Annotated in this window: 75 protein-coding genes, 2 tRNA genes and 8 pseudogenes (1 of these 85 running past the window's edge); 37 read left to right on the plus strand and 48 right to left on the minus strand. The window is 58.5% G+C overall.

The genetic code is table 11. The annotated features are described in order from the left end of the window. Window positions 1-89: 89 nt before the first annotated feature. Together KPG66_RS07150 and KPG66_RS17705 are read right to left on the minus strand one after the other, a co-directional pair. Window positions 90-404: a type II toxin-antitoxin system RelE/ParE family toxin gene (locus tag KPG66_RS07150; RefSeq protein WP_237070525.1), complete on the minus strand. Its 315-nt coding sequence runs from the start codon at window positions 402-404 to the stop codon at window positions 90-92. Beyond that, window positions 381-542: pseudogene (locus KPG66_RS17705) on the minus strand (YlcI/YnfO family protein); the annotation flags it as partial. The pseudogene KPG66_RS17705 and the gene KPG66_RS07150, both read right to left, overlap by 24 nt. 336 nt (window positions 543-878) lie before the next feature. Here KPG66_RS17705 and KPG66_RS07155 point away from each other — a divergent pair. From KPG66_RS07155 to KPG66_RS07170, 4 genes are all read left to right on the plus strand, one after another. Next, window positions 879-1,085 carry a hypothetical protein gene (locus tag KPG66_RS07155; protein WP_237070397.1) on the plus strand — a complete coding sequence of 69 codons (207 nt, stop codon included), beginning with the start codon at window positions 879-881 and terminating at the stop codon, window positions 1,083-1,085. 495 nt (window positions 1,086-1,580) lie between these two features. Continuing rightward, a complete protein-coding gene (locus tag KPG66_RS07160; RefSeq protein ID WP_237070398.1) occupies window positions 1,581-2,501 on the plus strand; it encodes a hypothetical protein in 921 nt (306 codons plus the stop codon). A 36-nt stretch (window positions 2,502-2,537) separates the two neighbouring features. Then, on the plus strand, window positions 2,538-3,506 hold the full coding sequence (locus KPG66_RS07165; RefSeq protein ID WP_237070410.1) for a hypothetical protein: 969 nt from the start codon (window positions 2,538-2,540) through the stop codon (window positions 3,504-3,506). A 239-nt stretch (window positions 3,507-3,745) separates the two neighbouring features. Then, on the plus strand, window positions 3,746-4,579 hold the full coding sequence (locus KPG66_RS07170) for a hypothetical protein (RefSeq protein ID WP_237070412.1): 834 nt from the start codon (window positions 3,746-3,748) through the stop codon (window positions 4,577-4,579). Between the two features lie 87 nt (window positions 4,580-4,666). Here KPG66_RS07170 and KPG66_RS07175 read toward each other — a convergent pair. From KPG66_RS07175 to KPG66_RS07195, 5 genes and pseudogenes are all read right to left on the minus strand, one after another. Continuing rightward, a pseudogene (locus tag KPG66_RS07175) lies at window positions 4,667-6,181 on the minus strand (SpoVR family protein); the annotation flags it as partial. Window positions 6,182-6,285: 104 nt separating this feature from the next. Further along, the gene (locus KPG66_RS07180; RefSeq protein ID WP_237070413.1) at window positions 6,286-7,557 is read right to left on the minus strand and encodes a YeaH/YhbH family protein; all 1,272 of its coding nucleotides are present in this window, start codon (window positions 7,555-7,557) and stop codon (window positions 6,286-6,288) included. A 143-nt stretch (window positions 7,558-7,700) separates the two neighbouring features. Further along, window positions 7,701-9,623, minus strand: a complete 1,923-nt coding sequence (locus KPG66_RS07185; RefSeq protein ID WP_013435372.1) for a PrkA family serine protein kinase — start codon at window positions 9,621-9,623, stop codon at window positions 7,701-7,703. A 236-nt stretch (window positions 9,624-9,859) separates the two neighbouring features. Further along, window positions 9,860-10,758: pseudogene (locus KPG66_RS07190) on the minus strand (ATP-binding cassette domain-containing protein); the annotation flags it as partial. Window positions 10,759-11,034: 276 nt separating this feature from the next. Next, the gene (locus KPG66_RS07195; RefSeq protein ID WP_013435377.1) at window positions 11,035-11,505 is read right to left on the minus strand and encodes a response regulator; all 471 of its coding nucleotides are present in this window, start codon (window positions 11,503-11,505) and stop codon (window positions 11,035-11,037) included. Window positions 11,506-12,122: 617 nt separating this feature from the next. Between KPG66_RS07195 and KPG66_RS07200 the strand changes: the two genes are divergently transcribed. From KPG66_RS07200 to KPG66_RS07210, 3 genes are all read left to right on the plus strand, one after another. Then, window positions 12,123-12,674: a hypothetical protein gene (locus KPG66_RS07200; RefSeq protein WP_237070415.1), complete on the plus strand. Its 552-nt coding sequence runs from the start codon at window positions 12,123-12,125 to the stop codon at window positions 12,672-12,674. Window positions 12,675-12,780: 106 nt separating this feature from the next. Then, window positions 12,781-13,371: a BPSL1445 family SYLF domain-containing lipoprotein gene (locus KPG66_RS07205; RefSeq protein ID WP_013435383.1), complete on the plus strand. Its 591-nt coding sequence runs from the start codon at window positions 12,781-12,783 to the stop codon at window positions 13,369-13,371. Between the two features lie 13 nt (window positions 13,372-13,384). Then, a complete protein-coding gene (locus KPG66_RS07210; RefSeq protein WP_013435384.1) occupies window positions 13,385-13,531 on the plus strand; it encodes a DUF3096 domain-containing protein in 147 nt (48 codons plus the stop codon). 94 nt (window positions 13,532-13,625) lie between these two features. On the opposite strand, the gene KPG66_RS07215 is transcribed toward KPG66_RS07210, so the two are convergent. The 10 genes and pseudogenes from KPG66_RS07215 to mltG form a co-directional block, all read right to left on the minus strand. Continuing rightward, window positions 13,626-14,729, minus strand: a complete 1,104-nt coding sequence (locus tag KPG66_RS07215) for a glycosyltransferase family 4 protein (RefSeq protein WP_049786459.1) — start codon at window positions 14,727-14,729, stop codon at window positions 13,626-13,628. Between the two features lie 283 nt (window positions 14,730-15,012). After that, a complete protein-coding gene (gene otsA, locus KPG66_RS07220) occupies window positions 15,013-16,413 on the minus strand; it encodes an alpha,alpha-trehalose-phosphate synthase (UDP-forming) (RefSeq protein WP_013435386.1) in 1,401 nt (466 codons plus the stop codon). Window positions 16,414-16,493: 80 nt separating this feature from the next. Then, window positions 16,494-17,675, minus strand: coding sequence for a mechanosensitive ion channel family protein (locus tag KPG66_RS07225; protein ID WP_157864374.1), 1,182 nt, complete (start codon window positions 17,673-17,675; stop codon window positions 16,494-16,496). A gap of 10 nt (window positions 17,676-17,685) precedes the next feature. Further along, entirely contained in the window at window positions 17,686-18,039 is a 354-nt protein-coding gene (locus KPG66_RS07230) for a Rap1a/Tai family immunity protein (protein WP_041754284.1), read from the minus strand. Between the two features lie 72 nt (window positions 18,040-18,111). Beyond that, window positions 18,112-18,921: an ankyrin repeat domain-containing protein gene (locus KPG66_RS07235; protein WP_041753552.1), complete on the minus strand. Its 810-nt coding sequence runs from the start codon at window positions 18,919-18,921 to the stop codon at window positions 18,112-18,114. Window positions 18,922-18,972: 51 nt separating this feature from the next. Beyond that, the gene (locus KPG66_RS07240) at window positions 18,973-19,755 is read right to left on the minus strand and encodes a TatD family hydrolase (protein ID WP_013435390.1); all 783 of its coding nucleotides are present in this window, start codon (window positions 19,753-19,755) and stop codon (window positions 18,973-18,975) included. A gap of 72 nt (window positions 19,756-19,827) precedes the next feature. Then, window positions 19,828-20,025, minus strand: a pseudogene (locus KPG66_RS07245) (GNAT family N-acetyltransferase); the annotation flags it as partial. Further along, complete coding sequence (locus KPG66_RS07250) at window positions 20,022-21,095, minus strand: DNA polymerase III subunit delta' (protein ID WP_013435392.1); 1,074 nt, start codon at window positions 21,093-21,095, stop codon at window positions 20,022-20,024. The gene KPG66_RS07250 and the pseudogene KPG66_RS07245, both read right to left, overlap by 4 nt. Before the next feature lie 10 nt (window positions 21,096-21,105). Further along, window positions 21,106-21,762, minus strand: a complete 657-nt coding sequence (gene tmk / locus KPG66_RS07255) for a dTMP kinase (protein ID WP_013435393.1) — start codon at window positions 21,760-21,762, stop codon at window positions 21,106-21,108. Window position 21,763: 1 nt separating this feature from the next. Beyond that, on the minus strand, window positions 21,764-22,852 hold the full coding sequence (mltG, locus tag KPG66_RS07260) for an endolytic transglycosylase MltG (RefSeq protein WP_041753554.1): 1,089 nt from the start codon (window positions 22,850-22,852) through the stop codon (window positions 21,764-21,766). A gap of 1,216 nt (window positions 22,853-24,068) precedes the next feature. On the opposite strand from mltG, the gene KPG66_RS07265 reads away from it, so the two are divergent. After that, window positions 24,069-25,448: a hypothetical protein gene (locus tag KPG66_RS07265; protein WP_237070417.1), complete on the plus strand. Its 1,380-nt coding sequence runs from the start codon at window positions 24,069-24,071 to the stop codon at window positions 25,446-25,448. Next, complete coding sequence (locus KPG66_RS07270; protein ID WP_237070419.1) at window positions 25,441-25,590, plus strand: hypothetical protein; 150 nt, start codon at window positions 25,441-25,443, stop codon at window positions 25,588-25,590. Before KPG66_RS07265 ends, KPG66_RS07270 begins: the two co-directional genes overlap by 8 nt. Before the next feature lie 373 nt (window positions 25,591-25,963). On the opposite strand, the gene KPG66_RS07275 is transcribed toward KPG66_RS07270, so the two are convergent. The 4 genes from KPG66_RS07275 to KPG66_RS07290 form a co-directional block, all read right to left on the minus strand. Continuing rightward, window positions 25,964-26,395, minus strand: a complete 432-nt coding sequence (locus KPG66_RS07275) for a hypothetical protein (protein ID WP_237070421.1) — start codon at window positions 26,393-26,395, stop codon at window positions 25,964-25,966. Continuing rightward, complete coding sequence (locus tag KPG66_RS07280; protein ID WP_237070423.1) at window positions 26,373-26,867, minus strand: hypothetical protein; 495 nt, start codon at window positions 26,865-26,867, stop codon at window positions 26,373-26,375. Before KPG66_RS07280 ends, KPG66_RS07275 begins: the two co-directional genes overlap by 23 nt. A 24-nt stretch (window positions 26,868-26,891) precedes the next feature. Continuing rightward, window positions 26,892-27,308: a hypothetical protein gene (locus KPG66_RS07285; RefSeq protein ID WP_237070425.1), complete on the minus strand. Its 417-nt coding sequence runs from the start codon at window positions 27,306-27,308 to the stop codon at window positions 26,892-26,894. A 951-nt stretch (window positions 27,309-28,259) separates the two neighbouring features. Then, on the minus strand, window positions 28,260-29,093 hold the full coding sequence (locus KPG66_RS07290; protein ID WP_083813446.1) for a class I SAM-dependent methyltransferase: 834 nt from the start codon (window positions 29,091-29,093) through the stop codon (window positions 28,260-28,262). Window positions 29,094-29,521: 428 nt separating this feature from the next. On the opposite strand from KPG66_RS07290, the gene relB reads away from it, so the two are divergent. The 3 genes from relB to ygfZ all read left to right on the plus strand — a co-directional run bounded on the left by relB (window position 29,522) and on the right by ygfZ (window position 31,378). Continuing rightward, window positions 29,522-29,749 carry a type II toxin-antitoxin system RelB family antitoxin gene (relB, locus tag KPG66_RS07295; RefSeq protein ID WP_041753558.1) on the plus strand — a complete coding sequence of 76 codons (228 nt, stop codon included), beginning with the start codon at window positions 29,522-29,524 and terminating at the stop codon, window positions 29,747-29,749. Then, window positions 29,733-30,002: a type II toxin-antitoxin system RelE family toxin gene (locus KPG66_RS07300; RefSeq protein WP_013435405.1), complete on the plus strand. Its 270-nt coding sequence runs from the start codon at window positions 29,733-29,735 to the stop codon at window positions 30,000-30,002. Before relB ends, KPG66_RS07300 begins: the two co-directional genes overlap by 17 nt. A 326-nt stretch (window positions 30,003-30,328) precedes the next feature. Next, window positions 30,329-31,378, plus strand: a complete 1,050-nt coding sequence (gene ygfZ, locus KPG66_RS07305) for a CAF17-like 4Fe-4S cluster assembly/insertion protein YgfZ (RefSeq protein ID WP_442929421.1) — start codon at window positions 30,329-30,331, stop codon at window positions 31,376-31,378. A gap of 122 nt (window positions 31,379-31,500) precedes the next feature. Here the strand turns inward: ygfZ and KPG66_RS07310 are convergent. The 3 genes and pseudogenes from KPG66_RS07310 to KPG66_RS07320 all read right to left on the minus strand — a co-directional run. Then, window positions 31,501-32,103, minus strand: a pseudogene (locus KPG66_RS07310) (NADP-dependent oxidoreductase); the annotation flags it as partial. Between the two features lie 22 nt (window positions 32,104-32,125). Then, window positions 32,126-32,644 carry a PaaI family thioesterase gene (locus KPG66_RS07315; RefSeq protein WP_083813447.1) on the minus strand — a complete coding sequence of 173 codons (519 nt, stop codon included), beginning with the start codon at window positions 32,642-32,644 and terminating at the stop codon, window positions 32,126-32,128. Then, the gene (locus tag KPG66_RS07320) at window positions 32,634-32,936 is read right to left on the minus strand and encodes a Dabb family protein (protein ID WP_013435410.1); all 303 of its coding nucleotides are present in this window, start codon (window positions 32,934-32,936) and stop codon (window positions 32,634-32,636) included. Before KPG66_RS07320 ends, KPG66_RS07315 begins: the two co-directional genes overlap by 11 nt. A 438-nt stretch (window positions 32,937-33,374) precedes the next feature. Between KPG66_RS07320 and KPG66_RS07325 the strand changes: the two genes are divergently transcribed. The 5 genes from KPG66_RS07325 (at window position 33,375) to KPG66_RS07345 (ending at window position 37,198) form a co-directional block, all read left to right on the plus strand. Next, window positions 33,375-34,925, plus strand: coding sequence for a protein adenylyltransferase SelO (locus KPG66_RS07325; RefSeq protein ID WP_013435412.1), 1,551 nt, complete (start codon window positions 33,375-33,377; stop codon window positions 34,923-34,925). A 122-nt stretch (window positions 34,926-35,047) separates the two neighbouring features. Beyond that, the gene (gene msrB, locus KPG66_RS07330) at window positions 35,048-35,533 is read left to right on the plus strand and encodes a peptide-methionine (R)-S-oxide reductase MsrB (RefSeq protein ID WP_013435414.1); all 486 of its coding nucleotides are present in this window, start codon (window positions 35,048-35,050) and stop codon (window positions 35,531-35,533) included. A gap of 29 nt (window positions 35,534-35,562) precedes the next feature. After that, window positions 35,563-36,093: a septation protein A gene (locus KPG66_RS07335; RefSeq protein ID WP_041753560.1), complete on the plus strand. Its 531-nt coding sequence runs from the start codon at window positions 35,563-35,565 to the stop codon at window positions 36,091-36,093. Window positions 36,094-36,097: 4 nt separating this feature from the next. Next, the gene (locus KPG66_RS07340) at window positions 36,098-36,406 is read left to right on the plus strand and encodes a BolA family protein (protein ID WP_013435416.1); all 309 of its coding nucleotides are present in this window, start codon (window positions 36,098-36,100) and stop codon (window positions 36,404-36,406) included. A gap of 9 nt (window positions 36,407-36,415) precedes the next feature. Then, the gene (locus KPG66_RS07345; RefSeq protein ID WP_013435417.1) at window positions 36,416-37,198 is read left to right on the plus strand and encodes a peptidylprolyl isomerase; all 783 of its coding nucleotides are present in this window, start codon (window positions 36,416-36,418) and stop codon (window positions 37,196-37,198) included. Between the two features lie 146 nt (window positions 37,199-37,344). Here the strand turns inward: KPG66_RS07345 and purL are convergent, their stop codons facing one another. Next, the gene (gene purL, locus KPG66_RS07350; RefSeq protein WP_041753562.1) at window positions 37,345-41,400 is read right to left on the minus strand and encodes a phosphoribosylformylglycinamidine synthase; all 4,056 of its coding nucleotides are present in this window, start codon (window positions 41,398-41,400) and stop codon (window positions 37,345-37,347) included. A 504-nt stretch (window positions 41,401-41,904) separates the two neighbouring features. Here purL and KPG66_RS07355 point away from each other — a divergent pair. After that, entirely contained in the window at window positions 41,905-43,497 is a 1,593-nt protein-coding gene (locus KPG66_RS07355; RefSeq protein WP_013435420.1) for an NAD(P)H-hydrate dehydratase, read from the plus strand. 147 nt (window positions 43,498-43,644) lie between these two features. After that, complete coding sequence (gene pgi / locus KPG66_RS07360; protein ID WP_041753567.1) at window positions 43,645-45,270, plus strand: glucose-6-phosphate isomerase; 1,626 nt, start codon at window positions 43,645-43,647, stop codon at window positions 45,268-45,270. A gap of 8 nt (window positions 45,271-45,278) precedes the next feature. Here the strand turns inward: pgi and KPG66_RS07365 are convergent. Beyond that, window positions 45,279-45,646, minus strand: a pseudogene (locus KPG66_RS07365) (ABC transporter ATP-binding protein); the annotation flags it as partial. Between the two features lie 375 nt (window positions 45,647-46,021). Here KPG66_RS07365 and KPG66_RS07370 point away from each other — a divergent pair. After that, the gene (locus tag KPG66_RS07370) at window positions 46,022-46,354 is read left to right on the plus strand and encodes a hypothetical protein (protein ID WP_013435425.1); all 333 of its coding nucleotides are present in this window, start codon (window positions 46,022-46,024) and stop codon (window positions 46,352-46,354) included. A gap of 35 nt (window positions 46,355-46,389) precedes the next feature. Here KPG66_RS07370 and KPG66_RS07375 read toward each other — a convergent pair whose 3' ends face one another. From KPG66_RS07375 to tig, 10 genes and pseudogenes are all read right to left on the minus strand, one after another. Continuing rightward, window positions 46,390-48,306 (minus strand): SurA N-terminal domain-containing protein, encoded by a 1,917-nt coding sequence (locus KPG66_RS07375; RefSeq protein ID WP_013435426.1) that lies wholly within the window; start codon window positions 48,304-48,306, stop codon window positions 46,390-46,392. 248 nt (window positions 48,307-48,554) lie between these two features. Next, window positions 48,555-49,784 carry an MFS transporter gene (locus KPG66_RS07380; RefSeq protein ID WP_041754291.1) on the minus strand — a complete coding sequence of 410 codons (1,230 nt, stop codon included), beginning with the start codon at window positions 49,782-49,784 and terminating at the stop codon, window positions 48,555-48,557. A 323-nt stretch (window positions 49,785-50,107) separates the two neighbouring features. Next, window positions 50,108-50,183 (minus strand) — tRNA-Val (locus KPG66_RS07385). Between the two features lie 604 nt (window positions 50,184-50,787). Continuing rightward, window positions 50,788-51,219, minus strand: coding sequence for a DUF29 domain-containing protein (locus KPG66_RS07390; RefSeq protein ID WP_013435432.1), 432 nt, complete (start codon window positions 51,217-51,219; stop codon window positions 50,788-50,790). 181 nt (window positions 51,220-51,400) lie between these two features. Beyond that, a pseudogene (locus KPG66_RS07395) lies at window positions 51,401-51,633 on the minus strand (IS5/IS1182 family transposase); the annotation flags it as partial. Between the two features lie 388 nt (window positions 51,634-52,021). Next, window positions 52,022-52,294 (minus strand): HU family DNA-binding protein, encoded by a 273-nt coding sequence (locus KPG66_RS07400; protein WP_013435434.1) that lies wholly within the window; start codon window positions 52,292-52,294, stop codon window positions 52,022-52,024. Between the two features lie 294 nt (window positions 52,295-52,588). Beyond that, window positions 52,589-55,006, minus strand: coding sequence for an endopeptidase La (gene lon / locus KPG66_RS07405; protein WP_041753573.1), 2,418 nt, complete (start codon window positions 55,004-55,006; stop codon window positions 52,589-52,591). Window positions 55,007-55,203: 197 nt separating this feature from the next. Next, a complete protein-coding gene (gene clpX, locus KPG66_RS07410) occupies window positions 55,204-56,475 on the minus strand; it encodes an ATP-dependent Clp protease ATP-binding subunit ClpX (protein ID WP_237070426.1) in 1,272 nt (423 codons plus the stop codon). A 160-nt stretch (window positions 56,476-56,635) separates the two neighbouring features. Next, window positions 56,636-57,289, minus strand: coding sequence for an ATP-dependent Clp endopeptidase proteolytic subunit ClpP (gene clpP / locus KPG66_RS07415; RefSeq protein ID WP_041753575.1), 654 nt, complete (start codon window positions 57,287-57,289; stop codon window positions 56,636-56,638). 139 nt (window positions 57,290-57,428) lie between these two features. Then, window positions 57,429-58,784, minus strand: a complete 1,356-nt coding sequence (tig, locus tag KPG66_RS07420; RefSeq protein WP_013435438.1) for a trigger factor — start codon at window positions 58,782-58,784, stop codon at window positions 57,429-57,431. 455 nt (window positions 58,785-59,239) lie between these two features. Here tig and KPG66_RS07425 point away from each other — a divergent pair, with 455 nt between their 5' ends. After that, window positions 59,240-59,749 (plus strand): MarR family winged helix-turn-helix transcriptional regulator, encoded by a 510-nt coding sequence (locus tag KPG66_RS07425; RefSeq protein WP_013435440.1) that lies wholly within the window; start codon window positions 59,240-59,242, stop codon window positions 59,747-59,749. Here the strand turns inward: KPG66_RS07425 and KPG66_RS07430 are convergent. Next, the gene (locus KPG66_RS07430) at window positions 59,746-59,997 is read right to left on the minus strand and encodes a hypothetical protein (protein ID WP_041753578.1); all 252 of its coding nucleotides are present in this window, start codon (window positions 59,995-59,997) and stop codon (window positions 59,746-59,748) included. The two genes, KPG66_RS07425 and KPG66_RS07430, sit on opposite strands and share 4 nt — an antisense overlap. Before the next feature lie 148 nt (window positions 59,998-60,145). Next, window positions 60,146-60,232: transfer RNA gene (locus KPG66_RS07435), tRNA-Leu, on the minus strand. 198 nt (window positions 60,233-60,430) lie between these two features. Between KPG66_RS07435 and KPG66_RS07440 the strand changes: the two genes are divergently transcribed. Next, window positions 60,431-61,252 (plus strand): squalene/phytoene synthase family protein, encoded by an 822-nt coding sequence (locus KPG66_RS07440; RefSeq protein WP_041754293.1) that lies wholly within the window; start codon window positions 60,431-60,433, stop codon window positions 61,250-61,252. A 201-nt stretch (window positions 61,253-61,453) separates the two neighbouring features. On the opposite strand, the gene KPG66_RS07445 is transcribed toward KPG66_RS07440, so the two are convergent. Continuing rightward, window positions 61,454-61,726, minus strand: coding sequence for a hypothetical protein (locus KPG66_RS07445; protein WP_013435443.1), 273 nt, complete (start codon window positions 61,724-61,726; stop codon window positions 61,454-61,456). 84 nt (window positions 61,727-61,810) lie between these two features. After that, window positions 61,811-62,125 carry a hypothetical protein gene (locus KPG66_RS07450; RefSeq protein ID WP_041753580.1) on the minus strand — a complete coding sequence of 105 codons (315 nt, stop codon included), beginning with the start codon at window positions 62,123-62,125 and terminating at the stop codon, window positions 61,811-61,813. A gap of 184 nt (window positions 62,126-62,309) precedes the next feature. Here KPG66_RS07450 and ompR point away from each other — a divergent pair, with 184 nt between their 5' ends. Next, window positions 62,310-63,035, plus strand: a complete 726-nt coding sequence (gene ompR, locus KPG66_RS07455; protein WP_013435445.1) for an osmolarity response regulator transcription factor OmpR — start codon at window positions 62,310-62,312, stop codon at window positions 63,033-63,035. A 60-nt stretch (window positions 63,036-63,095) separates the two neighbouring features. After that, window positions 63,096-64,460: an ATP-binding protein gene (locus KPG66_RS07460; protein WP_237070429.1), complete on the plus strand. Its 1,365-nt coding sequence runs from the start codon at window positions 63,096-63,098 to the stop codon at window positions 64,458-64,460. Between the two features lie 124 nt (window positions 64,461-64,584). On the opposite strand, the gene ispF is transcribed toward KPG66_RS07460, so the two are convergent. Then, window positions 64,585-65,064, minus strand: coding sequence for a 2-C-methyl-D-erythritol 2,4-cyclodiphosphate synthase (gene ispF, locus KPG66_RS07465; RefSeq protein WP_013435447.1), 480 nt, complete (start codon window positions 65,062-65,064; stop codon window positions 64,585-64,587). A 76-nt stretch (window positions 65,065-65,140) separates the two neighbouring features. Further along, the gene (gene ispD / locus KPG66_RS07470) at window positions 65,141-65,878 is read right to left on the minus strand and encodes a 2-C-methyl-D-erythritol 4-phosphate cytidylyltransferase (RefSeq protein WP_237070436.1); all 738 of its coding nucleotides are present in this window, start codon (window positions 65,876-65,878) and stop codon (window positions 65,141-65,143) included. A gap of 91 nt (window positions 65,879-65,969) precedes the next feature. On the opposite strand from ispD, the gene mfd reads away from it, so the two are divergent. The 11 genes from mfd to KPG66_RS07525 all read left to right on the plus strand — a co-directional run bounded on the left by mfd (window position 65,970) and on the right by KPG66_RS07525 (window position 77,719). Further along, a complete protein-coding gene (gene mfd / locus KPG66_RS07475; RefSeq protein WP_013435449.1) occupies window positions 65,970-69,467 on the plus strand; it encodes a transcription-repair coupling factor in 3,498 nt (1,165 codons plus the stop codon). 159 nt (window positions 69,468-69,626) lie between these two features. After that, window positions 69,627-70,880, plus strand: a complete 1,254-nt coding sequence (argE, locus tag KPG66_RS07480; protein ID WP_041753582.1) for an acetylornithine deacetylase — start codon at window positions 69,627-69,629, stop codon at window positions 70,878-70,880. After that, a complete protein-coding gene (locus KPG66_RS07485) occupies window positions 70,867-71,940 on the plus strand; it encodes a pyridoxal-phosphate dependent enzyme (protein ID WP_237070438.1) in 1,074 nt (357 codons plus the stop codon). The genes argE and KPG66_RS07485 overlap by 14 nt, the downstream gene beginning before the upstream one ends. 272 nt (window positions 71,941-72,212) lie before the next feature. After that, complete coding sequence (locus KPG66_RS07490) at window positions 72,213-72,416, plus strand: DUF1289 domain-containing protein (protein ID WP_237070445.1); 204 nt, start codon at window positions 72,213-72,215, stop codon at window positions 72,414-72,416. A 581-nt stretch (window positions 72,417-72,997) separates the two neighbouring features. Further along, window positions 72,998-73,207 carry a DUF2945 domain-containing protein gene (locus KPG66_RS07495; RefSeq protein WP_013435454.1) on the plus strand — a complete coding sequence of 70 codons (210 nt, stop codon included), beginning with the start codon at window positions 72,998-73,000 and terminating at the stop codon, window positions 73,205-73,207. Between the two features lie 109 nt (window positions 73,208-73,316). Beyond that, window positions 73,317-74,528 carry a putative DNA modification/repair radical SAM protein gene (locus tag KPG66_RS07500; RefSeq protein WP_237070447.1) on the plus strand — a complete coding sequence of 404 codons (1,212 nt, stop codon included), beginning with the start codon at window positions 73,317-73,319 and terminating at the stop codon, window positions 74,526-74,528. Further along, on the plus strand, window positions 74,525-76,096 hold the full coding sequence (locus KPG66_RS07505; protein ID WP_237070449.1) for a UdgX family uracil-DNA binding protein: 1,572 nt from the start codon (window positions 74,525-74,527) through the stop codon (window positions 76,094-76,096). Before KPG66_RS07500 ends, KPG66_RS07505 begins: the two co-directional genes overlap by 4 nt. A gap of 109 nt (window positions 76,097-76,205) precedes the next feature. Then, window positions 76,206-76,424, plus strand: coding sequence for a ribbon-helix-helix protein, CopG family (locus tag KPG66_RS07510; RefSeq protein WP_041754296.1), 219 nt, complete (start codon window positions 76,206-76,208; stop codon window positions 76,422-76,424). Then, window positions 76,418-76,783, plus strand: coding sequence for a type II toxin-antitoxin system VapC family toxin (locus tag KPG66_RS07515; protein WP_013435458.1), 366 nt, complete (start codon window positions 76,418-76,420; stop codon window positions 76,781-76,783). The genes KPG66_RS07510 and KPG66_RS07515 overlap by 7 nt, the downstream gene beginning before the upstream one ends. 277 nt (window positions 76,784-77,060) lie before the next feature. Continuing rightward, window positions 77,061-77,300 carry a ribbon-helix-helix domain-containing protein gene (locus KPG66_RS07520; protein WP_237070454.1) on the plus strand — a complete coding sequence of 80 codons (240 nt, stop codon included), beginning with the start codon at window positions 77,061-77,063 and terminating at the stop codon, window positions 77,298-77,300. Beyond that, a complete protein-coding gene (locus KPG66_RS07525; protein WP_237070456.1) occupies window positions 77,300-77,719 on the plus strand; it encodes a putative toxin-antitoxin system toxin component, PIN family in 420 nt (139 codons plus the stop codon). Before KPG66_RS07520 ends, KPG66_RS07525 begins: the two co-directional genes overlap by 1 nt. A gap of 288 nt (window positions 77,720-78,007) precedes the next feature. Here KPG66_RS07525 and KPG66_RS07530 read toward each other — a convergent pair whose 3' ends face one another. From KPG66_RS07530 to KPG66_RS07545, 4 genes are all read right to left on the minus strand, one after another. Beyond that, a complete protein-coding gene (locus tag KPG66_RS07530; protein ID WP_237070464.1) occupies window positions 78,008-85,189 on the minus strand; it encodes a SpvB/TcaC N-terminal domain-containing protein in 7,182 nt (2,393 codons plus the stop codon). Window positions 85,190-85,336: 147 nt separating this feature from the next. Further along, on the minus strand, window positions 85,337-89,494 hold the full coding sequence (locus KPG66_RS07535) for an FG-GAP repeat protein (protein WP_237070466.1): 4,158 nt from the start codon (window positions 89,492-89,494) through the stop codon (window positions 85,337-85,339). Window positions 89,495-89,515: 21 nt separating this feature from the next. Next, window positions 89,516-94,144 (minus strand): neuraminidase-like domain-containing protein, encoded by a 4,629-nt coding sequence (locus KPG66_RS07540; protein WP_237070473.1) that lies wholly within the window; start codon window positions 94,142-94,144, stop codon window positions 89,516-89,518. A 12-nt stretch (window positions 94,145-94,156) separates the two neighbouring features. Then, window positions 94,157-99,046, minus strand: coding sequence for a Tc toxin subunit A (locus tag KPG66_RS07545; RefSeq protein ID WP_237070475.1), 4,890 nt, complete (start codon window positions 99,044-99,046; stop codon window positions 94,157-94,159). A 640-nt stretch (window positions 99,047-99,686) separates the two neighbouring features. On the opposite strand from KPG66_RS07545, the gene KPG66_RS17885 reads away from it, so the two are divergent. Both KPG66_RS17885 and KPG66_RS17890 read left to right on the plus strand, forming a co-directional pair. After that, window positions 99,687-99,818 carry a hypothetical protein gene (locus KPG66_RS17885; RefSeq protein ID WP_442929422.1) on the plus strand — a complete coding sequence of 44 codons (132 nt, stop codon included), beginning with the start codon at window positions 99,687-99,689 and terminating at the stop codon, window positions 99,816-99,818. A gap of 56 nt (window positions 99,819-99,874) precedes the next feature. Further along, window positions 99,875-99,985, plus strand: a pseudogene (locus KPG66_RS17890) (IS3 family transposase); the annotation flags it as partial. A gap of 119 nt (window positions 99,986-100,104) precedes the next feature. Here KPG66_RS17890 and KPG66_RS07555 read toward each other — a convergent pair. Next, window positions 100,105-107,934, minus strand: coding sequence for a type I polyketide synthase (locus tag KPG66_RS07555; RefSeq protein WP_237070483.1), 7,830 nt, complete (start codon window positions 107,932-107,934; stop codon window positions 100,105-100,107). 79 nt (window positions 107,935-108,013) lie between these two features. Next, window positions 108,014-115,343: the 3' portion of an SDR family NAD(P)-dependent oxidoreductase gene (locus KPG66_RS07560; protein WP_237070485.1), read on the minus strand. 5,405 nt of this gene lie beyond the right edge of the window; 7,330 of the gene's 12,735 nt are visible here — the last part of the coding sequence; the start codon falls outside the window, past its right edge — the gene reads right to left on this strand; the stop codon is at window positions 108,014-108,016.

The raw sequence follows: 115,343 nt of genomic DNA on the forward strand, positions 1-115,343 counted from the left end.
TGAACCGAAAAGCGGACATTTGAACTTAGCCAAAAGCGGACATTACAACGTAGCCGCTACAGCCCTAAAATGCGATAATTCACGTTATGTCAAATTATAAAGGATGATCCCATAACCCATCGATAGTAGTCTTCTTCCCGTTGCGAATGTACCGCGAGGATCGTGACCGTGCGTCCTTCCTCAATCTCGAACAGCATTACATAACCCGATGAGTCAAACGATACAATCAATTCGCGCAGGAACGGATTTTCCCCTTCAGCCTTGCGGCACGTAAACGGAAAGGTACGCAGTACGTCGACACCCCGATGGATCGCGTCGAGCGCGCGGGTAGACGCATCCAAGTCCTGCTCAAAGGCTCGCTGCAGCCGTCGATGCGTGACACCGGCCCGTAGGGCCGACTCCATAAACGCCGATAGTGTCTCGTTTTCGTTCAGCACGTCTTCCACTGCGTGTCGTAGCGTGGGCTCGACACGCAGTGCTGGGAGTGTCGCTGTCTTCATCATGGTGCCTTCATGTCTTTGACAGTTGCATTTGGGTTGCATTGGCTGCAAAAACGCTTGATCTGCAAACCGTAATCAAGCTTGCTGGCGACGCACCCATGTTCATTTCGGTTATGTCGTTGGGTGAACGCGGAGTTGGTGTGCAGGCCTGAGGCGGCAGGCGCGCACCAGTTCACTGCCGAGCGCCTCAAAAAGGCCTGACGGGCAAGTTAAAGGATCTGGGCATCAACAAGCTGATCGCGCTACTCAGCGCGCTCGGTATCGAATTGACGATCAAGCGATGGCCGGAACAGAAAAGCCTTTACAAGACGGCCGTGAGTGCGAACGTCAGCTACAAATGGCATCTGACTGAGCATCTCTGCTGGCGAACGCTTTGACATGCGGCTGTACCGATTTCTAACGGGACAGATCCCCCAAGGATGCGAATCGCAGCTCTCGGTCATCCTGGATGAGGTTCTTGTGCCAGTGGTGGTCAAGGCGGTCAAAGAAGCCGCCAAGCACGTTGGCACGCAACCCCGGAAAATCTGGAAGAACCTCGCCACCTGGTCGAAAGACCTGTACCTGTATCGAAGAGTATGGGCATGAGGGCGCCTTCGCCCCTGCCCGAGGGTCCGTAGCACAGGAACAGCCCGGCCGGCTCCGTAGGCCAGCGCGGAAGGCATTTACCCACTTTAACCTCGATTCCCACGCCCTGACGGCCTCACGCTAAGTCCATCACCATTGAAATTTATAAAATTTTTAAACCCCACTATTTCAATAAGGGAAACAAAATATTAGATATTTATTTTTTCGGACCAAAATTTATAGAAAAGAGAAAATTTTATTAGCGCCTTGCAATTTTGCAATCTTTGTTCTAGTTTAATGATGCCTAGCCGTAAAATATTCTGGCAGGCTTTTCACAACAACCTTAATGAGGTGCTACTATGAACCAAACGCAAAAAGTGAATGCACGTCCGGTGAGTATTGAAGAGCGTCGCACCACGCAAAATAAATACTGGTAAGCAGGTGCAGTAGTGCAGCGGCTGGAGGGTCATCTTGCTCTCCAGCCAGCTTATAATTTTAAAATAAGAGGGTGGTAATATGCACGCTGTCGATTATTTTCAAGGGCTCGCCACACGTCGTCTACCAGTTGTGACTGATGCAGCTATTGGCTCGGAGATCGCAAAAAAGCATGGCTTTATCACGATCGACTATGATGACTTTGATTTCTCGTCGCCTTCCAACACCGCTCTCTTGCTGATCACCAACTACGAAACGCATACAAGACTACAAGGCTTGTGGAACACGGCAAAAGCTACCCTGGCGCATCTGGCGCTGGCTAAATTCGACTGCTCTGCTGAAACAATTGATTATTCAATGGCCAAGCTTTTGACTGCGCCTTTTCCAAGCACGCTCAACGTGAGAAAGAACGCATACGCGGATATGCTGTGTGCGAACTGCATCGAGCTCGAGTCAAAAGGTCAAAAGTTGACATGCAAATTTAGCGATAATGTGTTGATCGCTAACAACGAAGACAAAATGGAGCCCGGTTGGATGTATTCCATCGCAGAGTTCTTTGAGGCTTCAGTTGTTAATATTGCGGGAAAGGAAACAAGTTTTACTGTAAACGGTAAATTTTGTTTTGACGGCATGATTTATCTTTGCAATAATGCAGAATTAAAACAAAAGTTTGGACATGCACTGACCGAGTTGATGAAGAATTGTACCGCTGGGAATAATGCCATCTTTTTCAAAGACAGCATTGCCGAAACGATTCTAATTGGTGGAGTGGATGTTACCGAACAATTTGTCAGCATGTTTAGCAAGCTTGAGCAAGGCTTGACCGCAATGGAGATTGCGCTTGGCTGTGTTGACTATCCAGAGCCTGTAGACTGGAATCGAAATTCCGTGATTAATGAAGGCACACTAGGATTGCATATTGGTATTGGAATGGGCATGCAAATGCCGCATATCGATTTCATCGCGTCACGAGCACGCGTTATGGGTGCAGCCGGGACCTAAACAGTCATTACATTATCAAAATAAATGTGATCAAGCTTGGCTCCAAATATTGATGAATGGCAGGAGCAAATGAAAGCTGAATTCTATTTTCATGAATTAATTTCACGCTGCATACCGATTATTACAGATACAATTGAAAGCGCAAAAATTGCAAAAAAACATGGCTTTGAAGCCATGGACTTTAAAGATTTTGATTTTTCAAGCCACCAAAATACTGCGCTTCTTTTAATCTCAACTTACGAAACCTATGACAAATTAAAATATTTATGGGATGTTTGTAAATCCACGGTAATGCATCTGTCAATGGTTAAGTCAGGCTGCTCGCCACAAACCATTGACTATGCCCTAACCAAACTTTTGTCAGTGCGTTTTAATGATGCACTAAAAAGGCGAGCGGAAGCATATGCAGATATGCTTTCAACGCATTGCGTTGAGTTTGGGTCGCAAGGCGAAAGTATTTTTTGCCAATTTGGCGAAGAAGTTTTGGTTGTAAATAACTCGGATGTGGTGGAGGCTGGCTACCTCTATTCCGTAGCCGAATTCCTTGAAGCATCTATAATAAATTTAATTAACAGAAAGCCAAGTTTCACTTTAGATGGAATTTTTTGTTTTGATGGCATTATATTTTTATGCAATAACGCCGATCAAAAAGCGAAATTTTGTGTTCCGCTTCAAAATCTTATGGAGCGCTGCTCTACCGGAAAAAATAAAATAATAATAAAAAATAATATTGCCGAGAAAATTATAGTGGGTGACATGGATGTGACAGATGAGTATTTTAGTTTATTTGGAAAATATGATTACAACTCTATTGCCATGGAGTTTGCAGTTGGCTGTGCAGATTATGCCGATGCAGTGGATTGGTCAAAAAATTCCTTGCTAAACGAAAGTACAATCGGCGCTTATATCGGCATTGGGATGGGACTACAGATGCCCCATATTGATTTTATTTCCTCTAAAGCAAAGATCATAAATAAGGCTCCTCACCAGAAAATAAAACAATAGATGGCAACCTCATCGGGCCATAGGCTCATTATGCTAAATGAGAACATTTTTATGACTCCGCACAACATGCCGCGGCGCTGATGGCTCGTCTGTTGGCTTCTGTTTGGGGCCATGGGCCGGCTGGATCAACACAGCAAGCGGTTGTTCGGAAATCCACCCCCACACTTCGCTTTTAGGCACTCGATCATAAAGATGGTGCGTATTGTCAATGTTATACACGCCTGCTCTTGCGAGGGAAAATGCGTATCAATGACATGCTGGACCCGACGAGCGTCCCACCGCGCGCTCACGAGGAAAAACAGAAAGAAGCCAACGTGCAGCCTAGCAACATACAGCCCAATGCCCGGCTAGGTACGCTAGCAGATCAAGACGGCCGCGTTACCAAAAGAAAGAAAAGCGCTGACCCCACCCGATCCATTATTAAGCAGATGTCGGGTCAATTTGCGCTGAAATCGTCGAGCCCGGCCGGCGCGATGGCGTCCTCAAATAGAACCACCGAAAGCAGCACAAGTGGTATCGATGCGATGGCCCAGGAAACGCCTACTGACACGAGTGCAAGGAACGTGGGCGCCGACACGGGTACAAGAACCGCGACTACCGGCTCGGCCGAACAAACGACTAAGCGTGCGACCGATAGCCGCAACGAGAGTACGACCGCGTGGCTGGCCACTAAAGTTGCGGCTGGAAAAGCTGGCTCGAGTGACCCGGCTTTCTCGGTGCTAAACCTCAGGCCGAAGCAGCGTCTCACAAGATCTGAAGAATTAATTAATACATATCTTCAGCGCAGTTCCAACACCAAGTCAGCGAAGTATGTAACGCAGTTACGACATTTTAGCGCATGGGCTAAGAACGGCGATCCAAGTCGAGAACCGCTTGATGATGTATTAAACTTGGAATTGACGCCAAAGAACCAGCTGGTTATTAACGCTTGGCGCAACGCTAGACCCAATCCTTACGCTCGCGAAGGTTATGCCGCATTTAACGACTTCCGGGCAACGTACGGTAAAACGGTCGACCCACGCAAAGAGCCGCCACCACGCTATGATACGATGGTGAGCTTAGATGACGCTTAGAGGCCAGCCTCCCCGCCAAGATGGGTTGTTGGCCGTTAAGCCACTGTAGCCGCGCGCCGGTTCGCGCGGTGAAGCAGCCGGCCGACCCTAGACCCGCACCGCCGGCGCAACGTAAGGACATTCATAGCGTCGTCGCACAGCGCCGTTTTCATCGACGCTTTCCAAGTACACATTGAATTGCCACAACCGCGCCATGTGCTTGAGCACCTCTTCGGTGTCGCTGCCCAGATGCCGATTGTCGGTCATGAAGTGACGCAGCGTGAGGCTGCGGTCACCTCGTGTGTTCACGGACCATACTTGGATATTGGGCTCGCGGTGATGAATATCATATTGGCGCGACAGCGCCTGCCGGACGTATTGGTAGCCGCTTTCATCATGGATCGCGGAGATTTCCAAGGCTTCTTTCGAATCGTCGTCCAGGATCGAGAACAACCGCATGTCCCGAATTAATGACGGCGATAAATATTGGGCAACGAAGCTTTCATCCTTGAAGTTGCGCATCGCATAGTCGAGCGCTTCAAGCCACGGGCGGCCCGCCAATTCGGGAAACCAGCGCCGATCCTCGTCGGTCGGCTGCTCACAGATGCGACGAATGTCCGTCATCATCGAAAACCCAAGCGCATACGGATTGATCCCGCTGTAATACGGTTTGGTCACCGGTGGCTGATAGACGACATTGCTGTGCGAATGCAGGAACTCGAGCATGAAGCCGTCAGCTAGCTTGCCTTCGCTGTACAGCGTGTTGAGCAGTGTGTAGTGCCAGAAGCAGGCCCAGCCCTCATTCATCACCTGGGTTTGCCGCTGCGGATAGAAATACTGCCCGATCTTGCGCACGATTCGTATGACTTCGCGCTCCCACGGCTCCAATAGCGGCGCATTCTTTTCAGCAAAGTACAACAAGTTTTCCTGCGGCTCGGGCGGATAGCGGGCGTCATCCGCATCGTCCACGGTTTCGGGCTTTGAGCGCGCTGGCAGTGTGCGCCATAATTCGTTGACCTGCGTCTGCAAATACGCCTCGCGCTCGCGTTGCCGTTCCAGCTCCCGCTGTAGCGACAGCTTTTGGGGACGCTTATAGCGGTCCACGCCGTAGTGCATCAGCGCATGGCATGAATCGAGCAACTCCTCGACGCGGTCCAAGCCGTAGCGCTCCTCGCATTCGGCAATGTAGTGCTTAGCATAAACTAGGTAATCGATGATCGCGTGAGCATCGGTCCACAGCCGGAATAGATAATTGCCTTTAAAGAACGAATTGTGGCCGTAGGCGGCATGCGCGATCACAAGTGCCTGCATCGTCATCGTGTTTTCTTCCATCAGATAGGCGATGCAGGGATTCGAATTGATGACGATTTCGTATGCCAGCCCCATCTGGCCGCGCCGATAACTTTTCTCGGTCGCAAGAAAGTGCTTGCCGAAAGACCAGTGCCGGTAATTAACCGGCATGCCGACCGACGCATATGCGTCCATCATCTGCTCGGCGCTGATCAATTCTAGCTGAATCGGATAGGTGTCGAGTTGATAGTGCTCTGCCACGCGCGCAATTTCAGCGTCATAGCGCTCGATTAACTCGAAGGTCCAGTCCGACGGATTCGGCAATGGCTGGCGACCATTGCCATGGTCGCTCGGTCGCATGCGAGCATCCCCGTTAGCATCGTCACCGAGCATCGCGACAGGTTCCTTGCCCGACTTGCGAGATTTCGGGTTGGAGTTCATACGTCCACCTGTTTTTCGAACAATTCACGAAACACCGGATAGATATCTGCCGCATCATCGACCTTTTTCATCATGAAATGAGGTACTACGTCAGCCAGCTTACTGTATTCGAACCAAAGGTTCTGCACTTCCGGGGCCACCTGGATATACGCAAAATACCGCGTTTTCGGCAGGATGTCGTTTTCTAGCAGTTTGTGGCATTTTGGCGAATCATCCGTCCAATTGTCACCATCGGATGCCTGTGCGCCATAAATATTCCATTCCGTCGGCGAGTAGCGCTCGTCGATGATCTTCTTCATCAACTCCAACGCGCTAGAGACCACGGTGCCACCACTCTCGGTCGCATGAAAAAACGTGTCCTCGTCGACCTCTTCCGCACGCGTGTGGTGCCGGATAAACACCACCTCGATCTTTTCATAGCTACGCGTCAGGAACAGGTATAGTAGGATGAAAAAGCGTTTGGCCAAGTCCTTGCGCTGCTCGTCCATCGAACCGGAAACGTCCATCAAGCAAAACATGACCGCCTGGCTGGACGGAGTGGGATGCTTGACACGATTCACGTAGCGCAGATCGAATGGGTCAATGAACGGGATCCGCCAGATGCGCCCCTTCAGGTGATGAATTTCGTCCTCAAGCCGTTTGATCTCGGCCCGGTGATCACCCGGATCATCCTTCAACTCGTCCAGCTGTGCCTCGAGTTCGCGCAATTGGTTGACCAAAGGCGCACCGAGCGCGATGCGCCGACTCAGTGCACTGCGCAATGAGCGCACGACGTCGATGTTGTTCGGCGTGCCTTCAGTAGCCCAACCGGCACGCTGGTTCTTCCAACTTGGCACTGCCATCAGGTGCGTCTTAACCAACCGCGGCAGTTCCAAGTCGTCGAAGAAATACTGCATGAATTCCTCGCGGGACAACTCAAACACGAAGTCGTCCTGCCCCTCGCCTTCGTTGCTCGCCTGCCCCCCGCCCCCACTGCCCTCACCGCCGCTGGGCGGGCGCGGAATCTTGTCGCCTTTCACGTAGTCCGTGTTGCCCGGATGGACGATTTCGCGCCGCCCGCCCGGTGCGTGGCGGAATATCGGCTCGCCGATATCCTTCTTCGGAATCGTGATGCGCTTCGTACTCTGGATGTCCTTGATACTGCGGTCGCGCACGGCCTCGGACACCGCTTCGCGGATATAGTGCTTGACCCGCCGCAAGAAGCGTTCGCGATTCGCAATGCTCTTATTCTTGCCGGCGAGTCTGCGGTCGATGATCTGATGAAGCACGTTACCGTCCCCCGCTCTCGTGAAAGGCGCCGCCCGCGCGCGGCGCGGCAAAGCACGCGGTGATGTTCGCCGCCGCGCCGACACCGCCCGGTACGCAAGACGCCGCGTTGCTCATGGCGCCAATACGCTATGCACGCTTGCCGTCAGGAAGCCTTGCGCACGCGCAGATACCAGTCGCACAGCAGGCGGACCTGCTTGGGCGTGTAACCCTTAGCGACCATCCGGTTGACGAAGTCCTCATGCTTGCGCTGCTCCTCGGCGGAGCCCTTCGCGTTGAACGAGATAACCGGCAGAAGTTCCTCCGTGTTGGAAAACATCTTCTTCTCGATCACGACACGCAGCTTTTCGTAGCTGATCCATGCCGGATTCTTGCCACCATTGGCCGCGCGCGCGCGCAAGACGAAGTTGACAATCTCGTTGCGGAAATCCTTCGGATTGCTGATTCCCGCCGGCTTTTCGATTTTCTCCAATTCCGCGTTCAACGCCGCGCGATCGAAACTCTCGCCGGTGTCGTGATCCCGGAACTCCTGATCCTGGATCCAGAAGTCCGCATAAGTCACATAGCGATCGAAAATATTTTGGCCGTATTCGGAATACGATTCCAGGTAGGCAGTCTGGATCTCCTTGCCGATAAACTCCGCATAGCGCGATGCTAGCAGTTCCTTGACGAACGATAAGTACTTTTGTTCGACTTCCGGTGGGAATTGCTCACGTTCAATCTGCTGCTCGAGCACGTACATCAGGTGCACCGGGTTGGCGGCAACCTCGGCCGTGTCGAAATTGAACACCCGCGACAGGATCTTGAACGCGAAGCGCGTCGAGATGCCTGTCATGCCTTCGTCAACGCCAGCGTAGTCGCGATACTCTTGGTACGACTTCGCCTTCGGGTCGGTGTCCTTCAGGTTTTCGCCATCATAGACCAGCATTTTCGAAAACAGGCTCGAGTTTTCCGGCTCGTGCAAGCGCGTCAGCACGGCAAACTGCGCCATCATCTTCAGCGTGCCCGGTGCGCAAACGGCAGAACCGAGCGACGAGTTCCGGATCAGCTTGTCGTAAATCTTGATCTCTTCCGAGTAGCGTAGGCAGTATGGCACCTTGATCATGAAAATTCGGTCAAGCAGTGCCTCGTTATTCTTGTTATTCCGAAATGCTTTCCATTCCGATTCGTTCGAGTGCGCAAGAATAATACCGTCAAACGGAATCGCGCCGAAGCCCTCCGTACCCTTGAAGTTACCTTCCTGCGTAGCAGTCAGCAACGGATGCAGCACCTTAATCGGCGCCTTGAACATTTCGACGAACTCGAGCAGGCCCTGGTTTGCCAGACACAGTCCTCCCGAGTAGCTGTACGCGTCGGCGTCGTCCTGCGCATACTGCTCCAGCTTGCGGATGTCAACTTTGCCAACCAGCGACGAGATATCCTGGTTGTTCTCGTCACCCGGCTCGGTTTTGGCAATGCCAATCTGACGCAGCACCGATGGGTAGCGCTTGACCACGCGGAACCGACGGATGTCACCATTGTACTCGTGCAGGCGCTTGACAGCCCATGGGGACAGGATGCTCTTCAGGTAGCGGCGAGGTATTCCATACTGCTCTTCGAGGATCGGGCCATCCTCGTCGTAGTCGAACAAGCCGAGCGGTGATTCGTTGACCGGCGAGCCTTTGATCGCGTAGAACGGCACCCGCTCCATCAACTGCTTCAGACGCTCCGCGATCGACGATTTGCCACCGCCGACCGGCCCGAGCAGGTACAAGATTTGTTTCTTTTCCTCGAGCCCCTGTGCAGAATGGCGGAAATAGGCGACGACCTGCTCGATGACCTCTTCCATGCCATAGAACTCGCGGAATGCCGGATAGATCTTGATGACCTTGTTGGCAAAAATACGCGACAGCCTCGGATCATTGCGGGTGTCCACGTGCTCCGGCTCCCCGATCGCCATCAACATGCGTTCGCCAGCCGTGGCGTACGCGGCAGGATTGTTCTTGCACAGTTCGAGATACTCTTCCAACGAGAACTCTTCTTCTCTCGTCTTTTCGAAGCGGGTCGCGAAACTGTTGTAAATATCCATACCACCTCCTCGCCGATATTCAACGAGGGCTGCCGGTCAACCACCGCGGTGCACACGCCGTGGCACGCGCTCGGGCGAGTCGATCGGCATGCCCTTAGACTCATGCTAATCCTATTTTGGGAGAATTTCACTAACCGCGCGTAGGTGCTTATTGAAACAATTTAACCGCTGGCGCGCCCTACATCGAAACCCTACAATATTGCTCCCGCACCATTCGCTGACCAACGTCGTCATGACATTGGTATCGGCCTGCTTTCAGCCCTGGCTTGCGCCTGTTTCCGGTGGCGCCGTGCGAGCGCCAACTCGCGCCGTGCATCGATGACGCCACGGCGCGACACTGCCTGCAGGTTGCCCAACGCCAGATTGGCCGAGACCGACTGCGTTAGCAGCAGCCCCTCTTCCTTGCGGTCTTCGGTAACCAGCGCGATGCCATGCTGCACCGCATCAAGCTAAGACGCAATCGACACAGCGCGCGGCGGCGTGCCCAGCGCGATCGTGCCGCGCTCGCGCGATCGACGCCGAAAACCAGGCGCAGCAGCACGGTACGGCCGGGCCCAATCAAGCCGCTGATGCCAAAGATCTCGCCTTCGCGCACGTCGAACGACACGTCGCGCACGGCGGTGCCACGCTTCAGGCCTGTCGCGGTTAGCCGGGGCGCACCGATGCGGCGCGGGCCCAAGTCGACCTCGCGCGAGGTTAGCATCGCAGTGGGCTCGTTTAGGATCAGCACACGGCAGTCGCCGATCAGATTGTGCGCGATCTCGATCATTTGCTGGCAGCTGATGCCCAGCGCACCGATCGGCGTATCCGGATCGATGGCATCGAGCCCCACATGCGTCATTGCGGCACGCGCCTGCTCGCGCAGCCGCCCTTTGGCAATCCATCCCACTGGGTTGCGCGGCAGCCGTTTCAGAAACAGGTTTTCGGCCACGCTCAAGCTTGGCAGCCAGGTTGAGTTCCTGCATCACCATGCGCATGCCCTAATCTCGGCGTCACTGCGACTGCTCGGGGCATACGGTCGTCCGAGCAGCCTCAGCGTGCCGGCGCACGGCATGATCAATCCGCCGATTCTCGACAGCTCGCCTTGCTTCTGGTGTCCGGCAAGCGCCTTGAGCGCGACATCGACGCCGAACAAGGATTCATCCCGTCCCCTTTTTACTTTTTGGCGTCAATTGCATCGAGCGGCACGGATCTGCCAGCGTCCAGCGTCGCGGTGAGCCGCATGGCGGGTGCATTGTCCGTGTGCAAGCCCTCGCCTAGTGTCGGAGCCGCGGGCCGATGTGTCAGCGCCGGCGTGTCATTGCCGCCGAAACGCTGTTACGCAATGCGACGTTACTTCGGGCAGTGATGGTATGGAAGGGAGCCGGCGCGTTGCTCGGGCATATTCCTCCTGGCTCGGCTCCGCCGCCGTTCATTGACAACCGGAGTGCTGTGGCGCGTGGGTGGTAAAGTGGCGATCGATCAGCGACAGCAGCGTATCAACGTCCACCGGCTTGACCTGATGGTGGTCAAAACCGGCAGCGCGGCTGCGGGCGATGTCGTCGAACTCGCTCAACCCCGTCAATGCGATGATCAGCGCGTCACGTGTGGACGGATGCCCGCGCAGACGGCGCGCGACGTCGTAGCCGCTCATGCGCGGCATCGCCAAGTCGAGCAGCACGATATGTGGGGCGAAATGCGTGGCGCATTCCACTGCGGTGGGACCATCGAGCGTTGCCTCGACCTGGAACCCCTCGATCTGTAGCAGCAATGCCAGCCCCTCGCAAGCGTCTTCAGCGTCGTCGACTACGAGCACGCGCAAACCACGTCGGGCAAGGGCCCCACCGGCCGCGGCCGTGGCGGATGACACGGAACTGGAGGGCTGGACAGGCTGCGATGCCATTGCGAAATCGGACGTTGGACAAGTGAACAGTAGGGAAGCTGCACCACAGAGTGCCGTGCAGCACGGCGGTCGTTAAGTAAGCAAACCCTGTTCCAACACGAAGGCAATCACCGCAATCTGTGCTGGGGCATACGCCTGCCATTGCGCCACCTGTGCCAACCACACCCTGCGCACCACGCCAGAATGCCGCCGTGGCCGTCGGCCGGGGCGCCCGATAGGACACCTTTACACCGGCTTTGCAGAACTTACCGGTCGGATTTTTGCAATATTGGCCGGCACACCCTGGTATGGACCGGCACACAACCGGTAGGTGCTTGACCGGCACAAACTGGTACGGCGCGTCATTGGCACGCATCAGCATGTCATGCACTGCCAACTCGCCATGCAAGGCCTTCATGAAAGGTTGCCTGAGCGCCAAGCCGGCAGGCTGACGCATGCCGCATCAGGCTCGCATCGCGGTCGATGCGGCCGCTCATGGTGCGGTGCACCGTGTGCAGCGCCGTCGAATTCTCTATGATCGGGATACGGTGGCCTATTCAAGCCGAATGGCCGGCTAATCGCTGTAGACCGCCGCCGTTGTTTCGTGACCGCGCACCCAATGCGCACGGAGGCGCGTGATGGCATGGAAACCGAACCGCTGGATCAGGCGCTGGCTGATCGCCACATTTGCATGGGCAGTGCCCGTCGCGCTGATCACGATTCACGAGATCCAGGTCGAGATGGCCTATAACCGCACCGCTCTGCAACGCGCACTCGACGATTGGAAACTCAGCGCGCCCGAGCGTGCCGTGGACGCAGCCGGCCGTTGTGCCGGGACCGCGGAGCAGGCCCGAGCAGCCGGATGCCCGGCCGCGATTGTATCGGCGCATGCACCGGCGTTGCAAGCAGCTCAGGATGAGTATGCGAGACGCCGGCGCACGCTGCTGTCGTACCTGAGCCAAGCCATTTTCGGCTACTGGGTCGTGCCTTCGTCGTTTATCTTCGCTGTCGGCCTGGTTGTCTTATTCGTGCGATTGGCATTGCGACGCCCGTCGCCCAAGCGGCCGACGCGCACAACGACTGCCTCGTCCGCGTCGTCTGGTCCATCGGCGCCCGCCCACCCTACCGTGTCAGAATCGGCCCCCATACCAGGCCCCGTGGAATCGACAGTTAAGGCGCAAGCCCGTTGAGGGTCCCGTATTGCGCTCCGGGTGGTTTTGGGGAACCATTACGCAGTTGGCCCGCTCCATGCTTCAATGTCATGGTAGTCCCCCGAAAGCAACCTAGGAGAATGAGATGGAAAGAAGAAAGTTCATAGTGACGACCTCCGCCCTGCTCGCATCAAGCGGCCTCGCGCTCACCGGTTGCACGACGACCACCCAGACTTCTGCGTCGACGGCAGCCGGCAACGCCAGCAAGCGCCAGAGCATCAATACTTCGGTCAATGAAACGTTGGCGCGCCTCTATACTACCGCCAACGGTTCGCGGGAGCTGGTCGCGAAGGCCCGTGGCGTGCTGGTGTTCCCGTCCGTCGTGTCCGCAGCCTTCATCGTCGGGGGACAGTATGGCGAAGGCGCGCTGCGTATCGGTAGCCAGACGGCTGGCTACTACAGTACCGCAACGGGCTCGTTCGGCTTGCAGGCTGGTGCCCAATCCAAGGCGCTGATTTTCCTGTTCATGACGCAGGACTCGCTGGACAAGTTCCGCAACAGCGAAGGCTGGGCTGTGGGCGCCGATGCAACCGTCGCGGTGCTAAAGGTCGGCGTGAACGGCAACATCGATACCACCACGGCCACCGCGCCGGTGCAGGCGTTCGTGCTGACGAACGCGGGCCTGATGGCTGGCGTATCGCTGGCAGGCACGAAGGTGACGAAACTGAAGCTTTGAGCCGCACGCGCTCATGAGCTTGACCGTGACAGCAGGCCCGGTAGCGGCGCTAAGCGCTGGCATCTTGATCCTGTTGATACCGCGACTGTTGAATATCATTGTCGCGTTGTATCTGATCATCATCGGCCTGCTTGGCTTGTTCGGCGACAAGCTGCATTGACGTGTGGTGGTTCAACGCACGGCCCGTGGCCCAGTCAGGCCGCCCGGCGGGTCGGCGACGGCGACACGTCTTGCTAGGCGGCGCCGCAGCGTTGTTAGCTTGCCGCGTCCGCCGCGTGGTGTTGTTTGGGCGGCGCCGCGCCGCTATCGATGACTTTGAAGCGCGCGCGCCGCTGCGCGCGCGCGACCGCATGGTAGGCTTCTACGTACTGCTGCGCCATGCGGCGCGACGTGAAGCGTCGCTCGAAGCACGCTCGCACGCGTTCACGCGACAACGTGCCAAGGCGGTTGACTGCCGCGACCGCACTGATTTCGTCTTCTACGATAAAGCCAGACTGCGCCTCATCGATCACCTCGGATACCGAACCGCGGTTGAACGCGATGACCGGCGTGCCGCAAGCCATCGCCTCGATCATCACCAGGCCGAACGGCTCGGGCCAGTCGATCGGAAACAGTAGCGCATGTGCACCGGACAGGAAGTGCGCTTTTTGCTCGTCAGCGATCTCGCCAATGAACTCGACGTGCGGCAGCGCCAGCAATGGCCGTATGTCGCGCTCGAAATACTGTTGGTCGGCCGCGTCGACTTTGGCGGCGATGCGAATCTTCATGCCGCAGAGCCCGGCGATCCGGATCGCGATATCAACACGTTTTTCCGGCGATATCCGGCCAAGGAACGCCAGGTACTGCGGTTGCACGGGCTGCGGCGTGTACAGCCTCTCGGGCAGACCATGGTAGACGGTCGTCAGCCACCTCGCCTGCGGCAGCGGCTCGCGCTGCGCGTCCGAAATCGAGACGACCGCCGCGCTCGAAAAGGTGTCAAAGATCGGCTGTTGCTCTGGCAGGTCCAGCCGCCCGTGCAGTGTAGTGATAAAGGGCGTGTCCTGGCGGCCGAACAGCGAGAACGAGTAGTAGTCCATGTGAAAATGCAGCACGTCGAATTCTCTCGCTTGCTGCCGCACCCGTTCCATCAACAGCATATGTGGAGCGATCCGGTCGCGAATGGCAGGATCGAGCCGCAGCGCCCGCGGCCAGACCGGTACGAGCTTGGCCCGGGTATTCGAGTCTGCGCTGGCGAACAGCGTCACATCGTGGCCGAGATCGACCAACGCTTCGGTGATATACGAAACGACACGCTCCGTGCCGCCATACAGCTTGGGCGGCACAGACTCGGTAAGTGGCGCGATCTGGGCAATCCTCATGCTTGTCTCCGATCTGAAAATCCCTGCGGTGATGCGGTTATTGGGCCTGCAACCGAGCGCGCCAGTATGACACACTGCAAGCCACACTTTTGACTGCACGCGCACTTTTGCGCGATGTTTCACCACGCAGCCACCGCAGTACAGGCGCCTGCCGTGCTCGGCCCGGTGTCGTTGACAATCGAGCGCGACGCCCGCCCACGCCGCCGGATATTGCAAATTTTAGCGTTGGATATTGAGACTTCAGATCGCCGTTACACTCGCGAAACATCCGCGCGGTGGCCGGTCAATGCTGCCCCGGCACCGCGCGTGCGTGTCCGCGCAAATCGGCGATGAAGGTGTCGCGCCAGACGCCCAGGTCATTATCGCGCAGGTTCTGCATGTTGGTCTGGTAGCGCTCCTGTCGCTCCACCAGTGGCATCGCCAACGCGTGCTCAAGGGCTTCGGACATGCCGACGATATCGTGCGGGTTGATGATCAGCGCGCCGGGCAACTCCAGCGCTGCGCCAGCAAAGCGCGACAGGACCAGCACGCCAGGATCGTCCGGATTTTGGGCGGCAACATACTCCTTGGCCACCAGATTCATTCCGTCACGCAGTGGCGTGACCAAGCCGATTTGTGACTCGCGAAATAGCGACATCAGCTTCCAACGGTCATAGCGCTGGTTCAAATATCGGATCGGCGTGTAGTCTAAGCCGGAAAACCGGCCGTTGATCCGGCCGGCCTCGTATTCGAGGTTCTGCCTAATTTCTTGATACGACTGGACGTCCGAGCGCGTGGGCGGCGCCACCTGAACGAGTGTAACGTTGCCGCGCCAGTGCGGCGCACGCTCCAGCAGTTGCTCAAATGCCCGGAAACGCTCGACGAGCCCCTTCGAGTAATCGAGCCGGTCCACGCTCATGATCAGCTTGCGCCCTTCCAAACTCTGCTTCAGTTCCAGCACGTGTTGCCGACTCTCGTGGCGACGCGCTTGCTCAGCGATGTCATCGGGGAAAACCCCAATTGGGTAGGCAGCGCCGTGCAATACGCGCCCGTATGCCTCGATTCGACCGTTGTCCCACACTTTGCCATGCGCGTGCCGCTCGACATAATCGGCGAAAGCACGCAGATCGACCGCGGTTTGGAAACCCACCACGTCATAGCTACACAATGCGCGCACCAGTTCGTCGTGCGGCGGGATGTTCAGCATAATCTGCGGCGATGGAAACGGGATATGCAGAAAAAAACCGATCCGGTTCTGCACACCCAGCTGGCGCAGCGCGTCGCCGAATGGGATCAAGTGATAATCGTGGACCCAGATCACATCGTCAGGCCGCAGCAGAGGCAGTAGCTTTTGCGCAAGCCACCGGTTCACGCGCAGGTATCCTGCATAGTCCGTGCGGTCGTAGACGGCCAGGTCATTGCGATAGTGGAAAACCGGCCACAGCGTCGCATTCGAGAAACCGCGATAATACTGGTCATAGTCCTTGCGCGTCAGCCCGACGGTCGCGAACGTGACCTTGCCATCCTCCACGAGCGTGGGCACGGCGTTTGCCCCCGTTTCGCCGACTATGTCGCCACTCCAACCGAACCAGACCCCTCCCGCATCCTTTAGCGCGCCGAACACGCCAACGGCGAGTCCACCAGCGGATCCCTTGCTCTCAGTGGGGGTTGCGACGCGGTTCGACACTACGACCAGCCGGCTCATTCGCTTGTTCTCCGTCAGGTTCTGAATGGGACATGTCGGTTATGACCAACGACGCGCCGCTGCGGTTCACTGAATGCGCGTCAACCGTCGCGACGCATCGCCACCGGGTCAGCCTCCGTATGGGCGACGGTCTTGGACGCCTCCGGTGGCGTGGCCTCGCGCATCGGCTGCGGCTCGGCCTGCAGTGCACGTTCACGCTCAGTGGACAGGTCCGCCCGCATCTTCGGCAGGCATTCCGGATAGTAGCGCTGGATAAACGCAATCAATCCTTCTCGCACGCGACAACGCAAATCCCAATTCAAGCCCGAATCACTCGAGCTGACCAGTACCCGCAATTGCATCGCGTGATCGGTTGCGTCGGTGACTTGCAATACTTGGACGCGCCCATCCCATTCCGGCGCATTGTTGACGATACGTGACAGTTCCTCGCGCAACGGCGGCAATGGCATCTTATAGTCGACAAACAAGAATACCGTGCCGATGATTTGCGAACTGTTGCGAGTCCAGTTTGTGAACGGATTTTCGATCAACCACTGCAGCGGCACGATCAGCCGCCGCTGATCCCAGATTCGAATGGCAACGTAGGTGCCGGTAATCTCCTCGATCCGCCCCCACTCGCCTTGGATCACCACTACGTCGTCGAGCCGAATCGGCTGGGACAGTGCAATCTGCAACCCAGCGATCATATTAGCCAGCACCGGGCGCGCCGCGATACCGGCAACCAGACCGGCGACGCCCGCCGACGCGAGCAGGCTCGTGCCGACCTGCCGGACATTGGGAAACATCATCAGCATCGACGCGATGCCGAGCATCACGATCAACGTCATCACTGACCGGGCGAGCACGCGCGTCTGCGTGTGGATGCGTCGCGCATGCAAGTTGTCGGCCGTGTCCAGCGGGTTCGCGGCGACGATTGCATCGCCCACGCCGGCAACCGAACGTACGGCCAACAGCGTCAGCATGCCGATCAACGTCAGGCCACCAACGTCGCGCGCAACGCGGATCAACGCCAACTCGTCCGGCGCCTCGTGCAGCACCAGTTCAATAGCCAGCATCGCCAGCGCGTAAAGCGATGGCCACTCGATCGCCCCTATCACGACAGCCAGGATCGGATACGGGCGCGTCACGCGGCGCATGATCCGGGCGCCGACCCAGTGCACCGCGCGCACGCACGCCACCGTGATTGCGGCAACGACGATCAGGCCGGTCCACGAATGCAGCGGCGCAGCAGCAATGTTGCTGATCAGTTCAATCCAGTTCACCAACGCTCCATCACTTGTCTGTCGAGCATGGATAGCTCTTGCCCAGCCCCAGTGCGACGACTGTACTGGCGTTGTAGTCCTTTGCGTTTGGCGTATTTGCCAAATACTTGCGTACCGCGTCGGTCAACTCCGCCGCTTTCACGTTGTCGGGTAAGCAAAAGTACTGCCCAACACGCGGCCCTGTCGTGCCGCCGATGGCTTCGATCGTGTTGAACACACCATCCGCCGCACCTTCGATGTAGGCTTCGCACGACACGCGCGATTTCACATCGGTGCGCTGGCACAGACGGTCCAGGTCCGCGCCGGTGAACGCGTAAGCACTCATCGGCACACTGATCGCCAACATTGCGATGGCGCGGAGCAATGTCCTTAGCATGGTGTTCCTTATGTTGTGGTCGACAAGATCCGGCCCGGCACACCGCCGTGCCGGGCCGGGTTATTTTGCACTGCCTGCGCTACCTGCATTGCTGCCGGCCGTGGCAGGCGGGCGTGAATCCTTTTGCCTTTGTTGCGCCTGTATTTTCTCCAGTCGCGCGGCCAGACCATCCGCGATGTCTTTCTGATTGTATTGTTTCGCGAAATCGATCGCGGTCAATCCCAACTGGTTCTTCAGTGTCAGGTCGGCGCCATCGTCGAGCAGCAGCTTCACGGTCGTGATATGGCCGCCGCGCGCGGCCATCATCAGCGGCGTGGTGCCATTCGGCGACGCGGCATCGATGTACGCAAAATGATCAATCAGCAGCTTGACGACCTCATCCTGGCCAGTCGTCGCCGCGTAATGCAGCGGTGTCCAGCCGGACTTGTTGACTTCGGCCCCCTTCTCGATCAGATGCTTGACCAGCCCGGTCTCGCCGTTGAGTGCGGCCAACATCATCGCGTTCTCACCGGCACGATCCAGTTTCTCCAGGTCGGTCTTCGGTTGGTCCGCCAACAGCGCGGCGACCTTTCCGGACTTTTCCCGCGCGGCGAGCACCAACATCGGCATGCCGCCGGCATCGACCAAGTTCGGATCGACTCCGGCGGCGAGCAGCTTGCGCACCGCCTCAACATCGTCGAACTTCACCGCCTTGATCATCGTATCGGCCGGGCCTGCTTGCGCCGTTGACGAGATCGTGGCCCCTATCACCATTGTCAACACGCACGCGAGCCATGCTCCGGCCAGCCGGCGCGATGAACGATAGCGCGATACCCGAGCGGCAGCAAACGACGAGCGAATAACATCGGAGAACCCAGCGAAATTATTCATACATGACACTAGTTTATTTGCTTAATCTGTTGATTATAAATAATTTATACCTCAAGATTCTGCGCCGCGAAACAGACGAAAGAAGTTGGTCGACGTCGCCGCACCAAGTTGCTCTGCGTCGATGCCGCGGAGCTGCGCGATGAAACGTCCGACATGGCTGACGTACGCAGGTTCATTTGGCTTGCCCCGGTACGGCACAGGCGCTAGGTAAGGTGAGTCTGTTTCGATCAGCAAGCGTTCGAGCGGCAGTTTGCGAGCAACTTCCTGGATTTGCGTTGCGTTCTTGAATGTCACAATGCCCGACAGCGAAATGAAAAAATTCTGCTCGAGCGCCGCCTGCGCAATATCCCACGTTTCGGTGAAGCAATGCATCACGCCGCCGACAGCAGCAGCGCCCTCTTCCTGCATGATCCGCAGCGTATCCTGTGCGGCGGCGCGCGTGTGGACGATCAATGGCTTACCGGCAGCGCGCGCGGCCTGGATGTGCGTGCGAAACCGTTGCCGCTGCCATGCCATGTCGTCCAGCGTGCGGCCTTCGAGCCGGTAGTAATCCAACCCGGTTTCGCCAATCGCGACAACCTTCGGATCCTGCGCGAGCGAGACTAATTCGGTAACGTCCGGCTCGCGCGCGTGCTCGTGATCCGGATGCACGCCCACTGACGCGAAGATATGCGGATGCGCATGGGCGATCGCCAGCACGGACGGAAACGTCTCGAGATCGACGCTGACACACAGTGCATGGGTCACCGCATTGACGCGCATCTTTTCAAGCACGTCCGGCAGGCGCTGGGCCATTTCGTCGAAGTTGATGTGGCAATGTGAATCGATAAACATCGGTACCCCGCGTCGCCGCCGCGCGGCGCGCTATTGAAACTGACTGTACGCGCCAGCGGTAAGCCGGCGCCCGACGATGACGCCGTCGCGCTCCAAGACCCACAGCGGGCGCCAGTCCGAAGCATGTACGTCGAACCAGTCGTGCCGGCTGTCGATACTGACGGGCTCTAGGTCAGCAGTCACCTGCCTAAATGAAATCGCCGAATTATAAATCGCGACGATCGCCGGCAGATCGGCGCGTGTCGCGACGTGATAGGGCGCTTGCGTCATGAGTTGCTCCCGAACAGGCTTCGATAATGGATAAACAGCTCCTCGAAAACCAATCGGCCATTCAGCGGATGCTGCTCTACGGCCCGTTGTTGCGTAATCCGCTTCAGACACTGGGCGACCTGCAAAGGCGTGGCACCTCGTGCCACATGCTCGAGCGCGTTACGGTGCGCTGGGAAGTAGCGTGGCTCGCCGCTCGTTTGCATGGTCAGCACGTCATAGAGCCAGCGTTGCAGCCAGCCGAGCACTGACGGCACCGGCACCTTTTGCAGGGCTTCGCCGCAGGCGAATGCGTCGCACGCCGGGCCGGCCGCAAGTTGCTCGAGCGTGAAGCGCTTGAGCGGTGCATGCTCGTCGCGGGCAACGGCCAGCGCGGCCAATGGTGCGCCGCCGGCTTCCGCGAGCGCCCCCACCGGATCGTCAATGGACTGGCCACGGAGCCAGTCCGAGGCACTCGCCGCGTCGGGCGTCGCCAGCGGCCATTGCCTGCAGCGGCTCACGATGGTCGGCAGTAAACGCTCCACGTTCGCGCTCACAAGCAGGAACACCACGCCGGACGGCGGCTCCTCCAGCGTCTTGAGCAGTGCGTTGGCTGCCGCCACGTTCAGTGCCTCGGCTGGGAACAGTACCACCACGCGCCGGCCACCGCGGTGTGAGCCAATACTGCAGAAATCGAGTAGCGCCCTGACCTGCTCGATCCTAATCTCCTTGCTTGGCGCCTTAGATTTCTTGCCGCTCGCGCTTGCGCCACCGTCGTCGCCTGTGCGCTCACCGTTGGCATTCTTGCCGGTATCGCTGTCCGCTTGCAGCGGCGTGGCCTCGGCGGCGAGAGCCTCGGGGCAGACGAGCCTGAAATCCGGGTGGTTGCGTTGCAGGAACCAGGTGCATGCGGCGCACTGCCCGCACGCGCTGGCGTCATCACGAGGCTGTTCGCACAATAAGCTCTGCGCGAGTTCTCGAGCGAAGTCCACCTTGCCGATGCCGGCCTGCCCGTACAGCAATAGCGCGTGAGGCCAATGTTCGCGCAGGGCCTGGATCCGCGTCCAGTCGTCGTATTGCCATGGATACGGCATTTTTTATCGATTAAAGGGTGAGGAGAATGGCTTCGAGCTGTTCGCGCACTTCGGCGATCGAGCATGTTGCATCGACGATCGCAAATCGCGCCGGGGCCTGCGCGGTGCGGCGCAGGTATTCGGCACGGGTGCGCGCGAAGAACGCGTCTGACTCGCTCTCGAACTTATCAGGTGCGCGAGCCCCGCCACGCCTTGCACTGGCAGTTTCGGTCGGCACGTCGAACAGCACGGTGCGATCCGGTTGCAGCCCTGCCTGCACCCATTGCTCGAGTACCTGCAATTTGTCGATCGACAAGCCGCGCCCGCCGCCCTGGTAGGCGAATGTCGCATCCGTGAAGCGATCAGACAGCACCCAGTCGCCGCGGGCAAGCGTCGGCTCGATCACCGCGGCGATATGCTCGCGACGCGCCGCGAACATCAGCAATGCCTCCGTTTCCAGATGCATCGGCTGGCGCAGCAGGATGTCCCGCAGCGCCTCGCCCAGCGGCGTGCCACCCGGCTCGCGCGTGACGATGACACTGGCGCCCTGCCGTGCGGCACGCTCGGACAGCCGGTCGCAAAACCACGTCAGGTGAGTTGTCTTGCCAGCGCCGTCGATCCCTTCGAACGTGATGAACTTGCCGCGCGGCCGGGGCCCGTTTTGGCGACTGGTTGTAATATCCATCATGTCACTGGCCCCTGATGTACTTGTCGACGGCCTTGTTGTGATCGCCGAGATTGTCGGAAAAATGACTACTGCCGTCGCCGCGCGCGACGAAGTACAACGCGCTGCTGACAGCCGGGTGCAGCGCGGCTTCCAGCGACGCGTTGCCAGGCAGCGCGATTGGCGTGGGCGGAAGCCCGCCGCGCATATAGGTATTGTACGGGGTGTCAGTCTGCAAGTCCTGCTTGCGCAACCGGCCAGCGTACGATGTGCCAAGCCCGTAGATCACGGTCGGATCGGTTTGCAATGGCATCGACAGACGCAACCGGTTGACAAATACCGCAGCCACCAGCGGCCGGTCTTGTGCGAGGCCAGTCTCCTTCTCGACGATCGAGGCCATTTTCAGCGCATCGTAGGGTGTCGCATAGGGCAGCCCTAGCGCGCGCCCCTCCCATGCCTGCTGCACCCGTAGATGCATCAACCGGTATGCGCGGCGGTAAATGTCCAGGTCGCTGGTGTTCTTGTCGAACAGGTACGTATCTGGGAAGAACAGGCCCTCAGGCTCTTGCGCAGGCGCACCTTGCAGCGCCGGCATGTGGCGAGCGGGCGGCGATGCTGGCGGCGTGCCCGCCGCGTGTGGGTCGGTGGGTGCGACGTCGGCCAAGATCGCGCGCATCAATTGCGCGTCGCTGAGCGCAGCGGAATCATGGCGCAACGCCGGGTGCGCGTTAATCTCGTCGCGCATGCGGCGAAACGTCCAGCCCTCGATGATCGTGACGACGTACTGGTTCACGTCGCCGCGCGCCACCTTCTGCAATACGCCGTATGGCGTGACCCCGGCCGAAAACGCGTAATTGCCGGACTTCAATTGTGAGGACAGGCCCAGCACACGGGCCATCAGCACGAACAAGCGCGGCTCGATGGGCACGCCATCGCGGCGTAATTGGACGGCGACGCTGCGCAGGCTGCTGCGCGGCTTGATCGTGACATCGAGCGGCGAAGGCGTGATCTGAAGAGGTGTGCGAGCCCAATACCAAACGGCGCCACACGCCGCGACGACGGCGACTGTCGCGGCGGCCGCCGTGGCGAACAACACTTTCTTAAACAGGGACATGTGAAACAGGGCTGAACAAGACTCAATATAACACAATGAAGCTATTAAGCCGTATCCCGCGACGGTAGGTGGATTCGGCGGCTATGTTTGTGTTTGTACCTTTGGCGCGCCTACTATGAACACGTAAACTATGGATTGGTACACGGCAGTCCCTCATCTATGGCACAGGGTTTCAACGACGCACCAGTCGCTCCTTCCACTTCATCGATTTTACCGCCTTAAGTCCAGTACGAATTACCAAGATCGATTGAGTGCCTTATCGCAGGAAAGCACACAGTCTATACCATGCATTTTGCATAAATTCCATAATCTGCGAATCCCAACAATCTGCAGATCTGCTAGACATACAAGCATTGGCCAGGCGGCATGAGGCGAAGACTCACAGGTCAGCCCTCAGTGTATGCACTGTTCATAGTGGCTTTACGGACCGCAATTTTGTCCCAGAAGTCGATTAAACCCAATGTTTCGCCACATCAAAGTCATTAAATATAGAATACTCGTTCCGACAGTTTCAGCGAAAAGCGCTGGTCTCGTAGTCCTCGACAAAGGACAACAGAATTTCTAACTGTTTACCTTCTAGGGTGTTGGATGCAGAATCAACTTACCAGCGCGGCAATAGCTTTCAGCACTTCACTGTAATCTTGTTCAGTGTGAATCGGACGAATTTCTATCTTGTTAATCCAATTCCACCGTTGCGACAAAAAATGCGACGCGCTGACGATCATAGACCGTCATACATGCTCGCAGTGCGCGAAACACTACATCGCTTCGCGCCTGGAGACAGCATATAACGATTTCTACATTATAAAAATTCGCTACAGATCAACGTTTACCATGAACAACGGACCAGCAAGTGAGCCATGCGCAAAATCGAATCTCAGGAAAGCAACATACAGGACCTATCTGCCACTCGTGACAATACCAGCGTACCTTCGTCTCCAAAGGCTGTCGCGAAGCCGCATTCGCCGGTAGCGCAAGACTTAATTCAAGAAGCATTAATCCGCCATCCAAGCGTTCGCCTCGAACAAACAGCGTGCTATCACAGCGCAACGTCTCAACAACACAAGCGGTAGACAACACTGCACGGGGAAGCCGAGCAATCACGATAAGTGAACCGTTAGCTACAACAGGGCGAGTTTTAAATAGCAGATACTCCGCGCTTCTTGCTACGGGTAACCAAGGCATACCGGCCTCCGACCTATGCAGACGATCCAGCTTGGACCATGCAATCCGCTCCGCAGCCCAAGCTGAACAAGCCGCCTTTATTGTCAATACTATTGTTTCCTACGATCAGTTGGCCGACCTGCCAGCCGTGGTCCGCGCCATGGTAGACGGGCTTGAAAAAAATGATAACAAGAGAATTGCGCTTGTCGTGGGTGTCAATGCGCCTGAAAAAGATCAACAGGCCATGGAGCGTGCCATCGAAAAAGTATCCCAGTTAGTTGACAAGTATCCATTTTCTATCGCGTTGTTGCCAAATACATTTAGGAACAGAAAAAATGAAAAATTTCCTTACGGCAAGATGCGTAATGACGTCCTCCATTCCGCCGAAACAAAGGCATTAACCCAATATTTCATGGGCCAAAACCTGCATCCATATATCTCAGTGCAAGACTTCGATAGTAGTTCCCGACGGGTCGGTAATGATAATGGAAAACACGTCTTTCACACGATTGATAAGATGCTGAGCTTCGAACTAGAAGAAGGGATAGAGACGAAACCGGGCAAACAAGCTGCGGAAGCGTCCACACCAGCCCAAAAAACACGCGAGCAAGGCATGAACTTAGAGCACTCAGATGTTGGCCCCTCAAGTACGCAGAAAAAGGGGAAAGGCGGTTTGGCTTTTTTGCCGCTCATGATCGCCGGTGGCTACCGAGCAAACCGAGAGGGTTTGATTGCTCGTACCAGAGCAAGGCTGGATGCGGGCAATGTCGATGAGCGTCATTTAGAGAATCATGTGTCAACCAAAGTTTTGCCAAAGATTGAAGCAGATATGGCAGCTCGGCACGCTTATTCGCAGCTCGATCCACTGCTGCCCTATGCGCCCGAGCCAAATCTTTTTTTAGACGCTACCGCGGCTCTTGGCACGAGTCCTACTGGTCGTACGCTTCGATTTGGGGAGGGACGGTCTGAATTTACCGAAATGGCAAAAAATGTCAGTCGGTTTGCCGCCGACGAATTACAAACTCTTTTTTCAGCACGCCTTCTTTCAGGAGCAGCCGCGTTGGCTGCGGGAGGTAAAATGGAGACAGACCCCAAGCATGCCGAGCACACCCAGGATGTTCGGACAAAATTGTCAATCGATTCGCAAAACAACCGGCATCCCTTTCGCGGCGTTAATGTTTTAGTTGAATATGCCAAACTGAACGTCGAAACCGATCTTTCCAGGCTTGCTGCTACCACGTTTCAAGGAAAAAAATTTCCCCAAAATCACACCGGACTGACAACGGTCGTCGATCGTTTTTACAACACCAAACCCGACAAGCACGGCAGCAAAGCAAGTGATGCACAGAAGGATTTTGCTTCAATCCTTCCCCGAATCAATCTAGCCGCCCCTAAGCTTGACATTAAAGTCAAAATTGGAAAAAATGAGTGAAGCGCTATCGGTGCCTTACGACAAGCCTTTTTCTGGGATGCACTATGGCATTCAAGAGGAAAAACACCGATTGTTCTTGTATCAAGTCGCCATCGAAGAGACGCGTAAAACGTTTGTTGATAAATCACTATCGCAGGTCTGAAATGTATAGATTCTACCAAAGTCCTCGACAGGTTAGGAAAAATACTTTTCAGCGGTAGAATATGGAAGAAGTTTGGTCATGACTTATTAGAGCATGTTATGCGCTTTTCTCAATGGGTACAGCATAAGTGCGTTCGACAGTGAATTGTCCATGCGATGGCCGTTGAAGTTAAATTTAACTCGCCTAGACCAACTCAGACATCATGGGCCCACTAGCATTCGGCAAGTGCGACAAAAAGCGTTTAAAAGTGCTTAAATTCCGCTAGAACAACTTAAGTAGGAAAAATAATAAGCATACCTTAAAATATTTACAGCAGATCTGAGCTCAATTTGCCATTTTAAATATAAAAAATATGGAAAACAGTAAAATTGCATTAATATAGATAAATTTTCAGCGATGGCAAAATTTCAATGAACCGTGAACATGCCTGCTCAGAGAATCGATTGCGCTCCATAAATGACATAATGCTGTCCACGGCAATTCTCCAATTATCCTCTCTTAATGAAGATGTCACGCCCATCGCTTTAATTTCGTTAAGAAATTCAAATAATTTCGCCTCTTCAGTGCCATCCAGCAAACCTAACGCTCGCTGCCACACTCGCTTTGCGAGCATGTCATCCATATGAAAGACACGATCGAGCAGCCCGCTCGCCGCTTGCACGCGCTGCGCAAGTGGCACACGCTCAAGACCAAACTCCAACAGCTGAAATTCTTCAGCATAGCGATCTAATGGCAACACAGTAAATCCAGCCGGCAAGCGGTATAGCGCAATCCCCCATTGTTCATCCGGCAGTGACATCGCCAAGTTGTGCATCTCCGCATAGCGGATAGATTGCTCTGTTTCTGGCAGCGCCAATACAGCAGCCGCCATCGCACCAACCGGTGCGCCTTGACGGAGACAGCTGTAGCACTCGTTCTCGTAATATCGCATACAGCTCGGAGGTTTTTGTGCTTGGATAGCCGTTAGCCTCATCGAAATCGCACAGCATCGTCGATAACACTGTAATTATCTCAGCTTGCCGAGCGTCGCCCAAATAGGGAAGCTGGGCTAGAAGTGCCTCGTAGCCTTCAAGGTATTCAGGTGCACCACCCGGGAAACAGTTAAGCTGATCTGCAAGCTCTGGCCAAACGTTTTCGTCATCCGGCCTACGTTTTTGTGCCATTGCCATAACAAAGTCGAATAATTCGAATTGTTCGTCGTCGGGAAAGCTGCTCAGCATGGCAGTCATTGCCTTTTGTATCTGCACCCCTTCTTTCGGGATGCGATCCGCAGCCATGAACAATCGCTTAAAGGCCTCAGCTTAGTCGGCTTCCGGCAGCGCTTGCAGACGCTGGCGCAACGCTTCAATTGGTTCAATGTGCTGCGCCGGCTCGCTGAGCGTGCCGTCCATCTCCTCGAGCAGCTTTTCGACTGACGCGAGGCTCACGGCCTGGCTCGCCCGTTGCCAATAGCTGTAGATTCGCCGCCGGCTTTGCATTGCATGATAAGTACGACGATCAACTGTTGAAAAATTTTTCACATCTTGAACGGGCACGTTGTCACCGATTCGCGCAATCAATTCGAGCGGCAGCTCGTAGTACGTCGTGGGCCGCTTGACCGGTAGGTCAACTAAAATGCCGCTTGGCGGTTTCAGTGGCGCGGTGGGTTGCGGGTAGGCTTTCGACGCACAGATAAAGGCGCGGGAGTCGTTTAAAGCGGCATTCAAATCGAAGTCCATCGGTCAGCTCAGTAATATATAGACGCAATGGGAAGCGATGCAGTGCAGCAGGTTAACCGAAAGCAGGCAGATTAGCAGATTAATACGCAGCGATTTCTACGCTTTTGGCGGATAACGTGATGTCAATGCGCAATCGTTGGCCGCTGTGCAACGGGATCCACAATGAAGTCGAGGCTCCACGTATCATTGGCCGCAGTCGCTTTTACTTGCAGCCTGATTTGTCTGGGCGCGTCGCGTGTGGTTCGGCTTGTATCGAAGCGGTAACCCTTGCCCGCGGCACAGTCTGTACACCACCTTCCTGCTGACCGGGTCCTCTCTCGCTGCAGAAGCACGTGAATTTTGCAGTAGCCGTAACGCACACGGCTCATCGCGGTCTCTCGTATGCGCTGGCGCATAGCCGTGTACGAGAATGTTCACACGCCTAATGTGACATGTTATTGGCAAGCATTGTCGATATGACTAGGTAGATTGCCATACAATCGGTAAATTCAGTTGTTTCTCGCCACAGTAGGCGGGCTCAGCCGTCATGCCTGTATCTTTGATGTGGCCAGGGCTTGGTCCCTTTTCTCCACCCCATCGTTTTCACCGCCCAAGTATCCTCAAATACGCGTACTGATCCACCTGTGTGTACTCTAAATGTGAGCAACCGATGCCAACAATGGGAAGCGCTGTTGCGTCAGTGGCAACCGACTGTCTCTGGCCGTACTGCACATACGTAGCGCTGAAGCGCGTGCAGCTTGTCTATCCCACTGTTCGTCGGCTGCGACGCCACCGCCCGCGTCGCTAATTGCGACATTGGCATTGTGTATGTTACTGCCTGGGTGTGATGCGTTTAGAAAAACCAGTGTTTGAGGTACCTGTATGTGCCCGTCCATTAGCGTGAAAGCGCCATGTGATGCTGCCGCCTTGTGGACCTATACTGGACGTGCTCATAAGCCTAGGGTCATCCACCTACTTAATTGCATAAATAACTTTTTCTGGCTTCCGTTGTGAGCTTGCAATTGTAACATCAATTAATTTTACTTTGGAAAAACCTACACTGGCGACCCGTGCTGCAATATCATTAAGCGAATGATGCCAAAAAGCAGGTGCCGATTTTGCTCCACCTATCCGGCTATCATGATACTCAGGCTCACCAATAAAAACGATACTCTTGCCATTTGAATAAGCAATTTGTTGAGTATTTTTTATGTCGTATAGAGGAACGCTAAAAATTAAGGCCCCACCTTTGCGCAAAACACGTAAACATTCTTTGTATCCCTTTATATCATTTGGCACATGCTCAAATACTTGATTGGACGTAACGAGATCAATACTATTATCATCAAAAGTTAAATTTTGCACATCTTGATTCAAGTATCCATTAACCATCTCACCCAATTTATGATCAGGAAAAAATTCACTGGAAATTACTGTATCAAAGTTTTTTTCTAGCCAATGAAGCGTGCTACCGTAAATAGATAACTCATAGGCGATACGGCCTGAATATTCACCACCGCAGTGAGATTTGACGACTGGAATAAGAGATAAATTGGTGATGTTTGCCATGCATTTTAAGCATCTTGTCATAAAAGGACTTGGCTTTATAGAAACAAATATGCTTCGCCCGCATAGAGGGCAGTCACCAAGGGAGAATTTCCACTTATAAGGCGCATCCGCCCAACCCAAATAACGGATTATTGAAGTTAGTCGTTTTGGCAGAATTTCTGAAATTTTTCTTGGCATCATTCTCGTTTCCTTGGTTTTCTCTAAATTATGCAAACTAAATTTTTTCACGCCATTCATTGCAATCAATATTTTACATAAAATTACTATTATTCAAGATGGATTTGTATTCATCGGTTGCATATGCTCGGCTCAAATCTTAATACACACTAAAAGCGCAACGCTGATTGGCCGGGCTTTCTCACCACTGTCGCCATTTACTACGATCGTGTGAGAATGATTTCCAGCGTCGCCAATGCCAACGTTGTGGGTGTGATTGTTGGCATCAATGATGCCATATTCCACAGGGCCGGGTAGGCGGTACGAGACACACCTGATTTGTAGTCAACTTGTCCACGTACGCCTGATGCGGGAAGCCAGGCAAAGGCATAGCTCGCCACGATCATCGTACAGCCTCTGCAAATGCACCTGTTTTCTAGACAAAGGGGCTTGCGCATCGCCCAACCTTGCACGATACTTGTATCATCCTGTCCAAAGAGCATAGCGCCATGGCCCTTTCAATTCGACTGCCCGGCGATGTGGAAGCCCGGCTGAAGAACCTGGCCGAACTGACCGGGCGTACCAAGAGCTTTTACATCACCGAGGCGATCTGCGAACATCTCGACGACCTCGAAGATTTGTACCTGGCTGAGCATGAGCTTGAAGCGATACGTGCGGGAAAATCCGAAACCGCACCGCTCGAAGAAGTGATGAAACACTATGGCATGGAAGGTTGAGCTATCAAGTCTGGCACGCAAAAACCTTAAGGAACTTAACCCGCAACATGCTCGCCGTATTCTGGCCTTCCTACATGAGCGTGTGTCCGTACTGGACGACCCTCGCAGCATTGGCGAAGCCCTCAAAGGTTCGCGCTTGAGGGCTTTCTGGAAATACCGTGTCGGGGATTGCAGAATTATTGCTAATATCGAGGACAGCGCTTTGCGCATTCTCGTTGTTCGAATCGGAAACCGCCGCGAGGTGTACCGATGAGCAGCAAAGCGAATCAAAGTTTCAGACCTGCTCCCGATCCCGCACCAAGCGATGTGAGGCCGCATACGCACTCTCCCGCACCCGGCGCACGGCTTTAAAAAACCCATGCGCGAGTAGAACGGATTTATCGCCGCAAACCTGAGCGCGTCAGACCGCTGCGATAATCAATCTATGGCGCATGGCCCATTCTATGGCACAAGGCATCTAGTCCGGGATGGCTGAAAGCCTTGCTGGACGTGCCATTGGCGAGCATCGCCAATATAGCCATAAAGCATATAATACCTGCTTGCCTAAGCCAAAGTCAGAATGGACAACGCAGCTTGAACATGAACACATCCTCTAAGGTTACCGGGCCAGGTGATGGCGATGCCGGTCGTGACGCCAACGCGCTGGCGCGCGTGGACACCGACGCGTTCACCGCGCTTCACGCTGAACGAGGCGCTTATATGGTGCTCGACCAGTTCAGCGTGATAGACGTGCACGGTGACGACGCAGCCAGCTTCCTGCACGGCCAACTGACCAACGATATTCAAACGCTGGAAGCAGGCAGTGTGCGGCTGGCCGGCTTCTGCTCGCCCAAGGGGCGGCTGCTCGCCACGCTACTGGTTTGGCGTGCTGGCGACGCGGTGCGCATGCTGGTTTCCGCGGACCTGGCTGCGCCGCTTCAGAAGCGATTGTCGATGTTCGTGCTGCGCGCCAAGGCGCGGCTGACCAACACCACCGACGACCTTGCCGTGGTCGGCTTTGCCGGCGACGTGCGGGCCGCGCTATCGCAGTGCTTCGAGGCATTGCCCGACGGTGTACACGTCAAGATTGACACGGCCTGCGGGGAATTGATCCGCGTGCCGGATGCGAACGGCGTGCCACGTTTCTTGTGGGTCGGGCCGAGGGCCGCAGTCGATGCGAAGCTTGCCGCACTGAATGCGACGCATCGCGCGCGACGGGCCGTCCCCGCACTGTGGGACTGGCTTGATATCCGCGCGGGCGAGCCGCGTGTGAATGCCGCGACGAGCGAGCAGTTCGTGCCGCAAATGATTAATTTCGAACTCGTCGGTGGCATCAACTTTCGCAAGGGCTGCTATCCTGGGCAGGAAGTGGTCGCCCGTTCTCAGTATCGCGGCACGATCAAGCGCCGCACGGTGCTGGCGCACACCGCGCAGGCGCACGCCGGCGTCGAGGTGTTTCATTCGGAGGACCCTAACCAACCGTGCGGGATGGTCGTCAATGCCGCCGCGGCCCCCGAGGGCGGTGTCGATTGCCTGGTCCAGCTCAAGCTTGGCGCACTCGATACCGGTTCAGTCCACGTCGGGTCCCCCCACGGCCCGACGCTGGCGTTCCTCCCCCTGCCGTACCCGTTGCCGGCGCAAACGCCTTGAGCGGCCCGTCGCAGCGGCAAACGGACTGCGGTCCATGTCGGGCGCCGTCGCGATGTGTCTGATCGTATTCGACTGGCGCCCCGATGTCCACGCAGACGGCGCGGCGCTGCTCACGTTGGCCGCGCATCGAAGCCGAGCGTCTCAACGACGTAGCGGCACTTGTCCGCGCCTCCCGCGATGCCGATTGCGCGTGCGCCGCTCAGCTTGGCCAACTGGCCGACGACACTGCCGACTGCGCCGCTGGCCGCGCTGACCACCACTGTGCTGCCCGGTTGGGGCGCAATGATCCGGTTCAGCCCGTACCAGGCGGTGACGCCCGGCATGCCGACCGGGCCGAGATAGGCGGACAATGGCACGCGCGTGTCGTCGATCTTTTCCATGCCAGTGCCATCCGACGTGCCATATTCCTGCCAGCCGAACTTCGCCAGCACCTTGTCACCGACGTGCCATTGCGGATGGGTCGATTCCACGACCTCGCCGACCGTGCCGCCGAGCATGACCTGGTCCAGCGGCTGCGGCAGCGCGTACGATTTCGCGTCGCTCATGCGGCCGCGCATGTACGGATCGAGAGACAGGTAGTGATTGCGCACGCGAACTTGGCCAGGCGCGAGAAATTCCAGCGGGGTTTGCACGAGCCGGAAATTCTCGTGCGACGGCTCTGCGGCCGGACGCGACACCAGCCAAATCTGGCGATTCACTGCTGCTGGATTTGATGCACTCGTGATCTTTGTCCTGGATGGGTGAAAGTCAGTCGTGCGCCGGCGCCGGGTCGGCGTCCGGCACAGCCGGTTGCGGCACCACCCGCTGGTGGGTGATCTCACGACCCACGGCCAATGCGCTCAGGTACTTGAACGTGCCCAGCGCCTTGGCAACGAAGCGTCCGTCGCTATCGTGCACCTCACCCTCACAATAAGCCATCGTCGCGGAGCGGTGCAGCACCCGCGCCCGGGCCCGAAGTTCGCCACGTCCAGGTTGCATGAAGTTGGTCTTCATCTCGACGGTGACCACGCCCGCGCCGCTGCTCAACGAGCGCGCGGCCAGTGCTAGGCCCGCGTCGAGCAGCGTCATTATCACGCCGCCGTGCGCGACGTCCCATGTATTCAAATGCAACGCTGTGAGCGGCAGTACCATCTCGCTGCGCCCGTGCGCCGCATGGACGAGCCGCACGCCCAGATGGTCTGCGAATGGACTGCTCAGCGCTTGCACCGCGGCCGGCGGTGTGTCGTTCGCTACGGGCACGGCATCAGGCTGTATATCAAGCTTCATAGTCAATGCACTGCCGCGCGTCGCGCACACTCGCCACAAACGCCTTGATTTTCTCGTGCTCGGGATGCACTGCGTAGGCTTCAAGCGCGGCCTTGTTATCGAACTCGGACACGAGTACCACATCATAGGTCGCCTCGAGCCCCGGCGTCGCGACGCCGACCTCGAAGCGGCGAATGCCGGGCACGATGTTCCGACAGCCTTCGAGCAGCGCTTTCAGCCGGACTGCGTTCGTTGCGCGGTCCGCACCTTCGGCTTGCTCCTTCAATTTCCACATGACAATATGTTTCAGCACATCTGCCTCCTTGAACGCTGATCCGACAATTGAACCCGTATTGCATCACGACGCGGTGATCATCGCGTCGCGGGGGCGGACCAGCAAGCCCGCCATTTTGCCTCTGATCGGCGTTTCTGTCGCATGCCGCCGCGCGGCGGCCGCGTGACCGTCATCGTGCATTGGTGGCCCGTCGATGCGCTAGGACACGATTTTGACATCGCCGACATGCCGCGCTATATGCGCGATCAACGACGAGATCCACAACGAACTATCCGCCACCTAAACGCACTATCTGTCATCTGGCACAGCAACGGTGCGCATCGGGCGTTTCCTGATGTGTTTCGATTCATCAGTACAAACGTGGGCGACGGCATTGTCGTGCCCACAGCTCGCCAGGGATCGGCAAGCGGGCGAGGGACGATCTACAATAGAGGCTAATACGACACCGGAGCGCTCATGGCGTTTTCCCAAAGCGGCACCGTTGTTCACGAACAGCCGGCATTTGCGGGCGCAATCGATCTGAATCGGCCCGGCGCGTTCTCCCAACTCGGCACGCAGTTCCTCACGCGGCAAAGCGCCACGCCGTTGCCTGATCCGTATGTGGTCGCTGTTTCCACCGACCTCGCGCACGAACTCGGCTTGGGCGCCACGGCACTGACCGATCCCGCGTTCGCTGACTACTTCTGCGGTAATCTGACGCAATACCTGGAGCACGCGGCGTTGCCCTTCGCCAGCGTGTATTCTGGCCACCAGTTCGGCGTCTGGGCCGGCCAACTCGGCGACGGACGCGCGTTGACGCTCGGCGAGACCGAGCATCGCGGACAGCGCCAGGAAATACAGATCAAGGGCGGTGGTCGGACCCCCTACTCACGCACGGGCGATGGCCGGGCGGTGCTGCGCTCGTCGATCCGCGAATTCCTGTGCTCGGAGGCGATGCACTGTCTCGGCATTCCGACCACGCGCGCGTTGTGTGTGATCGGCTCGGACACACCAGTCTACCGCGAGACGGTAGAAACGGCGGCGGTCACGACGCGTGTCGCGCCGACATTCATTCGGTTTGGCCATTTCGAGCACTTTTATTCGACTGGACAAGTGGAGGCGTTGCGTCGGCTCGCAGACCATGTGATCGAGCGTGAATTCCCGTCTTGCCGCGACGCGCAGGATCCCTATCTCGCATTGCTGACGGCCGTCTGCGAGCGCACGGCTGCGTTGATAGCGCATTGGCAGGCGGTGGGTTTCTGCCATGGCGTAATGAATACGGACAACATGTCGATCATTGGACTGACGATCGACTATGGGCCGTTCGGCTTCATCGACGGCTTCGACGCAAACCATATCTGCAACCACTCTGACACGTCCGGGCGATATGCGTACCAGCAACAGCCGCACGTGGGCCGCTGGAATCTGATTTGTCTGGCGCAGGCGCTCGTGCCACTGATCGGCGCACACCGGGGCACGGCCGGGGATGAGCGTGCGATCGCGGATGCACGCGATGCACTGCAAGGGTACCAGGCTCACTTCGGCCCGGCACTGGAGGCGCGCTTCCGTGCCAAGCTGGGACTGGCCACGGCCGAGCCGGACGATGTCGCGTTAATTAATCGTCTGTTGGCGCTCATGCACGCGAACCACGCGGATTTCACATTGACCTTCCGGCGCATGGCCGGTGTGTGTCAGCACGATGCTTCCGGTGACGCACCCGTGCGTGACTTGTTCGTCGATCGCGCGGCGTTCGATGCATGGGCGGCCACTTATCGACAGCGCCTGAAAACCGAGCCCGCAGACGACGCGACGCGTCGCGCAGCAATGAACCGCGTCAATCCGAAATACGTGCTACGCAACCATCTGGCTGAGCAGGCGGTCCGTGCAGCGAACGGAAAGGACTTCACCGAAATTGCACGGCTATTGCAGGTCTTGTCGCGCCCGTTCGACGAGCAACCCGAGTATGAGGCATACGCGGCTTTGCCGCCGGATTGGGCCGCCTCGCTTTCGGTGAGCTGTTCATCCTGAGCGGCTGCCGCGTCATGCGCGCAACTGCAGCTGCGGCAGCCGCACCGGTAACAGCGCCACGATCCGCGTGGTCGTCACTGGCAAGCGTGTCCACGCTCATTTATTAGCAGGAAGCTTCCATCATGGCTGATATCCCTCACCCTTCCCGTCCAACAGACCCAGCACACCCGGCCACGTCTGACACGGCAGGCGAGCCGCTCGCCGCGGCGGCGCCGCAGCATACGGTGCATAAGTCCGAGGCCGAGTGGCGCGAGCAACTCGCGCCGATAGCTTACGAAGTCACCCGCCGCGCGGCAACCGAGCGTCCGTTCACCGGCGAGTACTGGGATCACTGGGAACGCGGCGTCTATCATTGTGTTTGCTGCGGCACACCGCTGTTCGAATCATCAACGAAATTCGATGCAGGCTGCGGGTGGCCCAGCTACTTCAAGCCGATCCATGGCGAAGTCATGACTGAGAAGACGGACCGCTCGCATGGCATGCTGCGCGTCGAGGTGCGTTGCAAGGTGTGCGACGCGCACCTCGGGCACGTGTTCAACGACGGCCCCGCGCCCACCGGGCTGCGCTATTGCATCAACTCGGCTGCGTTACAATTCGACCCCAGCTAAACCGATGCCCGTTTGCCACAACCGCCACCATGAAACTCCTGTTTGACCTGCTACCGATCGCGCTTTTTTTCATTGCCTTTAAAGTATGGAACATCTATGTCGCGACCGGCGTGGCGATTGCCGCCGTGCTGGTGCAGGTGGCGTGGTCGGCGTTTCGCCATCGGCGCGTCGACCCGATGCTATGGGTGAGCCTGGCCATCGTCGTCGTATTTGGTGGTGCGACCCTGGTGCTGCATAACGACACGTTTATCAAGTGGAAGCCGACCGTGCTGTACTGGGCATTCTCGCTGGCGATGCTGTTTTCGCAATTTGTGCTGCGCAAGAACCTGATCCAGAAGGCCATGAGCGCGCAAATCAAGCTGCCCTCACCGGTCTGGGACCAGCTCAACGTTGCCTGGGCGCTGTTCTTCGCGGCGCTGGGTATCGCCAACCTGTTCGTCGCGTACCGGTTCTCGACCGATACCTGGGTCGACTTTAAGCTGTTCGGCACGACTGGCGCGATGCTTGTGTTCATCGTCGCGCAGAGCCTATGGCTCGCCCGGCACATGAAGGAAGAATAAGCCAATGACCGATGCATTCCTGACCACCTCGGCCGAGCAGCGCATCGCGCTGATCCGCGAGCGCCTGGGCGCCGCCCTGTCGCCGCTTGCGCTGGAGGTCCGCGACGACAGCGCACAGCATGCCGGACATGCCGGTGCGGCCGCCGGCGGCCACTATACGGTGACCATCGTTGCGGCCGCATTCGACAGCCGTACCCGGGTGGCCCGGCACCGGCTGGTGTATGATGCGCTCTCTGATGCGATGCAGCGCGGCATCCATGCGCTGTCGATCCATGCATACACGCCAGAAGAATTCCATTCGTCTCCCCGTTAGGATATTCTGATGATCTTGAGAAAAGCCCGCTTGTGGGCCGCGCTCGCAGGTTGCGTGGCGGCACCCGCATTTGCCCAAAACATTGCCGTGGTTAATGGCACACCGATACCGAAAGCACGTGCCGACGCGCTGGTCAAGGAGCTGACGCGCCAAGGGCAACAGGACTCGCCGCAGCTGCAGGTGATGGTTCGCGAGGAGCTGGTCAATCGCGAGTTGCTGATGGAGGAAGCGCTGCGGCGTGGCATCGCAAACCGGCCCGACGTGAAAGCGCAGATTGCGCTGGCCGACCAGAGCGTTGTGATCCGCGCGCTGATCGACGATTTCCTGAAGAACAACAAGCCCAGCGACGACGAAATCAAGGCGCGCTATGAGCAGTTGATCAAGCAGGCCGGTGGCGGTAATGAGCTACACTTGCATCACATTCTGGTGCCGGACGAGCAGCAGGCGAAGGAGCTGATCGCCAAGATCAAGGCGGGTGCGAGCTTCGAGGACCTCGCGAAGCAACATTCGAAGGATCCGGGCTCGGCCAAGAACGGCGGAGACCTGGACTGGGCGAACCCGCAAAGCTATGTCCCCGAGTTCGCGGACGCAGCGGGCAAGCTGAAAAAGGGCGAGGTGACGTCAACGCCCGTTCATACGCAGTTCGGCTGGCATATCATCCGGCTCGACGACTCGCGCGCGATCCAGCCGCCGCCGCTGGACCAGGTCAAGGCGCAGGTTGCGCAACAGCTGACGCAGGAAAAGCTGCAGCAATTCAACGCCGAATTGCACAAGAACGCAAAGATTCAGTAATACGCGGTCCAGTAATACACAAAAGGCGCCGCCATGCCCGCGGCAGCGCATCCCAGCCTGCAAATGGCCGCCTAGTAGGCGGCCATTTGTCTATTCAACACCCCGTAACAAAGCGGCCGGCGCGCCGCGCGCGCGGCCAAGCGTGGTCAACCGACCCAGCGCCGCGCGTTGCGGTACAGTCGCAGCCACGGACTTGCCTCGCCCCACTCTTGCGGATGCCAGCTCATTTGCACGGTCCGATGTACGCGCTCGGTATGCGGCATCAGGACGGTGAAGCGTCCGTCCGGGGTGGTCACCGACGTAATGCCCTGCGGCGAGCCGTTCGGATTGAATGGGTAGCGCTCGGTTACCACACCGTGATGGTCGATATAGCGCATCGCGACCTGTACGCTCGACAGATCTCCTTGTTGCGAAAAGTCCGCATAGCCTTCGCCGTGCGCCACAGCAACAGGCAGTCGAGAGCCCTCGAGCCCGGCAAAGAAAATCGATGGCGATTTTTCAATCTGCACAAATGAAAAACGTGCCTCGAACTTCTCGGAGCGGTTGCGCACGAAGCGCGGCCATGCTTGCGCACCGGGAATCATCGACGCGAGGCTGCTCATCATCTGGCAGCCATTGCAGATGCCGAGCGCAAACGTATCGGGCCGCGCAAAGAACGTGGCAAACATATCCGTCAAGCGTGCATTGAAGCGAATCGTCTTCGCCCAGCCCTCGCCGGCGCCCAGCACGTCGCCGTACGAGAACCCGCCGCACGCTACCGCACCGGCAAATTGTGAGAGATCGGCGCGACCCTCGATGAGGTCGCTCATATGCACGTCGTGCGCGTCAAAGCCAGCGCGGTCGAACGCGTAAGCGGTTTCCAGATGCGAGTTCACACCTTGTTCGCGCAGAACGGCCACGCGTGGCCGCTTGCCGCTCGAGATGAACGGCGCCGTTACGTCCTCTTGCGGATCGAACGTCAGGTGCGGCACGATGCCCGGGTCTGACGCATCGCTCAACGCCTCATACTCGGCGTCCGCGCACGCGGGGTTGTCGCGCAGCCGCGAAATGCGCCAGCTGACTTCGCTCCAGACCCGGTGCAGCTCGGCGCGGGGTGCCTCGTAGATCTTCTTCGCGTCGCGATAGATCTCGATCACATCGCGCTCGTTCAGCTTGCCAATCACGTGGCTCGCGCCCGATAGACCGAATTCGCGCAGCGTCGCCAGCACGCGATCGCGCTCGACGGCGCGCACCTGCAGCACCGCGCCGAGCTCTTCACAGAACAACGCACGCAGCGTCAAGTCGTCACGGCGTCCAGCCGTCTGGCGCGCCCAGTCCTTCGCGTCACCATAGTCGAACTCGTGCCCCTGCTCGAGCGTGAGCATATCCACGTTCAGTGACACGCCGACGTGACCGGCAAAGGCCATCTCCGCTACCGTCGCAAACAGGCCGCCATCGGAGCGGTCATGATACGCGAGCAGCTGGCCGTCTCGGTTGAGCGACTGAATCGCGTTGAAGAAGCGCTTCAGGTCTTGTGCATCGTCCACGTCCGGCACGCTGTCGCCGACCTGTTGCGTAACCTGTGCGAGGATGCTGCCGCCGAGACGGTTGCGGCCGCGGCCCAGATCGACCAGGATCAGCACCGAGTCGCCGACGTCGGCTACGCTGCGCAACTGCGGCGTCAGATGGCCGCGCACGTCTTCCACGGGCGCAAATGCGGAAACGATCAACGACACCGGCGCGACGACCTCTTTGTCAACGCCGTCCTCGCGCCACTGCGTGCGCATCGACAACGAGTCCTTGCCAACTGGAATGTCAATGCCCAACGCCGGACACAACTCCATGCCAATCGCCTTGACGGTGTCGAACAATGCCGCGTCCTCGCCGACACTGCCGCATGCGGCCATCCAGTTCGCCGACAGTTTCAGGCGATCCAGCGACGCGATTGGCGCAGCAGCGAGGTTCGTAATCGCTTCGCCAACAGCCATCCGTCCCGAGGCCGGCGCATCGATCACCGCGAGCGGCGTGCGTTCGGCCATCGTCATCGCTTCGCCACGGAAACCGGCATAGTCCATCGCGGTAATCGCGCAGTCGGCCACCGGCACCTGCCAAGGGCCGACCATCTGGTCGCGTACGGACAGACCGCCGACCGTGCGGTCGCCGATCGTAATCAGGAAGGACTTGCTTGCGACAGTCGGGTGCCTCAGTACCTGCGCGGCCACTTCCGACAGGTTCAAGCCAGTGACCTCTACCGGTGCGAACGAGCGATGCTCGCGCGTGACGTCGCGATGCATCCGCGGCGCGTTGCCGAGCAGCACGTCCATTGGCATGTTGACCGGCATGCGTGCTGGGTCGGCGGTGTCGGCCACGGCATCGTCGATCAACTGCAACTGGCGTTCGTCGGTCGCGACGCCGACCACCGCCATCGGGCAGCGTTCACGCCGGCAAATCGCCTCGAACGCGGGCAGGTCATTGGCCGCGATTGCAAGCACGTACCGTTCCTGCGCCTCGTTCGACCAGATCTCGCGCGGCGACAACCCACTCTCCTCGAGCGGCACGCGCCGCAATTCAAAGCGTGCCCCCTTGCCAGCGCCGTCAACGATCTCCGGAAACGCGTTGGACAAGCCGCCCGCGCCGACGTCGTGGATCGACAAGATTGGATTGTCGTCCCCGCGTTGCCAGCACGCGTTGATGACTTCCTGCGCACGGCGCTGGATCTCCGGGTTGCCTCGCTGCACCGAATCGAAATCGAGCTCGGCGGTGTTGGCTCCGGTGGCCATCGAACTGGCGGCGCCGCCGCCCATGCCAATGCGCATGCCGGGGCCGCCGATTTGCACCAGCAGCGCGCCGGCCGGCACATCGTGCTTGTGCGTATGCGCGTGCGAGATATTACCGATGCCGCCGGCGATCATGATCGGCTTGTGGTAGCCGCGCACGCGCCCGCCGACGTTCTGCTCGTAGACGCGGAAATAGCCGCCCAGATTGGGCCGGCCGAACTCGTTGTTGAACGCGGCGCCGCCGATCGGCCCGTCGATCATAATCTGCAGCGGCGACGCAATGCGCTCGGGCCGGCCATAGCGGCCGGCGGCGTCATCGGGACGGCGCTCGGCAAGCGGCTGTGTGGCGTCGCGCGCGTTTTCCCACGCTTCAATTGCGTCTGGCAACTCCAGATTGGACACCGAGAAGCCGGTCAGCCCGGCCTTGGGCCGCGCGCCGCGTCCGGTTGCACCCTCGTCGCGGATCTCGCCGCCGGCGCCCGTCGCCGCCCCCGGGAATGGCGAAATCGCCGTCGGGTGATTGTGTGTCTCAACCTTCATCAGCGTGTGCGTCAGCGCCTGCACCGGCGCATAGCGCTGCGTGTCGCCGCTGGCAAACCAGCACTGCGCGAGGCCGCCCTCCATCACCGCGGCATTATCCGAATACGCGACGATCGTGCGTTGGCCGCTGAGCCGGTGCGTGTTCTTGATCATCTGAAACAGCGACAGGTCCTGGGGCTGGCCGTCGATCGTCCACTGCGCGTTGAAGATCTTGTGCCGGCAATGCTCGCTGTTGGCCTGCGCGAACATCATCAGCTCCACGTCCGTCGGATTACGCGTAAGCTTCGTGAACGCCTCGACCAGATAATCGATCTCGTCGTCGGCAAGCGCGAGTCCGAGCGCGGCGTTTGCCGCCACCAGCGCGGCCCGTCCCTGCCCGATCACGTCCACCGACTGCAGCGGCTTGCCGGGTAGCGTGTCGAACAGCTGGCGCGCCTCGTCAACGGTGGCTACCACGCTTTCGGTCATCCGGTCGTGCAGCACTGCCGCGATCTGAGCCCGGGCCGCGCTGTTCAACGTCTTTTTCGTGCCGAGCAGCCCGGACAGGCCGCTCTTGAGCATCACCGCGTACTCAATGCCGCGCTCGATACGGTGCACGTTGTCCAGTCCGCAGTGCCGGGCAATATCGGTGGCCTTCGACGCCCATGGCGAAATCGTGCCGAGCCGCGGAATCACCAGGAAAGTTTCGCCGCCGTCATCGGTCGGCGCCGGCTCACCGTACTCGAGCAACGCGGTGAGCCGCGCCGTGTCGGCATCGTCAAGCCCAGCATGCGCATGAACGAAATGGACGTAGCGTGCACGCACGCCGGCCACGGCCGGTTCGATGGCCTGCAGGGTTTGCAAGAGGCGGTTCTGACGGAAATCGGACAGTGCCGAAGCGCCGGGGAAGCACGAGAAGTGAGCCATGGGGCGTTGCATCGAAGGTTGCTGATCGTCTTGTCGACCAAAGCACGCTGCGCGGTATGCCGGGCGGCATGGCGCCACGCGCCGGGGAAACCACAATTATACCGCGCTGCGCCCGCCGGCCACGACAGCGATCGCGGCCGGCGGTACCAATGCTATGTGCGCCGGTCCGCACTCTGTTGGCATTGGTGGGTCCCAGACGCCGCGCATTTGCGCAGCGCTAAACTGGAGCGACATGGTGCTGCTGTCGCCCGACAGGCTGCCGCTGGTCGGCGCGATAGCCCACCCGCGGGTGTTCGTCAATTGCGCGTACGGCCCTGTCGCCTGGGCGCTGTCGCATAGCTCTGCTACAGTGATAGCAGACCTCGTGTCGGGGAAACCGCCGGCTTTGTCGGCTGCGCCGCTAGCGGCGCTCTCGCCTGGACGATTCGCCGGCTAGCGGCGCTGACGGCCAGTTCGGGCGCTCGCGCGGCAACACCTGCCCCCGTTGCTCATTAAAGGCCTTGCATGACCGACCCTGTTCTGTCCGCCGCCGGACGCAGCGCACGCACTGCACCGCCAATCGATGCGCGCGATCGTGCGGTGCCACTGTACGACGTGGCTTCGCTGCGCCAGATCGAAGCGCAGGCCACCCGCTCCCTGCCCGCTCGCACGTTAATGGCGCGTGCCGGCCGTGCGGCCGCAGCCGTGCTGCTCGACAATGAGGTGCCGGTGCACGCCGCGTGGATCGCAGTGGGGCCTGGCAATAACGGTGGCGATGCATTGGTTGCCGCGTGTGAGTTGCGTCGCGCCGGCGTACGCGTGCATGCGTGCATGCCACGCGAAGTGGTCCCGGACGACGCGCGCTGGGCGTTGCAACTCGCGCGCGAAGCCGGCGTGCCGATCGGCACGACGATTCCGGACACGCTACAGGGATTCGACTGGGCACTCGACGGGTTGTTCGGCATTGGCCTGGGCCGGCCGCTGGACGGCGAGTTCGCGCGCATCGCCGCGCTGTTGTCCGAGCATGCGCGCCAGGGCGCGCGCGTGCTGGCGCTCGATGTGCCGAGCGGGCTGGACAGCGATACCGGCAATGTGGCCCATGATGGTGCCGCGGTGCGTGCCACCGATACCATCACGTTCATTGGCGCGAAACCAGGCTTATATATGGCGCATGGGCCGGACCTGGCGGGACGCGTGTGTATTGCGCCACTCGAGCTGACCGCCGCGCTCACAACGCCTGCCGGCCTGCCGCCATTCGACGTGCCGAGGCTGAACGCACCGACGCTGTTCGCGTCGCGGTTGCCCGAGCGCGCGTTGGCCTCGCACAAGGGCACGTTCGGCACGCTGGCCGTGCTCGGCGGCGCGACAGGCATGGGCGGCGCCCCCCTCCTGGCCGCGCGGGCTGCACTGTACTGCGGTGCCGGCAAAATCCACGTCGGCTTGCTCGATGACGGCGTGCCGCCTTATGATCCCGTCCATCCGGAATTGATGCTTAGCTCGATCCACACGCTGGCCCTGGACGCAACGAGCGCACTGGCCATTGGGCCAGGGATGGGGCGGGACGAGCGCGCGGCACGCGTGCTCGCTGACGTCCTGTCGTTGAACGTGCCGATCGTCGTGGACGCCGACGCGCTGAATCTGCTCGCCCACGACGCCAGCCTGGCGGCCCGGCTCGCGGGTCGGCAGGCGGCGACGATCATCACACCGCATCCGCTGGAAGCAGCACGGCTGCTCGGCGTGGACGCGGCGAGCGTGCAGCGTGACCGGCTCGGCGCCGCCCGGCGCCTGGCCGAGCGGCTAAACGCGGTGGTGGTTCTTAAGGGGAACGGTACCGTAATCGCCGGGGCGCGCGACCCGAGCCATCGGCCGCTGACGATTAACCCGACCGGCAACGCGGCCTTAGCAACCGGCGGCACCGGCGACGTACTGTGCGGGATGATCGGCGCGTTTGCCGCGCAGCGCATGCCGCCGTACGAAGCCGCCCTCACCGCAGTTTACTTGCACGGTGCGGCGGCCGAATCGCTGTGCGCGGACGGCGACGGGCCGGCCGGATGCACCGCCGGCGAGCTTGCGCCGCGGGTACGACGGCTGCTTAATACCCGCTTCTACACGCGTTGATCGCGGCCGAACGGACGACTCGAAGATGTCGCCGTGCATCGTTATACTGGATGCCAACGCGTCACGATTCGCAATCGCCCGCGCCGGCACGCGCAAAGACGCGGACCGGCGGCGGCTTTTCTTTCGTCACAGAGACAAGCAACGTCCATGAGTTTGAATTCGCTTCCCGCCTGGTCTGCCCTTGCCGCCCACTATGAATCGATTCGCGATGCTCATATGCGCGACTGGTTCGCCCCCGCGAATGATCCGGCGCCCACGCGGGCGGAGCGCTTTACCGTCAGCGGCGGCGGGCTAACACTGGATTTTTCGAAGAACCGCGTGACCGACGAGACGATCGCGTTGTTTGTTCAGCTTGCTCGCGAAACTGGTGTGCAAACGCGACGCGACGCGATGTTCGCTGGCGAAATCGTGAATCCGACCGAGCGCCGCGCCGCATTACACACGGCTTTGCGGGCCTCGGACGCGAATGCGCCGTACGCCGCGCAAGTCAACGCAGAGCGCACGAAAATGGCGGCCTTTGCTGAACGGGTGCGCAACGGCCAATGGGTGGGACACACTGGCAAACCGATCCGGCACGTCGTCAATATTGGCATCGGAGGCTCGGATTTGGGACCGAAGATGGTTACGCACGCATTGCATCACCTCGCGACACCGAAGATCCGCACCCACTACGTGTCCAATGTCGACGGTGCTGACCTGCAACGCGTGCTAGAACAGATCGATCCCGAACAGACATTGGCGATTGTTGTATCGAAGACGTTCACGACATTGGAGACGATGACCAACGCGCGCTCACTGCGCGACTGGTTCCTGCGCAGCGGCTGTGCGCCGGACCAGTTGGCCCGGCATTTTGTCGGCGTGTCGGCAAACCCGCAGGAAGTGGTGCGTTTTGGCATTGCACCCGACAATGTGTTCGAAATGTGGGACTGGGTCGGCGGACGCTATTCGCTGTGGTCGGCGGTCGGATTGTCGGTGATGATCGCAATCGGTCCCGAACACTTCGATCGATTGCTCGCGGGCGCCCATCTAATGGATGAGCATTTTCGCCATGCGCCATTGGAACGCAACCTGCCGGTGCTGCTCGGGCTGCTCGGCGTCTGGTACCGCAATTTCTTCGGTTCACAAAGCTACGTTGTCGCGCCCTATTCGGAGGCGCTGCACTTCCTGCCAGCGTACCTGCAGCAGCTGGAGATGGAGAGCAACGGCAAGTCCGCGACGCTGGATGGGCACTTCGTCGATTATCCGACTTCGGCGGTGACCTGGGGCGAGCCCGGCACGAACGGCCAGCACGCGTTCTTCCAAATGCTGCACCAGGGGCCAACGATCGTGCCCATCGACTTCATTGTGTCGCTCACGCCCGAGCATCCCTTACCCGGTCATCACGAAAAACTGCTAGCGAATTGTTTTGCTCAAGGCGAAGCGCTGATGCTAGGACGCACCCAGGCAGAAGCGGAACGCATCGCCGGGCCTGAACAGACGGCACTCGTGCCGCACATCGTTTTCCCGGGTAATCGGCCGACGAACACGATCCTGCTCGACGAGTTGAATCCCCAATCGCTCGGGGCCCTGATCGCGCTGTACGAGCACAAGACATTCGTGCAAGCCACCGTGTGGAACATCAATCCGTTCGACCAATGGGGCGTCGAACTGGGCAAGATACTCGGCAAGGTCGTCGAGGCGGACCTGATCTCGACGTCGTCGGTCGATCCGCACAAGCACGACTCGTCTACCAGCGCGTTGATTGCCCGCGCGCGCGCGAAGCTCCGATCCTGAAAGTAAGACTAGGCAAGCCGACCTGCTTCGAGTGTCAAGATCGCGTCACAGCGCTGAGCAAGCTCCGTATCGTGTGTCACGAGCACCAGCGTTGCGCCGCTCGCGCGGTTCAGCTCGAACATCAGGTCGGCCACCACGAGCCCCATTAGCTACGTCAAAGCTACCGGTGGGCTCGTCGGCGAACAAGATGTGGTTCGATCACGAACGCGCGCGCCAGCGCAACGCGCTGCTGCTCGCCGCCCGACAAGTGCTTCGGATAAGGGTGAATCCGCACCGCCAGGCCAACACGCTCAAGCAGCGAATGCGCGCGTCGAGCCGCATCACGCGGTTGCGCGGTGCCCGTCAACTCCAGCGGCAACATCACGTTCTCCAACGCGAAGTGGATCATCGGCGAAGCGCGTTGGCGCGGCGCCCTCGCCCGCGAGTTGCGTGTGCCGCTGGTGCCGTTCCTGCTGGCCGGCACTGAAAGCGATCCGACGTTGTTCCAATCAGCCCGCCGCACTCGCGGCCGATCGAGTCACGAGCGCGGTGCATCAACGCGTCAACACTGCCGGCCATTCCCCACCACTGCACCAATAAATCGACTGTTAGCCTGTGCGGGCACGCGGATTGCAACAGCACCGCGGGGCGGCGACTTCATGCCGGCTGGGAAGCGCGGCTCATCGATCGAACGGGATTACTGCTCAGCCGTTCAATCCGATGCCGCCGCCCTCGAATGGTCCGACGCTGAGCGCTTTTATAAGGAGTTAACATGAAATACTTGCCGATTCTCGCCGTGTCGGTCGCCGTTGCCGCTTGTGCGGCTCAACCACCGGCGGGCGTGCAGCCGGTTGGCAAGAGCGCACGCTCGCCTCAACAAGTCGCGCAATGCGTGTCGCAGAAATGGGCTGACAAGTCGCAGCAGCCCGTTACGCTACAGAACAGACTCGCGAACGATCAGGCGTTCGACGTGCTGCTGCCGGGGGAACGCCCCGGGGGTGCCGCGCTGGTCATCCAACCCGATCCGTCCGGCAAGGGGTCGTGGGTCGGCATCCGCGGCAGCGGCTATCGGGACGCGACGGCTGACGTGAATAGCTGCCTGTAGCGGCGCGCCGTGCAGCGGCCGGCCGCTGCGCGGCGTCACTGGCTCGCCGCGGCCGGCGTACCGTACAGCTTCACCCGCGAGCGGGCGCGCAATGCATCGACATAGCTGGCCCATTCAGCGTCGCCGAGCACTTGGCCGATTTGCAGTTGCGCGCCGCTTAAGCGTTGCGCGTCGATGCTCGACGGCATATCCACCGCGTTCACACGGTAGATCGCATAGCCGGCATCACCCAGATCAACGCCGACGTAAGCAGGTAGCTTTTGCGGATCGACTTTGAATATCGCGGCAACCGCTTGCGGCGGCACCCCTCGCGTATCGGCCCGCGTCACTTTGGTGACGGCCGAAAATCCAGCCGTGGACTCCGATTTCTGGACTTCAGCTAGTTTCGCTTCGCCTTGCTGACGAGCTTTATCCGCCGACAGCTGCGCGACTACCTTTTGCCGCACTTGCGCTGCGACCGTGTCGTACGGTTGAACGGAGGCCGGCTTGTAGTCCACCACGCGCGCCGATACGAGCGTATTGTTGCCGACATCGATCGCCGGTGTGTTGTGCTTGCTCTTGACGGAGTCGTCAGCAAACACGGCGGCAAGCAGCTTCGGATTGTTTAGTGGGCGCGTCAGTGGCAATGCTGGATTGCCTTCCCGCATCAATGTCGCGGTCTGGATTGTCAACTTGAACTTGTCTGCGGCCGGCTTCAAGCTATCGGACTGCTCGTAGACCATGTTCGTGAACGCCTCGGCTTGTTCCACATAGGCCTTGGTGGCCTGCTCGGCCTTCAACTCGGTCGCGATCGTCGCCTTGACCTCGTCAAACGGCTTGGTCTGTTCCGGCTTGATATCCGTCACCTTGATGATGTGATAGCCGAAATCGCTTTGCACGATGCTGCTGATCTGGTCCTTTTTCAGCTTGAAGGCGGCGTCGGAGAACGGCTTGACCATCATGCCCGGCCCAAAGAAGCCGAGGTCGCCGCCCTTGTTCTTGGAACCGGGGTCGTCCGAATTCTGTTGCGCCAGCTTGGCAAACTGCTCCGGATGCGCGGTGACCTGAGCGAGAATCGACTCGGCCTTCTGCCGAGCCTTGTCGCGCTCCGCCTGGCTCGCGCTGGCGGCAACCGCGATCAGGATGTGGCTGGCGCGCACTTCGCCGGGCGTCTTGAACTTTGCTGCGTGGTCGTCGTAGTACTTCTTCAGTTCCGCCTCGCTCGGCTGCGCGCGCTGCGCGAGTGCATCGGCCGACAGCATCAGGTACTCAACGCTCGCGCGCTCCGGCATCGCGAACGCGTCATGGTGCGCATCGTAGTATTGCTTAAGCTGTACATCGCTCGGTTGTACCTTGTCCGCATAGTCGGTCGCACGCAGCATCAGGCCCTGCACTTCACGGCTCTGTTCCGACAGGCTCGCCAGCTGCTGCGCGAGGGACTTGGGCGCAAACGCGCTTGCTTGGATGCCGTCCGGCAACTGGCGGCTCGCCAATTGGTAGCGTACACGCTCGTCGAACAATTCCGGCGTCATGCCTTGCATCGCCAACAATTGCTTGTATTGGTCCACGTCATACGTGCCGTCGGGCTTGCGCAACGCGGCGATCGCCGGGATGCTTTGCTCCGCACGCAGCACTGCTTGGTCAGACGCGCTCAGATGCAGGTCCTCGGTTGCCTTGGCCAGCACACGCTGCTGCACCAGGCTATCGAGGATCGCACGACGCATTTCTGGCGTATCAATTGCCTTTGCATCGAAGTTTGCGCCCAACACCTGGCGCGCGCGATCGAGCTGCTCGCGCATTGCACCCTCGTATTCGGCCCGGGTGATCTTGCGGCCGGCGACACTCGCGACGTCCGCGCTGTCATCAAAGAAGTTGCGAAAGCCCTGAACGCCGACGAAGCCGAGCCCTGGTGCGATGAGAATCACCAACAGGAACATCATCAGGCGCTTGTGGTTACGAAAGAAGTCGAGCATGAGATCGATTGGGTACGTTACGCAGCCGGCAAGGCCGACAATCAACAAACGCTCGATATTACCTTACCACGACGAGCGGGCAAATCGCGTGGGCGGCAAAGTAACTGACTGCGTCCGCTGAAACGGACGCGGCAGTACGGCGCAGCATCGTGCCGTGCCTGTGCAGTGGCGGTCACAGAGCCGGGTTTGGTACGTTGACGTCCGCCGTCATGAGGGCCATCGCCCTGCAGAAAAAACCGCGGTGTTGTTCAAACCAGCGTGCCGCGCCTACTCGCCGCCGTAAAACCAGCCAGCACAAGCGCTGCCAGTGCGAGTGGGACAAACGACAGCCAGAGTACCGTGTGCCATCCGTAGGCCGTCAGCAGGCCGCCTGACAAGAAGGACCCGAAGGCCATCGTTCCGAACACGATAAAGTCATTAAGCGACTGCACTCGCACCTTCTCTTCCGGCCGATGGCATTCGAGCACGAGGGCTGATGCGCCCACAAAGCCGAAGTTCCACCCGACGCCGAGCAGAATAAGCGTGAGCCAGAAATGCGCCACCTCAACACCGAGCAAGCCTGTCGCGGCTGAAAGCGCGATGAGCGCCAGCCCCGCCGTGACGACCCGCCCTGCACCGAACCGCACAATCAGGGTGCCCGTGAAGAAGCCTGGTGCGTACATCGCGATCACATGCCATTGAACACCAAGATTGGACGACGCCTGTGATAGGCCGCACATTTGCATCGCCAAAGGAGCGGCTGTCATGAGAAAGTTCATTAACAAATAGGAGACGACCGCACAGATCACCGCGGTAACGAACTGGGGCTGGCGCACGATGGTGGTGATCGGGCGGCCGCCGGCAACCTCTGTCATGGTCGGCCTCGGAAGACGGACCCCTTGCAGGAGGAATGCAGACAACACGCCCACCCCCGCTTGCGCCAGAAAGGTCGCCGCGAATGGATACGGTGTCCACAGGCTCATGGTCCCGGTAACGAGCTGAGGACCGATGACCCCGGCAAAAACCCCACCTGCCATGACGAACGATAGTGCACGTGAGCGCTGATCGTGCGGCACGCAATCTGCGGCGGCGAAGCGGAAGGAAAGCACCACGGCCGCATAAGCGCCGCCGAAAAACGTCGCGACGCAAAATAGCCAGAATGAGCCCAACATGACAGCCCAAGCCGCAAGCAGGCCAGCAAGTACGCCGCATCCGGCGCCAATCATGAAAGCGGCACGGCGGCCCCAGCGCTGGGCGATCGCCCCGGCTGGCAACGATGATGCGGCCATCCCGACGACAAAGACCGAGATCGGCAGGGTCGCCAGAGCATGACTGGGCGCGAGCGTGTTTCCGACGATCGCCCCCGTCGCATATATGACGGTCGAGTTCGCGCCGGCGAGTGCTTGCGCGATGGTGAGCCTGGCGACATTGCCCTTTGCGCGCGCGTAAAGAGCCGACGAGGACGCGTCAATCGTGGTGCCGGCACTGACTTCTGACATAGGATTCCCCCTGATAATCGCGGCCTCGCCGCGGTCAAGCACAGCCTTGCCGATCTGGGTCATTCGAGAAACCGTGTCCCCGGTCCGGTAAAGCAACAATCACGCGTCGACAAACGAGATAACTCGCGAAGTCGCGCGCGCCGACAACGTGGCCACTACCGGTGATGCCAAGCAGGCACCAAGTGGCAGCCAAACTTCATTGCTTGCGATGCTTTTTTCTTCGACAACACGAAACAAAAAACCCGCATTGCCAATAGCCATGCGGGTTTCCAGTACGGCAGCAGTCTTCTTCAGACCGCGCGGGACAGCTTCGCAAAACGGGATGGTGGGTGCTGAGGGGTTCGAACCCCCGACCTACGCCTTGTAAGGGCGCCGCTCTACCAACTGAGCTAAGCACCCGTTCGCCGTCGCGTCCAACAGAGCTGATTAGTTTAGCGCACCTTTGATCGCTTTACCAGCAATTTAATAGCAAAAAATTGTACAGTTGGGGACGCCGCCACGCCGGCATCACAGACGGTACGCTCCAAACAATCAAACACGGTAGCATTTCGAAAGCTAAAGGGTTACTCGCAATTAGCGACGTCGGGCAAGGCTAAATTCACAATGGCGTTCCGGCGCTATTGGGTCGAGAATTATCTACATACCGGCCCGAGGATTTAAGCGTACTACGGATGCACGGCGATTCTATGTACCCTGCGCTGCACGACGATGACAATATCCTTATCAATCAATCGTTTACTTCTTCAAGTACGGCATCTATGTTATTCAAGTGAATGGTCAGATACTTGTGAAGCGGCTGCAACGCTTGCACGGCCCTTATCTTCGGGCCATCTACGCGCACGCACACTACCCACCCTATGAGGTGCCGATAGAAGACGCGAATGATCAGCAAAGATTCGCTTTAATCGAGCGCGTGCTGTGGTACGGGCGGCAATTGTAAGGCCGCCCGCCGCATGAGCGTGCGTTGGCGTAGTTGCATCCTGCGCGCACCCATCCATTACAGTTAATCAGGGTAGAACGACACGGACAGCACCTGATCCATCGACCACGGGCAGGCGTCGGGGAACACATCCAAGCCGGTCTCCTCAACGGCCTTGGAAACTGCATCAGCCCAAGTCCGGGCAATCCAGTTCTGATTGGACAAAGAGTTTTTAAGGCTAGGCGTATCGTTTAGCGCGGCGTCCAATGCCCGCCGTTGCTCCTTGATCGTGCGTTGCCAGCTTGAACCCCGTCGGCCCGACTGGTACTGCCACTTGAGCAGGTGAGCCAGAAGCACAGCCATCCGGTTCGCCAATTCACGTTGTTCGCTCTTGCCCACGTCCTCGATCTCCTCCGCGATGTGCTCGATGTCCAGAGCCGAGAACTGACCGGCGCGCAGCAGTGCGGCCTGTTCGTTGGCCCACGCCACCACGTCCTGTTCGTACTTGGTTCCCATTTACGTGCTCCACTAAGCTCAAAGCGTGTGAGGTTTTCATTATCACACACAGAGAGAGAGACCCACACTACCATTTGGCTCCCAAAAACAGCAGCGGATGTGACGTGTCCGCTGCACAAGCAACCATGAACAATATAATAACTAGTTCGTCCTGAACAATTAACTCTGCTCTGCGGTAAGTTCATGCCGCCGGCGCCATGTAAGCCTCGCGATTGAGCAGAGCAACCCGGATCAGGGCGTAAAAAAGCCGCAGCTTCCTGAAAATCATCCGCAGGTTGTGGCCGGCGCCGCACAGCACTGCATGGATGGCATTGCCTAGCGCCCCTTTAAGCCAGTTGCGATCGAGCTTGCCGTCTGCTTCATATGGCCAATGACCGGCTCGATTGCACTGCGCCGCCGGATCATTGCCCGCAATATAATCTCGCTGACGGCTTCCTACACCATTGTTTAGTTTGACTATTTTATTAGGCAGAAAACGCCCACACCTGCTTCCGGCCGTCTGTCCATACCATTTTCTAAGTTCTGGGGACAATACAGCAGGCCCCTACATGGGAATTCAAGTGCGAGCGCGGCGGCACGGGGCTCGCGGATTAGCAAAGCAGAGTTGGAGCCAACGCTCATTGGATCCCTTGCGTGGGAAGAAAAATCAAGGTGCAATTACAAGACACTGAGATAAGAATACAGTATTTGGATTAATGCATAATCTATTGATTTAATTATTTTTTATTAGTTACGCCTTATAGGAGTGCTGTTCTATTAACTGCGCTAAGCACCCGTTCGACGTCCTGTCCAATAAAGCCTATTAATTTAATGCATCTTTCAACGCTTTACCAGCACGAAACTTCGGCACTTTAGCCGCCTCAATCTTGATTGCCGCGCCAGTGCGGGGATTGCGCCCGGTGCGTGCGGTGCGCGTACCCAGTGCAAACGTGCCGAAGCCAACGAGTGTCACGCTGCCACCCTTCTTTAACGTCTCCTTGACGCCATCAATTAAGGCGTCCAGTGCGCGTCCCGCAGCGGCCTTCGAAATATCCGCTTGTTCTGCAATGTGATCGATCAGCTCCGTCTTGTTCATTCTCCACCCCTCGCGTTAGTCGGGTATGAGTTGTGGGCACATTCGTTGTGCGCCCGGGGTGATGCGCCGGCCGCGCGGAGCCATTAAAAGCAACTGAAACCGTCGTGTCAAGGCGATTCGCAGGCGTCTTCTGGAGATCTCCCTGAGCCCAAAAGAAAGCACCCCGCAGCTCACGCATGCAGGGTGTTTGAGCACATGATTGGGCCGCAGCAACCGGGTCGCCGTCGCCTCTTCACGCCACGTCACAGCACAACGCATCCAACGCATACGCGGCGTGGATGCGCCACGCCGATTTCAGTGCTTGACGACTTCGCTGCCCGCCTCCTTCGTCTGGCCATCCGCGACCGGTGCAGGCTTGGCGTCGTCTTCCGGCAGCGCATCCGGCATCCGTTCGAGCGCCAGTTCCAGCACCTTGTCGATCCAACGTACCGGCACGATCTCGATGCTGTTCTTCACCGCGTCCGGAATCTCGGCGAGATCCTTTACATTCTCTTCTGGAATCAGCACGAGCTTGATGCCGCCGCGGTGCGCAGCCAACAACTTTTCCTTCAATCCACCGATCGGCAGTACTTCGCCACGCAGCGTGATTTCACCGGTCATCGCCACGTCGGCACGCACCGGGATGCCAGTCAGCCCCGACACCAGCGCAGTCGTCATCGCGATGCCCGCGGACGGACCGTCCTTCGGCGTCGCGCCTTCCGGCACGTGAATGTGGATGTCCTTCTTCTCGAACGCCGCATCCGTGATGCCCAGCCGACGCGAGCGCGAACGCACGACCGAACGGGCAGCCTCGACGGATTCCTTCATCACGTCGCCGAGCGAGCCGGTACGAATCACGTTGCCCTTGCCGGGCATCAGCGCCGCCTCGATCGTCAGCAAGTCGCCGCCAACTTCCGTCCATGCCAGGCCCGTGACCTGGCCAATCTGGTTTTCCTTTGCCGCCAGCCCGAAGTCGAACTTGCGCACGCCCAGGAACGTATCCAGGTTACCGCCATCGACCGTGATCGCGCCGTCCGCCTTCTTCAGCAGCAGCATCTTCACGACCTTGCGGCAGATCTTCGACACTTCGCGCTCGAGCGAGCGCACACCCGCCTCGCGCGTGTAGTAACGGATAATGTCGCGAATCGCCGCTTCGGTCACATCGATCTCGCCTTCCTTCAGCCCATTGTTGCGCTTTTGCTTAGGCAGCAGATAGCGCTGTGCGATGTTGACCTTTTCCTCCTCGGTGTAGCCCGACAGCCGGATCACTTCCATCCGATCCAGCAGCGGCGCCGGAATATTCAGCGAATTCGACGTCGCGACGAACATCACATCCGACAGATCGAAATCGACCTCGACGTAGTGATCCGCGAATGTGTGGTTCTGCTCCGGATCCAGCACCTCGAGCAACGCGGACGACGGGTCGCCGCGGTAGTCCATCCCCATCTTGTCGACTTCATCAAGCAGGAACAGCGGATTGCGTACACCCACCTTCGTCAGGCTCTGCAGGATCTTGCCCGGCATCGATCCGATGTAAGTGCGACGGTGGCCGCGGATCTCACTCTCGTCATGCACGCCGCCAAGCGCCATGCGCACGAACTTGCGATTCGTTGCGCGCGCAATTGACTGCCCAAGCGAGGTCTTGCCCACGCCGGGAGGCCCGACCAAACACAGGATCGGCGCCTTCACCTTGTCCACGCGTTGCTGGACTGCCAGATACTCAAGGATGCGCTCTTTCACCTTTTCGAGACCGAAATGGTCCTCGTCCAGCACGCGTTCGGCATTCGCCAGGTCGTTGCTGACCTTGCTCTTCTTGCGCCACGGCAGCCCGATCAACGTCTCGATGTAGTTGCGCACGACTGTGGCTTCGGCGGACATCGGCGACATCAGCTTCAGCTTCTTAAGCTCGGCATCCGCCTTTTTCTTTGCCTCCTTCGGCATACGCGCAGCCGTGATCCGCTTCTCGAGTTCCTCGATGTCAGCGCCATCCTCGCCCTCGCCAAGCTCCTTCTGGATCGCCTTGACCTGCTCGTTCAGGTAATACTCGCGCTGGCTCTTTTCCATCTGGCGCTTCACGCGCCCACGGATGCGCTTCTCGACCTGCAGGATGTCGATTTCGGCCTCGAGTTGCGCAAGCAAGTGCTCTAGGCGCTCAATGACAGGGAACATCTCTAGGATGTTCTGCTTCTGGTCCAGCTTCAGCGGCAGATGCGCAGCGATCGTATCGGCCAGGCGCCCCGCCTCGTCAATCCCGGACAGCGACGTCAAGATCTCAGGGGGGATCTTCTTGTTGAGTTTCACATACTGGTCAAACTGCGACACGATTGCGCGTCGCAGCGCCTCGGTCTCCGCGCTGTCGGCGCGGTCTGGCTCCAGCGGCATCAACTCGCACGAGAACATTGTCTCCTGCTCTTCAATCGACAACGTCTTCGCGCGCTGCAGCCCCTCGACCAGCACCTTCACCGTGCCGTCCGGCAGCTTCAGCATTTGCAGGATATTGGCGACACATCCGACCTCGTAAAGGTCCTTTTCGGTCGGTTCGTCCTTCGCAGCGGCCTTTTGCGCGACCAGCATAATGTGCTTGCCGCCTTCCATTGCCGCTTCGAGGGCCTTAATCGATTTCGGGCGGCCAACAAATAGCGGTATCACCATATGCGGGAACACGACCACATCCCGCAGCGGAAGCAGCGGCAAAGTGGTGCGTTCAGTCGGGAGAAGTTGGCTTCCTGACATTTCTATCCCCAGTGTGGAATCAATTCGTTCGAAAGTTGAGGCAATAACGCCGTATTGCAAGCTTCGGGGCGCGGACAGATGCAGAAACTTCCAATCCGAGTCGCAGGATGCGCAAAAGTTTTGGATCGCTCCACTTTAAACGAAACAAGCCGTCCACGTCGCCATGAACGGCCCCCGCCACGCAGGCGCGTCGCCGATCAATTGCTCCCAGCCACCTTTGGCGTGTCTTCATAGATCAGCAATGGTTTGCCATCACCGTCGATAACGTTCTCATCGATGATAATCTTGCTGATCCCTTTAAGCGTCGGCAGCTCGTACATCACATCTAGCAATGCCTGTTCCAGGATCGAGCGCAAGCCACGCGCGCCGGTCTTGCGGCGAATCGCCTTTTTCGCGACCGCCTGTAGCGCCGTGGGCCGAATCTCAAGCTCCACCCGCTCCATGTTGAACAGCTTATGATACTGCTTGACCAACGCGTTCTTCGGCTCGACTAGGATTTTCATCAGCGCGGCCTCGTCGAGCTTGCCCAGCGTCGCGACAACCGGCAAGCGGCCAATGAGTTCGGGAATCAAGCCGAATTTGATCAAATCCTCCGGCTCGACATCCCGCAGCACCTCACCTGCATCGCGATCCTGCTTGCTCTTCACACTGGCCCCAAAACCAATGCCGGTCTTCTCGGTACGATCCGTGATCACTTTTTCGAGGCCATCAAACGCTCCCCCGCAAATGAACAGGATGTTGGTCGTATCGACCTGGATAAAGTCCTGGTTCGGATGCTTGCGGCCACCTTGCGGTGGCACCGAGGCCATCGTGCCCTCGACCAGCTTGAGCAGCGCCTGCTGCACACCTTCGCCCGATACGTCACGGGTAATCGACGGGTTGTCCGATTTGCGGCTGATCTTGTCGATCTCGTCGATGTAGACGATGCCGCGCTGGGCCTTCTCGACCTCGTAGTTACAATTTTGCAGCAGCTTCTGAATAATGTTTTCGACATCCTCGCCGACGTAGCCCGCCTCCGTCAACGTAGTCGCGTCCGCGATCACGAACGGCACGTTCAGCAGTCTTGCAAGCGTTTGCGCGAGCAGCGTCTTGCCTGACCCAGTCGGCCCGATCAACAGAATGTTGCTCTTGGACAACTCGACGTCGTCTTTCTTGTCGAGATGCTTCAGACGCTTGTAGTGGTTGTACACCGCCACCGCGAGAATCTTCTTCGCGCGCTCCTGCCCGATCACGTACTGATCGAGAATCTGTCGTATTTCCAGCGGGCTGGGCAGGTCCGACCGGGTGATACCCACGTCGCCGGACGCGCCGGCTGCCTCGTCACGGATGATTTCATTGCACAGGTCAATGCATTCGTCGCAAATGAAGACCGACGGTCCCGCAATGAGCTTTTTGACCTCGTGCTGACTCTTTCCGCAAAACGAGCAGTACAGCAGCTTCTCGCTATTCGAACCTTTCTTGTCCGCCATAAATATATAAGCCTCCGGACACTTCTTTCACATCATACGCCGATTGACCACCCCCGGCAGTGCGGAACCGGTCATCAGTCCATTGTCGGCGGTTTTCTGGCGGCACCTATCGGTGAAATCCCGCCCAACCCAACAGCGGGTCCCTTTAACGAGTGCCGCATCACGGACGCTTATGCAGCACCTGGTCGATCAACCCATAGGCCTGCGCGTCCTCAGCTGACATGAAATTGTCGCGATCGGTATCCCGTTGGATCTGCTCAACCGGTTGCCCCGTATGCTGCGCGAGTAGGTTGTTCAGGCGCTCCTTCAGGAACAGGATTTCGCGCGCCTGAATTTCGATATCGGACGCCTGGCCGCGCGCGCCGCCCAGCGGCTGGTGAATCATCACGCGCGCATTAGGTAGCGCAATGCGCTTGCCTTTCGCGCCAGCGGCGAGCAGGAACGCGCCCATGCTGGCCGCCAGGCCCATACACAGCGTGGTCACATCCGGCTTGATAAACTGCATCGTATCGTAGATCGCCATGCCGGCCGACACTGAGCCGCCGGGGCTGTTAATGTACAGGCTGATGTCCTTGTCTGGATTTTCGCTCTCAAGGAACAGCAATTGAGCGACGACCAAATTCGCGGCCTGGTCGTTCACCTCGCCCACCAGAAAGACCAGCCGCTCCTTGAGCAGGCGCGAGTAGATATCGTAGGCACGCTCACCCCGGCCGCTCGTCTCGACGACCATCGGCACAAGGCCCAGGGCCTGGGCCTCAAAATCCCGGGGCGCGTGCGTGGCGAGTTGATTCAGCAAATCTGCGCGGAACGTCATGCGTCTGTCCTTCTGTATGGAGTTGTTCGATGCTTCGGTGATGCAACGATAACCGGAATGCAAAAACTGCGCACAAATGATAAACGGCGTTCGAAACCGTCTATCCGACCGTTTCGCCCGCCGCCCTATTGCGCTGCCGTTACGCCTGAGCCGCCTGCGAGGCGTTCGCCAGTTCCTCGAAGCCGACTTCCTTATCGGTCACCTTCGCCTTGCCCAGCACGAAGTCGACGACGTTGCTCTCGACTACGTACGCTTCCATCTCGGCAAGGCGCTGCTGGTTCGAATAATACCAGCGCACGACTTCCTTTGGGTCCTCATAGCTCTTCGCGAATTCGTCCACCTCGGCCCGGATCTGCTCGGGTTTCGCCTCCAGCTTATGCTCCTTGACCAACTCGGCCAGGATCAACCCAAGCTTCACGCGACGCTCGGCCTGCTCCTTGAACATCTCGGCCGGAATCGGGGCTTTCGCCGCATCGGGCACGCCGCGTTGCGCCAAATCCTGACGGGCCATTTCGACCAGACGCTGCTGGTCCTGCTCGATCAGCGCAGTCGGCGCATCCAACTCAGCGAGTTTTAACAGCGCATCCATGACCTGATTCTTCAGGATGGCCTGCGTGCGGCGCTTCGCCTCACGTTCCAGATTATCTTTGATCTCCGCCCGCATCTTCGCCAAGTCGCCATCCGCGATACCGAGCGACTTCGCAAATTCCGTGTCGATTTCGGGCTGATGCGGCCATTCGACCTTTTTGGCGGTGATCGTAAAACGCGCGGTCTTGCCAGCCACTTCCTTACCCTGATAATCATCGGGGAACTTCAAATCAAATTCTCGCGACTCGCCCGCCTTCAAGCCCAGCGCCGCCTGCTCGAACTCCGGCAGCATCCGGCCTTCGCCGAGCACGAACGCGAAGTCCTGCGCACTGCCGCCGGCAAACGCCTCGCCGTCGATCTTGCCCACAAAGTCGACTGTCACGCGATCGCCGCTCTGCGCGCTGACATCGTCGCCGCCTGTGCCATGCTCGCCCGCCTCGCCACGGGGGTGGAAATGCACCCGCTGCTTACGCAGGATTTCGAGGGTACGGTCGATCTCTGCGTCGCTGATCGTCGTCGTGGTCCGCTCGATTTCCGCGCTCGAGATGTCGCCGAGCTTCACTTCCGGATAGACCTCGAACGTCGCATCGAACGCATACGCATCGCCCTGCGCCGGCTCCTGCTTCGCCGCGAAGCTCGGTTGCCCCGCCACGCGTAGGTTCTCCGCGCGGCTGACGTCGAAGAACGCCTTGCCAATCTTGTCGCTGAGCACTTCCGCCTCAACCTGGCCGGCGTACTGCTGCGTGACCATCTTCAGCGGCACTTTGCCGGGACGGAAACCAGGCATGCGGACATTCTTTGCCAGCTTGCGGATACGCGCGTCGATTTCCTTTTGAACGACCTCCTTCGGCAGCGAAATCGTCACGCGCCGTTCGAGTTTGCCGAGGTTTTCTACAACGTTAGCCATGAATTCAATCCGTCCTAAAGTGTTCGAGCGTCTGGTTCTCCGTGCGCCAGGCGACCGGCGGCCCGATACCGGGGAACGCGCGCGGTGGCACAGCCAGTCGGGTCTGGAAAGCCAGGTAGTTTAGCAAACTATTGACGCGTGACATCGGAAATCGCGGTTTTATCCCGTTTGGCGCACGATTTTACCCGCGCGCCGTCGCGCCTGCCCTACGGCTGGCAGCGCGCGTCGCGTTTGATAAGCTCTCGGTTCACCCCGTTGCTGACCGGCCAACCCCAAGACGCTAGGAGACTGGTTGTTTCAATGCCTGCTTCTTTATCTAATCGTACCGACGCCCGCCCACCGGCCGCCACGGCTATGCAGCCATCCCATGTCGGGGCCCGTACCCAGCACGGCGCGTCGGTGATTGTCGTGGCACCGGTTCACCTTTCTACGCTAGACGCTTTAACAGGAGCAACATGACTTCTGCCGATCAATCCGGCCTGGCCCAATTCCTCACCTACCGCATACACGTGCTCAACAAGTTGTCCGAGCGCGGCATCAGCGAACTTTACCAGCGTAAAATCGGCATATCGATCGCTGAGGCGCGCGTGATCGCAGCCGTCGGCGCATTCGGGCCGTTCTCGGTCATCGAGCTGGCCCGGCACGCCAATCTCGACAAGAGCCAGGCAAGCCGCGCCGCGGAAGCGTTGATGCGGCGTGCGCTACTGCAACGCCAGGCAAGCCGCGACGATGGACGTATCGTCGTCGTGTCACTGACCCCGGCCGGGCGCGCGCTGTATCGCAAAATCATGCCGATCGCGCGGCGCTGGAACGACAATATGTTCGCCGTGCTTGGCGAGCGTGAGCATGCCCAATTGAGCCGGCTACTCGACAAAGTGATTGCCGCAGCACGCAACGCGGAGGCATCGACGGCACAGAAAACGACCAAGCCGCGCGCCAAACGCACGAGTGCGTCGCCACGCTAGCCGCGCTCGCGGCCTGCGCCGCGTGCATCGGGCGCAAGCCGGGCGGCCGCCTTGACGCCGGCGTCGAGCGCATACTCGGCGGCGGCATTCTGGTTGTCGAATACTGCGTCGATCGCCTGCCGCATGACCCACCCCTCGCGCAGCTTCGCGTCAAGCCGGGAAATGAAGTAAGTGGACGTCCATTCGCCCGGCCGCGTCGAACTCTGCATCGTGCGAACGATAAAATTGCCGACGATCCTTTCGGCCATCTGATTATCCTGCAAAGGGGTAGCGGGTTGCCAATGATCGCGGCACGATCGGCACGGCTGGCACGCAAGCGCAGCGCGGCCCGCTGCTCGCGCACGGCCCTCGCTGGCGCCCTAATGGCGGCCGCGAGATACGTCGACGGTGGATCTGTGGTGCGAGGAAGGGGACTCGAACCCCTACACCCTTGCGGGCGTCAGGACCTAAACCTGGTGCGTCTACCAATTTCGCCATCCTCGCATCCAGGGGCGCATTGCACGCCGCCCGGTTGTCGTGTTCTGCCGCGCCAAAAGGTCGGTCAGCCCGACTTAGACGCTGCAAGCGCAAGATTCTAACCGATTTGCCGCGCGTTGTCTGCACCGCGTGTACGGCCAATGCTAAACTTTGATGCTTTGCGCACGGTACACGCCGCGCGCGCTTTTGCATGTTTCGCTTCGCGTGAATATCGACGATTATTGCCAGCAAAAGGCGGCCCCGGCCGGATCCAGCACGTACTATGCGCTGCGGCAGGCGCCGTTGACCGCGCAGCCGTTGTTGACCGCGCTGTACGCATTGCATCGGGAATTGGCCGAAAGCGTCAGCGAAGTCAGTGATCCAGCCGTCGGGCGCGCCAAGCTCGCCTGGTGGCAACGCGAGTTCGGCGCCCTCGCACAGGACGCGCCAACCCATCCGGTGACGCAAGCCATCGCTCGCTATTACGCCAGCACGGCGCCGATCGAAGCGTTCATGACGTGGCTATCCGGTTACCAGATGGACCTGGATCAGGCACGCTATCTCGATTTCGCAGGGCTGCGCCGTTACGTGGAGCAGGTGGGCGCCGCATTGGCGAGTACCGTAGCCGGAGTGACCGCGCGCGAGCCGACCAGCCTGGCGTCATGGGCCCCGGCGCTCGGGCGGGCGTTGCTACTTGCCGATATCGTCGAGCGCACCGGCGAGGACGCACGGCGCGGCCGCATCTACATCCCGATCGACGAAATGCAGCGATTCGGCGTGACAGCCGCCGACATCCTGCATCGTCGCTACGGCGAAGGCTTCACGCAGTTAATGTCGTTTCAGGTCGAGCGTGCGCGTCGCGCGCTCACCGATGCGCTCGGCGCGATACCGGCCGTCGAGCGCCGGACGCAGCGTGTGCTCCGCGCACAAGCCGCCATGTCGTTGGCACTGCTGCGCGAACTCGAGGCGGAAGACTATCGCGTGCTGCATCAGCGCATCGCACTAACGCCGCTGCGCAAGTTGTGGATTGCCTGGCGCACGCACTGACGCACTGGCGCCCGCAACGGCACCCATCCCTGGGCGCCCGTCGTCTCTGGGCGCTTGCTCAGCGTAACACCCCCGGCAACGTATCGAACCGTGCACCAAGCACGGAGGCCGCCTCGATACCCCACCCTTGCTGCAACACCGTCGCATAGAGCGAGCGGAAATCGATACCGAAGGGCAGATGGCCGTCACCATCGAGCTGGTTCAGTTGCGGCGCGACACCATGGAATCCGCCTTGCGCGCGATCCCGATCGTCGGCCTCAGCTGCCGATAACGCGGATCCTCATACGGAATAACCGTGTTCAACGCATCATTGCCACCATTGAGCTCGATCAGGATCAACGTCATCCGATAGACCGGCACCTCGGGGCCCGCCATGCGTGCGGCAACCGTCGCATGGCGGGCCCACGCCGTAAGCAACGGCGAGCCGAGTGCGCCCAGCGCGGCGCCACTGATAAGAAATTGTCTCCGGTGCACGATCTAGCAAGGTTGGCTGGCGTTCAAAACCCTTGATGGAGATCCGTCAGCGCCGCGGCGTCAATGATCGCGCGGCAGCCAAGCTTATCGCTTGTACAGTTCGCGCACGGCATCTTCGATATGCTGGCGCAGCAGTTGCCGCTCCTCCGGTGTCATGCGCCCATCGCGTCTGCGCTGCTGGTCGAACTCGGCAGGCACGGCGGAGCGATTCGCCGCCTCGCTGGCGGGCGGCTGGGCCGGCTTGGGCGGCGTGTACCGGTGTCGCCCCTTGGGGGATGAAGGCCGCTCGCGGTTATCTTGCGCAAACGCCGGGCTCGTGTAGACGATCGTGCCGGTGACGGCGCCGCCCAGGGCAAGCCCGAGCGCACCTGCCCTCACGTATCGCACCCACCTCGTCATGTCGTTCCCTTCGTTGCTTGCGACAATATTTTGCTCTTCGTTGCGACCATAAGACCCTTGCTTATAACGAAGTCTACGCGTGGCCGGTTTACCACATACGCCGGCATGGGTAAATTCTGTAACCTTATGTAACCCTATAATGAAGCCCAACTCATGTCCGGCCCTAACGCGCTAAGATTCCGCCATGGAAACCAAAAGCCCATCTAAAATCCTCGTGGTCGATGACGATCCCCGTTTGCGCGACCTGTTGCGTCGCTATCTAGGCGAACAGGGTTTCAATGTATACGTGGCGGAAAACGCACCTTCAATGAACAAGCTGTGGGTGCGCGAGCGCTTCGACCTGCTCGTGCTCGACCTAATGCTGCCTGGCGAGGACGGCCTATCGATCTGCCGCCGCTTGCGCGGCAGCAACGACCGCACGCCGATCATCATGCTCACGGCAAAGGGAGAGGATGTGGATCGCATCGTTGGCCTCGAGATGGGTGCAGACGATTATCTCCCGAAACCGTTCAACCCTCGCGAGCTTGTTGCGCGCATTCATGCAGTATTGCGTCGCCAAGCGCCATCGGAGTTGCCCGGCGCGCCATCGGAGACGGCGGAAGTGTTCGAGTTCGGCGAGTTCGCGTTGAACCTGGCCACCCGCACGTTGACCAAGAACGGCCAGGAGATCCCGCTGACCACCGGCGAGTTTTCGGTGCTGAAGGTGTTTGCGCGCCAGCCTCGCCAGCCGCTGTCGCGAGAAAAGCTGATGGAGCTAGCGCGCGGGCGTGAATACGAGGTGTTCGACCGCAGCCTCGATGTGCAGATCTCGCGGCTGCGTAAGCTGATCGAGCCCGATCCGGGCAGCCCGCGCTTCATCCAGACCGTGTGGGGCCTAGGCTACGTGTTTATTCCCGATGGCGCCGCCTAAGCACGCACCGCGCGATACACGCGCCGGCTTGATAGATTGCTTCACTAACGCTCTCCTACGATGCGCATCGACCGCCGGTTACTGACGCTCGCGTTCGGCGGCTTATTCTGGCGCACCTTCTTGCTGATTGCCCTGTTGATCGCAGTGAGCCTGGCCGCATGGTTCCAGAGCTTCCGGGTGATCGAGCGCGAACCGCGTGCCGAGCGCGTCGCGATGCAACTGGTGGCGATCGTTAAGCTCACGCGCACTGCGCTGCTGTACTCCGACCCGGATCTGCGTCGTGCGCTGCTGCAGGACCTGGAAAGCAACGAGGGCGTGCGGGTTTACCCGCGTGAGGCCACCGACAAGTACACGCTGCAGCCGGACGAATCATTGACGCGGCTGATCGAGAAGAATATTCGCGCACGGCTCGGCGAGGACACCATCATCGCCCAGTCGGTCAATGACATACCGGGCGTGTGGATCAGCTTCAAAATCGATGACGACGACTACTGGGTCGCGCTGGATCGGGAACAGCTCGACAACGTCACCGGCCTACAATGGTTCGGCTGGGGCACGTTTGCGCTGGCGCTATCGCTATTCGGGGCGGCATTCATCACAAGCCTGGTGAACCGGCCGTTCTCGCGCCTGGCGATGGCGGCGAGCCGGGTCGGCCAGGGGCAGACGCCGGAGCCGCTGCCCGAGCGTGGGCTCGGTGTCGCAGCAGAGACAAACCGCAGCTTTAACCAGATGGTTCGCGATTTGCAGCAACTCGAGGCAGACCGCGCGCTGATGCTTGCCGGCATCTCGCACGATTTGCGCACGCCGCTGGCCCGCCTGCGGCTCGAAACCGAAATGAGTCCGTCAGACGATGCGACGAAGGTCGCGATGATCGATGATATCGAGCAGATGGACAGAATCATCGGTCGTTTCCTCGACTATGCGCGTCCGGTGCAGCGTGCACCAGAGCGCGTCGATCTATCCGTGATCGCCAGCGAAGCGGTCGCGCGCATGGCGTCGGAAGACGGCGTGCGCATCACCACGCGGCTATCGCAAGGCGCGATGGTCGATGCGGACGCGACGGATCTGCGCCGCGTAGTTGGCAACTTGATCGAAAACGCACGCAAGTACGGGCGCAGTGCGAATGATGACATCCCGCACATCACGATAGAAACGCAGCTTGTGCATGCCCGCGTCGAGTTGTCGGTGTTGGACGAGGGCCCGGGCATCCCAGATGACCAACTCAGTCTGGTGACCCGTCCGTTCTACCGCGTCGACACGGCCCGCAGCCAGGCAGATGGCACCGGGCTGGGCATGGCAATCGTGCAGCGACTCGTCAGCCGCTACCGTGGTTCACTACGGCTGCGCAACCGCGTGCCCGGTCCGGGGCTAGAGGTCACGATCGATTTTCCGCTCAGCCGCAATGGCCGTCCGGAACCGGTCTGATACGCGCCTCGGCGCATGAGGGCCGCCCTCGGCGCAGCGCCGAGGCATAGCCCCATTGCACCTGCGGGCGAATGCCGGCGCGCGGCAGCGCCCGACGCCGCGCTGCTGCCGCAGCCGCGGCGCCTCAATGGCTGGCGAGTAGCACCACGGCCTGTGCCTCAATGGCCTCGCCGCGGCCAAGATAGCCCAGCTTTTCGTTGGTCTTCGCCTTGACGTTGACCGCGTTGCCATCCAGGCCAAGATCCGCCGCAATGTTCTCGCACATCGCCGGAATGTGTTTGCCCAGCTTGGGTTGCTGCGCGATCACCGTGCTGTCCACGTTGACGATGCGATAGCCCGCCTGCGCCACTCGCCGCGCCGCCTCGCGCAGCAGCACGCGGCTGTCGGCGCCGGCAAAGTGCGCATCGGTATCGGGGAAATGACGGCCGATATCGCCCAGCGCCGCAGCGCCGAGCAGCGCATCGGTGATCGCGTGCAGCAGCGCATCGGCGTCCGAATGGCCGAGCAGCCCGCGTTCATAGGGCACCATCACGCCACCGAGCACCAGCGGCCGCCCCGGCACGAGCGCATGCACGTCGTAGCCCTGGCCAATTCGTAAATTCATTCGTCATTCTCCTGCTGGGTTGAGTGGACTGAGCGCTGCGGCAAGCGGAGCGCGGGGCGCGCAGGCGTGGCAGTGCTCAGCGCGCCGCATCCTGCATGAGGAACGCTTCGGCCAACGCAAAATCGTCCGGATACGTCACCTTGAAGTTGCGCAAGCTGCCCTGCACGACCCGGGGCGCGTAGCCGAGCGATTCGAGCGCGGAAGCCTCGTCGGTCACCGCATGGCCACGCGCCTGTGCCTGCACGAGCGCCTCGCGCAGTGTGCCGATACGAAACATTTGCGGCGTCTGCGCCTGCCACAGGTTGTCGCGCGGCTCGGTCGCGCCGATACGCGGCGTTGCCGGGCCGTTGCTGCCCGCAGGACACTGCGACGGATTGACCCGCTTGAGCGTGTCAGCCACCGGCATCGCCATGATGCCGCCCACCGGGTCGTCCCGCACGGCGGCCACCAGCGCGCGGATCAACTCCGGCGTGATGCCCGGTCGCGCTGCGTCATGAACCAGAACCCAGTCATCGTCGCGCGCGCCGAATTCGGCCAGCGCGAGCAGCCCGTTGTACACCGATGCATGCCGGCTTTCGCCGCCGCAGCGCTTGACCGCGTAGCGCAACGCGCCCAAGCGCCGTGGATCGAAATAGCCGTCGTCGGGTGCGAGCACCACTAGGGTTTGGGTAAACTCCGAGCATGCATCGAAAGCCGCCAACGAGTAGTACAACAGGTTGCGGCCGGCAATCGTCCGGTACTGCTTCGGGATTGGCGAGCCCGCGCGCGAGCCGGTGCCGGCGCAGGGAATCAGGGCAAACAGGCGGGAGGTCACGAAAGTCGCACAATCCGTGCAAAGTCAAAATGTAAGACGGATTTTATAATAGACGATTAAAGTTGCCGCCCGCAGCCCTCATTGCCTGCTCATGCCCGATTATTCCGCTACCCTACCCGATTCACCGCCCGCCCCGTTCGCCTGCCCCGTTCCATTCATCAAGGAGGGCCAGCGCTATGCATTCGATGGCGCCTCGGGATCCGCCGATGCGCTGGCGATTGCGCGCTACCATTTAGCGTATCGCGACCGCATGCCGATGCTTGCGCTGATCTGCGCAAGCGCGGTCGATGCGCAGCGCCTGCAGCAGGAAATCGGCTGCTTCGCGCCCGACGTGCGCGTGCGGCTTCTACCCGACTGGGAAACCCTACCGTACGATACCTTCTCGCCGCATCAGGACCTGGTGTCGGAGCGTCTCGCCACGCTGCACGACCTGGGCGAAGGCCGCTGCGACATCCTGGTCGTGCCGGCCACGACCGCATTGTATCGGATGCCGCCGGCCACGTTCATGGCCGCGTACACCTTCGAATTCAAGCAAGGCCAGCGGCTGGACGAAGCCAAGCTCAAGTCACGGCTCACGCTGGCCGGCTACGAGCACGTGAGCCAGGTCGTGCGTCCGGGCGAATACTGCGTGCGCGGCTCGCTGATCGATTTGTTCCCGATGGGCTCGTCGCTGCCGTACCGGATCGACCTGTTCGACGACCAGATTGATTCGATTCGCGCGTTCGATCCCGATACGCAGCGCAGTCTTTACCCGGTGCACGACGTACGCCTGCTGCCGGGACGCGAGTTCCCGTTCGACGAGGCTGCGCGCACGGCGTTTCGCAGTCGATGGCGCGCCGAATTCGAAGGCGATCCGTCACGCGCGCCGATCTATAAGGACATCGGCAATGGCGTGCCGTCGGCGGGTATCGAATACTACCTGCCACTGTTCTTCGAGGACACCGCGACGCTGTTCCACTATCTGCCCGAGCACACGCATTTGGTACTGGTCGGCGATATCGAGGCGTCGATCCGGCAGTTCAGCGCCGAGACAAAGCAACGGCACGCGTTTCTGTCGCATGAGCGCGAGCGTCCGATTCTAGCGCCTGCGCGACTGTTCCTATCCGAGCAGGACTTCTTCACATTGGCCAAGCCGTTTGCGCGGCTCTCGCTCGGCACGAAATCCTCGGACGACGCCCAGCGCTGGTCGATGCCGCTGCCCTCGCTGGCAATCGACCGGCACGCGCAGGATCCAGTTGACGCACTGCGCCGCTATCTCGGCACGGCAGGCCATCGGGTTCTGCTCGTCGCGGAGTCAGCCGGACGCCGCGAGACCCTCTCTCAATTGCTCGTCGATCACCATCTGCGAGCGTCGCTGTTCGATTCGTTCGACGCGTTCGTACAAGGCGACGCGCCGTTTGGGTTAGCCGTCGCGCCCGTTGCATCCGGCTTCGTGCTACCGGCCGAGCATATTGCGCTGGTCACCGAAACCGAGCTGTACGGGCCGCTTGCACGCCGTGCCAGCCGGAGACGCCAGGAACAGGCCAGCGACGTCGATTCGATGGTGCGCGATCTGTCTGAGCTGAAGGTCGGCGACCCTGTCGTTCACAGCCAGCACGGTGTCGGACGGTACATGGGCCTGGTGACGATGGACTTAGGCGAAGGCGACACCGAGTTCCTGCACTTGGCGTATCAGGGCGACAGCAAGCTGTACGTGCCGGTGTCGCAGTTGCACGTGATCTCTCGCTACGGCGGCGCCGATCCGGACAGCGCACCGCTGCACGCGCTTGGCTCGGGCCAATGGGAAAAAGCCAAGCGGCGCGCCGCCCAGCAGATCCGCGATACCGCAGCAGAGCTGCTGAACCTATATGCGCGCCGCGCAGCGCGCCAGGGCCATGCGTTCGCGCTGGACCCGCGCGACTACGTGCGCTTTGCAGAAAGCTTTGGTTTCGACGAGACGCCGGACCAGGCCGCCGCCATCGCCGCGGTGATCGGCGATATGACCAGTGGCAAGCCAATGGACCGGCTGGTGTGCGGCGACGTCGGGTTCGGCAAGACCGAAGTGGCGCTGCGCGCAGCCTTCATCGCCGTGCTCGGCGGCAAGCAGGTGGCGTTGTTGTCGCCGACGACGCTGCTGGCCGAGCAGCACGTGCAGACCTTCACTGACCGTTTTGCCGACTGGCCGGTGCGCATCGCCGAGTTATCGCGCTTCAAGTCCACCAAGGAGGTCAATGCCGCGATCCAGGCGATCAACGACGGCAATGTCGACATTGTGATCGGCACCCACAAGCTGCTGTCCGCTGATGTGCGCTTTAAGCGCCTGGGGCTCGTGATTATCGACGAGGAGCACCGCTTCGGCGTGCGGCAAAAAGAAGCCCTCAAGGCGCTGCGCGCGGAAGTGGACGTGCTGACATTGACCGCTACGCCGATCCCTCGCACGCTGGGCATGGCGCTGGAAGGGTTGCGGGACTTCTCGGTGATCGCCACTGCACCGCAAAAGCGCCTGGCGATCAAGACCTTTGTGCGGCGCGAGGAAGACAGCGTGATCCGCGAGGCGATGTTGCGCGAGCTTAAGCGCGGTGGCCAGGTTTACTTTCTGCATAACGAGGTCGAGTCGATCGACAGCCGCCGCGCGGCGCTCGAAGCGCTGGTGCCCGAAGCCCGCATCGCGGTGGCGCACGGCCAGATGCACGAGCGCGATCTCGAACGCGTGATGCGCGACTTCGTCGCGCAACGGGCCAACGTGCTGCTGTGCACGACAATCATTGAAACCGGGATCGACGTGCCGAGCGCCAACACGATCCTCATTCATCGCGCCGATAAATTTGGCCTGGCCCAGCTGCACCAGTTGCGGGGCCGTGTCGGTCGCTCCCATCACCAAGCGTACGCCTACTTGCTGGTCAACGACCCGCAGTCGCTGAGCCGGCAGGCGCAGCGCCGCCTCGAGGCGATTCAGCAAATGGAGGAGCTGGGGGCCGGCTTTTATCTCGCGATGCATGATCTGGAGATCCGCGGCACCGGGGAGGTGCTGGGCGAGAAGCAGTCAGGCGACATCCAGGAAATTGGCTTCCAACTCTATACTGATATGCTCAACGACGCCGTGCGCGCGTTAAAGGATGGCCGCGAGCCGGACTTGAACGCGCCGCTGGCCGCCACCACCGAGATCAACCTACATATGCCGGCAATCCTGCCGGCCGATTATTGCAGCGACGTGCAGGAGCGCCTGTCGCTGTACAAGCGCCTGGCTAATTGCGAAGCAGGCGAGGCCATCGACGGCATCCATGAAGAGCTGATCGACCGCTTCGGCAAGCTGCCGGTACAGGCGCAGGCGCTGATTGAAACGCATCGACTGCGGCTGGCCGCCAAGCCGCTAGGCATTATCAAGATCGACGCGGCGGAAAGCGCGATTGGGCTGCAATTCGTCCCGAATCCACCGATCGACGCGATGCGCATCATCGAAATGGTGCAAAAGCACCGGCACATTAAGCTGGCGGGGCAAGACAAGTTGCGGATCGAGTTGCACAGTCCTGACCTGGCGAGCCGGATCGCGACGGTTAAGGAAACGCTGCGGGCGTTAGGCGCACCGGGCAAGCAGCGGACCAACGCATGAGCGGCGCCACGCTGTGCCGCTCATGCACGGCGCACAACCGCCTGAGTCAACGCTTGAGTCAAACTCCGTGCGCACGGCGCTAACGGAATTGATGCCTCGCCGCTTTGGAACGGATTCGTTTTTGGGTATGATCGACTCGTGATCAATGGGAGCCACACTATGTCTGCATCCGCGACATCGGCGTCGGCCGGTTCATCGGCCGCGCTGCCGGGTACTCCACCCTCGCCCGATCTGCCCGCCAGTGCCACCGCCATTGCGTGGACTGAGAAGCTGATTAGCTTCGATACCACAAGCCGCCTGCCCAACCTCGGATTGATTGAAACAGTACGCGACTACCTGCGCTCAGCCGGTCTTGACGCGACGCTGACGTACGACGAAACGGGCCAATGGGCTAACCTGTTCGCCACTGTACCGGCCCATGACGGCACTACACACGGCGGCATCGTGCTGTCCGGCCACACCGACGTGGTGCCGGTTGAGGGACAGCAATGGGACAGCGATCCGTTCGTTGCCCGCATCGACGACGGTAAGCTCTACGGGCGCGGCAGCTGCGATATGAAGGGGTTCATTGGCACCGCGCTCGCTTTGCTGCCGCAGATGCAGTCGGCGAAGCTCGCCAAGCCGATTCATTTCGCGCTGTCGTTCGACGAGGAAGTGGGTTGCGCCGGCGCCCCCCTGCTGCTCTCGGATCTGCAAAAGCGCGGCCTGCGGCCCGAAGGCTGCATTGTTGGTGAGCCGACCAGCATGCGCCCGATCGTCGCCCACAAGGGAATCAATGCCTACCGCTGCTGCGTGCGCGGGCACGCGGCCCACTCATCGCTGACGCCACAGGGGCTCAATGCAATCGAATATGCGGCGCGGCTGATTTGCCACATACGCGACGTCGCGCAGCGCTACCGCTCACACGGGCCGTTCGACACGCTCTACGACGTGCCATTTACGACCGCACAGACCAGTACAATCACCGGTGGCAACGCGATCAACACGGTCCCAGCGCACTGCGAATTCCAGTTCGAATTCCGCAACCTGCCGACGATGGATCCGCAGGCCATCCTGGCGCAGATCGAGACGTATGCGCGTGATACGCTGCTGCCGCAGATGCGCCGCGAGCATCCGGACGCAGCCATCGAGATCTCAGAGATCGCCGCTGCCCCGGGGCTGGACGCCAGCGAGCAGGCGGCGATCACGCAACTGGTACGGGCGCTCACCGCCGACCAAGCCAAGCGCAAGGTCGCATACGGCACCGAGGCCGGCCTGTTCCAGCGTGCCGGGATCCCGACCGTCGTCTGCGGGCCGGGCAATATCGAGCAAGCCCATAAGCCCAACGAATTTGTTTCGCTCGAGCAACTTGGCGCGAGCGAGTCATTCATTCACAAACTGATCACCAGTCTCGAGGTTCATGCACATGTCTGATTGGGCCGTGCCGCCGCCTGTTTCGAAGCCGTTGCCCGCGTCCGCGGCGAACCTATCGACAACGCCCGCGTCGGTTGATGGCCAACGCGTACCGACGCTGGATGATATCGCCGCGCAGCACCTAGCGCTCGCCCCATGGGTGATTCGCACGCCGACCTTCGATCGCAGCGATTTTCCGTCCCTCGAAGGCACGACGATCAACTTCAAGTTCGAGTTATTCCAAGCCGCAGGCTCCTTCAAAGTGCGCGGCGCGTTCTCCAACCTGCTGGCGCTGAACGACGCGCAGCGCAGCGCCGGCGTCACGTGCGTGAGCGCCGGCAATCACGCGGCCGCCGTCGCGCACGCCGCGATGCGCCTGGGTATCAGCGCTAAGGTGGTGATGCTCAAGACGGCCAGCCCAACGCGCATCGAGTTGTGTCGGCAGTACGGCGCCGAAGTGGTATTCGCCGACGATGGCGCGCAGGCGTTCGACAAGGTCCGACGCATCGAGGCGGACGAGCGGCGCTGCTTCATCCATCCGTTCAATGGGTATCGCACCGTGCTCGGTACCGCGACGCTCGGCTACGAATGGGCCACGCAGACGCCAGCACTGGACGCGGTGATCGTGCCGGTCGGCGGCGGCGGGCTCGGTGCGGGTGTCGCCACCGCGTTGCGCCTGGTGAACCCGCGCCTTCATGTCTATGGTGTCGAGCCGGAAGGGGCCGACGCGATGAGCAAGAGCTTCGCGGCAAACCATCCGGTGAAGATGGGCCCGATGCGCAGTGTCGCCGATTCGCTGTTGGCGCCGCACACCGAGGCGTACAGCTACGAGCTGTGCCGCCGGCACATCGACCGGATGGTGACCGTCTCCGATGACCAGTTGCGCGTGGCCATGCTGCGCTTGTTCGAGCAACTGAAACTGGCTGTCGAGCCTGCGTGCGCGGCGGCGCTCGCCGCACTGCTCGGGCCGCTGCGCGATGCGCTCGAAGGCAAGCGCGTCGGCGTGCTGCTGTGCGGCACCAACACCGATCCCGATACGCTGTACCAGCACCTGACCTACGCGCGCACGCTGTCGAGCTAGCTTTCCGTTTCCTGAAGCGACCCCTAGCCTGAGGTACGTGTTAGATTCTTCACGCAATTCGAATACGGGTGGCAATTGAAGGAAATGCGTGGCGAATGTTTCAGCGCGATAGTTCGATGCCTTCGTGATTCGCCAATCTTGCCGATTGCGGGCTTGGCTGCACTTCGAGCACCGTCACGGTCGGCTCAATAGACAGGCCAGGCTCGATGGACGGGCCAATACGGATCGTTTAGCATGGGCGTTTTCGCCTTCCCATTTTCGACGCGTTATCGATGAGTTCCCCCCTTCACTCGCAGCCGGACAGCCCTTGCATCGGCGTATGCTCCACGTTATTTGACGAAGTCTGCAAAGGCTGCGGCCGGACGGCGGCAGAGGTGTCGAACTGGGTGTTCATGACCGACGATGAAAAGCGCGCGGTCTGGGAGCGCATCACGCGCGATGGAACCGCGATGCGTTTCACGCGCGCCGCCGATTGAGTCGCAGGCCAATGCAGCACCAATGAACACGCGCTGCGGGCCCTAGGCAGCCGCCCCGGGGGTGGACCGCCTACGCACTAGCCAAACTGCCCCGAGCAGAGCGCTTCATGCTGGCAACGTCGTTTTTTGCGCGGGGCAAATGACCGACCTTCCCCATCGTTCAAGACAGGTCAACAGGGAGAGGCAAGGCGTGCTCCTCCGGCGTAATAGCCAATAAACAAAAGCCATTTCACGCCAACAACACGGTGGCTGCGTGACTTCGTTCGGCGTGCTGTGCGCTGCCCGGTTTCGGGCCAGGGAAAAATGCTCGTCCACGTCAATCAGACGCTCAATCAGGCAAGCGTGAAGCGAAGCATGTCGTCGGCATCGGACAGGCATTGCGGAGTTCGTGCCAGTGCAATGCCGGCAGTCACGTCTACGCAAGCGCCGGTGCAAAAAATCGTCGTTAAGAAAGTTAACAAGCCCTCACCTCGCCCTGGCATCTGATTTATCGAATCGGTTACGCGCCGTGGGCGGCACGCTTGTTGCGCGATAGCCGATCGTCGGGGCCAATTCGGCCGCCGCGCTTCCGGGAGATCAGTATGTCCACTTTATCCAAAGGCGACAAAGTCCAATGGCAAACTTCACGGGGACGCACGGACGGTGTCGTCACCCGTAAGGTGACAGGTACCGCTAAGGCGGGCCGCCACGTCGTTAAGGCATCTGCGCGCGACCCTCAGTACGAAGTCAAAAGCGCACGTACTGGCAAAACTGCAATCCACAAAGCGGATGCGCTGAAGAAAGTGGGCTAACGATCCGTGGCGATAGTGTCGCGTGGCCCCCGCTCTATGGTGACGCTTCGGTTGCGGCCCACGCGCAAAAGCGTATAATACTGTATATACATACAGTATCACCATCGCGATGGAATTGCTGAAGAAGCTCGAAATTTTGGCAGACGCGGCCAAATACGATGCATCATGCGCCAGCAGCGGCGCGCCTGAACGAGATGCACGAGCGCGCGTTGGACTAGGTGCCAGCGTAGGCGCCGGAATTTGCCATAGTTACACGCCCGATGGCCGGTGCGTGTCGTTGCTGAAGATCTTGCTGACCAATTTTTGCCAGTACGATTGCCAGTATTGCGTGAACCGGCGCTCCAGCAATGTCCCGCGCGCGCGCTTTTTGCCGCAGGAAGTCGTCAATCTGACGATGGATTTCTACCGGCGCAATTACATCGACGGCCTATTTCTCAGTTCCGGCGTGATCCGCAGCGCCGACTACACGATGGAGCAGTTGGTTCATGTGGCGCGGTCGCTGCGTGAAGAGCACCAATTTCGCGGTTATATTCATTTGAAGACGATTCCGGACGCCGATCCGCGGCTCATCTTGGAGGCTGGCCGATATGCCGACCGGCTTAGCGTGAACATCGAACTGCCGACCGACCGCGGCCTGCAACGGCTGGCGCCCGAGAAAAACGCGTCGACGATCAAGCGCGCCATGGGATCGATCCGTCTGGCTCGGGAACAAGCGCAGAGCGAGAAACAGGCGCCACTCAACGCGCCGGCCGGACAAAGCACGCAAATGATCGTGGGCGCCGATGATGCTGACGACCGCACCATTTTACGCACTGCGCAAACGCTGTACGGTGCATACCAATTGAAACGCGTGTATTACTCCGCTTTCAGCCCAATCCCGGACAGCCCGCCTGCGCTTCCGTCGTACGCTCCGCCGCTCCTGCGCGAGCATCGGCTGTATCAGGCGGACTTCTTGTTGCGCGGTTATGGTTTTCGTGCTGAAGAGCTGTTTCAAAAAGACGGCGATCTGCCACTGGACATCAACCCAAAGCTAGCCTGGGCGTTGGCGCACCGCGAATCGTTTCCGGTCGATCTGAATCGCGCGCCGCCGTGGCTGATCGCACGCGTACCGGGCATCGGCGTACGCAATGCAAAACGGCTGGCGCAGTTGCGTCGCGTGCGCGCGATCCGCTATCACGATTTGATTCGCCTGCGTTGCGTAATGGATCAGGTCAAATCGTTTATTGTGGCGCAGGACTACAGGCCCGCACGAGTCGATATGCCATCGGAACAGCTGCGGCGCGCCCTGTCGCGCGCGCCCGTACAATTGGCGTTACTATGAATGGCGCGTGTCCATCCACGCTGATGGTCGATGGCGGCTACGCCAGTTGGCGCTCGCAGGCGTTGCGCGCGCTCGCGGCGCGTTGGCCACCAGAGGCCGTGACATGGGTCGAACGTGGTTCGGTAACAAGCATCACCACAGCGCAAATGCCGCTGGACTATCCAACCACCGCACCGGTCGCATGCGACGAGCGAACGCAAGCATCCGGTGCGCACAGCGACAACGCCGATTTGCGCGTGAACGTCTCGAGCGCGTTGGCGTCACTGCTGCAAGACGCCGCGCTGTATCGTTCGCCGCAACGTTGGGCGCTTTTATATCGGGTTCTGTGGCGATGGTGGCATGGCGATCGGGCAGTGGCATCGGCGGCCGACGAAGACGGCGCGCGACTGCACGCGATGGCCAGGTCCGTGCGTCGTGCCAAGCACGACATGATCGCGTACGTGCGTTTTCATCGACGTGGCGGCGCTGCGATGCCGGAATATCTGGCCTGGTACGAACCCGAGCATGACGTGTTGGCATACGCCGCAGAGCACTTTGCACGCCGCATGGGAACGTCGTCCTGGTGGATCGGCACGCCACAAGGCGCGGCGCTGTGGGATGGCGCGACGCTGCAGTTCTCGGCCGTATCCGGCGATGCGGTGGCAATACGGGCCGGTGCCGCTGTTGACGAAGTCGAATCGCTGTGGCTCGCCTATTACAAAAGCACTTTCAATCCGGCGCGGCTGAACGAAACAGCGCTGCACCAGCACATGCCAGTGCGCTTTTGGAAAAGTTTACCTGAGGGACCACTGATACCGGCAATGATCGCCGACGCGCGAAGTGGCGCGCGTCGTATGGCGCAGGCTAGCACAGTGCGCGCGATGACAGGCAAGCCGGTCATCGTGGACGCGCAGCGCGCGCGGCCGTCACGGCCGGTCCCGTCTTCGCTCGACGAATGCCGTCGCTGTGAATTGTGGCGCAATGCTACCCAGGCGGTGCCGGGCCACGGTCCGGAAACCGCCCGGATGATGCTGATCGGCGAACAACCGGGGGACTACGAAGACTTGGCCGGCCGCGCGTTCGTGGGCCCCGCCGGTCAGGTGCTGGACGAGGCGCTGCGCCGCGCCGGTGTGCCGCGCGACACGGTTTTCCTGACCAATGCAGTCAAGCACTTCAAATGGCTTGCGCGCGGCAAGCGGCGTTTGCACAAAACGCCAGCGCAACGCGAGATCGACGCTTGCGCCCATTGGCTAGAGCACGAACTGGCGCGTGTGCGGCCAGCCGTCATCGTTACGCTGGGTGCCACGGCGCTGAGGGCGGTCCTGCGCCGCAACGTCAACATGCAGGACTATCTGCACGCTCCTGTGCGGCTCGGCGATACGTGGCTGGTCGCCACGTGGCATCCGTCCTACGCGCTGCGAGTAGACGACGCTGCGGCGCGGGAAAAGATCGTTGCGGCAATGGGAAAAGCCGTCGCGTGCGGACAGCAGTTGGCCACGGCAGCTGTTGACGCGGGATGCGCGCGAGGCATGCAGGACGCGTCATTAGCCCGGCTCACATGCCGCATTTTTTATTATCGAGTAGGCTAGCCAAGGCCTATATCCGCTAGGCACGACTTACGAGAACGCTGCCAGCGCAAGGCGCGATACGAATCTTGTACTACGCCCCCTCATGATATATATATTTAAAGGAGCCGTTATGAGTCGTATCCTCGTTGAATTACCGGATTCGCGGATTGAGGAGTTGGCGGTTATCGTGGAGACCGAACATCGTCCACGCGCTGCCATCATTCGTGACGCAATCGAGGCGTATATCTCCCAGCGCAAGCGCACACTCGGGGCAGACGTCCTCGGGTTGTGGAAGAGCAAGAAAGTCGACGGCCTTGCCTACCAGCAGGAGCTCCGCTCCGAATGGTAAAGGCGCTTTTCGACACGAACATCCTGATCGACTATCTAAGCGGAATCAACGCTGCGAGGAAGGAGCTGGAGCGCTATGAATATCGTGCGATCAGCACGATTACCTGGATGGAGATCCTTGTTAGTGCCTCCACAGAGGAAGAATCTGCGATTCGAGCATGGCTCAGTTCATTCGATGTAGTCGCCCTCGATAATGCGATCGCGAACCGGGCAGTGGAGATTCGAAAAACCAAGCGGATTCGGTTGCCGGATGCCATTGCATGGGCGACGGCACAGGTGCACTCGCTGCTGCTTGTCTCACGCAATACGAAAGATTTCCCTGCGGACGAACCAGGCATGCGCGTCCCGTACAAAATTTAGGAAAGCGCAATGGCTTACAAAATCGTGCGTGCTGAGGGCCGAACAACGTAAGCGTTTTTTCGTCGTCTGGTCGCACGACTGCGCGAACGCGGGCCGCCGGCAAAAGTAATTGTCGCCAGACAGCCGATTTTCATCCGTAGGCTTGTTGACCTATGGACACGTCGTACCGATTGCTCCGCCGTAGTCCATAGAAACGATCGTTTTATTGAACTATTGCAAGCGCGGCAAATATGGCGCATAAACACCTATGCGTGTAAGCACCCAAATGGAGGGCATTATGAGCACTGTGCGCTGGAATATTGCCGTGTCACCCGACACGGATCAGTCCGTCCGCATGTTCCTTGCATCGCAAGGCGGCGGTCGCAAGGGCGATCTATCGCGCTTCATCGAGGAAGCGGTACGCACCTATATCTTCGAGCGCGCCGTTGAACAGGCTAAGGCGGCGAACGCCAACGTGAGCGAGGCCGATTTGACGGCTATCGTGAACGAAGCCGTGCAATGGGCGCGTGAGCACTGATGCGGGTCGTCCTCGATACCAACGTGTTGCTCAGTGCGCTGCTCTCGCCGCACGGCTTGCCGGACACCATCTATCGTGCATGGCAGAAGGATCGTTTCGACCTAGTAACATCGGCCGCGCAAATCGACGAACTGCGCCGTGCGAGCCGCTACGCGAAGTTCAAGGATGTGCTTCAGCCGCACCGCGTCGGCACGATGGTCAACAACATGCGGCGCTCGATCATGCTGGATGCGCTGCCGCCTCTGCCGGATGGCATCGAGGTCAACGATCCGAACGATGCGTTGCTGTTGGCGATGTCCTTGGCCGGCGAGGCCGACTATCTGGTGACCGGCGACTATCGCGCCGGGCTATTGCAACGCAGCAGTATCAGTCGTGCGCGCATCATCACGCCGGCGGCCTTCTGCGCCGAGACGCTGTGACATTACTCTAGAGGCAGGCTGAGGGTGCTGTGCACGCATCGAAAACCGTGGACATAGCCTACCTGAGCAGTTCACAGCGTACTAGAGGTTGATTTGCGCGGCCGATATGCCTTTCGGTGTCAATCGCGATATTGGGCTTTGTGGAGTCCAGATTTAGCTGAATAGTTCGTTGGCGCCCGCTGGTCCACGACTAGGAGCGACGCACTGGCGTTCCAAAGGCATGATCCATATCGCAACGAGTAGCCTGCTTCTACAGAGAATCGCGCATCCCTGATTTTCAAACGGACTCTAAGCGCTTTTGGCAGCTGCCCATCGTTGCCATTTCTTGCCTGCCATATACGCGTGCATTCCCGATCTTAGTTGGTTTATATTCAAATTAGCATTAATCCGCCTTCTGAGTTTATCCGCAGGATAAAGTTTATCATGCAAATCACTTTTAAGCTTTTCCAAATAAATTGTGGCCTCCCTTGCAGATCTTTCCAGAAGCCTTGCATCAAGGTTTTCCATTGCTTTCGCCTTAGAAATGGGCGCCTTCTCGAGCCTTTTAAGTTTATAAAGATGCAGATCAAGACCAGATATCGGCTTATCGAGTTGAGATAGAGCACTTAAGCCAGCAGCTTCTTTTTGCTTGACCAACTCAAGGAGCTTAGAGGTTTCTTTATAATCAGCCTCCACCTTTTCACGAGTCAAGCCTTCTAATCTCTTCCATGAATTATCGACTCTTTCCATATCCTGCTGCAACTTTAAAGATTTAATTGGCAAGGCTTCAGCAATAGGCTCCACACCGAAAGTTAGTGCCTCAACAGCCTTATCCGGCCCTTTTTTATGAATTTGCCTTTCCAGGAAATCTGTATTCATGTATTCCGATGCCCTTACCAAATTAGGATAAATATTCCTCTGCATCAGGCCAAATGCCACCCGTGTTCCTATATTTGCTGGATTAGGCCCGACAGGAAAAAACGGGGCTGTCAATACATCCACCACGCCTTTAATTGGAATGCTGGCCGCTGAAGAAATAATATTTATAGGGGCTCTTATACTTACCTCAGTATTACTCATACGATATATGCCAAGGTTTTTCTTGGCACTTTTTCTCACAACCAAAATTGCGTCGAAAGCATCAAGCGCAATATCTTTTGCAGAAGCGCCGTCGTCATCCACATAATTTAAAGGATTATTTTTAACAAATCCGAATAAATTTAGGCCATCTACAGTTCCGGCCGGGTCAGCGCTGAGCCACCGCCCAACCCATGGCTGATAATACCGAAGCCCATAGTAATAAAGACCAGTCGCATCGCGTTCTTTGCCTGAATAGCGTACAGTTTTGTATTTTGCTTCAATCTCGCTTTTCGCCGCCCACACTGCAGTGCCACCATACGGGTAATACTCTTCATAGGTCAATAACTGCCCCGCAGCGTCAAGCTCAATTGTGCTTGATCCTAAGTGATTATCCAGACTGTAGCGCAGCTGATCATTATTGATTGCCTCGGGCTGGCCAAGCTCCCAGTGCAATATGCGTACTGTAATGCCGCCTGCGTCCACCACAATGACTTGCAAACGCTCGTTGATGTTTGACTGTTGGGCATTGTCCGTGGCAGCTTGCCAGCGTTCACGCCATTCTAGGCCAGGCAAATAGCGCACCTCGTCGATGTGCCGCTGGCTGCCTGCGTACCAGCGACGCACCTTGCGCACCCGTTGGCCCGCACCATCATAGCCATAACGCTCATCATCGTCAGCAGTGTCTGTGCGCGCCATTTGGGTGACACCACTGAGTTGACCGCTCGCATCCCACGTAAGCGGTTGACCCATTTGTAATTGCGCCACATTGCCGTTTGCGTCGAAGTACGGGTCTACGCAATCAGGCTGTTTTGTCCAGTCACCTGGTACCGCGCGGTTCGAGCCGGCGGCCACCGTCATCTCAAATGTGTAGCGTTGCGCCCCGGTATGCTGAATGCGGTGCAAATTACCGCCTGCATCATACGTGTAGTCGCGCGTGTAATTCACCCGTTGCGTGTCATCCAAGCCGTGCCACGGTGGCAACGTGTTGCTTTGCTGCCCAGCCTGCGCACTTTCACGGCCGGTGGCCTGAACCAATTGATACAGCGCATCGTATTGATAGGTGCTCGCCGCCTCCACACGCTGATTGCGTGTATAACGCACGGGCTGCGCGGTGTCTTCAATGCGCGTGATATTGCCCACCGGATCGTACGTGTAGCTCAAGTCTTGCAGTGCAGTGCCCTCGCGCTGCGTGCACAGACTCGTCAATCGTTGTGTGCCCGCTTCATACGTATAGGTGCGCACTACGCCATTGCCGGCACGCACCTGCAACGGCTGGCCTGCCGCATTGTACGTAAAGTCCGACGTGACACAGCGCTCGTCCTGTTTAGCTAAGCGCAACCAAACCGCGCGAAGTCGCCCGGCTGTATCGTATTCAAAGCGCCGGCAATGCCCGCCTGCATCGGTGTGCGTGCGCATCTCGCCTAGCGCGTTATAGGTCCAGAAGGTTGTGTGGCGCTCGGGCTCAAGCAGTGCGGTCTGCACTGCTTCGCCTTCGGGCCAATCAGGCGCGTTTAGCGTTACTAAAAAGCTGCGAGCTTCACTCAACGGTTGACCGGTTAGCGCATAGTCGTCCACCCTCGTCAGACCAGATGGATCGCAATGACGTACCAATTGACCACGGCAATTGTGCGCTGCGTCGCTATCCGTTGCACCATAGACAAAACGTTCGCGACACGCTTCGGACGCACCGCCGGACTGCTCAAATCGCGCGGTAGGACGACTCAACTCATCATAGCTCCAGCGCTGACGGTGCCCGTTGCCAGTGGCTGCCCACACAAGCAAGCCGCGCGCATCGCGCAGTTGCAATTGCGTGCCCGCATCGACGCTGTGGGTGCGCAGCAGTTGGCCGGTGAGCGTACGCAGGTAACTGAAATTGCATTGGCCTTGCGCGCCGAGCCGTGGATCCGCACTGCTCACCAGTGCGCCGCTCGCATCGAACTCATGCCGGGTCACCAAAACTTGACGCTCGCTGTCCTCGGTGACACGATTGTATTGCACTTCGCGCACCGTCAAGCCCCGATTGTCTCGCACCGCGACCGTGGGCGTGTCGTGGCAACGGTCACCTGGCTGAGCGCGGGTGTCGTTTTCATCTTCATGCGTGTCGAACCAAACCGCAAAGCGGCTTCGCCGCTCATAGCCGGCTGCAGTGTGCACCCGTATCGGACGGCCCAACGGATCGTAATAAAGCGTGTCATGCGGCGCGCCTTGTCGCAGCGACACGTCCGTCACATAGCCAGGCGTATCGATAAAATACGGTTGATACATGCGCACCGCTAAGCCCTTATTGTTGTATTCGACGCGGCCCGAGACCGCCCAGCGCGTGTCTGTGTGTTGGCTCACCGGCCGCCCATTTTGAAGCACTAGGTTGCCGTGCGTATCAGCGGTCCACGCCGGCCCCGACGCCACACGCTGTTTGGTCTGCAGTGCGCGACCGAAGCCATCGGTGAACGCCACCGTACAGCGAATCTGTCGCTGTGCGTCATTCGGATAACTATCATGCATGAAGCTGGCCGTCTGCACGGGGGCGCGTGAAGCGTCAGACAACAGCGAGCGGATCTGCACCCAGCGCTCAGGTGACAGACCGGCTGGCGCGGCCGTGCTCCACTGATAGCGCGCACGCACGTGAGCATCGCGCGTGATTAGCCCCAGGTCGCACAGCTGCTGTTGCTCGGTGTCGCTCAGCGAGCGCCGTGCGTTGACATCCAACTGGCCCATCCAATTGAACAATGCATCGTAATAGACGCTTGCAGCTTGGCGGATCGCACCGGCCGGATCGGCCAGCGCCGCCTCCAGTGAATACACGTCGGTACGATAGTCGCGCACTGGCGCAAACCCGACCTCCTTCTCCCCTTGCGTGCCGTAGAAACTTGTGACCCGCACCCGGCCTAGCGGATCATACGCGGCTTCGTGCCGGTTCTCGTTTGCGTCAATCACGCACGTCGGTTGTAGCCGTCGATAGTCATACTCGGCCTGTGTAATATGCCCAAGCGCATCGGTCACGCACGTTACGCAATAGCCAGACGCATCGTAGTCGAGATGGGTCTCGGCGCCAAACACGTCCGTCTGATGGCCGAGCCGGTAGAAGTCATCTGGTCCTAAATAATAGGCGTGCGGTGAGGCGATCCAATAATAGCCTTCGTCCCATTGATACCGCGCTTGCTCAACCCAGTGCTCCAGGTCCTCAGGGGCTGGCAACCCTTCGCATGCATGCTCAAGCGCCGCCAGTGTCACCTCAGCCTGACGCGTGCTCGCCCCTAACCCTTGCACCGTCGCCTGGCCCAGTGGCAATTTGGCACCTTCTGTATCGACATAGTCCAGACGTTGCCAACCAATCAATTCATGCGGTGCGGTATTGAGTCGGCCGTCGCTCAGTTGCTCATAATCCAGCCACGCGCTGGAGTCCTCGAGCAACTGCACCGCTTGCGTTTTCACCTCACACGGCAGCCCCAATCGCCACGGCCCGTTGGACTGATTTAAGTGAATCCACCCGTGCTGCGTGCGCGTCACGCGCAACGGCTGCTGCTGCGTGTCCTGGTATCCGTCCGGGACCGCCGGATTGATGCGGCGTGGATAGTGCACCGTGGCCGCATCCGTTGAATAACCATACGTATCCGCCTGAAGCAACACTTCATGTGTGATCAGCGGATCGTCAGGTAAGCGCTCATACTGGATGCTGAGCTGCTCGAGCGGCATCGGCAGCAGCACGCTTGCGCCAAGCGCATTGGGCATCTCACGTACCTGATAGCGGTATTCTGTCACCGTGTACGGGTGCGCGGCAGCGGGCGTCTCATCGGCACCATACACTTCCTCGCGCCTCACCCGTCCGCACAGTGCGCGCCACTGTACTGCGTCGGGGCGCGCGATCGGCTGATTGTCGTGATCGAGCCAGCGCGTGGCGCCCAGCGATGGTGCTTTTGCATCCCCGGCATAGTAGTCGGCTCGATCGTCGTCGTCCTGCTTAGCACCGACGCGAAACCACGTTTTCTTAAGCACCGGCGCGGTGAGCGTGTCGTCATCCCTCTCACTTGTCGCATGGTGCTCGATATCCCACTGCTCACAATAGCCAAAACCGGCAAACTCCCGCTCTTGTCCATCGTAAAAGCCGTGCCGATAAAGGTAGCGCTGCGTCAATGTATTGCCGGTGACCTCATCGGTTTGCGTCAGTTGCGAGATAAGCTGCACCGGAAACGGCAGGTGGCTGACGGCATTAGGCGTCGCCTGCTTTTCATCAAGCCAGGCTTGTGCAGAACTGCGGTAGCTAAGTTGGGTATCCCAGCCGCGGTTGTTGTTTATGCGTTCAAGCAAGTACGGTTTCTTGCCTGCGGCAAAATCCATGATCCAGTGACGCGGGCTCGGATGCGGCACCGTCAGTACCAATGCTGCACAGCCCGTGCCGGACACATCCGCAAAACTGACCTGACAGGTAGGGGCATAGCGTACGCCGTCGGGCCACGCGAGCGTGACCGGCGACGCCAACCCGTTGCCACTTTGGTTTAAAAAAACGAGCAGATGATCTTTTTCCAAATAGATTAAATCGGCTGCACCGGAACCGTCCAAGTCCGCGAGCCGCACGCGAGCGGGGTCAAACGTATCCCAGTCAAACGGCAACGTCGCCAACGTGATCGGTGCACCCAGTCGTCCGCGGCCCAGATTCGGCCACACCACCAGCACATCGTGACGCACGCGCACCAGGTGCGATTGGCCCGAGCCGAGCATGTCACTGAAAGCAACCAGTTCGTTGAAGGCGCTCCCGCCGCCGGGCAGCCGATCGGACTCGTGCGCAACCTCTTCGGGCACAGCAAAACCGGCCTCGCGCCGGTTTGCGTACAAGCGTACGCTTTTAGGGCCAATCAACGCCAAGTCCGGCAGCCCGGCGCCAACCAAATCGACCAACTGTGCCTCAGGGTGCAAAAACTCAGTCGGAAACGCGCTAAACGGCACAAACGCTTGCCACCGCTTGTCCGGGCCCAATGAGAAAAAGCCGGCCATGCCGGGCTGCGCCACAACCCAGTCAAGCTGCCCGTCGCCGGTCAAGTCCATCAACGAAGATCGGCCCGACGGACCAATCCCGCCCGTGGGCAATTGCGGCAGCGGCTGCCACGCGTCGTACGCGATTACGTCATCGCCACTTGAAGCGCGCACTGGCGCACGGTACCAATAGCTTGTGCCATCGCGGTACAGCACGCCCGGCACGCCTTCGCCATACAGATCGACCAGTTGATACAGCGCTCCATCGTTCAGCCCCGCGAGCGGCTCAAACGGCTCAAACCGGCTCTGCGCCAGCGTGAAGGCACCAAAGCCGAACTCGAGCGGCGGTAGGCTGACCACAGCCGGCTCGCCGCTTCCGGGATTGGGCCCATAGCCAGTCATCCACGCGGCGCGCAAGCGGCTGAATACCGGTTGTTCGTCGTATTCAAGATACACGCGTCGCACCAGCACCGGGTCTGTGCCCAATGCATCAAAGCGGTGAAACATCAGCACTTGCCGGCATAGCCGGTGCGTGCGCACTTCAAATCCTACTGAATAGTCGGAAAATGGGTCCCGGCGCGCGCACCACGCACGTTGCGGCGCATACGTGGGCAATGCATTCGCGTCGGCCGCATGCTCACCGTAGTCGAACACCAACTCAAAATGCCAGTCGGTGGGCACCGGCATGCCGCTTAGCAAGTATAATTTAGCGCACGCTCGACGATTGCCGAAACACACGCGTTTTAAATACCGCTGCGCGCGCCGCTCACGCGACTGCTCGACGGGGACGCGGGTATCAATACCCCTATCATCTTCATTTTGATACGTATAGTATAGATGCTCGCCGTGTGGCGTGACGCTTTCCTCAAGACACCAACGTACAATACGCTCGGGTGTAGCCGGATCGGCCACACGCGCGTCGGCTGTATAGCCGAACAGATGCTGCGTACCATCGGCGGCCTGCACGCACCAAAAGGCGCAACTCCCATCGTCTTGCGCTTGCCAATACTCGAGCCGATCAAAGCTGCTGGCCACACGCGACGCAAACGGTGTGACTTGAAAACTGCGCTCGTTTAACGGCTGGCGTGATACGTCACCAACCCGCACCAACACTTCGCCGCTCGCATCGACGAATTCATCCGACTCCGTGTAGCGTGGCACCCCTTTCGCGGTGCGTCGGCTAATGCTGGGCACGCTCAAGCTCACGCCGAGCCCAAATATGCCGTTGCCCGCACCGCTGCTGTAGTTGAGCGACAGTGCCGGTGTGTCGCCCCCTGTGTCAGTGATGGGTAGTGGCAGTGTCAGCAACACGGTGCCGTTGACACCTCCGGCGTTGAGCGTTTCCCCAAGGCCCTCGATTGCGCCCCCGCCCTTGGGTAGCGATAGCGGCGACAGCCCAATGGCAGGCAGTGCACTGGACCCAGCGGATGTGACGACGTTCATCGCAACGCTCTCGACGTAAGGTTAATTTTATGGACGGCACGCTAAGCATTTAAAAATGGATATTAAGCGCATTAGAGTACAGTCACACCCACAGACATGATGTGTACGTTTGAAACGTTGCATACTTCAGCAACGCATCAAGGCAACTCATATATATGTATAGGCAGCGCCCGCCCCAGTTACATTGTCAACGTCGCTACGATATGCTCCAACGACTACAATCTCGCCATCGCCGCTGACCGCAACGCTGTGGCCAAACTGATCAGACATCACTTTATCCAACGTGGTTAATTTTTGCGACTGCTCCCACTCGCTGTCCACCTGGTGGAACATGTACGCGGCACCCACAACGACTTCGTTGTCAGACCCGCTCTTGTGTGCCCCAACGACCACTGTCTGGCCATCGCCGCTGATCGCAACGCTTATGCCAAACATATAATCTTCCGCCTTATCTAACGCGGTCATTTTTTTCTGCTCTGTCCACTTGCCACCTTCCCGGGTAAACACATACGCAGCGCCCGCATCGGTTAGGCCGTCAGGATCGCTCACAAGTGCCCCGACGACCACGGTTTGGCCATCGCCGCTGATCGCAACGCTCTCGCCAAAATAATCACCTTGCGCCTTATCCGAAGCGGTCAGTTTTTCCTGCTGCATCCATCCGCTGCTCTCCCGGACGAACACATACACAGCGCCCGCACTGACTCTGTTAGACTTGCTATAACGTGCCCCGGCGACCACGGTCTGACCATCGCCGCTGATCGCAACGCTGTAGCCAAACTGATCTTCTTTCGCCTTATCCGACGCGGTCAAGATTTCCTGCTCTGTCCACTTGCCGTCCTCCTGGATGAACACATACGCAGCACCCGCATTGGTTAGGCCGTCGGGGTCGTTCCAAAATGCCCCGGCGACCACGGTCTGGCCATTGCCGCTGATCGCAACGCTGTAGCCAAGATACTCACTCGTTTCCTTATCCTTTGCGGTCAGTTTTTTCTGCTCTGTCCACTTGTCACCTTCCCGGGTAAACACATACGCTGCACCCGCGCGCTTGCTGCCACCAGCGTAAGGGCCGCTCCTGTATGCTCCGACGACTACCGTCTGGCCATCGTCGCTGATCGCAACGCTGTGGCCAAAATAATCATCTTCCGCCTTATCCGAAGCGGTAAGTTTTTTCTGCTCTGTCCACTTGTCACCTTCCCGGGTAAACACATACGCAGCGCCCGCATAGCGTAGGCCGTCAGGGTCGCTGAAATATGCCCCGACGACCACGGTTTGGCCATCGCCGCTGATCGCAACGCTCTCGCCAAAATAATCACCTTGCGCCTTATCCGAAGCGGTCAGTTGAAACTCTCGGGCGAACTTCTTTGTTACTTCGGCGGAAAATTCGAGCGGATGACATGGTATGCGATCACACGAAAATACCAAGTCGGTAACACCGACAGAATTTTCGTCACAGGTTATTTCCCAAGTCAAACCGTCCTCCGGCAGAGTTTCACTCTGGCCCAAAATAGGGAAGAACGTAATACCAGGATTCGGTTCATCGAGCCAATTCAGTGCGATTTTATTCCCGACAATCACAGAAGATTTTGATGTTATTCTCAGTGTATGAGCCGTATCGGCTCTTAATGACAAGAGCATGCCCTCATCCAACCTAACAGGGTTATCATCCAACATCACCTCAAACAATGACCACTCAAATTTATCCAATACCTCAATATTAAAGTACTGTTCCAGCGGGCTGTCTTCCCTTGGCTGATCAACCGTTGCTGTGACTCGCCGGGAGCCTGCTACCGATGGTGAATAAACCCACATGACCCAACCATCTTTGTCGGTTTTATCGTCGTGTTTCGTTGGTGGAGTATGGTTATCCTGCCACTGCACAACAATCCCTTCCACAGGTTTGGCTGTATGATGCGAATAAATCTGAACCTTGACCGTGACCGTATCGTCTTCTGCCAGAACGGGAATAATGTCTTCCTGATGAGTGTTTTCGACCTGATAGCTGTCTGCAATCCAGCCATTCATATCCAGTGGGCAACGCAACCTTGGCGTTCGTAATTGAAAATTAAAGCGCCCGTTGGCCTCCTCCGTGCACGAGATGGTCCAACGTATCCCCTCTTTTGTAAGCTGAAGAGGCTGCTCAAGGGCAGGAGAGAACGACACGCCCATCTCTGAGGGGGAAAATGAATTATCGCCCCAAGCCAGGTGGAAGGGCTGCCCCTCGAGTATGGACTGTGTACTAAGCTTAATAACTAATACGTGGTCCGAACCTGGATACAGATCCAACGCATCAATGGTAGCCAGCTCAACTGGTTCGTTATCCAACGTGACTTCAAACAACGACCAATCAAATTTATCCAGCACTTCGATATCAAAGCAGTGTTTCAGCGGTTCTTGCTCTCGGGGTTGTGCAATCGTAGCAATGAGTTGGTGCGGGCTCGCGACTGAGGGCTGATAAGTCCACTCTGCCCATCCGTCTGGGCCAGTACCGATTTTATACTCCTTGGGAGGAATTTGGTTATCTTCCCATTTCACCTCCGCCCCTGAGACTGCTCGGTCTGTATGAAGCGAAAAAATCTGTACCTTGACTTTAATCGTCTCATTCCACGCTAGGACGGGAATCACATCCTGCTGGTCAACAGCTTCAATCTTGTAATGGTCTGCAATCCAACAATCTAGACTTAGCGGACAGCGCAGCCTAGACGTACATAGTTGCAGTTCGAAGCGCCCGCTGGCCTCTTCCGTACATGAGATAGTCCAGCATATTCCGTCTGTTGTAAGCTCCCTTTCTTGGCCAAGGAGGGGATCAAAGGACACGCCCAAGTCTTCTGGATTGGAAGAGTTGTCACCCCAGGCTAGGTAAAAGCTTTGCCCTTCTAGCACGGATTGTGGACTGGGCTTGAACAACAATACGTGTTTCGAACCCGGAGAAAGGTCCAAGGCATTAAGATTTATGGGCTGCTCACTTATGGGTTGCTCATCCAAATACACTTCAAACTGCACCCACGGCAACGTCGGAATCGCGCGGACAGTGAACGTACACTGATCCGGCTCAATGTTATATGGGGCATTGACACTCGCCTCGACAGGTGTTTTATCTGCCGTTGGCTGATAGGTAAAATAGGCCCAACCCGCTTCGTCGGTGGTACACAAGTTCGGTCCCTTCGGTGCCTCCCATTGCACCACCACGTTATCGGCGTGCACTTTCGCCACGCCATTGCACACTTGCACTGCCAGCCGCACCGTTTCGTTCAACGGAATGACCGGCCAATGCGACGGTTCTGGATGCTCGCTAATTGCTAATTGATAATGCCCAACCGCACATGGCAATGCAAAAGACTCAGCATGGTAGACACTGTCAATGGTGATATCAATCTCGCCGCTGGCGGCATTACCACACTCGATACGCCACGGTGCGGTGACGTGCTGCGCATCGTCTTCAGGCTTTGACGCAGTGGCGCTGAGCGTGACCTTCAGCCGCTCAGCTTCATCGGTATTGTCCCATTCACCATAAACATCAGTTCCTGGATAAGGACCGTCCCCGGCCCAACCATTGTCTTCTTCAGGCAACAGCGTCATCACATGTGTCGCACCGCGGCAAATTGGCACCCGGCCATCGGGCAGCAGCGGTGCGATATGCGTGTTACCTTCAAAATGAATGTGCACTTTGCCATCCTGCAACGTCAACGGTGGTAGATGGAGCTGCACCGCCACCCCCGGATGCGCCGAGGCATCGGTGCTGCTGCCCGCCACATGCAGCTCGCCCTCCCTAAACGGCCATTCCACGGCTAGCGGCGTCGCTTCGGGTGGCTCATGTTCAGGAACGCTTAAACTCACTTCAGGATTGCGCCCGGACGCCAAGCGCACTTCGAATTCGATGTCGTGGTCCTTGTACGACTTAAAAAATACCTCGCGTGAAAGCCACTGTGTATAGTCATCAGCGGCCAGGCGATTGTCCGAGCCAGCCGTTGGTAGTTCCACGCGGTCTTTCTCTTCACTGGGCCAGGCGCGCAACTCGGCGTACGGCTCCTCGCCTCCTTGGAAACGAGTCGGTTGATACTGAAACGACAGCTGATACCCATAGTTAGTCGCGTCCAGCTTGCCTGGGTTGACCGGCAGCGCAAACCGCTGCTGGACAATGCCCCTTTCGAAATACAGGTAATTTAGGCCAGTGCCAAAATCTTTCTCTTGTGCCACTCCCGGCTCATCGGGATTGGCCGATTCCCAACCATTGCCAGGGTCAAGAAAATTTTTTTCAAAGGTTCCGTTTTTCAGTAAATTGCGGCCAGTCTTGCGTGGGGTTGTCATGATCGGATCCTCTTCAAAGAGTCAAACTCGCGCGTAGGAGGTCGAGCCACGATGCGTGAGCGGGCTCGGATTCGCTGGCGATTTGGACGCCGCATTAAGCAGTGCCTCGACGTCTTGCGCCAATTGACGCCCCCCGTCGACGGCTGTGTACTGAAACTGAATCACAATATCGGTCATCGCTTCGAACAATGCCTGCTGATCGTCTTGTTCGTGCCGCGGGAACTCCAGCAGCCATGACGAGATTGCACCGGTGCCTTCAAACGGAAAATAGCGCCCATCATCAAAACTCATCTGTACCATCCCGCTATCGTCCAAGCCGGTGGACAACGCAATCTGCCCAGTCGGGCGCAAGTTGAAACGAATATCGGTAGTATCTGCCTGCGGATCGTTGGGATCATGGGTGTAGCACACTGCAGCCAAAGAGGGCTTGATCACCGTTTGGCTGGACGTTTGAAGCAGCCGCGCGCGAATGTTTTGGTACGGGCCAATGACCGCCGGGAGCGTGACCGACACGCGCAACAGCTGACGTAGATACAGGCCCGGATAGTCTTCATCGAGCATGCGGGCTGTCAACTCAAACGGCAGCTGACCGTCATCTTTCAATTGCTTAATTACCTTAGACCAAGCCTCTTTTTTCTCCTCTTCGTTCCCCGCTTGCTTCTCAATCAGTTGACGGAGCGACACGGTTTTGATCAGCTCCAGCCGCCGCTCGTTGCGATGCACAAAGGCTGACTCCATTTTCAGCAGCGCCAGTTTGAGCGCTTCGCCTGCGCCCAGACCATGGTAATTATCGAACCACACATCGGGCTGAATAAACTGCGTGTCGTAGTCGCCAATCTCGTACTGCCAGCACGCCTGCGCCGACAGACAAAACGCGGTGACCGCATCGTATGCCTGAAAGTACAGTGTCGCCATTTGGCTTTGCAGCCAGCGATAAAGTGAGATTTTGCTGCCGCGGGTTTGACTCAAGAACGTGTAGAGCTCCTGCGCTTGCGTCTTGGCGCGACATTGCTGCTTCAGCGCGGTTTGTGCCGCTTGGATCTGCACCGCTTGTGCCGCGATCTGCGCATCGATCGCTTCCATCTCCTTCTGTGCCATATCTCGCTGGTGTGCCCATTCCTCGCGGCGGCGGCGATAGCGGTCCGACGTCTCAAGATTCATGGCCATGATTTGTGCAACGGCTGACTGGGTCGCCAGCCCATGCGCGGCGGCCTGAAACGGCGCTCCATACTCCATGCCACCATTGGCCATACCGAAGATGTTAGGCGCCGTTGATGCGGCCGCGCCGGCCATCGATAACGCACTCACTCCAGCCTGCAGTACCTGGCTCAGGTTGCTGGCCGCCAGCGCGGCGATCTCCTCGGCCGACACGTCGCGCTCGACCTGCTCACGGTAATAGTCGTAACGTAAGGCAATACTGGCTTTGTTGGCGTGCAATGCTGCTTCAGTCGCTTGCGCCTGTTCTACATATTGCTGCTGCAACTGTTCAGCAAAATCGGCTAGTTCAATCACATGGCGCTGTTGTAATTCCTCTTGTGCGCACCGATCGCCCGCCTCCATATACTGGCGAACCTGCTCGCCAAAACGGCACAGCGTGTCGACCGCGTTTTGCGCCCGCGGCAAAATCGCGATAAATCGATACGGTGGAATCACCAGGTGCGCGCCTGGATTGCGCTGACCCGGGCCAGCCCCGGCCGCTTGTGCACGCAGCAAATCGCGCGGATTGGCCAGCGCGTCAAACAGTGGCAAGCTCATCGGCTTGCCGTCGAGCGTGAGATTATGGCGCAGGTTGCTAAGGCGAGAGGCTAGCGTATCCCACACGTCGAGCAACTGTTGATTGAGCGGCAGGCGAAAGGCCGGCACATCGAGTAAATCGAGCATCACTGGCCCGCCGGGTTGGGCCGGGAGATTGCTAAGCGTTGCGTCATCGAGTGTCGCTTCGAACGTGGTGAGTGCCGTCACATCGGATCGGTCAAGCTCCTCTAGGCTAGCCGGCGTCCAGCGGCTCACGCCGCGAAACGATGGTGCATTGCCCATCAACGACAAGGCCCGCACATACAGCAATTTGGCTTCGGTCAGGCTATCGCGTGTCAAGCGTCGATAGAGCGAGTCGGCCCATGCAATCAAATTGTGCACATAATCAAGATAGACCTTTTTACAGTAGTGCTCGGGGCGCGAGTACGCGATGGCATCTGGATCTGTCGGCCCGTCCACTTCATACGCGTCATCGCCTTTTTCGATCAGCGGCCGCACCTGCCAATAACTGGGCGTGTCGCGTTCGGCCGGAATCACCAATGCGCTCGGATTGAATAGATAATGCAACCAGTCTTGTGCGTCCGCGTAGTTCAACTCGTTTGTGAGTTGGTGTGCCACTAAATGGGGCATATGGAAAAAGAGCTCCCAGAAATAGCGGCCATTGGCACCATCAAAATCCATCAGCACCGGCGTTTCAGACGCGTCCGGCGTGCCTGGCTCTTCGATATGCTGCGTATCCCAGTGCAGCAGCCGCGCCAATGAGAACGAAGCGCGCTGAATTAACTGCCCCGCAAACAGTGTGTTGAGCCGCACGTACTTGATATTTAAGTCATCATCGTTCAATGCTAAAAATTGTCCGCCATTAGACTCCACGATTGTAGGGCGTTTCGAAGGTTTTTCTCGGATTTTGACATGGAACGCGTTATAACCAGGCGTATCTTGATTGTCTAAAACTACATTGGATAGGTTGTTTGAATACACGCCAAAGGCAAAGGCATGCTTATAAGGCGAATCATCAATGGATGTACTGGTTGTACGAACCGAGCGGCTCACCGCCCCACCATTTAGAAGCAGCACACTTTTACTAATCGGTACGCCTGACGTTTCCTCACCTTGCCAAATACCAAAGCATTCCGATTTAAAACTCTCCCGATAAATAATCAGTCGATTATGCTTGGATTTAAAAGAAATGGGCTCTCTACCATCAATCTTAAATGAGAAATTAGCTCCCTCCCTAATTTGTTGTGGCGACATCTTGATAATCGCCTGTTCAATGTCTTTTTGCAGCTTAAAGGCAACGGATGTGGTGCTATTGGGCTGAGGTGTTATCTTTAAACCCTCAACAGAGTGACCATTAACTAATAACTGGATTTCTTGGCCAAAATTAAAGAAATTTTGTGTAATTGAAAACGTGGCTTGACTTTCACCTGAAGGGTTTTGATAATCAGGCCGGACCTCGATCTTAAGCGTAAGCAGTAGGTCATCCCATCCAACATAATCCAGTATCGTAAATTGAAGCATCAGCGTTTCAATGCGCAAATTTTCCCGCACCGCCGCACATCTACCGCGTACATTGAGGTCCACTTCAGTTTTAATTGTCTCCTTCTCCTGAAACATTGTACACTCTTCTATCCCCTTAACACATTCTGCCTCGAGCTCAAAATACTGGTTTATCCCACCGCCTGGCGGGTAACTATTTTTACACTCAACGGAATCTACTTCAAAATCCGTGCCTTCAAAAACGGTCTCCCAGTTGGAAAATCGGTTTTGCAGCGTCTGTGCATCGGAAAAGCGCTGCGTGGCCAGCCCTTTGAGCACTTCTTTTTGCCACGCATTGAGCACAACTGGATCAAACACCGCATTCCATGCGCACATGATGGGATCCGTCTGGCCGCTGGATTCGCCAATGATGTCATTATCGCGGGTTAACGCCACGGCCAATATGGCGCCCTGCTCGGCCAAGCTCTCAAACGCAATCGCGAGCAACTTAAACGACAGCGGGTTGTTTTCATTAACGACCCTTGTACCCGCCGTCATCGGCGCCGACCACTGACCATTTAGGTTCAAATAAGCAAGCTTGAGATCGTAATTGTATTCCGTAACCTTCCCGTCATTGTCCATCGTTTCGGCTCTCGCATGCTGCTCGGCCCACACAACGAACAATCGGCCGCCAGTGAGCACCGGGCGAATCAGCGAGACATTATCGCTAAACGCAACGTCAATCAGTTGCCATTCCTCCCACGCGGTGGGATTGAGCCGAGTGTTGGCGGGTTCGAGCTGCACCCGCGCCCTGCGCCAATAGTAGCGGTGCGGCGCGGTCTTTTCCTGTCCGATAAAATAGTAATCGGCATCACGATGAGTGGGCCCATCAATGTAGCCACTGAGCACTTTGAGGTTGCTCACTTGCTCAAAGCGCCTCAAGTAGTCGAGCGCCGCATCGCGCACCCGATCGCTATTGATACGCGATTGCGCAGTGGACGATTCAAACTCCTTAAAAATTTGTGTTTTTCTAATGCGCAGCGTCGGATCAATATAGTTTTCCGGATACGACTGCAGCAGCTGGTTGGCGCCCCAGACTGAATACAATGCTTGCCAGTGGCGCCAATAGTCAATGTCGTCACGCTCATAGGCCTGTGTTGTATGGCCCGGCTCCATGCCATTGTAGATACCATGGATATACTGCTGCAGGCTGGCAATAGCCTCAGCCACCCAGGAAGTGGTGACCTTCGCGCTGACTTGATTGTCCAGCAGCAGATACTGATACAGATCCTCGGGCGTGGTAAGTTGACCGGCCGCAATGCCTTGCTCAGGGGCAATCTGCCCCAGATAGAACTGCACCAGCGCATCGCGGCGGTTTTCGTCAAGCTGTGACAAGATTGGGTGATCGACGCTCATTGTCGTGGCTCCTTATGCGTGTGGCCGTTTTCTCATTTGGGCACCGCTGGCCGACTCCAGGAGGTTGACTTTGAGCCACTGCACATGACCAAGTCCGACCAGACGGATACCCAACGCAAACTGCGCACGCTCACGCCCGCGACAGTCAATCTTCCAACCTATCCCCTGCTCGAGGTCGTTCAGTGGCTCAACTTGCAAAAACGGCGGTGTCGCGCTTAGCCCTAGTCCCATCACGTTGGGACCGTCCCACGTCAACGTGACCTCTTTGTCTTTAAGCCAATCTTGGTTTGACGCCGGCTTCACCTGCAACTCGTAGGCTTGTCTATGCCGGAACGTGATAGGCGATGACGCATCGGTGAGGGGTTGGTCATTCAGTATCAATTCCCATCTAGGCTGCGCGAAGATGTTAACGTCAATCTTAACTTCTTGTCCATTGGCCAAACGAGCCGCCACGGTGTATGAATTAGCGTGGTCACGTGGAAGGGATAGGATACTTTCGCCCAATACGTCACTCTTTACGATCTTGGGCTCATCTTCGCCGATCTGCCAGCTCACCGGATAGCGAGCGGCGGGCTCTATTTGGTTCGATCCGCTCGTGGCCTGCACACGTACTTTTAATAAGAGCGGTTGTCCACCCACAACCGTGCGCACGTTACTCTCAGTTATTCGCTCCAGTGTTGGATTGCCGAGCACCTCGATAGCTTGTTCCAACATCTCGAGCGACTGATCGTTTGACTTATTGCCCGGCTTTGGTTTGGGCCCCATATAAGCCGCACCCACTGTCACACTACCGGCCTCAGTTGGCTGAAAGGTAAATTGCGCAAGACCATTGTCATCAGTATAGGACTCATGCGACTCACCGCTGGCCGCAAGCCCCCAGCAGATAGTTTGTTCTGGCGCAGGCGCACCGGACAAGCTCAGCATACGGCATTGCACGGTGATGGCTTCCCCAGCCACATTGCTCGTTATCACACGCAGGTTATACGACCTATCTAAATACGGTCGGTCTACAAAGGTAATCGTCGGGAAATTTCTGCTTGATTTCGTCCCATAGGAGGCCAACACTTTGCAGTCTTGCACTTGTTGACTGACCAGCTTGACCCGCGCATAGCCATCCCGATCCGTATGCGTGTCAGCCTGCAACAGTCGACCCGCAGTGGTCGTCCATTGAACCAGACGATCCACGCCGGCATTGTCATACTGGTCCTGGAGTTGCACAAAAAGCTCGACGCTCTCACGCTCACCTGCCAGCGGTGGTTGAACAGGCGGTCTGGGTTGCTTAGTGGTAAATCTCAGACTGACTTCATCACAGTCGATCAACAGCGTCGGCATGTCAATCACTTGGTCCAACCCGATGCGCGCACGCACGCGGGCCACTCCCATAATGACGCCTGGATGAAGTTCAACAGTGGTCACGCCATCTTCGTTCGTCAGTGTCTGCGTCTGGTGCAAACTACCGGCGTCTTCAACACTCCATCGCACCACAATGCCATGCAGCGGCTCGCCAGCCAAATCCCGGATGGTCAGCGTAAAGGTGGCAATATTGTCCGATGCGTCATGATTGGCAATGAGCTGCTCGGGGCTCACCGTGCATGTGCTGGTCACGCTCTGGCCCACTTCCGCCACAGGTCCGCGCTCGGACTGTTCGCTGGCCACCGTCGCAGCGGTTAAGCAACTGAGCGCATTTTGCGCCCCCTTGCGGTACGCCGAATCAGGCGAATGTAGCGTGAGCGCGCCCAAATCAAGCAGCGCTTGCGCATTTAGCCCCGTGGTGCGGCACAGTGCGTAGCAGCGCAGCAGCTTGTCGAACTCGACCAGATTGAACACTATGCCCTGCTCGTTAATCGACTGCGCGACCGTTAAAATCTCGCGTGCACTCCAGCCCAACAACTCAGCCAGTTTACCCGCCGCGCCATCGCGCACCAGCCGCAACTGATCTTCAGACGGCCCACTGCCGCCATCGTGGGCAAACAGTTCCGGGTCGTTAACCAGTTTGAGATAGTGCAACAACTTCTCTGGCGGGTGCTGAGCCACTTTGATCACGCGCGCATACAAGCTCAGATAATATAAGTGTTGTAGCGTAATCGTGCCTGCAGCAAAGCCAAACCAATCGCGTCCCCAACTTTGGGCGTGCGCCTGTAGCATCGCCGCATCCAGCTGAAACTGTTGTGCAATACGCGCGAGCCGGCCCAATTCGGCCAGCTTCACTAGCATCGTGTCATAGCCCTCGGGCGTTTCGTTGTCCTCGTCCACAAGCGAACGCGTAAACCGGCGAGCAGTGGACAGCAGCGTAGCGCCCGCCTTGTCAGCAGCCTGCATCGACCACACGAGCAGTGCATACGCACTTTGACCAGCCCATGCAATGAGCGGCAACACGCGCTCCGCGCTCAGCTGCAAATACCCCGCTACACTTTCTTGCACCACCGCCAGCTGGGCAGCCCGTGCACGCAACACCACAGCTAACAGTGTTTCGATTAGATTTTGCTTTTCCACCTCCACTGGCGCCGCATCGTCGTGCTTAGGCACCGGTGCACTCGGCGCAGCTCGATGATGGCCACGTGCGTCATCGAACTTGCTAGCATACAGTGCATCGATCACCTGCATGAGGATTGTGCGGGCACTAAGCGCATACGCGTCGTCTGACGCCGACACGCCATCGCGTATCACGCCCTGCTCGTCCATCAAATCGTGCAACAGACATAGCCAATCTGGCGAGATGGGGTCTATACCGTTAATTATGATCGTCTCGGGTATTCCTGCTTCGAGCAGCGTAGTGCGCGTCACGCGCACCGGCTCGAGTCGGCTTTTGAGCTCCTGGATGAGTTTCTTTTCCGCATCGGTGGCCACCGTGGGGGTGACTGGCGACTGCACATGTTGTATCAACCACACAACGTCGATATTGTTGCCTTGGCACCACTCGACGCAATTGACTACGGCCACTAACGTGCTGAGCAAATCCGCGGAACCATAGACTTGGTACGTCAGGTTTACGGGCCGGCCCGCCATCTGATTCACCAACGATGGCCCCCCATCGCCAAGTATTTCCAATAGTGCAGTCAGCACAATTGGATGCAGCTTTAGCGTGCGGGCCAGGCTTGTGATGCGATAAAAAGACGAGACCGTGGCCAGCGAACGTGTCAGCCGTAGTCGATTGTCTTGCTGCGGTGCACTGTCAGTATTCGCTTCGGCAATCAAGCGAGCCAGATATTGAAACGTTTCTTGATTTAGACCCAATGCGGCACAGATGTGCTGCACCGTCTGCTTGCCCCGCTCGTCGTGCTCGGCCGGCCGAATATCGAAGGGCGTGTCATCGAGCACCAGCGGCTGAGCAAACAGCGACTGAGCATTGAAGAGGCGGTCAAACTGCGACGGTGTCGTGCCTTGCCCATACGGTGAAATCTGATGCAGCCACGCGGCAAAATCCTCAGCCTTCACACCATAGCGCTGTCGCAGGTCCTGAAACACGCCCAACGCGCGCAGTGTGTTGGGCGTCATCCACGGTCGCTCGACGGCCTCGCCTTGCTCAGCGATAATCGCTGCGCTCACCAAGCGATCGGTGTCAGCGTACGATAGGTTCAGCCAGCGGCTGAGCCGAATCAATCGATTCGCCCGATCGGCCCGATCTTCGGTTAAATTCACGAGACGATGTGCTGGTTGCGCGTCGAGTTCGGGATTGCCATCGCCGCTCAGCCGCGCTTGCCCGAGATCGGCCTTACTGTCGATATCAATCGACGGTTGCGAAGCGCTGTTGACAAACACCGCGCCAAACATCGACGCATCGACGAGCCCCGGATCGGGTTTGACGTTCGGCGAGGCCGTGGGCGCGTGCGTTTGCAGTGCAAATAGCTCATCCAAGGCGTAGCGTGACATATCCGTGCGCAGACAAAAAACGTCGGTGCGCTGTAGCTCAGGCAGCGTATCAACACCAAAATGCCGCTTGAAAAACGTCGTCTGGTCCTCGCTAAGCGCGGTGGCCCGTACCGCGAGCGTATGCGGGTCATAACGGTGCGAGCGCGCCGTATCAGACGTAGCCAAACCGGGAAAGTATGGCGTCTCGATTAACAGCGCACGCCGGTTAGCACCCAGGCCAGTGCTTTGCTGCATCGCCGCATCCGAGCGCGGTGAATGCGCGCCTTTGCGGTAGAAGTACGGATAGTCGTTGTCCGTGTGCCGCGCGACATCGCCCAGCGTCAATGGCGGCTCTGCAAACGCGAGAATTGCATTGATTTGTTCCTGCCAATGCTCATACGGTAAACGCCACGGGTAACGGCAATCGGCCAAGGCCGTATCCACTGCATCATTGAGCGCGTCATCTTCGTCGCTCGACGACGCGGGCAAATACTGGTCAATCGCATGCGCAAGCACATCGTTGACAATCGAGAGCGTACGGCACGGTTGGTTCATCGCAGCCGTATCAAGCACCTTTTTTGCAATGTCCGGTCGGCGCTGAGCGAGCCGGATCTTAAAATCGTCCGCTGAGTCTGCCTCCAAGGCTAGCGCAATCCGATATAGCTGCATCAGGTACGCGACCGGCGAAGTCCGTGACTCGATTGCGCTCGGCTGCGCCATCGCATCAAAATCCGGTTGGAACAACCAGTCATAGCGAGGACCGGCCGTGAGCGCATGCAGGCCATGACGCAACTCGAACGCGCGCCGCCCACGCAGCTCCTGTTCGCGAAAGCGACGTGCCACCGCCACCGCCACGCTGCGCGCTCGATTATGCAGCCGCCGCGCTTCGGTAATGTGCAGCTGATTGAATTGGCGCATCCATTCGCGAGGATGGTGCTGTGCCAATGTGATCACCGAACCGGCTTGCGCGATCACCGAGCGCACGGCTGACGACTCGGCAGCGCCTATGCGCTGCATTAGAGACGCAAATTGCTCAGAAGACTCTGAATCCATACGCTTCCTCATTGTGTCGGCCTTGCTTCTACTCTCGCAGACGATGGCCATCGTGAATTCGCGTGCATTCATCTATCCATATCTGGATAGATGAATAAGCATCCCTAATCGATTAAAGATTTGTAGTTTAGCAATGCCACGCACTGCCAACGCAGCGGCACTTTAAACAAATGACTTAAACGGGCGGACCACCCAAAGTGCAGCGAGATGTCACTGGTAAAGAGGCGCGCAAACGCCTTAGGTTACGCAGGACGGTTGAAGAGCACAATATAGGCAGGGCAAGCAGAGGCGTTGCACAGACACGGCGCCATTCGGTTTATGGCTGGGGTACTTCTTCATCTTGTTCCTCCAGACATCAAATTTATCTATCAGGAACGACTATCGTTAGGCACCCGTTCGCTGACCGATCACTTCATCATTTAGCCGCTGACCCACAATATATTGAAGTATCGTACTGCGCTGTCATGCGCAACTTCAACGATGTGGCTTCCGACCACTATAGAACGTCATCGTATAAACCTCAAACAAATTATCTTTACTTAAACCGACAAACAACTGAGGCGCCCGGCGCAAGGCATGCTTCGAACAACTTTTGCTTGCTCCGCCGGACAAATCGACGCTTGCCGTGTACCGCATAAGAATGAAAAAGCAGTCGATCAACGAGCCTGAGGCTAAGTTGCGTGATGACGAGGTACGCACTCGCCAGGACCTGCTGGACGAGTTGAACCACCTTCGCATGGAGAACGCTTACCTAAAAAACTTGACGCCTTAGTTCAAGCGAAGAAGCAGGCAGCGCCGCAGTGAAAACGCACATCGTGCTTGAGCTAAGGCAACAAATACGCGAGCTTGAAGGCCAAGATCCGTTCGGTGTTTGACATGCACAAAGGGCGGTACGGCTATCGACGCATCACCGCGGCCATACCGCAGGAAGGAGAGGCTGAGCCCGGTGGCGTACCGGGCTCAGTTCGCGCAGGCATAGCTGTCACACAGCCCAACTGTATGGGGTCACTTCATAGGCAGATGGACCCTTTTTAACACGCAGGCGCCGAAGCAACCTCCTACGTCAAGACAGTCCTAACACCGCACTTACCCTCAATCAACTCTTGCCCATACAGCGACACGCAGAATTCTGCGATCACGTCAAACACCTCGGGTTCGGTCAACAACGTCATATGGCTGGATGAGTTCACCTCAATCATCTCAAAGCTTGGCAATTGTCGTTGCCATTCTTGCCAATAGTTTGTGTGATTAAAGTCCGCGAATTCTTGGCTGTCGGTGGAAAAATAAGGCTCCAAATCTCCCATCCACAAACCACTGGCATTACGGAAGTAATAACAGGCAACTTCCTCGGCCTTCGGCAACGGCAGAATCTGATAGTGCTCCACTTGGTAGGATTGCTGAATCCGCGCCACTTGCTCCATCATCTGCTGCAACCGGTCATCACTTATCTTCAGCCCTCGCTGCCGCGCCAACGCCATCAATTGCTGCCGATATTCTTGATGCGGCAACGACAGATCAATTTCGTCCCGGTGAATTAACACTTCGGCAAAACGTTCAGGCGTGTCGCTGATCGTCATCTGCAAAGACATATTGACTGCCTGTAGCAGTCGGGTCTTATCGGCCAACTTGGCGGTGCGCTCACCGGTGACATCCGGCGAATCCAGCATCACCAAAGTCGTTACCGCTTCCCCCGATTCCTGCAATTGCCGGGTCACTTCATAGGCTAGCATGCCACCGAGCGAGTAACCGCCAAGATCGTAGGGGCCATGGGGCTGCACCGATTGGATCGCTTGAACATAATATGCCGCCATCGCCTCGATGCCCTGAAGTGGTTCGCGCTCGGTCATCCATCCCTTGGCTTGAAGTCCGAAAAACGGCCGGTCGATATGCTGGGCCAGTTCTTGGTATATCTCAGTGCCGCCTAGAGCACCATGGAACCAGAAGATGGGCCGGCCATCGTCCACCGTATTGAGCCGCTGCAGCTCCAAGAAATGCGTCGTTGGACGAGTAAACAGCTCGCTGATTTTCACTGGCAGCATGGGCCCTTTTGCGCTCGCCCGCTCACCCCGTTCGTTCAGCAACGCAAGCAAGTCTTGAATCGTGACGCACTGCTGGATGTTGGCCAACGCTAACTCAGGATCGATTTCCGCTTGTAGCCGCATTGCCAACTGGACCATGACGATGGAGTCAGCACCATAGACACTGAGTGGCTTGGCCGGCGACAACTCTTGCGGTTGCATACCCAGCAAATCAGCCAACACGCGCAGCCCATGTTCAGCGGCAGTCTCCTCGTGGCTAACATGCCCATCGACCACGTTCACTGCCGTACTGTCCGAGGTCTGCTGCGTAGCGCTAGCCGCCATAGCGTTGTCATGCAACGTTTTTGGCGTGTTGGACTGCTCGAGCCAGTAGCGTTTTTTATCAAAAGCATAAGTCGGCAATGAGACGATTTTTACGCCATAACCAGCAGAGGTATTTTCCGCTAGATTGTCCCAAGAAATCTCACCGCCCTGAGTCCAGAATAGCGCCAGCTGTTGTCGCTCATCGGCAGCCATCAGGCTACGGCTTAACGCGTCTGCGCCAGGACCGGATAGCAGGCTAGCTATCGCCGCCGGTACCTCGTCAATATTGCCAAAGAACAAAGGCAAATTGAGCTTTTCCAACGCAGCCATCCCGTCACCGCGGTTCAGCACCTGCACAATCTTGTACAGTGCAGCGCGTAACTCGTCCATGCTTTTCACTAGCAACGCCAGCCGCCACGGCATCGCTTCACGGCCAACTTGCAGAGTGTAGGCAACGTCGTTGATTCGTAAATCCGGATGCGTATCGAGATGGCGGGCCAACCTCGACACCCCCTGGTGCAATGAGCGGACGCTTTTCGCCGATATCGGCACGATATAAAGAACACCGTTCTCGACCTGCGCTACATTGCCCTCTAGTTGTCCTGGGGTTTGCTGATGCTTCTGATATTCTTCAAGCACCAGGTGAGCATTGGAGCCGCCAGCACCAAAAGCGCTGAGCGCTGCCCGGCGCGGATATTGTCGACTTACCCCGTCCGTCTCGACCACGGGCTGAGGCCAATGGCCCAACTCGCGTTGCAATACAAAAGGTGAATTCTCGAAGTCCAGCTTAGGATTAAGCGGGCCAAGCAACAAGGACGGCGCCAGTTGCTGGTGTTGCAGTTGTAATACCAGCTTGCTGAGTTGGGACATGCCCGAAGCCGCCTCGGCGTGGCCGAGGTTCGACTTGACTGAGCCGATTGCACAAGATTGGTGGGCCACGCCGGCTTGGCCAAAGACTCGATTCAGCGCACTTAGCTCGATGGCGTCGCCCATTGCCGATCCATTCGCCGCCGCCTCCACATAACTGATCGTGCGCGGATCAACACCTGCCCGCTTGAAGTTGCTGTCGATCAGCGCTGCCTGCGCCTTGGCACTGGGCATCGAAAAACCATGGGTATGGCCGCCATGATTGACGGCGGTCGACTTGATCACCGCCAGGATTGGATCGCCATCGCGTTCGGCGTCGGCCAGTGTCTTAAGCAAGACTGCGCCGACCCCTTCCGCCGGCAAATAACCATCGCCGTCGGCAAAGCTGCGGCTGCTGGCGTGGCTGCCCAGCACCTTACCGATACTCAGGCCGATGTATTTTTTCGGATGCAGCGTTAGGTTAACGCCGCCGGCAATCGCCAGCCGGCAATCGCCGTTGCGCAGTGCCTCACCGGCGGCATGGATCGCGGAGATCGACGACGAGCACATCGTGTCGATCGCCAAGCTCGGCCCCTGAAAATCAAAGAAATAAGAGACCCGGTTCGCAATCGCGCTGTATGAAGTCACGGACACCAACGACTCTCTGACGAAGTCCGCTTCAAACGCCTGGTACTGTTGGTACATGACACCGACAAACACGCCAACCTGCTGCTGGTACTGCTGTTTTAACCGTTGTCGAGTCAGCCCGGCGCTTTCCAGTAAGTTCCAGCAAGTTTCGATGAACAGCCGGTCGTTGGGGTTGATGATTTCCGCCTCACGAGGCGACAGATTGAAAAACAACGGGTCAAAATCTTCAACCCCATCGAGAAAACCACCCCATTTACAATAGGTCTTATCAAACCGGTCGCGCTGGTCAGCAAAATAAGCCTGATGGTCCCAGCGCTGCGTGGGCACTTCACTGATGAGGTCTTCGCCGCCTGCCAGCTTGTGCCAAAACGCCTCCAAATCTTCGGCACCAGGGTAGCGCCCGCTTATACCGACGATCGCCAGTTCACGGCTTGAATTGGCCATTGACGGGGTATCTTGCTGCGCAGTGCGGCGACGACGCTTGCGCGCGGGCAGCTGCGTCGCAACGGCTATTTGCTCGGCCTTTTCTACCTGCGCTACCGGCTCTGTCTTCTGTTCGTTCTTGGCGGTCGTGCGCCGATTAACCGGCTCGCCCAACACCCGCTGCTGCAACGCGTCGCGATGATGATGAATAAAGTACTCGCTCAGCTCACGCACCGTTTGGTATTCGTATAACAACGTATTCGGTAGCGAGCCAAAACTTTGTTCCAGTTTAGTCGTCAGCTCGGTGAGGATGATCGAGTCCACGCCGTAGCGTTCGAAGGAGCCATCGCTGTCGATTTTTTCTACAGGCCGCTTCAGCGTCGTCGAGAGCAATTGCTTGAAATAACGGATCGCCGGCTCGGTCAAATCCCGGTGCACTGATTCGTCATTGACGTTGGCCATCGGCGACGGCTCGTCAACTAGAACTTGCGTCATCGGCACAGCAAGCTGTTCAGCCGCGACCGGCTCGTCAAACATAGCCGACACCGGCTCATGCCACTGCCCCGCGATAAAGGCTTTAATTTTGGCGGTATTGCCTTCCAACACCATCAACCGCTCAGGTGCGCTGGTATCGGCAAGCGCCCGACGCAGCAACTCCAGGCCACCGTGATCGCTCAACGGTTGGATGCCAGTCTGCTCGACCATGAGTTGCTCGCGTTGAGGATCAATCTGCATCCCGCCATTGCGCCATAACGGCCAGTTCACCGCGAGCGTGCGGCCATGGCGATGACCCGCAGCGGTCTGGCGGTTACGCCAGCCGGTGAACTCGTCCAAAAAGGCATTAGCCAGCGCATAGTCGCCCTGGCCAACATTACCAATCACCGCGGAAACCGACGAAAACAGGACAAAACAATCTAGCGCAAGATGAGCGCTAGCCCGGTCCAGATTCAGCACCCCCGCCACCTTAGGCCTCAGCACCGCCGCCCAATCGGCCTCGCTCTTGTTGTTAAGCAAGCTGTCCCGGGTCAGACCGGCACAGTGAAAAATGCCATGAATACCGCCAAACTCCCGCTCGCACCGCGCGATTAGTTCATCGACAGCGGTCCGATCCGCCACGTCCAGCGCCTCGAGATGCACTTGAGCGCCTAACTTTTTGATATCGGCGATCCGCTCGGCCGCTTTAGACGACAATTGGCCAGCCGAGCGGCTAGCCAGGATCAACTTGGCGCCATGCGCTTCCCGGGCTATCGCTTCGGCCAGCAACAGCCCCACTCCCCCGACGCCGCCGGTCAGCAAGTAGACACCGCCAGTGCGCCACGGCGCGGTTCCGGCAGCGGCCAACGCCGTTTCTCGCCAAGACGCCACCTGGCGCTGATACCGAGTTCCAACGCTACCCTGATAACGAACTCGCTCGTCCTCCTGTTCACTACTCTCAATCAATAACTGCGCCAGCAGCTCAGGCGAATGAATTCCAGACACCTCGATGAACTGGGCGGCAGCGATCAGTCCTTCGTTTTTGGCGGTCTTGAGCAGCGCTTGCAGTGAAGCGAAGACCGGGGTGGTAAGTCGTGGGCCATGATCATTGTCAAGCAGGACCAACTGCACCAAACTATCCGACCGGTTTTCTTTCAGATAATCAAGCAAAACACCAGCCAAGGATTGCAACGCGCAGGCAGGATCCTCCGCAGCGGCAGGCAATCGCTCGACGTTGATCTGCCGGTGCGCTATCCGCTCCTGGCAGCAGTCTGCCAGTTTATCCAGCATGATGGGTTGATTACCCGCCAGTAAAATCAATTGCCGGTTGTAGTGCCGTTCACCGTCCTGGCGTGGCGCTTTATCCCGCCAGATTGGCGCCATCACCAGCGACTTAGCCTGACTGCTATCCAATCTTTTCGACGAGAAGCCAAGCAGACGCAGCGCCACCCGGCCCTGGGCGTCACACAGATCCACGTCCAACTTGTTAATTCGTCCGGGATGGTGATTAGCGGCATAACGTACCCATGCATAGCAACCGTTGCCGAGCAGGTTAAGATCACCCAAAATCACGCCATCCAGCGCAAAGGGTACGAGTGGCTCACGGCGAGCATCCGACTGAGCCGGATCTACCAGCGCCAGTCCTAACGCCGCCTGCAACGCTGAATCGAGCAGGCCGGGAGGCAAACGCAGCGACTTGTCGCACTCGTCAGCTTCTGAGGGCTCGCCGGGCAACGCCAATTTAGCCAGCACTTGGCCGTTGCCCGCCTGTAATTCGCTGATCCCGCGGAAGTGTTCTCCATAATTCAGCCCCATCTCGCCAAAGATTTGGTAGCACTGCTGTGGCTCCAGTCGATGCTGATCGGTGGCAGCGGCGATGGCCGGCAAATTCAGCTGCGGTAAGGCTTGAGCCGCGCCGACCAACGCCGCGCCGCGGCAGTAGCTTGGGCCATCCACGCTAGCGCCGAGAATCTCGAACAGAATCTCGCCATTGTCTTGCTCTGACAGCTCGATGTCGATTGCCAGCTCGCCACTGTCATGGCGCATCGGGTGCTGCCAAGCAATATGCTTGAATTGGACCAGCGTCTCATCGTCGGCCAGCGACAGCTCGACCGCGGCCCTGGCCATTTCTAAGTAAGCGACCCCTGGCAGGATTTTGACGCCATTGACCCGATGCTCGTCAAAGAAGAATTCGTTGCCATTAAATCGGCTACTAAAACGTTGTCCCGCCAGATCTGAGGTATTACGCTGAACTAAAGGATGTAGGATCGGCTCGCCCGAGCGCTCAACCACCGGAGCATCGCTGATCCAGTAAATTTCACGGCTAAACGGATAGGTCGGCAACGGGATTCGATGCGCCCGGCCATCAGGATAAAGCTGACGCCAGTCAACGGTGGCCCCTCGGCACCATAACGCGAGCAACGTGTCGCGATCCTGTTGTTGCAGCGCTCGGAGTACCTCACCCGTTGCAATGTCGTCGGCAGGTTCGTCGCCCTGATCGTCGCCGTTGGCAAGATAGTGTCCGAGTTGGTCCAGAAGGCTATCTCGACTGTCTGCCACGATGGCCAGCCGGCATTCCATCGCCTCACGGCCCAACTGTAAACTGGCGGCCAAATCCGGTAACGCAAGCTGAGGCCGTTGCGCTATAAAGTCAATTAACTGCTTGACTCGCGACTTGAGCGCGTCAGGCGTCCTGGCCGATATTGGAAAGATCGTCGCAGCGCTGCCTTGTGCCGTTACGCCGACCGGAGGTTCAACCGCCTCCAATACGATGTGAGCATTGGTGCCGCCAAAACCGAACGAACTGACACCCGCACGACGAGGCGTGTCGGACGGCTGCGGCCACTCCCGCGCTTGCTGCAACACTTCAAAAGGACTGCCGGCCAAATCGATATAGGGGTTAAGCTGCTCGCTATGCAGGCTCTTAGGTAGGTAACCGTGCTTGAGAACCAGCAACGTCTTGATCAATCCAGCAATACCAGCAGCCGATTCGAGGTGGCCAATATTGGTTTTTACCGATCCGAGGTAACAGCGCCGCTCGCTGCTACGGCCCAGTTCGGCAAATGCCTGCTTGAGCCCGCTGATCTCAATGGGATCGCCGAGACGCGTCCCTGTCCCATGGACCTCGATATAGCCTATGCTGTCAATATCAACGCTCCGACAAGCCTGTTTGATCAGATTGGCCTGCGCCGTGGAGTTAGGTGCGGTCAGGGAATTGGCGTGGCCACCATGGTTTCTCGCCGAGCCAATAATCGTGGCCACGATGTTGTCACCATCGGCCAGTGCTTGCTGGTAATCCTTGAGGATCAACACTCCAACGCCTTCGCCCCGCACATAGCCGTCGGCATCAGCGGCAAAGGTTTTGCAGCGACCGTTAAGGCTTAGCATGCCCGCCTTCGCGGCGCCAATGAACACCATGGGCTCAAAACAGAGGTTGACCCCACCGGCGACGGCTACCGTGCAGTCACCGTTAAGAATAGATTGCGCCGCCTTGTACACTGCCACCAACGAACTAGAGCAGGCCGTATCGACCGGCGCACTGGGACCGTGAAAATCGAACAAGTAGGAGATACGGTTGGCAATGATCGAGTGGGCATTGCCGGTCGCATCGTGGGCACCTGCCGCCGTGCGGGCCAATAAGCCGTTATAGTCGGCTGACGATACGCCGATATAAACCCCGGTATCGCTGCCGCGCAGGCTTTGCGGAGGAATCCCCGCGTCTTCGAAAGCAGCCCAGGTTTGCTCCAGCACGATGCGGTGCTGAGGATCCATCGCTTCAGCTTCACGCGCGGAGATTTTAAAGAAATCGGCGTCAAACGCCGTTGGGTCCTTGATGAAGCCACCCGGGCAAGCAAATTCTTTCCGCAGGTGGCGGCGTTCGGCGATGCCCGGCAGGTTCCAATAAGGAAACTCGCCGATGGCCGAGCGCCCCTGCACCAGTAAATGCCAAAATTCCTCAATATTATCGGCGCCGGGAAAACGCCCGGCGAAACCCACGATCGCCACTTTGCCAGCGTTCGGCTCCGATTTAACACCGCGATCTACGCCACCGCCGATTTGCCGTCGGGTCTGCTGCTGCGCGGTTTGCCGTTGTCCGGCACGCCGCTGGGTGGGCAGGCTGACGTCATTTAGATCGTTTACAGTTGTCTTTTCCATGGCTCTGAATGCCCTTCCCATCCTGGTGTGCCCGGCAGCATTGCGTACCGGGCCGATACGTCAGATTCAGTCAATCGCCTTAGGCGGCTTCCAGCCTTGCCACCAACTCGCCGAGCTGCTGCTTTTCATAAAACAAATCAGGCATTAGTTTGGTACCGAAGCGTTTGTTCACGCTATCGGTCAGCTGCACGACCATAATCGAATCCAGCCCTAAATCATGCACCTGGGTTGACTCGCCGATGTCTTGCGCCGCAAAACCCAACTTGTCCTGTAACTCTTGTTGGATAAAAGCAAGAATTTTTTCGCTAAAACCAGCTTCGCCATCATCAGCCTGCGGCTTCGCCTCCTGCTTTCTTACGCTAGCTGCAGTAGGCTGGCCCGCCGGTTCAAGCAGCGGCCGGGCGAGAACAGCGGCCGGCATATTGGCCGTTTCGACTGTCCCAGTCAGTAAGTCGTGCTTTCGATCGACACTCGCTACCTCTTGTTTGCCAAGATACAGGCTCACTTTGTCTACTTTGACGCAAATTTTCTCCCGCTCATCCAGCACAAGTAAGCTAAGCGATAGTTCGTTATCGTTCAGCCCAATTCCCGAGAGCACGACGGAAAAGCCCCCTGCTGGCGTGTGGTAGCAGCAAAGCCGTTCGATATTACGCACAATGACTCGACCTTGCGGCAACCCTAGCTCATCCAGCAACAAGTAGAGCGCCTTATCAATGGTCGTCGCGAGGTAGGGCGATAGCTGAACGTTGTCAGCATAATGGTTGTGACGGTTAACTGGCGGCCGGCCCTTCAGCACCAAGCCGCTGCGGCCAATTGCCAATTCGCCGTCATGGTCCAGATAAGGGGCGAAATCATAACCGGCTTGCGCCAGTCGCTGACTGACTTCGGCGGCGCTGAGCTGGCGGCCCGCCTGCAGTGCCTGGCGATTGAGCAACTCACGGGCATCATCCAACCACTGTTGCAGTAGGGGCGGCTCGTCGCCAGTCAGTGGGTTGATCACGGCAAAGCCTAGGTGGGTAGGCTGTTCACCACTGCGACGGAAATCAAACTCTAGCTCCAGTTGCTCGCTGTCAATCTCGAACAGCCGGTACTCCAGCCCGGTCACCGTCGTCCAGTCGGCGATATAGTGTTCGAACGCACAGGACACCGACAGCGTGCGGCCGTCAAACCGCGACGCCAATGCCGGCATCGCCAGCGCGACATCGGCAAAATTGAAAGCGCTCAAGCGCCGGCCGCCCCGTCCACTGTAGACGTAATCCAGCAGTTCGTCTTCGACGAAGTCGGTGCGGAATATCGCGCCTGGCTGCGGAGTCGAGCAGTTTTTTGCCACTAGTGGATGCAGCTTGTTTTTAAACATCAGCGGATTGACGATCGACGACTCGTAACCTTCCTCGGTGTACCAGCAGCGCGTTTTCTCGAAACGATAGGCCGGCAAGCTGATCCGCACCGGCGGTTGGGCATACAGACTGGCCCAATCGACTTGGCTATCGCCGTTCAGCCACTGGGTCAGCAGCGGCGCCAACGGATCGTTTAAGTCGGACTCCAGCGGCTGTACCGCGTCGCTTTCCTGGAAGCGATAGAAGATCTTGCTGTCCGCACTGGATTGATAATGCCCGTCAATACAAGCGTTAAGCGCACGGGACAGCGCCTGGCGGGTGCGACAGCGAATCGCCAGCCGGTTGCGTAGGTTGTTTTTGCCCACCTGTAGCGTATAGGCGATTTGCGCCAGCGGTGCGTCACTGCTCGCCAGCCAATCCCTAAAGCTTGTCAGGTTCTGCGCCAACAACGCCAGCTTGTGCACCGAGAAGACAAACACCAGCTGATCTTCTGAGATTTGTCCGGCGCTGTCCGCTGGCTCTGGGTATTCCTCGACGATCATATGGGCGTTCATGCCGCCGGCAGCAATCGAGGTAAGCCCCGCCCGACGCGGGAATACCTGCTTGCGACCATTAATGATGCGCTCCGGCTGGCGCCATTCGATCAACTGCTGTGGCACGACAAACGGCGTATCAGCAAAGTCGATATCCTGGTTGAGCTGGCTCGAATGGATCGACGGCGCAATCTGCTTATGCTTGAACTGCAGCAAGGTTTTAGTCAAGCCGGCAATGCCCGACGCCGCCAATAGGTGGCCGATATTCGACTTGATCGAACCCAGGTAGCAAAACTGCTTGTCGTCAGTCGCCCAGCGAAACGCGTTATTCAGTCCCAACACCTCGATCGGGTCCCCTAGCTTGGTGCCAGAGCCATGGCCCTCGATATAGGAGATCGAAGACGGATGCACTTTGGCCTGATCCATCGCTTGGCGAATTGCCAGGGTTTGCAAATCCGGGTTAGGCACATTGAAGCCGTTACGCTCGCCGGCATTCGTCATCGCTGAGCCTTTGATGACGCCATAGATTTGATCCCGATCGGCAATGGCCCGATCCAAACGCTTGAGTAGTACTGCACCGATGCCTTCACCAATCACCGTACCATCAGCACCCACCCCGTAGCTGTTGACCGACTCCGAAGTGATCGATGTGAAATTGCCTTGGGATGTATTCACCGTGGTGTACGGGTGATACATCAAATTGAGGCCACCCGCCAACACCATCTTGGTCTCGTCATGCTTGAGCATCTGACAAGCGGTGTGGATACAGGTCGAGGACGACGAGCACATGGTATCGATAAACAGGCTCGGACCCGTGAGGCCGTAGAAATAAGAAACCGTCATCGGAATGGTCGCCATGCCTGACCCGGAAGCCATCGAGCCACGGAATACGTTGCTCTCGAAACCGTAGTAGTGGTAGTCATTGGACATGGTGCCCAACAGCACGCCGACATCGCCGTTATAACGGCTCAACAGGGTTTCTTTCGAGTAACCGGCGTCTTCAAAAGTATGCACCGCCACCTGGAGGAACAGTCTGACCTCTGGCGACATATGGTCGGCATAGACCTTGGGCATCTTGAAATAGCTGTAGTCGAACTTGTCAACGTCCTTGATGAAGGAGCCATTGATGCAGGTGGTCTTGCCTAGCACCTTGCGGTTCTTGTAATAGATTTTGCTGTGGTCCCACCGGTCTGCCGGAAAGTCGCTCATGCAGTCAACGCCATTGGCTAAGTTTTGCCAAAGCTCATCGATGCTGTCCGCCCCCGGGTAATAACCGCCAAGGCCGATCACTGCGATATAGTTCGCTAACTCGTTGTCCTCGACGCGCTCACCGGAGGCACCCGACGCTACGGACGTGCCGGGCGTGACGGATCCAATGGACGTGCCACTTGACGCTGCTGGGCTGTTGGCATTGGAATGAGCAGCAGCGAAACGATTCAGTGGCAACGGCTGCGCTAACGCAGGCTCGACGGCGCTTTGTTTAATGGTTGGCACTTGATGCTCAACGGTTGGCACTTGAACGCCATGCGAAGTCTCCTGCTGCTCTTCGCTAGCGCTGAACATCGCGACAAACTGGTCGCGGTATTTCACCGCGAAATGGTCAACCATGCCAGCAATATTGACATGCTCGAACAACAGGGTTTTGGGTAACGAGCCGAGATATTTTTCCAACTCATTGGTTACGCCCACCGCCATGATGGAATCAAAGCCATAGACCTCGAATTTCTCCGACGGATGGATTTTCGCCGTATCGATCTGGACCACGTCGGCGATAATTCGCGTGACAAAGGCTTCAATCCTTTTTTTCAATTCGCTATCGCTGAGGCTCACCGTTGCGGCAGCCCGTGCCGGTGCGGGTTGGGCCGGGGCCTGCGGTTTGGCGTCCACCGGCTGGCCAATGGCCGTCAGCCGCGATGACTCGCCATAGATCACCCAACCCTGAGCGCTGACCGGGTTGTTCAACAATTGCCACAGGCTTTTGACGCCCTCCTCCACCGGCATCGGCACGATACCCAACCGTTGCCGCATCTGTTGCTCGATCACCGGCGCCAACTTCATGCCGCCATCGCGCCACAGCGGCCAGTTGACGCTCAGTGAACGCCCCTTGCGCTTGCCGTCGCCGGCCAAATTTTGGCGGTACTGCATAAAGGCGTCCATATAGGCGTTGGCGGCGGCATAGTCCACCTGACCAAGATTGCCCATCGCCGCCTGAGACGAACAACAGACAAAGAAGTCCAGCGCACGTTCGTTGATCGCCTGATCGAGCGCCTCGGTACCGGCCACCTTTGCTGCGAGCACCTGCTCAAACTCGCTGGCAGGCTTATTAATAATCATGCTATCGCGGATGACGCCCGCGCTGTGTATCACCCCATGTAGTGAACCTTCTTTGGCATAGATGTCGTCAATCCACTGTCTAACCGCCGCTGCGTTGCCGACGTCTAGCGCCTGGTAGTGAACTTGGGCGCCCAGTGCTCGTAACCGATCGGCTTTTTGTTGCAACGGCTGGCTGACGGTTGAACGTCCTGCCAAGTAAAGCACCGGGTTGCGACAGCTGCTCACGATATGTTCAGCGAAAATCAAGCCCAGCCCACCCGCGCCACCGGTGATTGCATAAATACCGCCGTCGCGCAACGGCGCCTGCTCATTCTGTTGCGCTGGTGCTAGCTCACGCCACTGCCTGCTATACAGGCTGCCGTTGGCGAAGACTCGCACCAATTCGTTGCTGTGGTAACGGCTCTGCTCGACGATCACTTTGACCATCGCATCATTGCCCATTTCGGGATCGAGCGCGACCAAGCGAGCCTTCAACGCGCTGTTTTCGATCATCGCCGTTTTCAACATCGCATCCAGTGCGGTCAAGCGCAGATCGTCCTGGCCCTGCCCCACAAAGAGCTGCAAATAGCCGCCGGCATGACCGCTAAGCAACCGCTGTAGCCACTCGAGCAGCGCCAGCGCTGCCGCTTGGTAGGCCGCGGCGTCATTTTCACCTGGCGCACCCGGTAGTACGCTGACCTGATTGCCAAACTGCCGGCGTATCTCGCTAACCGTCGTCTCTGGCAGTCCAAGCAAAAGTAACTGTGGCTTGGCGTCAGCCGGCAGCCATTCACCGAGGCTGCCGACGGGTTTCCAAAACGGCGTCCGGATCAAGCGCCCCAAAGTCTCGTCGCTGTCTGCCGCCTCGTCGCTGTCCGCCATGACGGGTGACTGAGCCGGTTGGGGTTCAACGCCAGTCTTGCGTGAGCTAAAACCCTTTAGCTGAACCAGACACTGGCCTGCGTCATTGCAAATTTGCAGGTCAATTTTCTCGATCGCGCCGCCACCCCGAGCTTCACTGTAAGCCGCGGTAACCGTCAGTGGCCCGGCTCTGAGCGCCTGTTCCACTGAACCGTACAACCGTAGGCTTTCCAGCGCAAAAGGCAGCATCGGCTCGGCAGCGCCTTGCCGGCGGCTCTCCAATGAAGCTGCGATATGCAGCGCACTGTCGAGTACGCCCGGCGGCAACAGAACACCCTCTAATTGGGGATCAAGCGCCTCGTGGGTTAACCGGCCGATCACCCGGTCGCGGCCGATGCGGATTTGGCCGGCGGCGCGGAATGTCACGCCGTAATGGACGCCCATCGTGTCAAAATCGTGGTACAGCACGTCATGGCTTCGCTCACTGACATTGCACCGAGCGGCCCATTGCGCCAGGTCAACCGGTTGCGGCAACGGTGCGGCGACGGCCGCCAACTGCGCGTCGCCCTGGGCGTGCAATTGCTGCGTTCCGCCGTCCAGGCTGTAAATCCTGAACGACACGCTGTCGTTGCCGTTCACGGCCAGCTCACAGTACAGTTCGACGTCACGGTCGCCGCCACCGACTGCAAAAGCCAGCGGCCGCAGCCATACCACGTTCTGTAGCGTGACTTGCTGCGGCGGCAGCTCGCTAGCCCTGACGATTGCCTCACGCGCCAGTTCGAGGTACGCGGCACCAGGGAAGATCAGCTGGTCGCCGATACGGTGATCGGCCAGGAACGTCTCACGACCGCTAAAGCGGCTGACAAACCGCTGCGTCGCCAACGTCGAAATGTTGTGATGCACCAGCGGGTGCAGCCGTTCCATAGGCTGGTTCACCACGAGCGTGGGCTGTCGTTGGCGCCGACGGACTTCGGGCCAATAGTGCTCGCGAGCGAACGGATAGCCTGGCAGCGGCAAACGCGGCGGCATGCTATGCGCACCGTTTTGTGCCGCGCCAAACAGTCGCCGGCCATCGATGTCGTAGCCCTGGCGATAGAAGTCCGCGAGGCCAAACAACAACTCCCTGGTTTCATCTTCGCTGGCATTGCGACTGTCGTCCAGCAGCTGATTGATATAGCGCGCAATCGTCTTCTGCGCAGAAAATTCGCGCTCCACCTCGCCGACAAATAGGTTGGGACGCTTTTCGCCCGCCAGATATTGCGCAAGGGTGTAAAGCACTTCTTCTAGATCCGCCGCCACTAGCGCCAGGCGATGGCGAAAATGGTGACGTCCTTCCAGCAACGTATAGCTGATCGACGGTAACTGATTATCGCGGTATCCGCCCTGCTGCAGAGCCGCGCTCAGTTGTTCGATTTTTTCTTTCAGCGCCTCAGCGGTTTTGGCTGATAGGACAAACAAATAACAGGGCCGTCGGAACGGTGACGCATCACGCTCGCGACTGTAGCTTTCCAGTACAACGTGGGCATTCGTGCCGCTCATGCCGAATGCGCTGACCGCGCCCAACCGCTCACTGTCGCGGCCCGCCGCCGGCCAGGCCTTGTTCGTTTTGTTGACGTAAAACGGGCTTTGCTGCCAGTGGATATAGTCGTTTTCTTGCTCGCAGTGCAGGCTGGCCGGAATGGTTTCGTGGCGGAACGCCTGCAACAGGCTAATGACGCTAACCAAGCCCGACGCGGCAAAAGTATGACCGAGATTGGTTTTGGTGGAAGTCAGTGCGCAGTGGCCTGGCTTGTTGCCTCGGAACGCGTCGTTGAGCGCGTTAATTTCTACCGGGTCTCCCAGTTGCGTGCCGGTACCATGGGTCACAATATATTCGACAGCTTCGGTATTCATCCCCGCGCGCTGGTAAACCTCCTCCAATAAGCGCTGCTGAGAAGCGCCGCTTGGCGCGGTAATACCGTTGGTCTTGCCGTCGTAGTTGATGCCGCTGCCTCGCAAGACGCCGTAGATCGGGTCACCATCGGCCTCGGCTCGGCTCAGAGGCTTGAGCACGACGCAGCACACCGCCTCGCCCGGCACCATGCCATTGGCCCGGCGATCAAAGGCAAAACATTTACCGTCCGGTGACAGCATCCCTGCCTGGGTCATGCCAATAAAGGCGTCCGGCGAGAAAATCAGGTTAACTCCGGCGACAACCGCGATCTCGCATTCGTTATTACGCAGGCTCAACGCTGCTTGGTGTAGCGCCACCAACGCTGACGAGCAGGCGGTGTTAATCGCCATCGTCGGCCCGGTCAGGTTGAGAAAATAGGCGAGCCGCGACGCCAAGATACCATTATGGCCCGAGGTTAGGCTTTCTTCGCTC

This window comes from Mycetohabitans sp. B2, assembly GCF_021733735.1.
Taxonomy (GTDB): Bacteria; Pseudomonadota; Gammaproteobacteria; order Burkholderiales; family Burkholderiaceae; genus Mycetohabitans; species Mycetohabitans rhizoxinica.

Coding starts and splice junctions, on each gene's coding strand:
- KPG66_RS07525 (WP_237070456.1), top strand. CDS start 77,300: ATGCGGGTCGTCCTCGATACCAACGTGTTGCTCAGTGCGCTGCTCTCG.
- KPG66_RS07170 (WP_237070412.1), top strand. CDS start 3,746: ATGCGTATCAATGACATGCTGGACCCGACGAGCGTCCCACCGCGCGCT.
- KPG66_RS07200 (WP_237070415.1), top strand. CDS start 12,123: ATGGCATGGAAACCGAACCGCTGGATCAGGCGCTGGCTGATCGCCACA.
- KPG66_RS07195 (WP_013435377.1), bottom strand. CDS start 11,505: ATGGCATCGCAGCCTGTCCAGCCCTCCAGTTCCGTGTCATCCGCCACG.
- KPG66_RS07515 (WP_013435458.1), top strand. CDS start 76,418: ATGGTAAAGGCGCTTTTCGACACGAACATCCTGATCGACTATCTAAGC.
- ompR (WP_013435445.1), top strand. CDS start 62,310: ATGGAAACCAAAAGCCCATCTAAAATCCTCGTGGTCGATGACGATCCC.
- relB (WP_041753558.1), top strand. CDS start 29,522: ATGGCCCTTTCAATTCGACTGCCCGGCGATGTGGAAGCCCGGCTGAAG.
- KPG66_RS07390 (WP_013435432.1), bottom strand. CDS start 51,219: ATGGGAACCAAGTACGAACAGGACGTGGTGGCGTGGGCCAACGAACAG.
- tig (WP_013435438.1), bottom strand. CDS start 58,784: ATGGCTAACGTTGTAGAAAACCTCGGCAAACTCGAACGGCGCGTGACG.
- KPG66_RS07545 (WP_237070475.1), bottom strand. CDS start 99,046: ATGGATTCAGAGTCTTCTGAGCAATTTGCGTCTCTAATGCAGCGCATA.
- KPG66_RS07535 (WP_237070466.1), bottom strand. CDS start 89,494: ATGACAACCCCACGCAAGACTGGCCGCAATTTACTGAAAAACGGAACC.
- lon (WP_041753573.1), bottom strand. CDS start 55,006: ATGTCAGGAAGCCAACTTCTCCCGACTGAACGCACCACTTTGCCGCTG.
- KPG66_RS07430 (WP_041753578.1), bottom strand. CDS start 59,997: ATGGCCGAAAGGATCGTCGGCAATTTTATCGTTCGCACGATGCAGAGT.
- KPG66_RS07380 (WP_041754291.1), bottom strand. CDS start 49,784: ATGTCAGAAGTCAGTGCCGGCACCACGATTGACGCGTCCTCGTCGGCT.
- KPG66_RS07540 (WP_237070473.1), bottom strand. CDS start 94,144: ATGAGCGTCGATCACCCAATCTTGTCACAGCTTGACGAAAACCGCCGC.
- KPG66_RS07485 (WP_237070438.1), top strand. CDS start 70,867: ATGCACATGTCTGATTGGGCCGTGCCGCCGCCTGTTTCGAAGCCGTTG.
- KPG66_RS07215 (WP_049786459.1), bottom strand. CDS start 14,729: ATGAGGATTGCCCAGATCGCGCCACTTACCGAGTCTGTGCCGCCCAAG.
- KPG66_RS07345 (WP_013435417.1), top strand. CDS start 36,416: ATGATCTTGAGAAAAGCCCGCTTGTGGGCCGCGCTCGCAGGTTGCGTG.
- KPG66_RS07355 (WP_013435420.1), top strand. CDS start 41,905: ATGACCGACCCTGTTCTGTCCGCCGCCGGACGCAGCGCACGCACTGCA.
- KPG66_RS07375 (WP_013435426.1), bottom strand. CDS start 48,306: ATGCTCGACTTCTTTCGTAACCACAAGCGCCTGATGATGTTCCTGTTG.
- msrB (WP_013435414.1), top strand. CDS start 35,048: ATGGCTGATATCCCTCACCCTTCCCGTCCAACAGACCCAGCACACCCG.
- KPG66_RS07325 (WP_013435412.1), top strand. CDS start 33,375: ATGGCGTTTTCCCAAAGCGGCACCGTTGTTCACGAACAGCCGGCATTT.
- ygfZ (WP_442929421.1), top strand. CDS start 30,329: ATGAACACATCCTCTAAGGTTACCGGGCCAGGTGATGGCGATGCCGGT.
- KPG66_RS07240 (WP_013435390.1), bottom strand. CDS start 19,755: ATGTTTATCGATTCACATTGCCACATCAACTTCGACGAAATGGCCCAG.
- KPG66_RS07340 (WP_013435416.1), top strand. CDS start 36,098: ATGACCGATGCATTCCTGACCACCTCGGCCGAGCAGCGCATCGCGCTG.
- KPG66_RS07460 (WP_237070429.1), top strand. CDS start 63,096: ATGCGCATCGACCGCCGGTTACTGACGCTCGCGTTCGGCGGCTTATTC.
- ispF (WP_013435447.1), bottom strand. CDS start 65,064: ATGAATTTACGAATTGGCCAGGGCTACGACGTGCATGCGCTCGTGCCG.
- KPG66_RS07250 (WP_013435392.1), bottom strand. CDS start 21,095: ATGCCGTATCCATGGCAATACGACGACTGGACGCGGATCCAGGCCCTG.
- KPG66_RS07555 (WP_237070483.1), bottom strand. CDS start 107,934: ATGGAAAAGACAACTGTAAACGATCTAAATGACGTCAGCCTGCCCACC.
- KPG66_RS07270 (WP_237070419.1), top strand. CDS start 25,441: ATGAGTGAAGCGCTATCGGTGCCTTACGACAAGCCTTTTTCTGGGATG.
- KPG66_RS07370 (WP_013435425.1), top strand. CDS start 46,022: ATGAAATACTTGCCGATTCTCGCCGTGTCGGTCGCCGTTGCCGCTTGT.
- KPG66_RS07400 (WP_013435434.1), bottom strand. CDS start 52,294: ATGAACAAGACGGAGCTGATCGATCACATTGCAGAACAAGCGGATATT.
- KPG66_RS07450 (WP_041753580.1), bottom strand. CDS start 62,125: ATGACGAGGTGGGTGCGATACGTGAGGGCAGGTGCGCTCGGGCTTGCC.
- KPG66_RS07315 (WP_083813447.1), bottom strand. CDS start 32,644: ATGAAGCTTGATATACAGCCTGATGCCGTGCCCGTAGCGAACGACACA.
- KPG66_RS07490 (WP_237070445.1), top strand. CDS start 72,213: ATGAGTTCCCCCCTTCACTCGCAGCCGGACAGCCCTTGCATCGGCGTA.
- KPG66_RS07285 (WP_237070425.1), bottom strand. CDS start 27,308: ATGGACTTCGATTTGAATGCCGCTTTAAACGACTCCCGCGCCTTTATC.
- argE (WP_041753582.1), top strand. CDS start 69,627: ATGTCTGCATCCGCGACATCGGCGTCGGCCGGTTCATCGGCCGCGCTG.
- otsA (WP_013435386.1), bottom strand. CDS start 16,413: ATGAGCCGGCTGGTCGTAGTGTCGAACCGCGTCGCAACCCCCACTGAG.
- KPG66_RS07155 (WP_237070397.1), top strand. CDS start 879: ATGCGGCTGTACCGATTTCTAACGGGACAGATCCCCCAAGGATGCGAA.
- clpP (WP_041753575.1), bottom strand. CDS start 57,289: ATGACGTTCCGCGCAGATTTGCTGAATCAACTCGCCACGCACGCGCCC.
- KPG66_RS07185 (WP_013435372.1), bottom strand. CDS start 9,623: ATGGATATTTACAACAGTTTCGCGACCCGCTTCGAAAAGACGAGAGAA.
- KPG66_RS07210 (WP_013435384.1), top strand. CDS start 13,385: ATGAGCTTGACCGTGACAGCAGGCCCGGTAGCGGCGCTAAGCGCTGGC.
- purL (WP_041753562.1), bottom strand. CDS start 41,400: ATGGCTCACTTCTCGTGCTTCCCCGGCGCTTCGGCACTGTCCGATTTC.
- KPG66_RS07335 (WP_041753560.1), top strand. CDS start 35,563: ATGAAACTCCTGTTTGACCTGCTACCGATCGCGCTTTTTTTCATTGCC.
- KPG66_RS07495 (WP_013435454.1), top strand. CDS start 72,998: ATGTCCACTTTATCCAAAGGCGACAAAGTCCAATGGCAAACTTCACGG.
- KPG66_RS07150 (WP_237070525.1), bottom strand. CDS start 404: ATGGAGTCGGCCCTACGGGCCGGTGTCACGCATCGACGGCTGCAGCGA.
- KPG66_RS07510 (WP_041754296.1), top strand. CDS start 76,206: ATGAGTCGTATCCTCGTTGAATTACCGGATTCGCGGATTGAGGAGTTG.
- mltG (WP_041753554.1), bottom strand. CDS start 22,852: ATGTCCCTGTTTAAGAAAGTGTTGTTCGCCACGGCGGCCGCCGCGACA.
- KPG66_RS07530 (WP_237070464.1), bottom strand. CDS start 85,189: ATGAACGTCGTCACATCCGCTGGGTCCAGTGCACTGCCTGCCATTGGG.
- KPG66_RS07520 (WP_237070454.1), top strand. CDS start 77,061: ATGAGCACTGTGCGCTGGAATATTGCCGTGTCACCCGACACGGATCAG.
- KPG66_RS17885 (WP_442929422.1), top strand. CDS start 99,687: ATGAAAAAGCAGTCGATCAACGAGCCTGAGGCTAAGTTGCGTGATGAC.
- KPG66_RS07290 (WP_083813446.1), bottom strand. CDS start 29,093: ATGAATGGCGTGAAAAAATTTAGTTTGCATAATTTAGAGAAAACCAAG.
- KPG66_RS07280 (WP_237070423.1), bottom strand. CDS start 26,867: ATGGCTGCGGATCGCATCCCGAAAGAAGGGGTGCAGATACAAAAGGCA.
- KPG66_RS07235 (WP_041753552.1), bottom strand. CDS start 18,921: ATGAATAATTTCGCTGGGTTCTCCGATGTTATTCGCTCGTCGTTTGCT.
- KPG66_RS07205 (WP_013435383.1), top strand. CDS start 12,781: ATGGAAAGAAGAAAGTTCATAGTGACGACCTCCGCCCTGCTCGCATCA.
- clpX (WP_237070426.1), bottom strand. CDS start 56,475: ATGGCGGACAAGAAAGGTTCGAATAGCGAGAAGCTGCTGTACTGCTCG.
- KPG66_RS07505 (WP_237070449.1), top strand. CDS start 74,525: ATGAATGGCGCGTGTCCATCCACGCTGATGGTCGATGGCGGCTACGCC.
- tmk (WP_013435393.1), bottom strand. CDS start 21,762: ATGATGGATATTACAACCAGTCGCCAAAACGGGCCCCGGCCGCGCGGC.
- mfd (WP_013435449.1), top strand. CDS start 65,970: ATGCCCGATTATTCCGCTACCCTACCCGATTCACCGCCCGCCCCGTTC.
- KPG66_RS07500 (WP_237070447.1), top strand. CDS start 73,317: ATGGAATTGCTGAAGAAGCTCGAAATTTTGGCAGACGCGGCCAAATAC.
- KPG66_RS07425 (WP_013435440.1), top strand. CDS start 59,240: ATGACTTCTGCCGATCAATCCGGCCTGGCCCAATTCCTCACCTACCGC.
- pgi (WP_041753567.1), top strand. CDS start 43,645: ATGAGTTTGAATTCGCTTCCCGCCTGGTCTGCCCTTGCCGCCCACTAT.
- KPG66_RS07160 (WP_237070398.1), top strand. CDS start 1,581: ATGCACGCTGTCGATTATTTTCAAGGGCTCGCCACACGTCGTCTACCA.
- KPG66_RS07300 (WP_013435405.1), top strand. CDS start 29,733: ATGGCATGGAAGGTTGAGCTATCAAGTCTGGCACGCAAAAACCTTAAG.